Source organism: Neisseria sp. 74A18 (genome assembly GCF_001308005.1).
In the GTDB taxonomy this organism is placed as follows: Bacteria; Pseudomonadota; Gammaproteobacteria; order Burkholderiales; family Neisseriaceae; genus Neisseria; species Neisseria dumasiana.
This window is the reverse complement of the sequence record NZ_LGZA01000001.1, coordinates 1-115,343: the sequence shown is the minus strand read 5'-3', so window position 1 is coordinate 115,343 and position 115,343 is coordinate 1. Positions and strand designations below refer to the sequence as shown.

Sequence of the window (115,343 nt, the reverse complement as noted above, 5' to 3'; positions counted from 1 at the left end):
TGCGGCAGCCGCCCAGCCCGAATACGAGTTGAGCATGGAAACCACCACCGGCATATCAGCACCGCCGATAGAGGCCACCAAGTGCCAGCCGAACGCGAGTGCAATAGCGGTCATCAGAATCAGGGCGAACCAGCTGCCGTCGTCAGCCGATACAAACACCAGCAGCAAGATAAACGACACCAACAAAGCAGCCAGATTCAGCTTATGTTTGTGCGGCAGTTGCAAAGGTGCGCTGCTAAGTTTGCCGTTCAGTTTGCCGAACGCCACAATCGAACCGGTAAAGGTTACGGCACCGATGAAAATGCCGAGAAACACTTCCACCAAATGAATGGTGTGCATATCGGAAGATACCTTGTCCGCTTCGATAAAGCTGTTGAAGCCCACCAACACGGCAGCCAAACCCACGAAGCTGTGCAGCAAGGCAATCAGCTCGGGCATTTCGGTCATTTCCACTTTTTGGGCTTTGTAAATACCGATGGCCGCACCGATGGCCATAGCGATAATAATCCAACCCAAGCCTGCGGTTTGTTCGCTGAACACGGTGGCAAATAAAGCAATTACCATACCGGCAATGCCGTAATAGCAGCCGTTTTTGGCGGTTTCCTGTTTCGACAGGCCGGCCAATGAAAAAATAAATAAGATTGCGGCGACGATATATGCCGCAGTTACAAGTCCTGAAGACATTATAAATTCTCCAAATTTTTGGGGTCCTGATACAGTTCGGATTGTCTGAAAATTGTGCCGTAAGCACGTTCCACCTTGCACACGCGGACAACAAAATCGGCATACCATATTGCTTTGCCGGTTTCTCGAGCGGCTCTGTGTTCTGTATGCCTTTTCCACTCGGCAATAGACGCTTCACTCTCCCAATATGAAACCGTGATACCAAAACCTTCCGAACGCACGCTTTCTGCGCCAAGAAAACCTGCCTGTTGCCGCGCCAATTCAAGCATTCGCACGGCAGTTTGGTCGTAGCCTCTATCGCCGTCGGTGCGCTGTGATGTGAAAACAACAGCGTAATAAGGTGGATTAGGTGTTTGCGCAAACATCATTCCTGAATTCCTTGAATATTTTTCAGACAGGCTTTAAACCTATCCTTTTCTAAACATATTCAACATACGGCGGGTAACGTAGAAACCGCCGAAAATATTGATGCTGGCAATCAGCACGGCAATAAAGGCGAGGAACGACACCACGCCGTTGCCCTGCCCGATTTGCAGCAATGCGCCCACTACGATAATGCCGGAAATGGCATTGGTTACCGACATCAGCGGCGTGTGTAGCGAGTGGCTCACGTTCCACACCACGTAATAGCCGATCACGCAAGCCAGTACGAACACGATAAAGTGGTTTAAGAATTCGGCCGGAGCTACGGCACCCATCCACAATACCAATACCGCACCGATCACCGCCGGAGCCAGTTTTTTCCATGTAGGAACGGGTTTCGGCTCGGGTTTCGCCACAGGTGCGGCCTGCGCTTGCTGTTGCGGCGCGGCGGACACTTGAATCGCGGGCGGCGGGAAAGTGATTTCGCCGTCGCGCGTAACGGTCATGTTGCGGATAATCACATCTTCGAAATCAAGCGTAATTTCGCCGTCTTTATTCGGGCTTAACAGTTTGCTCAGGTTCACAAGGTTGGTGGCGTAAAGCTGTGAGGACTGGCCGGCCAAACGGTTGGCCATATCGGTGTAGCCGATGATTTTCACGCCATTATCGGTAACGAACAGCTCGCCCGGTTTGGTCAATTCGCAGTTGCCGCCGGTAGCCGCCGCCAAATCGACAATCACCGAACCCGGCTTCATGCTTTCCACCATTTCTTTGGTAATCAACTTCGGCGCAGGTTTGCCCGGAATGGCCGCCGTCGTGATGATGATGTCCACTTGTCGGGCTTGCTCGGCAAACAGTTTCATTTCCGCCGCGATAAACTCTTCGCTCATCACTTTGGCGTAACCGTCGCCGCTGCCGCCCGCTTCTTGCGGGAAATCGAGCTTCAGGAATTGGCCGCCCATTGATTCGATTTGTTCGGCCACTTCCAAACGGGTGTCGAACGCTTTAACCACCGCGCCCAACGAGTTTGCCGTACCAATCGCCGCCAAACCGGCCACGCCCGCGCCAATCACCAGCACTTGCGCCGGCGGCACTTTACCCGCAGCGGTAATCTGGCCGGTAAAGAAACGGCCGAACGCATTTGCTGCCTCAATTACGGCACGGTAGCCGCTGATGTTCGCCATAGAAGACAGCGCATCCAATGCCTGCGCGCGCGAAATACGCGGCACCATATCCATCGCCAGCACGTTCACTTTTTTATCGGTAAGCTTTTGCACCAACTCGGGATTTTGTGCCGGCCATAAGAAGCTCACCAGCGTTTGCCCCGCGTTCAGACGGCCTGCTTCGCTTTCAGAAGGTGCGTTGACTTTATAAATCAGCGGGCATGCCCACACTTCCGCCGCATCCGCTACAACCGCACCTGCGGCTTCGTATGCCGCATCATCCAAACTTGCCGCCAAACCTGCGCCGCGCTCCACCACAACTTCGAAACCCAGTTTTTGCAGCTGGGTTACGGTTGCAGGGGTACACGCAACACGGGTTTCACCGGGCAGAGATTCCTTCGGAATACCAATCCTCATCTCATTTTCCTCATAAACACGTTAGTCACATTAAAAATACGATTAAATATAAATTAACAGTCTCTTTATAACGAATTTCAAGCACAAAGACAACCAAAGAATGTTAACAATCTTTCATGGCCGCAATACGCGTTTATCAATAAGGCCGTCTGAAAAAACGCTCTTTCAATACGCATCAAACCTTTGCTGCCAGCAGGATAAAACAGGCTTATGTTAAAATAGACATTCCCACCGCATCTGCGGTTTCCCTATACACTAAGGAACCACCATGAGAATGCTCCATATCATGCTCCGCGTCGGCAACCTCGATAAATCGTTAGCATTTTATCAAGACGTTTTAGGCATGAAACTCTTACGAAAAAAAGACTATCCCGACGGTAAATTTACCTTGGCCTTTGTGGGCTACGGCGAAGAATCCGATACCACCGTGCTTGAGCTTACCCACAACTGGGATACGGAAAGCTACGATTTAGGCAATGCCTACGGCCATATCGCCATCGAAGTGGACGACGCCTATGCCGCATGCGATGCGGTGCGCGCCAAAGGCGGAAAAGTTGTCCGCGAAGCCGGCCCAATGAAACACGGCACAACGGTGATTGCTTTTGTTGAAGATCCCGACGGCTACAAAATCGAGTTTATTCAAAAAGGCAGCGGTCAAGATACTGTGCAATACCGCGCATGATATCTGCCGCCAACGCATTTCACATAAACATAAAAAACCGCTTCCGAAAATCGTGAGCGGTTTTTTTATGTTCATAGTCAATCCACTTAATTTTAATACAGGGCAGCAAGCCGAAGCCGGCACAGGGAGTACCAAACCGATTCCATTACCGCTTTAGCGGCTTACACCATCGTTCTCTTTTAGCCAAGGCTCAGCAACGCCACAGTAAACGCCATAATAAAAGTTAAGTGGACTGACTATATGCACACACAAGCAATACTGAAATATATGTTTCCGACAGTCAAAATAATAACTGTTTGCGAACAGATTTGAATCTGTTTTCAGACGGCCTAACGAATGTTTACCGCTGCGCATTGTTCTGAGATTGCTTTCATTTAACGAACAGTCATGTCGGCAATTGCCGAATTGTTGTTTGCCGGGTTTCATTGTATTTTGACATCCAACTGCATTAGCGCATTGATGCAGAAATGAAATCAAACTAACTGGAGATACAGCCATGGAGAATAATCAAGCGAAAGCAACCCGATTCGGCAGTTTGAACGATTACGAAAAAGGTTCTATCCAACTGATCAGCGGAGAAGCAAGCAATTATGCTTTTTCCAATATTTTTGAAGTTGCCTCGCAATCCGCCCCCTACGAAAAAAGCGTAGTCGGCATGAATTTGAAATTCGTTATCGAATCATTGAAAGCAGAAGGTACGTCGCCTTGGTTTACCGCCTCGCACGATGAATTCGTGATTGTGATGGACGGCGAAATCCGCGTTGATTATATCAAGCTCGACCAGCCCTTGGTTGACGAAGCCGAAGAAGGCACCCGCTTGGCCGGCGATAACCCGCAAGGCAAAAAAATGGGACACGCCATTCTGAAGCAGGGTCATCAGGCCATTTTGCCCGCCGGCAGCGCCTACCGTTTCGAAGCCGCCAAACCCGGCGTGATCTTAATCCAAACCATCAAAGGCCCGCTGTCGGTCGAAAAATGGCACAGCATCTGCATTCAATAAACCCACCCGGAAGGAGAAAAAACATGGATAAAAAATTTGAAGAATTTCTGGCTGCCGGCGTGCAGGCAGGCGAGCGCGACGAGCTGACCGGCTACCGCACATTCCGCTTGGGTCAATTCACTTTCGAGCGTGACGAATACTTTGCCAAAATCACTTGGAGCGTAAAAGGCGAAACCCATTCGCACCTGATGTCGGCAGATGCATTCCTGCGTGCTTTGATGCGCGATGTGGCTTGGGGCTTTTTTTACGGCTGGGTAAACTTTGACGATGTTATCGGCACCCGCAACCACTACGGCAGCGTAGACCTTTATGCAGGCACATTCAACGGCGTATTGAAAGAAGCCGGTGTGGATTACATCGAAAACTTCGAAACCCCGCTGATTATGGCCACTTTTAAAGCCATCCTGCACGACTGGGTTAACGAAAGCTTCGACCCGTTTGCCGCCCCCGAAGAAACAGGCAGCGCATTCGGACGCAAAGAAGGCAACAACGAAGCGGCCATCGACCGTTACCGTATTGCCACCAAGCGTATGCCCAGCCTGCCCGACGATTCTCCGTTGCGCGACGATCTGCCGGTAAACCGCCAATTCCAAGACGTGGTTCAAGACGAACCCGAAATCCATTGCGAACCCGGCTTTGAAGGCCAATTGGGCGGTTTCAACCTGTTCAAATACCTTTCACGCTCGGATGTTACTTGGAACCCTTCGGTTACTTCGGTATGTAAAGAAAGCCTCTTCTGCCCGACCACCGAAGAATACATTCTGCCGATTTTCCACGGTAACGACCGCGTAGAGTGGTTTTTACAGCTTTCCGACGAAATCACTTGGGATATCGCCGATAAAAACGACGGCAAACCGATTGCCCGCCTGATTATGAAAGCCGGCGACATTGCGGCCATGCCTGCCAATATCCGCCACCAAGGTTATTCGACCAAACGTTCTATGTTGCTGGTTTGGGAAAACGCCACACCCAACCTTCCGCAAAAATACGAATCAGGCGAATTGCCCCCTTATCCGGTTGCTTTTTAAGCCCGAATCCATCATAGAAAAAGCCGGACGCGAGCGCACCGGCTTTTCCGGATAAGCACCGTACCGCGCCCGGCTCTTAAAAAAGAGCGGCGCTATTCGGTGCAACCCGCCGGAAACGCATATAAACACACCGGACACAAAACCACTCTTCATTTAAAACAAAGAAAGGCTTGTTAAATGAATACAGAATTATTTATCAACGGCAAATTCGTTCCCGCTCAAAAAAGCGGCACCATTGATGTGCTCAATCCTGCTAACGGCGAATTGATTACCAAAATCGCCGCCGCCGAAGCGGAAGATGTGGACATTGCCGTGGCCGCCGCCAAAAAAGCCTTCCCCGCATGGGCAGCCACACCTGCCGCCGAGCGCGGACGTTTGCTGTTGAAACTGGCCGACCTGATTGAAGAACATGCCGAAGAATTGGCGCAAATCGAATCGCTTGACACAGGCCATCCGATCCGCGATTCGCGCCGTTTGGACGTTCCCCGTACCGCTGCCTGCTTCCGCTACTTCGGCGGCATGGCCGACAAAATCCAAGGCTCGGTTATTCCTGTCGAACAAGGCTTTTTAAACTACGTTGTGCGCGAACCTGTGGGCGTGGTCGGCCAAATCGTACCTTGGAACTTCCCGCTGATGTTTACTTCATGGAAACTCGGCCCGGCCTTGGCTGCGGGCAACACCGTGGTGATGAAACCTTCTGAACTCACCCCGCTCTCCACATTGAAAATTGCCGAACTGATTCAGAAAGCAGGTTTCCCCGACGGCGTGGTCAATATCGTTGCAGGATACGGCAACACCGCCGGACAACGCATTGCCGACCATGAAGACATCGCCAAAGTGGCCTTTACCGGCTCCACCCAAACCGGTCAGAGCATCGTGCGTGCCTCTGCCGGCAACCTGAAACGCCTGCAACTGGAATTAGGCGGAAAAGGTGCCAACATCGTGTTTGAAGATGCCGACATCGATGCTGCCGTTAACGGCTCGGCATGGGCGATTTTCCACAACCAAGGCCAAGCCTGTATCGCCGGTTCCCGCTTGATGCTGCACGAATCCATCGCCGACGAGTTTTTGGAAAAATTCGTGAAATTGGCCGAATCCATCCGCTTGGGCGACCCGCTTAACCCCGAAACCGAAATGGGCCCGCTCACTTCCGAATCGCACCGCAACAAAGTGCTTTCCTATGCCGAAATCGCCACCGAACAGGGCGGTAAAATCCTAACCGGCGGCAAAGCACCCGAAGATGCCGCGTTGAAAAACGGCTACTACGTTTTGCCCACCGTGGTGGAAGCCAAACCTACCGACCGTGTGGCGCAAGAAGAAGTGTTCGGCCCGTTTGTTACCGTGCTGCGCTTCAAAAACGACGAAGAAGCTTTGGAAATCGCCAACGGCACCGAATATGGCTTAGGCAGCGGCTTGTGGACGAAAAACCTGCAACGCGCACATTTGTTTGCCCGCAAGATACGCGCAGGCATGTGCTGGATCAACAGCTACAAACGCGTTAACCCCGGCAGCCCCTTCGGCGGTGTAGGCAAATCGGGATACGGTCGCGAAATGGGCTTTGAAGCCATTCACGACTACACCGAAGCCAAATCGGTGTGGGTGAATGTGGATGCGCAAATTCCGCCGCACTTCGACAGACGCAAGTAAGCAGGCAAAGCGTTCGGGCGGCAAGTCTAATCCCTTTCAGGTAGCCGCCCGCCGCACTTGCCTCATATCCACACTGCCTCCAAGAGCAGGATCACGCTTCACTTACCCGCCGCTTATGCCTGTCTGAACCGGCGCGACACAACTTAATCGGTTAAGTGAAGCGATTTAGCTGCATATCATGAATACAAAGGAATTGTTATGAACCGTTTCCATTACCAAGCCTTGCCGCTGGATGTGTATTTCGGCAAAGGACGCATCAGCGAACTGCGCGGCATATTAGACCGCTACGGCTACCGTAATGTGCTGGTGATGACCACGCCCGACCAAAAAAGCGCCGGTGAAAAACTGGCCGGAACATTGGGCGAGATTGCCGCCGGTGTTTACCCCCATGCCGTGATGCACGTTCCGGTGGAAGTGGCTCAAAAAGCCTCGGCCTATGTGCGCGAACACCAAATCGACTGCTGTATTGCGCTGGGCGGCGGTTCCACCATCGGCTTGGCCAAAGCCGTGGCTTTGGAGCTGGGCGTGCCCATAGTGGCCGTGCCGACCACTTACGCAGGCAGCGAAATGACCACGGTTTACGGCCTGACCGACAACGGCCGCAAAACCACCGGCAAAGATATCCGCGTTTTGCCCAAAGCCGTGATTTACGACCCCGAACTGACCTTTACCCTGCCTGCCGCCATATCTGCCGCATCGGGCATGAATGCGATGGCTCACGCGGTTGAAGCCCTTTATGCGGAAAACAAAAACCCGATTATCAGCATGATGGCCGAAGAGTCGGTGCGTTCTCTGAAAAACGCGCTTCCTAAAATCGTTCAAAACCCTCAAGACGAAACGGCGCGCGAACAGGCGTTTTACGGCGCATGGCTGGCAGGCATCTGTTTGGGTTCGGTCGGCATGGCGGTACACCACAAAATCTGCCATACCTTAGGCGGCACGTTCAATCTGCCCCACGCCCAAGCCCATGCCATCATGCTGCCTTATTCGGTGCATTACAACCGCTCAGCCGACGATGAAGCAATGGCTCGCCTGGCCTCGGCCTTGGATATCGCCGACCCGCAAGCATGCGGTTCCGAGCTTTACCGCCTCAACCAGTCTTTAGGCATTCCAATGGCGTTGAAAGACATCGGCTTTCCCGAACACGGAGCCGAAGAAGTTGCCCGTATCGTGTGCGACAGCCCCTATTACAACCCGCGCCCGTATGTTTACGACGAGCTGCTCGACTTATTGAAAAAAGCCCATGAAGGCCGCCCGCCCGCCTGAATACTGTTTTCAGACGGCCTCCATCCTGCCCGAGGCACGCTTTCGGCGGCTTGGGCATCCCTTCGGCCTACTAAATAAAATAAACAAAACAATAAGCTACCAAGGAGGAACGCATGAATCTGACCGAACAGGTTATCCGCAGTTTTCAAAACATTGAAAACGAGCGGCACCGTTTTCTCATTACCACTTTCATCAAAAAACTGCACGAATATGTGCGCGAAACCGAACCGAGCGAACAGGAATGGGAGCAGGCCATCCGCTTCTTAACCGAAACCGGCAAGCTCTGCCACGAGCAGCGTCAGGAATACATTTTGCTGTCGGACGTATTGGGCGTGTCGATGCTGATCGATCAGATTCTGCACGAAAAAAACGAAGTGCAAACGCCTTCCACCGTGTTCGGCCCGTTCTTTATCGACAATATGCCGATAAGGCCGTTCGGCAGCAGCATCATTTCCGATGATGCGGCGGCTCCGCCTTTATTGGTGCGCGGCAAAATCACCGACATCGAAGGCAATCCGGTTGCGGGCGCGCGCATCGATGTTTGGCAAACCGCCGAAAACGGCATGTATTCCGGCCAAGACCCGCACCAAAGCACCGACAACCTCCGCGGCGTGTTTCTCAGCCAAGAAGACGGCAGCTATGCCTTCCAAACCATTTTGCCGGTAAGTTACCCGATTCCCGATGACGGCACGGTGGGCAAGCTGATGGCTTATGCCAAGCGCAGCGTTTGGCGGCCGGCGCACATCCATTTCAAAATCGAGGCCGACGGTTTTCAAGGCTTGGTTACCCACCTGTTTCTCGAAGGCGACGAATATCTGCAAAACGATGCCGTGTTCGGCGTGAAAGACCGCCTGATTGTGCGTTACAGCGAAGAAAAAGCCGACGACACCAGCCGCGAACGCTACGGCCTGAACACAGATTACCGGCTGATTGAATACGATTTCATCCTAACGGGAGACGAGAGCCGTGAGCGATAAAACCTTTCTCTGCCGCCAAACCGAGCTGGACGAAAACGGCGGGGTGTTCAAAGTACCCCACCCCGTTGAACAGAACATCACCATCGTGTTGATCAGGAAAGACGGGCGCTGCTTTGCCTACCGCAACGTGTGCCCGCATTTTTCCATCCAGCTCGACAATGCCCAAGGCCGTTTTTTCACTTACCAAAACCGCTACATCATGTGCGCGCACCATTCGGCCATGTTCGATATCGAAACCGGCCTGTGTGTGGACGGCCCCTGTAAAAACCATTCATTGATACAGGAAAGCGTATCGGAAGACGAGCAAGCCGTTTATCTTTCCCACGGCCAAACCTAAAACTCACCGTTAACTATTTGAATTTTTATCTTTATTTACAGTCATACCATTTTAGGTCATATCCGGGGCAAACCCGGCCATGACGCACACGCTATAACTGAATCAACACGTTTTCCATACCCGAAGTTAACCCGTTTCAAGCATCAAACAAACGCATTCAACCGCACAACACCACAAAACATCATAAACAATAAACAACTAAAAATAACTTTTTCAGACGGCCTGTTTTTCACAGAGGAGAAACAACATGAACATCAAACCCATCATTTTGGCCTTATCCGTGCCGGCCATGCTGTGCACATCTGCGGCCACGGCCAAACCTGCCGCCCAACAGCCGCCCAACGTGCTGGTTATCGTGGCAGACGATTTGGGCTTTTCCGACACCGAACCTTTCGGCGGCGAAATTTCCACGCCCAACATCAACCGTCTCGCCAAAGAAGGCGCGGTGTTAAACAATTTCTACACCGGCCCCACCTGTTCGGTAACCCGCTCGATGCTGCTCACCGGCAACGACCACCATCAGGCGGGTTTCGGCACGATGGCCGAATACCTCCAGCCCGAGCAAAAAGGCAAACCCGGTTATGAAGGCCGTCTGAACGGCAGAGTGATGACGGTTGCCGAAATTCTGAAAAACCACGGTTATGCTTCGTTTGTTACCGGAAAATGGCATTTGGGCGCAACCGACGACAGCCACCCCAAAGCGCGCGGCTTCGACCGTTCGTTCACCCTGATGCCGGGCGGGGCGGCGCATATGGATGCCAGCCAGATGTTCCCCGGCAATTACAAAGCCCGTTATTTTGAAGACGGCAAAGAAACCGTACTGCCCGCCGACTTTAAATTCTCAAGCGATTTCTTTACCGACAGGATGATTTCCTACCTGAAAAACGACCGCAAACCCGGCCAGCCGTTCTTCGGTTATCTCGCGTTTACCGCACCGCATTGGCCGTTACAGGCACCTGATGCGTTTTTGGAGAAATACCGCAACCATTACCGCGAAGGATACGATGCGGTACGCAAACAGCGTCTTGCACGAATGATTGAAAAAGGCGTGATGCCGCCCGGAACCCAGATCAACAATCCGCTGGAAGGCGTATTCTCGTCTTGGAACCGTCTCACCGAAGCGCAGCGTCAGGAACAAACCAAAGCCATGCAGATTTACGCGGCGATGGTAGATAACCTCGACCACAACATCGGCCGCGTTGTTGATTATCTCAACACCACGGGAGAACTCGACAACACTCTGATTCTGTTTATGTCGGACAACGGCGCCGAATCGGCCACGCCCGAATCGCTCGGCACCACCGAAGACAAAAACGGCATCAGGGAATGGGTGGACAGCACTTTCGACAACAGCATGGCCAATATGGGCAAAAAAGGTTCGTATGTTACATTGGGGCCGCAATGGGCGCAGGTTGCCTCCACACCGCTGCCTTATTTCAAGAGCATTTTGTCTGACGGCGGCATCCATGTGCCGGCCGTTATCCGCTATCCCGGCAAGATCAAGGCCGGGCAGATTCAAAGCGAAACCCTGCACGTTATCGACTTCGTGCCCACGGTGTTGGAGCTGACCGGAGCCAAACGCCCCGCCTCGTATCAAGGCAACAAGCTGCTGGCCATGGAAGGCCGCTCGTTCCTGCCCGTGTTCGCCGGCAAGAAGCTGCCCGAACGCTCTTTGGGCTGGGAGTTCAACAACCGCAAAGCACTCTACCGAGGCGATTGGGCGGCACTGCACCAAACCCCGCCTTACGGCACCGGCAAATGGGCGTTGTACAACCGTAAAACCGACCCGTCGTTCCGCACCGATCTCTCCGCGCGCCATCCGCAAAAAACGCGCGAGCTGGCGGGCGAATGGAACCGCTATGCCCGCCGCGTAGGCGTGGTGGAAGCACCCGTGCGCTACAAATACGGCCAAATGAACTGCTTCTACACCGAATGTATCCAACCCGACTTCCTGAAAAAATCGGGCGGTTAACCCGATACGCTGTCAGGCCGTCTGAAAACACCGCCTAAAGTGTGCCGTCACGCTTTTCAAGCCTTTTGCCCGGCGGCAGCCAAACACACGGCTGCCGCTTTCAGGCAGGCATTTGCTTTTCAGACGGCCTCAACCGCTGCTTTTTGCCGCGATACGAATAAGGAGCCGCCATGCCGTACACTCTGCACACCCGTTTCATCCTTTGCCTTGCTGCCGCCCTAACCGCAGCCTGTTCGCCCAACACCCCCAAAACCGCACAGAATGCGCCTGCTTCGGATAAAGCTGCTGCCGTAAATACCGCCACCGATAAGGCCGGTTTGGGCAACGCCGATGCCTGTCTGAACTATTCCGGCCTGCCCGAAAAATGGCAGCAAGACCCCTATGCCGGTATGGTCAAAATCAAAGGCGGCAGTTTCGACATCGGCAGCGAAGATCATTATCCCGAAGAATTTGCACTCAAAAACCGCCGCAGAACCGTCGGCGATTTCTGGATAGACCGCACCGAAGTAACCAACGCCCAATTCCAAAGTTTTGTGGAGGCCACCGGCTACGTTACCGAAGCCGAACAGCAGGGCGAAGCCGCAGTGTTCATCCAACCTACCCAGGCCGTGGCCGAGCTGGGCTGGTGGAAGCTGGTAAAAGGTGCCAGCTGGAAACAGCCGTGGGGGCCTGACGCACAACGCAGCATCCGCCCCAACGAACCCGTGCGCATGATCACGCTGAAAGATGCCCAAACCTACGCCGCATGGGTCGGGCGCGAGCTGCCCACCGAAGAGCAATGGGAATACGCCGCCAAAGGCTTCAGTAAAGAACGCGACATCAGCGCCGACCGCGAGCACATCGACGCCAACACTTGGCACGGCGAATTTCCCTATCAAAACCTCGGTAAAGACGGCCATGCCGATGCCGCTCCCGTCGGCTGCTACCCTGCCAACGGCTTCGGCCTGTTCGACACCATCGGCAACGTATGGGAATACACGCGCACGCCTTTTTCGGGCAACCACGACGACCATATGGGCATCGGCCAGCTTCATTCCGGCCACATGCAGCATTCGTTCAACAGCTACACCATCAAAGGCGGCTCGTTTTTATGCGCCGAAAACTACTGCATGCGCTACCGTGCCGCCGCCCGACATCCGCAGGAAAAAGACTTAGCCATCAGCCATGTCGGCTTCCGCACGGTCAAAACCGTCCGTTAACCGCCAAAGGCCGTCTGAAATGAAAGAGTTTGAAATAAATTTTGAAACAAAGATACGGCAAATAAGCTTATTTTGGATACAAGGCAGCAAGCCGCAGACACCATAGTGGCTCAACTTAAAAATAGTACGTTCGTCATACTCGGGCTTGACCCGAGTATCTCCTAAAGTTAGCGGAACTCAAGATACGCGGGTCAAGCCCGAGCATGACGGAAATGCTACTAAAATTAAGTGTTTTAACTATAGCAAGGCGCAGCAACGCCGTAACAGAAATAAAGTTTATTTGCCTTACGCGCCCCGTCGCAACAGCGCAGGAGAGAAACCATGATTGCCAATTTCTTAAGCAAAATAATGCAGCGTTACCTGCCCGATTCTTTTTTACTCGCCATCATACTGACCGTTTTGATTGTGGTAGCGGGCGTTACCGCAGGCGGCCACAGCCTTTTTGACATGGCCGACTACTGGGGCAAAGGTTTTTCCAAGCTTTTCACTTTCGGTATGCAGATGGTGCTGGTGCTGCTTTTGGGATACATATTGGCATTAACACCGGCGGTAAACCGTTTTTTAGACAAGCTCACCGATGCCGCCAAAACGCCCCGGCAGGCACTGATGCTCACCGGCACGGTATCGTTTGCCGCATGTTATCTGAACTGGGGCTTCGGCTTGGTAGTCGGCGCGATGGTAGCCAAAGAAATGGGCAGAAAAGTGCAAGGGCTGCATTTTCCGCTGGTGGTTGCGGCGGCATACAGCGCAGAAATCATACGCGGCCCCTCTTCGGCCATTCCGCTGGTGGTGGCGACACCCAAACACTTTTTACAAGAAACACTCGGCGTGATACCGGTATCGCAAACCCTGTATTCTTCATGGAATCTGCTTATTTCCGCCGGCATTTTGGTTTTGCTGCTGTTGATGTATGCTTTCGTGTCGCCGCCCAAACAGCCTGTTTCGGTAGCGCAGACGCACCAAGAAACGCCCGAAAAAACCCAAGCGGCGCAACACTCCGACCCGCGTTTCTTTTCGGAAAAACTGGAGCAGCGCTATCTGTTTAACCTGCTGCTGGCTGTGCTGCCTCTGCTGTTTGCAGGCAAACATTTCGCCGAAAAAGGTTTCGACGTTAATCTGAATATTGTGATCATGCTGTTTTTGGCGGCATCATTGCTGCTCCACCGCTCGCCCGCCGCTTTTCTTGATGCGGCGAAAACCGCCATATCTTCCACTCAGGGCATTATCGTCCAATTTCCGCTCTATGCCGGCATTGCGGGCATGATGACCGATTCGGGTTTGGTCAACCTGATGGCGCAATGGTTCGTATCGGTATCTGATGCCGCCAACTTTCCGGTGATGACCTTCTTATCGGCAGGATTGGTCAACATTTTTATTCCTTCCGGCGGCGGCCAATGGGCGATACAGGGGCCGGTAGTGGTGGAAGCGGCCAAAGCATTGGGAGCCGATTTGCCCCAAACCATTATGGCTTTTGCGTGGGGCGATGCTTGGACCAACCAGATCCAACCTTTTTGGGCTTTACCGCTGCTGGGCGTGGCCGGCCTGTCGGCACGCGACATCATGGGCTATTGCGTGATGTGGCTGGTGTTGTCGGGGCTGTGGATTATGGGCGTATTCGCCGTTATGTCCTTTATTTTGTGAAGCTGGGCAAACTCTGAAACCATAAAATATCCGCCTGCCCGATTCGTTCGGATAGGCGGATATTTTTGACCGGCAAAACAATCTTTCTAAATTTAAAGATATTTTCTCATCAATTCGCACTCTACCGCCACTTCGCGGTTTAGCGGCAAAACCGCTTCGCCCAGCGATTCGTATCCGTTGAGCTTGTAAAACGCCACCGAGTTCAACGAGGCATACAGTTTGATAAAACTCAAACCCGCATCCACGGCCAACTCTTCCGCCCGCTGCAACAACGCCGTACCCAAGCCGTGGTTGTGCACGAAGGGGTGAACGTATAAGGCATCCAATTGGGCTTCTTTAAAATCAAACTGGAAAAAACCCTGAATATGGCCGCGGTATTCAACCACCCACAAGGCTTTGTTGGGATCGGCGATGGTATCGAGGTATCCCGCAGGGCTGATCAGCTTGCTCCACACGGCCAATATCCGATCGTTATAGCTGCGGGTGCAGGTATATTGCACGGAATAGCGGTGGGCATTGTAGATATGTTCGCAATCTTGGGGCGTTGCTGGGCGGAGTACGGTAATCAGGCTCATCGTCGTCTCTTGGTTTTCAGACGGCCTGTATGCGGATAGAGGCCGTCTGAAAAAAGAAAGAAAAAAGGGAAAATTTCATGCGGAAAATACGCGGTTTTTTGCCGGCTGTGAAGTTATTTATACCAAGCGTAACTTTTTCTCTATAAACGGATATTTTTTCAATTCAGACGGCATTTCCGGCTCGTGCCGCATCATTCTTTGAGCAAACGCCGTTCATAAACCGCCTGCGCCAAAGTGCCTGCATCTATGTATTCAAGCTCGCCGCCCAAAGGAATCCCGCGCGCCAAACGGCTGACCTTATAAGAAAGGTTTTTAAACAGTTCCGACAGCACATAAGCCGTGGCATCGCCTTCTGCGGTGAAATTGGTGGCAATGATGATTTCTTCCACTTCGCTGTTTTGCAGCCGCTCCACCAGTTTATCTAAAGCGATATGGCTCAAATCCATGCCCTGCGCCGGATTCACCTGCCCCATCAGCACGAAATACAAGCCGTCGTGGCAGTTGGCCGCTTCCATGCCCGACACATCGGCAGGCATGTGCACAATCATCAGGCGGCGCGGGTCGCGTTCGGTATCGGCGCAGATGTCGCATAACTCGCCTTCGCAAAACGTATTGCAGCGGGTGCAGTGATGCACCTGCTTCAACGCGTGTTGTAACGCATCTGCCAATTCCTGCGCACCGTCGCGGCTGTGCTGCAACAATTGGTAAGCCATACGCTGCGCAGACTTGGGGCCGACGTTGGGCAGAATTTTCAAGGCATTGATTAATCGGGTAAAGGCATCGGGATTTTTAGGCATTTCAGACGGCCTGCGAAGTAAGTTCAAACAGCTCGGATTATATAGCACTTTAACTTTCAGGCTGACACCTTTGCATCTGCGTATGCGGCGTATTTCTGCGTTGCGTACTGCGTCAGTTGGTTTTTTGCAAAGGTTCAGACGGCCTTATGCTGCATTTGCCAAAACGGAATTTGCATCACATCGCATATTAAACCGCTAAACCGCCGCGTCCGACCGCTCGCCCGTGCGGATGCGGATAGCCTCTTCCACCGGCAGAATAAAAATCTTGCCGTCGCCGATTTTGCCCGAACGCGCGGTTTCGATAATCGTTTCCACCGCCCGCTCCACATCGGCATCGCTCAATACCAACTCCACTTTCACTTTGGGCAGAAAATCAACCGCGTATTCCGCGCCGCGATAGATTTCGGTGTGCCCTTTCTGGCGGCCGAAGCCTTTCACTTCGGTAACGGTCATGCCGGTGATGCCGATTTCGGTTAATGCTTCGCGCACGTCGTCGAGTTTGAACGGCTTGATAATCGCCTCTATTTTTTTCATGTTTTTTCTCGCTGTGAAATGGTTTCAGACGGCCTGTTTTAGCACAAAGCACGACAAGGTTCAATGGGCTTCTCAGGCCGTCTGAAAAGGAAAATTTAGCCGAGCGTCCGGGGCCGGTTTTGTGTACAATTACGCCCATTTCCAACCGCATGTGTGAGCTAGATTCATGTCTGTCGTATTGCCTTTGCGCGGCGTTACCGCCCTGTCTGATTTCCGTGTCGAAAAACTCCTGCAAAAAGCCGTGGCCGCCGGCCTGCCGAAAGCAGAATTAAGCAGCGAATTTTGGTATTTTGTGAGCAGCCAATCCGCGCTGAACCTCGAAACCGCAACGAAATTGCAGGCTTTGTTAGAAGCAGAAAGTGTCGAAAAAACACCCGAAGCCGAAAACAGCCTGCATTTGTTTTTAATCACCCCGCGCATCGGCACCATTTCGCCGTGGGCATCCAAAGCCACCGACATCGCGCACAACTGCGGCTTGGGCGAAATCGAACGCATCGAGCGGGGCATGGCGGTGTGGGTGAAAGGCGAGTTGAACGCCGGGCAAAAACAGCAATGGGCCGCCCTCTTGCACGACCGCATGACCGAAAGCGTGTTGCCCGATTTTCAGACGGCCTCGCAGCTCTTCGCCCACCCCGAAGCGCAAACCTTCGCCACCGTTGACGTTTTAGGCAAAGGCAAAGACGCTTTGATACAAGCCAATAGCGAACTGGGTTTGGCATTGTCGCCCGACGAAATCGACTATCTGCTGGAAAACTACCAAGCCTTGCAGCGCAACCCCAGCGATGTCGAACTGATGATGTTCGCACAGGCCAACTCCGAACACTGCCGCCACAAAATCTTCAATGCCGACTTCATCTTAAACGGCGAAAAACAGCCCAAATCGCTGTTCGGCATGATTCGCGACACCCACAATGCCCACCCCGAAGGCACCGTAGTCGCCTATAAAGACAACGCCTCCATTATCGAAGGCGCGAAAATCGAGCGTTTCTACCCGCGTGCGGACGAGCAGCAAGGCTACCGCTTCAGCGAAGAAGAAACGCACATCTTGATGAAAGTGGAAACCCACAACCACCCCACCGCCATTGCGCCTTTCGCGGGTGCGGCCACCGGTGCGGGCGGCGAAATCCGCGACGAAGGTGCCACCGGACGCGGCGCGCGCCCGAAAGCAGGTTTAACCGGCTTTACCGTGTCCAACCTCAACATTCCCGGCTTCAAACAACCGTGGGAAGGCGGCTACGGCAAGCCCGACCACATCAGCAGCCCGCTCGACATCATGATCGAAGGCCCCATCGGCGGCGCGGCGTTCAACAACGAATTCGGCCGTCCCAACCTTTTGGGCTATTTCCGCACCTTTGAAGAAGAATTCGAAGGCCAAATGCGCGGCTACCACAAACCCATCATGATTGCCGGCGGCTTGGGCAACATTCAGGCCGGCCAAACCCATAAAGACCAAATCCCCGAAGGCGCATTATTGGTGCAACTCGGCGGCCCCGGCATGCTGATCGGGCTCGGGGGCGGTGCTGCTTCGTCTATGGATACCGGCAGCAACGCCGCCGATTTGGACTTCAACTCGGTACAACGCGGCAACCCCGAAATCGAACGCCGTGCGCAGGAAGTGATCGACCGCTGCTGGCAGTTGGGCGCAGGCAATCCGATTATTGCCATTCACGATGTCGGCGCGGGCGGCTTGTCGAACGCCTTTCCCGAATTGGTCAATGATGCAGGCCGAGGAGCAATATTTAAGCTGCGCGACGTGCCGTTAGAAGAACACGGCCTAAGCCCGATGCAGATTTGGTGTAATGAGGCGCAAGAGCGTTATGTGTTGTCGATTTTGCCCGAACACTTAGACTTGTTCCGCCAAATCTGCGAGCGCGAACGCTGCCCGTTTGCCGTGGTCGGCACCGCCACCGACGACGGCCATCTGCAAGTGCGCGACGATTTGTACGGCAACCATCCCGTTGATTTGCCGCTGAACGTCTTGCTCGGCAAACCGCCCAAAACCACCCGCAGCGACCACACCGTAAGGCCGTCTGAAAAACCGTTTTCAGGCAGGCATATCGACCTGAAAGAAGCCGCCTACCGCGTGTTGCGCCTGCCCACCGTGGCCGCCAAAAACTTCCTGATTACCATCGGCGACCGCAGCGTCGGCGGCATGACCCACCGCGACCAAATGGTGGGGCGTTACCAAACCCCCGTAGCCGATGCCGCCGTAACCATGATGGGTTTCAACACCCACAAAGGCGAAACCATGGCCATGGGCGAAAAACCCATCGTCGCCCTCTTTAACGCGCCCGCTTCCGGCCGCATGGCCATCGGCGAAGCCCTCACCAACCTCGCCGGCGTGAATATCGGCGACATCGGCAACATCAAACTTTCCGCTAACTGGATGGCCGCCTGCGGCAATGCCGGCGAAGACGAAAAACTCTACCGCACCGTCGAAGCCGTGTCGCAGGCATGTCAAGAACTTGGCATCAGCATTCCCGTGGGCAAAGATTCGCTGTCGATGAAAACCGTGTGGAAAGACAACGGCGCGCAAAAATCGGTCACTTCGCCGTTAAGCCTGATTATTACCGGCTTCGCACCGGTGCAGGACGTGCGCAAAACCGTTACGCCCGAATTGAAAAACACGGCAGACAGCGTATTGCTGGCCGTGGATTTGGGCTTCGGCAAAGCACGCATGGGCGGCTCGGCCTTAAGCCAAGTGTATAACGATATGGCAGGCGAAGCGCCGGATATCGAAGCAGGCCGTCTGAAAGCGTTTTACCAAGTGATTCAGCAGCTTGTGGCCGAAGACAAACTCTTGGCTTACCACGACCGCAGCGACGGCGGCCTGTTTGCGACGCTGGCAGAAATGGCGTTTGCCGGACGTGTCGGTTTGGATGTGGATTTGGATTCATATACACAAGCCGTTTTTGCCGAATGGGAGAAAAAACAGCCCCATGCCATCGTAGAAGAATTGCTCCCCCTTTCCCATGTCAGTGCTTTGTTTAATGAAGAGTTGGGCGCAGTCATTCAAATCCGCCAAGCCGATCTGCCTGCTGTTCAGGCGGCATTCAAACAGGCCGGTTTGAACAGTATTTACAATATTGGTGTCGTTTCTTCAGCCGATAATATCCGCATCAACAGCGACGGCGAAGTGATTTTCGACGAAAGCCGTCTGAAATTACAGCAGGCATGGCAAGAAACCGGCCACCAAATCCAACGTCTGCGCGACAACCCCGAATGCGCCGACAGCGAATTTGCCCTGCTGGCAGACGACAAGCGCAGCGCGCTGTTTGCCGACCTGAAATTCGACCTTAAAGAAGACATCGCCGCGCCGTTTATCGCGAGCGGTGCCAAGCCGAAAATCGCCGTGTTGCGCGAACAAGGCGTGAACGGGCAGGTGGAAATGGCCGCCGCCTTTACCCGCGCGGGCTTCGATGCTTACGACGTACACATGAGCGACTTGATGGCAGGCCGTGTGAAACTCGCCGACTTCCAAATGCTCACCGCGTGCGGCGGTTTCAGCTACGGCGACGTATTGGGCGCGGGCGAAGGCTGGGCGAAATCCATCTTGTTCCATCCCGAACTGCGCGACCAGTTCAGCGCCTTCTTCGAGCGCGGCGACACGCTCACTTTAGGCGTGTGCAACGGCTGCCAAATGGTGAGCAACTTGGCGGAAATCATCCCCGGCACGCAAGGCTGGCCGAAGTTCAAACGCAACCGAAGCGAGCAGTTTGAAGCCCGCCTGAGCATGGTCAACGTGCCCAAATCGCCCTCGCTGATTCTGGCCGAAATGCAAGGCAGCCATCTCCCCGTAGTCGTGAGCCACGGCGAAGGCCGCGCCGATTTCGCCCATATCGGCGGCAAAATTTCAGACGGCCTCAATATCGCCCTGCAATACGTGGACGGCTTGGGCGCAGTTACCCAAACCTACCCGCTCAACCCCAACGGCTCGCCCCAAGGCATCGCAGGCGTCACCAACGCCGACGGCCGCGTTACCATCATGATGCCGCACCCCGAGCGCGTGTACCGCACCGCCCAAATGAGCTGGCGCCCCGACGATTGGCAAGACAGCGAACTTTCCGGCTGGTACAGAATGTTCGCCGGCGCGCGCAAGGCTTTGGGCTAAGCACAGCAAACAAGGCCGTCTGAAAAGGTTTGTCGTTTGCCCAAGACTTTGGGGACAATTCAAACCATTCAGACGGCCTCAAACTTTAATCGAAAACGGCTTGAGCCTCTTGCAAACCGCCAAATGTGTTTTGCACAGGTCTCTAACCATGCTCTCCGATGATCAATACCGCATTACTGCCGCCGAACGCAAAAGACGAGCTGGCACCGATTCTGCGCGCTTGCAGCCAACTGCTGCCATTGTCGGTTAGAGCTATCTTGGGCAAAGCAGGGTCGCGCTCGCCGTCCCACAACTGGGTGGGCAGTTTGCCTTCAGGATTGGAATGGCGGCTGACTATGCCCCACAAGAAAGCCGCTTCCAACGCGCCCGCCGCGCCAAGCGTATGGCCTGTATAGGGCTTAGTGGAAGTGCAAGGGGTAGCTGCGCCAAACACCTCGGCCACAGCCATGCTTTCCATGCTGTCGTTGTGAAGCGTGCCGGTACCGTGCAAATTAACCCAGCCGATGTCTTGCGCAGCGATTCGGGCATGGCTTAAGGCCGTCTGAAAAGCTTTGATTGCACCCAATCCGTCGGGACGGGGGGAAGACATGTGATAAGCATCGCTGCTCGAGCCGTAGCCCAAAAGCGGCAGGCTTTCGCCGAAGCAAGGTTCGCGCGTCATCACAAATACGGCGGCCCCCTCTCCGATGTTGATGCCGTTGCGGTTGGCTGAGAACGGTGTTGCCAAACTTTCCGACAATACTTCCAATGATGCAAATCCGTTAACGGTTAAAGGAGAAAGCGTATCCACACCGCCGCATATCACGGCATCGCACAAACCGGCACGCAGCAAACGGGCGGCGCTGATTAACGCTCTCGCACCCGAAGTGCAGGCGGTGGACACAACATAATTCAGATTACGCAGGCCGTATATTTCGGCCACGCATTCGGCCGGCGCGTGCATCAACTGTTGCGCCTGTTTGAACGATACGTCTTGCCAAGCCCCGCCGCGTGCAACATGCTCGAACATGGCGATATTTTCATCTACGCCGCTGGTTGATGTGCCGATAACCACGGCAATACGTTCTCTGCCGAACCGTGAAACCACTTGTTCGATTTGCGGCTCGATTTGTGCCAATGCCTGCCAAAGCAGCTGATTGTTTCTGCTGCGGAATGCCTCGGGCAGATGTTCCGGAAACGGTTTCAAACTTTCTTCAACCACACCGAAAGCGTATGTTTTGCCTTTTACCCATTGGTCGGAAAATATCAGCGGGGAGCGGCCGGAGGGGTTGAGCAAGGCGTGGATATGGTGCTGCAAACCGCTTCCCAACGCACTAACGAGAGCCGGTGCAGACAGATAAACAGGGGTGTTCATATGATCAATATATTCATTCGGATTATTTATTCTTCAATCGGCACAACCGCCCATTTTGTTTGGTCGGGAAAAACGAATTGCCACCCTTCATCTGCCTGCTTAACGCACCACACATCACGCCCATGCTGTTGAAAACATTCGCCATTTTCGGTTTTTCGGCGCACCATTTCAGGATAAGGTGCCGCAGAATTGCCGGATAAAACGGGCAACATGGCCGCAAACAAACGGCGGGCAGGCACGTTCGGCATCACAAAACCGTCGTTACGCCATCCTTTTTGCGTAAGCACCTGACGCGCCAAAGGTGCGCCTAACGCATCGGTTTGCACGAACCGCAGCATGTGTGCATTTTTTTCAACCGCCAACAGGCTGTTTTGAAGCATGTTTCCGTCTGCATCATATTCGGTTAGCCGGAACCATGTGCCCGATTCGGCAGCAATATCCGGCACCACATTCGGCTTCGGCACACCGCCGGTACAAGCGGCAAGTGTGCAAGCAACCAGTACGGCGGCAATGATTTTGTTCATTATGTTCCTACTTAGATGATTTTTTTGGGATGTGGCTGCACAACATAAGGCCAAAAACGCTGCAAACTGCATCCACATCCGAGGGTTTTGGTTGTGCAAAGCCTCTCGGCGCATATGGAGATATCTGCTTTCAGACGGCCTCTTCGAATAGGTGTTTATTCCAAAGCGTCGTTAAGTTTTTGCTCAATCAAATCGGCATCAAAAGCTTTGGCAATCAGCTCGAAACGGCTGTCGCGCCGCCATGAAACTTGGTTTGCTCCCCATTTACCGTCCACCCAATTGAGCCATACCCATGTGCCCATTACCTGAAACACACCTTTGGCACGCACCAGACCTTCGGTAAATTTCGGCAGATCGTTGAAAAAATTGGTAAGGCGTTCGCCGTCAAAATCTTTACCCGCCGGAAATGTAAAACCTTGCGATTGATAGCCCATGGTATTGTCGGGCAGGGCTTTCAAGCGGTAACGGGATTTTTCCACAACGGGGATTTCCAACCAAGCGATATCCATTTTGGCATTTTCAACCTCTACCACTTTGGCTTTGGGCGGGAACAGCTTGGCGGCTTTTTCGCGAAATTCCGCCAATACTTCGGGCGTGCACAAATCGGTTTTGCTGGCCACCAACACATCGCACACGCCGATCTGGTCTTTATACAAGGCTTGCTGTGCGTAGTTGGGATCGACAAACTGGCGGGGGTCAACCACCGTAAACACAGCGGCGATTTCAAGCTGCTCTTCAAGCGGCTTGACTTTCAATTCGTCAATCACACTGGCGGCATGTGCCAAACCGCTGGCTTCAATCATCAAACGGTCGGGTTGGGCATCGCGCAACATTTTCTGTACGGTAGCACCCAGCTGCGGGCCGGCGGTGCAGCACAAACAGCCGCCTGCAATTTCGGCAACGGGAATACCGTTATCGCTCAACACGGCACCGTCGATGCCGATTTCTCCAAATTCATTGACGATAATGACCCATTTTTCATTCGGGTCTTTTTGTTCCATCAAACTTTTTAACGCTGTCGTTTTACCCGTACCGAGAAAGCCCGAAATCAAGTGGACTTTGGTTTTTTTTACTGACATTTCTTACATACTCCTGTTAATACGACATGCTCTTCTTTCAAAGCAAACCCGCTTGCCGCCACACCGGCCCGCAAAGCCGACCATTCTTTACTGAGGGTTTGCTCATCAACCGCCCCGCATTCGGTACACACCAGAATAAACGCACTGTGGTGAGCCGCTTCGTCATGCTCATGACAATGCGTATTGCAGTCGTGCTGGGCATGGCTGCACAAAACATAGCCGTTTACGGCAGCCACTTTATGCAGCACGCCCTGTTCTGCCCAGAAATCCAACGCCCGATACGCAGTCGGCGGTGCCACTACGCCTTCACTCTGCTGCTGCATTTGCGACAATACGTTATATGCCTTAATCACACCGGTTTGCTGCAAAACGATGTCTAAAACCTGCTCGCGCAGAGCAGTTACCTGCGCCCCTTCTTGTTTGGCTTGGGCGAGAATTTTTTCTTTAATAGTAGTCATGGCTTTTCAGACGGCCTGTTGCTGATTGAAGAATGCTTATTATAACGGTGTTGCCTTATAGCAAATAAACTTTATTTCTGCTACGGCGCTGCTCTGCCTTAGCTCAAAGAAAATAATTGTCAACCCGCTAAAGCGGCAACGGAATCGGTTCCGTATTACTCATACTGAGACCTTTGCAAAACCCTCAGATGTGGATGCAGTTCAAGGCGTAGCAGCGCAGCGAGTGCAGACATATCATACAGATAGGCAAACGAGCGAGCAGCGCACAACGCAGAAATGCGCCGCAGATGGGAGTTTTGCAAAGGTCTCTGCCTGCGGCTTGCTGCTTTGTATCAAAAATAAGTTTTTTTGCTATATATATATGCGAAAGGCCGTCTGAAAACAGGCTTAGCGGGTTTCGCCAAACGTTTTCAGACGGCCTGTATGGTTGTTCAAAAGCTGATTACAGCGAACGTGCCACTTCTACGATTTCAAATACTTCCAGCTGATCGCCTTCCATGATTTCATTGAAGTTTTTCAGCATCAAACCACATTCGTAGCCCATGCGTACTTCTTTAACGTCGTCTTTGAAGCGTTTCAGCGAAGCCAGCTCGCCGGTATGGATAACCACGTTGTTGCGGATGAGGCGGATATGCGAATCGCGCTTCACAATACCGTCGGTAACCATACAGCCGGCAATATTGCCCACTTTCGATACGCTGATAACCTGACGGATTTCCACTGTGCCGATCACTTGCTCTTTCTCTTCCGGAGCCAACATACCGCTCATGGCTGCTTTCACGTCGTCGATGGCATCATAAATGATGTTGTAGTAGCGGATTTCCACATCTTCGCTCTCGGCCAGCTTGCGGGCCGAACCGTCGGCACGCACGTTAAAGCCGATGATGAATGCACCGGATGCAATCGCCAAGTTCACATCAGACTCGGTAATACCGCCCACGCCGCTGTGCAGCACGTTGACTTTCACTTCGTCGGTAGACAGTTTTTTCAGGCTGCCAGAAAGAGCTTCGTACGAACCTTGAACGTCGGCCTTGATGATAACCGACAGCGATTGCGCCTGTTCGCCCATATTGCTGAACATGTTTTCCAGCTTGGCCGCTTGTTGCTTGGCCAAACGCACGTCGCGGAATTTACCTTGACGGAACAACGCGATTTCACGGGCTTTTTTCTCGTCTGCCAACACCATAGCATCTTCGCCTGCATTCGGCACATCGGACAAACCGAGAATTTCCACAGGAATCGACGGGCCGGCTTCTTCAATCGGCTTGCCGTTTTCATCGGTCATCGCACGGATTTTACCGAATGCGGTGCCGGCCAACAGCATATCGCCTTTCTTCAGCGTACCGCTTTGTACCAGCAGGGTGGCAACGGCACCGCGGCCTTTATCCAAACGTGCTTCCACAATAATGCCTTTGGCAGGAGCATCGACCGGAGCGGTCAACTCCAATACTTCGGCTTCCAGCAAAACCGCTTCCAACAAAGCATCGATGTTCAAACCTTGTTTGGCGGACACATTCACAAACTGGGTATCACCGCCCCACTCGTCCGGCACCACTTCATGTGCCGTCAATTCCTGACGGATACGCTCGGGATTGGCGGCTTCCTTGTCGATTTTGTTTACGGCCACCACAATCGGCACGCCCGCTGCTTTGGCATGGGCAATTGCTTCGATGGTTTGCGGCATCACACCGTCGTCGGCGGCGACTACCAGAATCACAATGTCGGTGGCTTTGGCACCGCGGGCACGCATCGCAGTAAACGCTTCGTGACCCGGCGTATCCAAGAAGGTAATCACACCGCGCGGGGTTTCCACATGATAAGCGCCGATGTGCTGGGTAATACCGCCCGCTTCGCCTTGCACCACTTTGGCACGGCGGATGTAGTCGAGCAACGAAGTTTTACCGTGGTCAACGTGACCCATTACGGTGACTACCGGCGGACGGGGCAATTGCTCTGCCGTTGCCGCACTTTCGGCATCATCACTCAAGAAGGCTTCAGGATCGTCTGCCGCCGCAGGTTTACCGATATGGCCCAACTCTTCCACCACAATCAAAGCGGTATCTTGGTCGATGGATTGGTTGATGGTTACCATCATGCCCATCTTCATTAAGGCTTTCACTACTTCTACGCCTTTAACCGCCATTTTGTGCGCCAAATCGGCCACGGTAATGGTTTCGGGAACCAACACTTCGTGCACCACCGGCTCGGTCGGTGCTTGGAAAGCGTGCTGGTTCGGCTCCAACTTGAGTTTTTTACCTTTTTTACCGCCGCGTACACGTTCTTCCTGATTGGCGTTTTGATTGCGGCCTTTGCCTTTGTCTTTGCCGCCGCGCGGACGGCTTTCCATCTCGTCTCGGTTGTGGCGGTCTTCTTTCTTGGCTCGTGCAGGTGCGGCAGGCTTGTTTGAAGTAGAAGCCAAAGGCGCTTTTTCGCTTGGTTTGGCAGAACGCTGTTCGGCTGTTTTACCTTCTTTGGCAGCCTTCGCTTCCTGTTGCGCCTGAAGTTTCACGGCTTCACGGCGGGCTTGACGTTCCTGCTTTTCTTTCAGCAACGCTTCCTGATGCGCGCGCATGGCGGCGGCACGGCGGGCTTCTTCGTCGCGTTGGGCTTGTTCTTCTGCGCTGACCACCGGTTGGATAACCGCAGGTGCCGCTTGTTTTTTCGGTTCTTTCTGTTTGCCGTGTTTGGCCGGCTTTTCCGGTTTGGCCGTCTGAACGGCTTGTTCGGCTTTTGCTTCGGCTGCCGTTTCTTGACCGGCTGCTTTTTCTTCAACGGCTTTTTCGGCACGCGCCTGAGCGGCCTTCAATTTAGCCGCTTCTTCTTCGGCCTTGGCTTTTTCGGCAGCCGCACGTTCCGCATCTGCTTTGGCGGCCGCTTCACGCTCTGCCTGAGCGACGGCTTCGGCTGCTTTGCGCGCTTCTTCCTGCTCTGCTGCCGCCTTGGCTTTGGCTTCGGCAGCCAACTCGTCGGCAGAAGGCACAATCACTTTACGGCTGCGGCGGCGGGTTTCCACTTGTACACCGCCGATGGTGCTGACCTCGGCTTTTTTACGGCTGATGCTGATGGTGGCGTTTTCGCTTCCGTGCGATTTTTTCAGATAAGCCAGCAACAGTTGCTTGTCGTCAGACGTGATGCTGTCATTGCCGCTGCTTTTGTTTACTCCGGCACTTTTTAACTGTTTCAATAAATCGTCGACGGGCTTTTTAAGTTCGGCGGCAAATTGTTCTACTGTGGTGTTACTCATACTATTACCCCCTTAGTTTTCTTCGGTGAACCAATGTTCGCGGGCGGCCAAAATCACTTTTTTGGCTTCTTCCTCGCTTACTCCGGTAATTTCAATCAATTCGTCTACCGCCAGTTCAGCCAGATCGTCGCGCGTGGTAATGCCGGCTTGCGCCAGATCACGCAACATCTCTTGATCGATGCCGTCGAGATTACGCATATCTTCTTCTACATCTTCCAGTTTTTCTTCGGATGCGATGGCCAGAGTCAGAATCGCGTCGCGGGCACGGTTACGCAAGGTTTCTACAATATTTTCGTCGAAACCTTCGATTTCCAGCAATTCGGCAGCAGGCACATAAGCTACTTCTTCCAAAGTGGCAAAACCTTCCTGCACGAGAATGTCGGCCGTTTCTTCGTCTACATTCAAATGTTCTACAAACAGATTGCGGATGGCGGCATCTTCTGCGGCGTTACGTTCTTCGGCTTCGGCAACCGTCATGATGTTCAACTGCCAGCCGGTTAAATCGGCTGCCAAGCGCACGTTTTGACCGCCGCGGCCAATGGCCAATGCCAACTGGTCTTCCGCCACGATAACGTCTACCGCATGTTTGTCTTCATCGATCAAAATGCGGGTTACTTCGGCCGGCGACAATGCGTTAATCACAAATTGGGCGGTTTCAGGCGACCATAACACCACGTCGATACGCTCGCCTGATAGTTCGTTGGTTACGGCATTAACGCGCGAACCGCGCACGCCAATACAGGTACCTTGCGGATCGATACGCTGGTCATTGGCTTTAACGGCAATCTTGGCACGGTGGCCGGGGTCGCGGGCGGCTTCTTTGATTTCCAACAAACCGTCTTCGATTTCAGGCACTTCCATGGCAAACAGTTTCACTAAGAAATCACGCGAAGTGCGGCTCAAAATCACTTGCTTGCGGCCTGACGCACCGATTTCGTCCACACGCAAAAACAGCGCGCGCACGCGGTCGCCGTTACGGAAATTTTCACGCGGAATCATTTGGTCGCGCGGCAGCAAAGCGTCTAATTTGCCGATTTCGATGATGGCACCGTGACGCTCCACACGTTTAACAGTACCTATCACAATATCTTCTTTGCGGGCTAAAAATTCTTCCAAAATTTGCTCGCGCTCGGCATCACGGATGCGTTGCAGAATAATTTGTTTGGCAGTTTGGGCGGCTTGGCGGCCGAAACCTTCGTTTTCCAACAATTCTTCGTGATATTCACCGATTTGGAGAGTTGTATCGGGAATTTCTTCTTGGATTTCTTCGATGGTTTTTTCTACATCCGGGTAGGTGTAATCTTCGTCCGCCACAATCAACCAACGGCGAAATGTTTTATATTCGCCGGTGTGGCGGTCGATTTCGACACGCACATCCATATTTTCACGTCCGTTTTTCTTTTTAGCCGCCGTACTGAGTGCAAATTCCAATGCACTGAATACTACTTCGGGATCAACGTTTTTCTCACTGGCCAAGGCTTCCGCCAGCAACAGCATCTCACGACTCATTCATTATTCTCCGTTAGCTCAATATTTTTAAAAATCAAATTCAGGGCGCAGCCGCGCGCGGTCGATATTATCCAGCTCGATATCGGCTGTTTTTCCGTCAAACGCGATACGCACGATGTTGTTTTCGCAGCTCTCGATACGGCCGATAAAGTTTTTTTGCCCGTCTATCGGCAAGCGGGTTTTGATTTTGGCCTGCTGCCCGGCGAAACGCACAAAGTCGGCCGCCTTCTTCAGCGGGCGGTCCAAACCGGGGCTGGAAATTTCCAAGCGTTTGTAGTCAACATCTTCTACCATAAACAAACGGCTCAGGTGGTTGCTCACGGTTGCACAGTCTTCTACCGTGATACCGCCTTCTTTGTCGATGAATACGCGCAAATCGCCTTGAGCAGTCAATTCGAAATCTACAAGCTCGTATCCCAAGCCCGGCAGGGTTTTATCGAGAATGGTTTGAATATCCATAACACTCCAAAAACAAAAAAATGGCCGGGTGGCCATTTTTCGTGAAAATTGAAAAATTTACCGATTATAACCCGTTTACTTACAAAAGAAAAGCAAACAAATACTTTCAGTTTGACATTTTCTTGAAATAAACGGGCTGAAACCTATGCTCCCAAACGTAGAGGCTGTTTAAGACCATGCGCCCGCACCTTATCCAATAATAAACCTGCAGATAAGGTTAAAGCTTATACGATATAAACAACCGGTTTTTCAGACGGCCTCAAACCGGCAACCAAGCATCTATAGCGGCTTTCAGGCGTGTTAAACCTTCTTGTCTGTCTTCTTCGCTTAACAGCAGGCTGGGAGCGAGACGGACAACATTGCTGCCGGCCACCAAAACCATTAAACCGTGCCTGAGGGCTTGCTGCATCAGTTCGCCCGCCCTGCCGGCATATTGGTCGGCCAATACGCAACCGATTAACAGGCCGATACCGCGCACTTCTTTGAAAACACCTGTTTCCCTGCCTAAAGCGGCCAATTCTTTTTGCAGTTTCAGGCCGTTATCTGTAACTTGTTGCAATGTTTGAAAAGTATGGATCACATCAAAAGCACGATTGGCTACGGCACAGGCCAGCGGGTTGCCGCCGAAAGTGGTGCCATGAGTACCGGGGCCGAAGCTGGGAGCGATGGCGTCAGTGGTCAGCATGGCACCGATGGGAAAGCCGCTGCCGAGTGCTTTGGCGCTGGTCAGAATATCGGGCACAACATCGTAATGCTGGTAGGCAAACAATTTGCCGGTGCGCCCCATACCGGTTTGCACTTCGTCAAAAATCAGCAAGGCATTGTGCGCATCACAGGCTTGACGGGCGGCTTGTAAAAAAGCTTGTTCGGCAGGCAGCACACCGCTTTCGCCTTGTATCGGTTCGATAATGACGGCACAGGTTTTATCGGAAATTGCTGCCGCCAAAGCTTCGGCATCATTAAAAGGAACGTGGGTGATGGCCGGCGGCAGAGGTGCGAAATCTTGACTGTATTTGGGTTGGCCGCCCACCGATACGGTAAACAATGTGCGCCCGTGGAAAGCGTTGACGCAAGCAATGATCTCGTTTTTTTCACCGCCGAAATGGTCGCGGGCATATTTGCGTGCCAATTTTAATGCGGCTTCATTGGCTTCCGCGCCGGAATTACACAAAAATACTTTATCGGCAAAGGTGTGTTCGGTTAGTTTTCGGGCAAGTTGTTGCGCGGGTACGGTGGTGTAGATATTGGAAATATGCCACAGCTTTTCGGCCTGCTCTTTAAGGGCTTCGATTAAGGCCGGATGGCAATGCCCGAGTGCGTTTACGGCGATTCCGCCTGCCAAATCAATGTATTCGCGCCCTTCGGTATCCCATACGCGGCTGCCTGCCGCACGCTCGGGAATAACCGGCGCAAATGCAAAATTGGGGGTTAGGTAGTTCTGCATGATTGATGTTCTTTCCAAATAAATTGTTCAGACGGCCTGAGACCTTTTCAAAATCTCCCGATATGAGTGCAGTTTAAGGCGCAGCAACGCAACGGATGCAGACATATCGAACATAGTTATAGGCAGGCAGACAGCATACAAGGCAAAGCTGCACTGCTGACGGCGGCAACGGTTTCGGCCTGAAGTTTTCGGTTTTCTTTACGGATGCCTATTTTAATCGCAAACCTCGGGATCGGGTAAACCCCCGCTATTCGGTATTAACGGCCGCACCGAGCGGTGTTTATGTATCATTTCCCTTAAGGCGCTGCGGCGGCGTTCGTTAAGCATACAGGCCGTCTGAAAAACAGCTTGGCTGCCCCAAAACACAAAACGCTCGCGGGCACGGGTAATGGCGGTGTAGAGCAAGGCTTTGTTCAAACCGTGCTGCTCTCCGCCTGTTTCCGCAAGCGCGGGCGGCAACAGCCATACCTCGCGGTATTCCGAACCTTGGCTTTTATGTACGGTTATGGCAAAGGCGGTTTCGTATGCAGGCAGGCGGCTGAGGGCTGTTTTGCGGAAACCTTCTGCCGCCGGAAAATAAGCTGCCAAAACGTCTTTCTGTTCTTGATCGGGCAGAATCAGTGCGATATCGCCGTTAAACACATCTAAGGCATAATCGTTGCGCGAAACCATAATCACTTGCCCTGCAAACCACGGTGCATCGGCTCTGGCACGGCCGTGGCGTTGCAGACAGCGGCGGTATTCTCCGTTGAATGCTTCGGCATCGTCGCGTCTGGCAGCCAACACAACTGCATCGGCCTGATATTGGAATGCGGCAGCCACGTCGCCTTCGTCAACCGCCTGCCAATATCGTGCATGACGTTGATACAGTATTTCTGCCTGTTGTTTTCCGCTGCCGCTTCGCACCTCCAACTCTTGAGGAAAGCGGCCGAACTGCGCCCATGCTTCGGCTGCATCGTCCGAAGCCACCGCATGCGCCAAACACCCTATGCCGCTGTTGCTGCCGAAACGGTGGCTAATCTGCAAACGCGCTATGTTTTCTGCCAAGGGCGGCGGGCCGTCTGAAACGGCAAAACCGTGCTGCGGCAACATAGTTTCGAGTTCCCGAGCCGTATCGGCGGCCAATACGGTCGGCTGCGCCAGTTCCGACAATACGGCTCCCGCTCCTACCGAAGGCAGTTGGTTCTCATCACCCAAAAGCACCACCCTGCAACCCGAAGGCACGGCTTGCAGAAGTTGCAGCAGCAAGGCAAGGTCAAGCATAGAAGCTTCGTCTATCACTAAAATATCCAGCGGCAACGGCTGTTCGCGATGAAACAGCGGCTGCATTTGCGGCGGACGTAGCTTCAACAGGCGGTGTACGGTTTGGCTTTCCAGTTGCAGCAAATGATTGCGCACATTTTCGGGCAGGGCAAATGTTTGCACGGCACGGTGCAAAGCGCGCGACATGTGCGCGGCGGCTTTGCCCGTAGGCGCGGCCAAGGCGATGCGCGGCAGTTTGCCCTCATGGCTGCACAACAAACCGAGCAGTTTCGCCACCGTTGTGGTTTTGCCCGTACCCGGCCCGCCGCTGATCAGCATAAACGGTTTCAACAAAGCCAACGCCGCCGCATCACGCTGGCCTTCGCTTCCTTTTTGTGCGAACCATTCCGCCAGATTCTGACCCGCCTGCAACCAATCTACGGGCGGCACGGCCGCATCGGCGAGGCGGAGTATTTCTGCCGCCAAATCGCGCTCAAGTTGCCACATCCGCCCTAAAAAAAGCTTTTTACCTGCCAAAATCAACGGCGTATCACCGCTACCGCCGACAACATCTGCGGCCTGCCGAACCATCTGCACTTCATCGTCTTCCAGCCAAATAAAAGCATGCCCTTCCTGCAACGCGGCAAACAGGCGGCGCACATAAGGCTCGGCCAATGCCGTATCTTCAGGAGCATGGCGTTGCAGCATGGCAACCGCCGCATCGGCGGCGGCATGGTTCAAATCGTTATCAGGCAGAGAAGGCATAAGCAGCTACATTCGATGGTGAGAAAACGCAAGTATTTTCAGACGGCCTCAGCCTGTTGCGGCAGCAATCAACAGGTCTTGCCGAAAACAGCGTTTATTCTACAAAAAACAATAAAGGCCGTCTGAAAAATATCTTTTCAGACGGCCGGCTTCTTCAAAAACGCTCGGATTACAACACCGCCAATGCGGCTTCATAATTCGGTTCGCGGGCAATTTCGCCAACCAGTTCGCTGTGCAAAACTTGATTGTTTTCGTCCAATACCACTACCGAACGGGCGGTTAAACCCTTCAACGCGCTGCTTTCCAATGCCACGCCGTAATCTTGCGCAAATCCGCTGCGGAATGTGGAAAGCATGGCTACGTTTTCGATACCTTCGGCACCGCAGAAGCGTTTTTGTGCAAAAGGCAGATCGGCAGACACACACAACACAACCGTATTGTCGAGATCGGCGGCTTTTTCGTTAAACGTACGCACCGATTGGGCGCACACACCGGTATCTACACTGGGGAAAATATTCAAAATCTTGCGTTTACCCGAAAAATCAGCCAGCGTTTTCTCAGACAAATCCCCCGCAGTCAGTTGGAAATCAGGGGCGGACTGGCCTTTTTGCGGAAAAGAACCGCCTACTTCGACAGGGTTGCCTTGCAGGGTAACTTGAGCCATAACATCTCCTTAATCATTAAAAAATTATCAAACGGTTTATGCCTTGCACGGCGGCAAAGCGGAAGGGTAAATCGATACCTCGGTTTGGGTAAGGGCAAACAGCGTTTCCAGCTGCTGCTGCGCCTGAGTTTGGGCATGGGCCAATATATCGGCTTTGCATGCACCGGCCAATACTTGTTTTTTCGCCTGCTCCTGAACGCTTTGGAACACGCTTTTATCTATCGGATGCAGGCCGAGCGAACCTGTTTTGATGTCGTACACTTCAATATTGTCGAGACCGACACTCAGAATTTCTACCGGCGGCAGGCTGATAATCACTTTGTTGTCCACCACATGAACATTTTCCGCATTCAGCTTATTTAAATCCAAACCCGCCAACACCTTGCCTTGAGCGATAAACAGGCCGGTTTGCGAATCTTGCCACAAAGCATACCAATTGCCTTTTTTCTCGGTTTTAATAATGGTGTCGATATGGAACGCAGTACTTTCCAAACGGTTGAGATTTTGAATGCGCGTCAACACACTTTCGCGCGTAAGCACTTGATGGCTCGGCTCTTGAACACGGTTTTGCCAAACATACCAAGCCGCTCCTGCGGCAGCCAACAGAAGAAATACGGTAAACAACAAACGTAAAAGTGTTTTCATGTTTTGCAGTTTCAATCAACGTGGCAACAGATATGATGTTTTTTACCGGAATTTCAATAGCTGCATTTTTCAGGAAAGGAAAGGCCGTCTGAAAACAGGGTTTCACACGGCCTTTAACTATACGGTATTTTTATGCGGCATGCCGGGCTTCATAACGGGAAACACATTAAACTGCTTGTTTTCTGCCGAACAATGCCTCGTGTTTGCTGCGCAACTCTTCCGCGTCCGGTTCGAAAGAAAGTTCCTGCAAAGCTCGTTGCAAGGCTTTTTCGGACACTCTCGCAGCTGCTTGGGAAACGCCGGTTTCCGGAGCATTACGCCAGATGCCTGCCAATACTTTCTGCATCACTACGCCCACTTCCAAAATACCTGCGCCGTCGCGTGCAATCGGATAGAAGGCTTCTTCCACCCATTTGCCGCAATCTTCGGGCTTGATGGATAAACGGTCGTATCGGCCTTCTTCGCCGGACGCTTCTTCAGACGGCTGCTTGGTCAACACCTTCATCATGCCCGTCATCACATTGATGGCCGTGCCCGGATCGTTAACCGCTGGAGACAAGGCACGCTGGGCGACTTCGCTCAATACCACGAAACCCCAGCTCGGGTCGAAATCATAGCCTCGCGCGCTTCCGAACACGAAGCATTTCAACAAGTCTTCGTTATCCGTTTCTCCGCCCTCTACCAACAGCAGCGGGGTATCATGCGCCACCAGTTCGCCGGGGCGCACCAAAATATGGATGCGCACATCGGAATCTTCCGCCCTGCTTTGCAGCGAAGCCATGTCGATATGGGTCAGGTAACCGCTGTGGCCCGCCTGTACCATCCGCGCCCGGTTACTGCACGAGCCGCGCCAGCCCGCGCCCATATTCGGATCGGCACGGTATTTGTCGAGCGACTCTTCTGCCGCCTTCAAAATTTTGTTGACCGTATGGGCCATACCGCCCAATTGGGAAATGGTATGCACCCAACGGATCAGGGTTACGATCAGATATGCCAATACCAATACGGTACTCACAAACAAAACGAAACGCCCGTTTTGCCCGTAAAACTCCATACCCAATGCGGTTTTGGCAATGATGGCGTAGATGAAGGCAGAAATAAAACTGGCGATGGCCGTGCGCGTGTTGTCGTCGCTCATCACCAACTCGGTAGCGCGCGGTGTGGCACCGTTGGCGGCAGACGAGAAGGCCGACACCATAATCGACAACGAGAATGTACTTACTGCCAGCATACTCGAAGCAATCACTTCAAGCAGGCTTTCCAATGTCGACAAACTGATTTGGGGGAGCAGATTGGCGGGTAACCAAATGGTGGCCAAACGCGCGCCAAACGCAAATAAAACGGCCACCAACGCCCACAAAGCAGGCGTTACCCACAAGCGGTTGCTCGGTTTTTTTAGTGCTAAAAGCCAACGGTACATCATAATTTGATTTTCCTCTTGTTTTGCTGTTTCTGCGCATAACAGATAAAACTGTTATACATCATTAGGTTATAACAAAGTTTTTTTTTACGGAGAAGGCCGTCTGAAAACGCCTGTTACACGGCAAAGTGTTTATCGAGCAACGATTCGATGGCGTTTTTTACTTCTTCGGGGCTTTTACTGCTGTCCACCAACGCATAACGCTCGGGCGCGGCGGCTGCGCGGTTCAGATAAACATCGCGCACACGGGTAAAAAATGCCGCTTCTTCCTGCTCGAAACGGTCTTTCTCGCGGCTTTTGGCGATGCGCTGCATAGATATTTCCAGAGGTACATCGAGCAACACTGTTAAATCGGGGCGCAAACTGCCCTGCACCCAATTTTCCAGCACTGCAATGTCTTCCAACGGCACGCCGCGGCCGCCGCCCTGATAAGCAAACGTCGCATCGGTAAAGCGGTCGGACACCACATGCACGCCGCGCGCCAATGCGGGCAAAATCACATCTTCAATATGCTGGCAGCGGGCGGCAAACATCAGCAGCGTTTCGGTACGCAAGCCGGCTTTCGTTGCCGGATTCAGCAGAATGTCGCGCAACGTTTCCCCCACCGGCGTGCCTCCCGGTTCGCGGGTAAACAAAACAGGCAGGTTGCGGCGTTCAAACCATTGCCTGATAACGGCCAAATTCGTAGATTTGCCCGCACCGTCGATACCGTCGAGAGTAATAAACTGTGCTTGAATCATTTTATGTAAAGTGTTCCATTATTTCAGACGGCCTTCAATAGCGGTTAAGGCCGTCTGAACGCTCAAACGTCGTATTATAACGCCAAGGCCGCCCGAAAGCGTTTTCAGACGGCCTGTTTTCTAACAAAAAAGCCAATTCGGTTGATAGCGGTTGCCGTTTACCGTTTGAGAATGTATTTGCGCACCGCCGCGTTATGCTCTTCCAAAGTATGGCTGAACTGGCTCAAGCCCGTATTATCCATTTTAGAAACAAAATACAGATATTTCGCCGACGACGGATGGGCGGCAGCCTCAAGCGCGGCCTTGCCCGGCAAAGCAATCGGCGTCGGCGTTAAACCGGCCCGGGTGTAAGTGTTGTAAGGCGTATCGCGTTGCAGATCGGCTTTGCGGATGCGGCCTTTATATACGCTGCCCATACCGTAAATCACGGTAGGGTCGGTTTGCAGGCGCATACCGATGGCCAAACGGTTAACGAACACGGCGGCAACATGGCGGCGGTCGGCTTCGTGGGCGGTTTCCTTTTCAATCAGGCTCGCCATAATCAGCAACTCATACGGATTTTTATACGGCAACCCGCTCTGGCGCTCGTCCCAAGCCGCCTGCAAATGCCGCTGCATCGTGCGGTAGGCGGTTTTATAAATCTGAAGATCGCTGCTGCCCGCGTCGATTTCGTAGCTGTCGGGGAAAAACAGCCCTTCGGGATTGCTGCTCAATGCGTTGGGATCAATCGTTTGCAGCAGTTTTTCATTGCTCCAACCGCGCGTTTCGTGCGCAATATCTTCTGTGCCGTTAATGATGCCGCGCATCTGTGAAAAACGCATACCTTCGACAATACGCACCGTAACCGAATCGGGCCGGCCGCCGCGCAGGCGTTGCAGAATCTGCCATGCGGATACTTTTTTGGGCAAACGGTACGCACCTGTGCGCAGCCGGTTGTGTACGCCCAGCAGATAAGCCGTTCCCAACAAAACATGGCGGCTGTAAATCACCCCGTCGTCGGCCAACTTACGGCTCACCGAAGCAATACCTTGGTTTTTCTCTACTTTTACGCGATAGGGTTTATCGTTGGTTTTCGGCGCAAACAGCAATGCCGACCATACCGCAACCAATAAAACAAAAAGGCACGCAAGCCATTTAAACAATTTTTTCAACATGGTAGGATTCGTTCTATCAAAGTTCGGGCGACAGTATAAAACCTTTATCGTCAATCAACACATTATTTAATACAAAGCAGCACGCCGCAGAAAAAGCTAAGTTGGCCGACTATCAAACAAAGCCGCTTACACTGCACATACTCTACATTAAATTATCGCCCAAAAGCGCAGACAGGCACGTTATTTTCCGATAAAAGGCCGTCTGAACCCACCAACCGTTTCAGACGGCCTGCCAAACCGGGCCGTTACAAACAGACAGAAAAGAAAACCATCATGGAACACAACTGGCAGCAAGGCTGGTGGCAGCCCGCAAAGCGGATCGATTCGCCCAATTTTTCACCGCGGCCCGACGGAGAAGCCGTTTCATTGGCCGTATTGCACAATATTTCCCTGCCCCCGTTCGAATACGGAAACGGCGCGGTGGAAAAACTGTTTACCAACCGCATCAACCCCGATGACCATCCCTTTTTCAGCGTGATTCACGAATTGCGCGTATCCAGCCACTTTTTCATCAACCGCACGGGAGAAACCATACAATTCGTTTCCTGCGACGACATGGCCTACCATGCCGGCCTGTCTTCGTTTCGAGGCCGCGAAAAATGCAATACGTTTTCCGTCGGCATCGAGCTGGAAGGCTGCGATTTCGAACCTTTTACCGACATACAATACCAGTCTTTAAACCGCCTGCTGCAAGCCCTCCGCAGCCGTTATCCCATCGAGGCCGTTACCGGTCATCAGGATATCGCACCAAATAGAAAAAGTGACCCCGGTCATTTTTTCAACTGGGCTAAAATACATGAAAGCGGCATAGAAATTGCCCGCATTTGAATTCATCGGCAGATTTCAGACGGCCTTAAGCCGTCTTAAGCTGTAATATAGCCCAAATTTAGCTATAATCCCGGCATAATGCACCGTTCAACCAATTAAACACGGGTTTTCAGACTTATGAGTGAAACAATTCTGATTATTGTCGTTTTAGGCTTGGCCATCATTCTCGCCATCATCGCCTACAACATGTACCAAGAAAACCAGTACCGCCAGCAGGTACGCCGCCAATTCGGCCATTCCGACAAAGATGCGCTGATGGGCAGCAAAACCGATTTTGTGCGCGACGGCAAATCGCAAGACCAAACCGGCGTGCCCTTGCGCCCCATCCGCCAAAAAGACATTTCCACTCCCGCGTTCGAGCCTAAAGACGACTTGTTTGCCGCCAAAGTTTCACAAGCCGCCGCCAACAAACCCGATGTGGAAATCGAGTACGAAGACGACTTCAAAGAGAGCGTTATCGAACCGGAAACAAAAGAAGCCGATGCCGCCTACGATTTCAAACGCGTGGCCGCACCCGTTTATTCCCAAACCAAACTTCACGGCAAACGCAAACTGCTGCTCGACCTGCACGACCTACCCAAACTCGAGCTGCCGTGGTTCGACCCGCGTTTCGACTACATGGCCTATATTTCCCTGAGCGAACCGCAAGAGCTGCACACCATTCCCCGCCTCTCCAGCCGCCACCGCTTCCAAATCGCCGGCTGCACGATGGACGACCGCTTCCAGATCGCCGAGCCGATTCCCAGCGTGTATTACCAAGGCTTTATCATCGGCCTGCAATCCATCAGCCGCAGCGGCCTGGCCACCACTCAGGAACTGGAACATTTCGGCGAGCAGGTTAACCAGTTTGCCGAGAAAATGAACGGCGGGCTGCTGCTCACCGATGTAGAAACCTTCCTTAACGTCGCCCGCCCACTCGACGAACTGTGTGCCCGCGTCGATCAAACCATCGCCATGCACTTGGTTTCGCGTGGCACCGTAAGCGGCGTGGAACTGCGCTCCGCCGTTGAACAATTGGGCTTTGAACTGGGCGTGGACGGCGCGTTCCACTTCCCCGACGAAAAAGGCGAGCCGCTGTTCACCATCGTTACCCTCGACAATTCGCCCTTTACTTCCAGCCTGCTCGACAGCCAAGCCTACCGCGGCTTCAGCATGCTGTTCGACATTCCGCATGTACCCGCAGGCGAGAAACAGTTCAACCGCTTCATGGATCTTGCCGTGAAACTTTCCAGCAACTTGGGCTTGGATTTGGTTAACGACAAACTGGAAGAGCTGTCAACCCAATGGCTGAAAGATGTCCGCACTTATGTGTTGGCACGTCAGGACGAAATGAAAAAAGTCGGCATCGAACCTGCGGGCGAACTTTCCAAACGCTTGTTTTCTTAATCCGAAGGCACAACGACCCAAGCGCACTTAAAAAAGAAAAAAGCCGTCTGAAAACTTTTCAGACGGCTTTTTTTATATAATACGGCCTATCTGTTTCAGACGGCCTTCAACATTTATTCATCAAAACCAGAGGCCGTCTGAAAAACCACTTACCTTTTTCAGACGGCCTCATCCATGAACAACACCACACGCCGCATTCAAGAACTCACCGAACAGCTCAACCGCTACGCCTACGAATACTATACCCTCGACGCACCCACCGTGCCCGATGCCGAGTACGACAGGCTTTTCCGCGAACTCGAAGCCCTCGAAGACGCACACCCCGATTTACGCCTGCCCGAAAGCCCCACCCAGCGCGTCGGCGGCATGCCTTTGGACGGCTTTGAAAGCGTGCGCCATACCGTGCCGATGCTGTCGCTGAACAATGCTTTTTCGCCGCAAGACGAAAACGGCGCATTCGATCACGCCGAAATGCTAGCGTTTGACGAGCGCGTGCGCGGCGGATTATCCGGCTCTCAACCCGAATACGTTATCGAACCCAAATTCGACGGCCTCGCCATCAGCCTGCTCTACCGCAACGGCGTGCTGGTTCAGGCGGCCACGCGCGGCGACGGCACCACCGGCGAAGACGTTACCCAAAATATCAAAACCATTGCCAATATCCCGCTGAAACTGCGCGGCGACAACCTGCCCTCGCTGCTTGAAGTGCGCGGCGAAGTGCTGATGCTCAAAGCAGATTTTGCCGCCTTAAACGAGAAACAGGCTGCCGACAATCAAAAACTGTTTGCCAACCCGCGCAATGCCGCAGCGGGCAGCCTGCGCCAACTCGATTCGCGCATCACCGCCAAACGCCGTCTGCATTTTTTCGCTTACGGCATCGCCCGCATCGAAGGCGGCGCACGTTTGGAAGAGCATATTCAAGAGCTGGCTTATTTGTCCGAACTCGGTTTCAGCCTGCCGCACGGACAATTCGGCGTTTTCCCGAATATCGCCGAAATACTGGCATTTTACGAACACATGTCGCGAAAACGCCCCGAACTGCCGTATGAAATCGACGGCATGGTGGTGAAGGTGAACAGTTTGGCGCAGCAGGAAACTTTGGGTTTCGTTTCCCGTGCGCCGCGCTGGGCCATCGCGCACAAATTCCCCGCCGAAGAAGCCTTAACCGTGGTCGAAGCGATTGACGTACAGGTCGGGCGCACCGGTGCCGTTACCCCCGTCGCCCGCTTGCAGCCGGTGTTTGTCGGCGGCGTAACCGTAACGAATGCCACGCTGCACAACGAAGGCGAAGCGCAGCGCAAAGACGTGCGCGTGGGCGATACCGTAGTAGTGCGCCGCGCGGGAGACGTGATTCCCGAAGTAGTGCGCGTGGTGTTTGAACGCCGCCCGATGCAAACCGTTACCGAAACCGTTTCAGACGGCCTGCAAGACGATTTGTTTGCCGAACCCGCCGCCGAGCAGCCCGTTTACTCCCAATACCGCCTGCCCGAACGCTGCCCGATCTGCGCCAGCGAAATCGAACGCGAAGAAGGCGAAGCCGTGGCCCGTTGCAGCGGCGGCATGTTGTGTCAGGCACAGCACGCACAAGGGCTGATTCATTTTGCCTCACGCAAAGCGATGGACATCGACGGCTTAGGCCAGCGGCAAATCGAGCAGTTGGTCGCCCAAAATCTGGTGCAGCATTTCGCCGACCTTTACCGTTTGGACGTACCGACCTTGCAGCTGATGAAAGAAAACGCCGATAAGGAACAGGCTGCCGATGCCGGCGAAACGGTTTCAGACGGCCTAAAAACAACGGCTAAAAAACAGTCGCCGACCAAATGGGCGGAAAACATCCTCGCCGGTATCGAAGCCAGCAAGCAGCCCGAACTCGCCCGTTTTCTGTTCGCCCTCGGCATCCGCCACGTCGGCGAGCGCACGGCCAAATCGCTGGCGCAGGCGTTCGGCACGCTGGAAAACGTGCGCCGCGCCCCCGAACCCGTGCTGGCCTGCCTGCCCGACATCGGTGCCGTCGTCGCCCGTTCCATCGCCCATTTTTTCGCCCAACCAGAGCAGCAGGCCATGATAGACGAACTGCTTGCCGTAGGCGTTGTTCCGCAAAACCAAGCCGTTACCCTGCCTCTTTCCCAATACGTTACTCCGGCCAAATGGCTCAGCCGCCTACCCGGTTTCAAAATCAGTGAAACCAAAGCCGCCGCCTTGTGGGATTTGGCCGGCAAAAATACAGACGGCCTGTTGAACGACAATGCGTTGAATGCCGACTGGCAACAATGGCGCAACCAACCCGAAAATGCAGCCCTTTTACTATCTATGCGGCAGTTTCTGGAACAAATGCCGTCTGAAAACGAAGCATCCGTTTCAGACGGCCTCAACCAAGCCGTTGCCGGTAAAACTTTCGTACTCACCGGCACGTTGCCGACGCTGAAACGCGACGAAGCGCAAGCCATGATTGAAGCGGCGGGCGGGAAAGTGTCCGGCAGCGTATCGAAAAAAACCGATTATGTGGTCGCGGGCGAAGCGGCGGGCAGCAAACTGGAAAAAGCCCATGCGCTGGGGGTGGCGGTGTTGGATGAAGCGCAGTTGATGACTTTATTGGCTTGAGGATAAAACCGCATTAATGATGAAGGCGGTACAAAATTTATCGCTTAAATTTGGAACTCATTTCAAACTTTATTATTAAAAACTTGTCGTATTGCCAAGCACATTTAAGGAGACATAATGAAACCGATTAAAAAAGCCGTATTTCCCGTTGCCGGTATGGGCACGCGCTTTCTGCCGGCCACCAAAGCCAGCCCCAAAGAAATGCTGCCGATTGTTGATAAGCCTTTGATCCAATATGCCGTAGAAGAAGCCGTGGCCGCCGGTTGCACCGAAATGGTGTTCGTAACCGGCCGCAACAAACGCAGCATCGAAGACCACTTCGACAAAGCCTACGAACTGGAAACCGAGCTGGAGCAGCGCAACAAAGAAAAACTGCTGACACATGTGCGCGACATTCTGCCGCCCGAAATTACCTGCCTGTATATCCGCCAAGCCGAAGCATTGGGGTTGGGACATGCCGTGTTATGCGCCAAAGCCGCCGTCGGCGACAACCCGTTTGCCGTGATTCTGGCCGACGACCTGATCGACGCACCGCAAGGCGCATTGAAGCAGATGGTGGATATCTACAACCAAACCGGCAACAGCGTTTTGGGCGTAGAAACCGTTGACCCTTCGCAAACCGGCTCATACGGTATCGTTGAAATCGAAAACCTTAAAAACTACAAACGCATCACCAATATCGTTGAGAAACCCAAGCCCGAAGAAGCGCCTTCCAATCTGGCCGTGGTCGGACGCTACATTCTCACCCCGCGCATTTTCGACCTGCTTACCAACCTGCCGCGCGGTGCCGGCAACGAAATCCAACTTACCGACGGCATTGCCCGCCTGTTGGATCACGAGTTTGTGCTGGCACACAATTTCGAAGGCACCCGCTACGACTGCGGCAGCAAAATCGGTTATCTGGAAGCTACCCTCGCCTACGGTTTGAAGCACCCCGAAACCGGCGACGCCTTCCGCGAATTGTTGAAACAATACGCAGAAAAAGCCTGATCTTTGCGCTTACCGGGCTAACGTTGTAACCGCCGCCGTTAAATAAAACAAGGCCGTCTGAAAATATGGTTTCAGACGGCCTCATCCGTAATAACAACCGATATCAAAAAGATTGTGCGGTATAATTTGCCCGCATCAGCCAACCGGCATCAACACGGCACAACTTCCATATCCTGAGGCGAATTGTAATTCATAAACGCTGCGTCGTCGGGAAACATCACCGGCACGGCATGTTCTTGCTCCAACCAACCGCGCATCGTGCGCAAACCCGTTTGCAGGTAATCAGGCGTGCTTTGCAGCGTTTGCGGCCGCACAAACATCACGCTGTAATGCTTTTTCGATATCGTTTCGGCAAAAAAAGCATGGGCCGAAGTATGTTTCCCTGCTGCCTGAAGAAACCGCTCAACCAAATCGGGCGGCAGCTTCAAGGTATCGCACGGCACTATCAGCAGCCAATCCGCTTTCGCCAACTGGATATCGCTTGCCGCCGTACCCAACGCCGCCAACGGCCCCAAACCCTGCCATTGGCGCGCATCTGCAAACACATGCGGTGTGCGTTGTGCGTATTCTTCCATATTGCGGTTCACGCTGATGGCAATATTGTCAACCTGCGGGTTAACCGCATCAATAACATGATCGATAAAAGCCTTTTCCCCGTACAACATCAATCCCTTGTCTTGCCCGCCCATGCGCCGGCCTTCGCCGCCGGCCATAATCAATGCACTTACCGTCATCGTTTATTTCTCCCATTGAGACACAGCCTCCGCATCGCTTTGTTTGGCCTCTACCCAACGCTCGAGGCCGTCTGAAAAAGTTTCCTTCTTCCAAAACGGTGCTTCGGTTTTCAAGTAGTCCATAATAAATTCAGCAGCCGCAAATGCCGCTTTGCGGTGCTCCGACGCCGTCAGCACCAAAACGATTTGGTCATCGGCCGACAAACTGCCGACACGGTGCACCACCGTACACGCACTCAGCGGCCAGCGTTGCGCGGCCGTCTGAACGATACGGGCGATTTCGTTTTCGGTAACTTCGGGATAATGCTCTAAAAAAAGATGCGCCAAAGGCGTTTCGGTATCGCGGTCGCGCACCAAACCCACAAAGCCCGCGACCGCACCGGTGTTGGCTCCCTTTGCCAACAGCGCATCATATTCGCTTTGCAGGTTGAAATCTTCGGTTTGAACTCTGATAACCGCTTTCATGGTCAGCCCCCCGTTACCGGAGGCAGCAACCCCACTTCCGCCCCATCCGGGATCTCGTCTTCCCATGTGCCGATTTTCTTGTTTACCACCAAACGGAAAATCCGGTCTTCCGCCAACGCGCTTTCCCATTCGCTGCCGCGCGCGCGCAGCAATGCCAGCAGATCATGTCCGTTTCCGCCCGCCCACGCCAAGCTTTCGCGGGCAGTATTCAGGTTCTGTTTCAGCACACCGAAATATAAAATCGTAATCATAAACGCTAAACCTTTTGAAACCCGTATAACACGTTGCTTTCAGCATACTTCTCAAAAACCCAAATTATCCTGCCTCAAGCTATCCGTATATTAAATAAAGTTTCAATTTGTTAAGGTTGATATAAATTTTCACTTATGCGATTTTACACGAAACACAGCGGGCTTCCAGCAAATCATCTCGATTAAAGTTTGATTTTTTTCATATTTAACACACTGAAAACATTATTTTTTATCACAAAATGCTTTGAGACCCCTGCTTGATATAAATCAAACAACTGCTTTTTAACGATGAATAAAAACATCAAAACAAGCATTTCTTAACTTCTCTTCAACAAATCTTTTATAAAAAAACCCGATATCTTTGCAAAACTCCCTGAATGCGGAGGCCGTTCAAGGCGCAGCAACGCCGTAGCAGAAGTTAAGTTGATTGACTATATATGTATTCATTCGCAACCATAAAACACCATCCCATATAAATGGCTATTTGATCTTGCGCAAATCATTTGTCAAAGACAGCAGGCCGTCTGAAAGCCGCAATTCTTTTCAGACGGCCTTTTCGGTAGAATAAGCAAGGATTTATATTCAAAAATAATATTCAAGCGATGTTTTCCGTTCCAACCTAAAAAAGGATACCGACATGGACAACAAACTCGGCTTCAAACCGATACCCGCAACCATTGCAGTAGGATTGGCCTTATTGATTTGGTTCGTGATTCCCATACCCGAAGACGTCACTCCTCAAGCATGGCATCTATTGGCCATGTTTGTGGGCGTGATTGCCGCCATTATCGGCAAAACCATGCCGATTGGTGCGCTTTCGATGGTGGCGATTATGCTGGTGGCCGTTACCGGCGTTACCGCCGAAAAGCCCGCCGATGCCATTAAAGATGCTTTGAGCAGTTTCGCCAGCCCGTTGATTTGGCTGATTGGCGTGTCCATCATGATTTCGCGCGGCATTCTGAAAACCGGCTTGGGCGCGCGCATCGGTTATCTGTTTATTTCTCTGTTCGGCAAAAAAACCTTGGGCATCGGTTACAGCCTGGCCTTATCGGAACTGCTGCTCGCCCCCGTTACGCCGAGCAACACCGCACGCGGCGGCGGTATTATCCACCCCGTAATGAAAGCGATTGCCTCCAGCTACGATTCCGACCCCGAAAAAGGCACGCAAGGCCGCATCGGTAAATATTTGGCTTTGGTGAACTATCACAGCAATCCGATTACTTCGGCCATGTTCATCACGGCCACCGCGCCCAACCCGCTGGTAGTCGACATTATCGCCAAAGCCACCCATTCCGACATTCAGCTAAGCTGGGGCACTTGGGCGTTGGCTATGTTGCTGCCCGGTTTGGCGGCGATGTTTTTAATGCCGCTGGTGCTCTATTTCATCTATCCGCCCGAAATCAAAGAAACGCCGAATGCCGCACAGTTTGCCAAAGAACGGCTGAACGAATTGGGAGCGATGAACCGCGGCGAAAAAATCATGCTCGGCATTTTCGCGCTGCTGCTGATCTTATGGGCGGGCGTGCCTGCCATGCTGTTCGGCAGCGGTTGGAAAGTCGATGCCACCACCACCGCCTTTATCGGCCTTTCGCTGCTGCTGCTTTCCGGCGTGCTGTCTTGGGACGACATCCTTAAAGAAAAAAGCGCATGGGACACCGTAACCTGGTTTGCCGCGCTCGTGATGATGGCCACTTTCTTGAACAAACTCGGCCTGATCGCATGGTTTTCCGGCGTATTGGAAAACAGCATCGAACATCTCGGTTTGGGCTGGGTAGGGGCATCGGCACTGTTATTGCTGGCCTATATGTACGCGCACTATATGTTTGCCAGCACCACCGCCCACATCACCGCCATGCTCGGCGCTTTCTACGCCGCCGGTATCGCCTTGGGCGCACCGCCCATGCTGTTCGCCCTGCTGATGGCGGCCGCCTCCAGCATCATGATGACGCTTACCCACTACGCCACCGGCACGTCGCCCGTGATTTTCGGCTCGGGCTATACCACGCTGGGCGAATGGTGGAAAGCCGGCTTCGTGATGAGTGTCGTCAATTTGCTGGTGTTCATCTTTATCGGCGGCGTTTGGTGGAAAGTGCTGGGTTATTGGTAACAAGTGTTCATATTAACGAGGCCGTCTGAACGTTGAACTGTTATCCAATATTTGAACGAGTTTAAGAATCTCTCAAACAGTCTTTTCAAGCTGAGTTCTGTGGGCAACAGAACTCAGCTTTTTTAAGTTCAAACTGATGCATTCATGATTGCATGAGTCAATCAACTTATTTTGAATACAAGGCGGCAAGCCGCAGACATGATAAGGGATACGGAGCCGATTCTGTTGCCGCTGTGGCAGCTTAACAATCGTTCTCTTTAAGCCAAGCAAAGCAACGCCTAAGCCAAGCAAAGCCGTAGTAAAATCAAGTTAATTGACTACGGTTATCCGCCGGTTAATCGGATAAACCCGACAAACGGCCTGTATCCATGGCAATCATCCGCTCTTCATTGGTCGGCACCACCAAAACGGCAGGGCTGTGTCCGGCTTGGCTGATCATGCCCGATGCGCCGAAACGGGTGGCTTCATTGGCTTTTTCGTCGATGGTCAGCCCCATAAAACCCAGATAGCCGACGGTTTTGCTGCGCACGACATCCGAATTTTCACCGATTCCGCCTGTAAACACCAAAGCGTCTATGCCGCCGGTAGCCACTGCCATGGCGGCAATGTATTTGGCCAAACGGTAAGTCATCACTTCCAAAGCCAGCTTGGCACCTTCATGGCCTTCTTCCGCTGCCTCTTGAATGGTTCGGCAATCGTTGGAAAGCTCGGAAATACCGAGCAGGCCGGATTTTTTGTTCAATAAATCGGTGACGGCTTTGATGTCCATGCCGGCGTTTTCGGCCAAAAACGAATAAGTGCTGGGGTCGATATCGCCACTGCGCGTGCCCATTACCAAACCTTCCAGCGGGGTAACGCCCATGCTGGTGTCTTTCGATTCGCCGTTTTTCACCGCACACACCGATGCGCCGTTGCCCAAATGGGCAATCACCAGCGAACAATCGGTAACGTCTTTGCCGAGAATTTTAGCGGCGGTAGGGGCAACGTAACGGAAGCTGGTGCCGTGGAAACCGTAGCGGCGGAAACCGTATTTGCGGTAGAGCTCCTGCGGCACGGCGTAGGTGTAGGCATGTCGGGGCATGGTTTGGTGGAAGGCGGTGTCGAACACGCCCACATTGGTCAGGCCGGGGAAAATGCTTTGTGCCGCGCGGATGCCGGTAAGGTTGGCGGGATTGTGCAGAGGGGCGAGCGGAATACATTCTTCGAGCGTGGCGATAACGTCGTCGTCGATTACCACCGAACCGCTGTATTTTTCGCCGCCGTGCACCACACGGTGGCCGATGGCCTGAACCAGATTTTGTAGGTCATGCGTTTTCAATTCTTCCAACAAAGCTTCCACCGCGCCGGTATGGTCGTGCCTGCCCGACAGGCTCACTTCGTGTTTTTCGCCGTCTTTCCTGTTTACGAACCACGAACCGCGGTCAACCGGCCGAACATGCGGATGCTCGAAATACTTAAACGTAATATAAGCTTCGGGAGTAGTGAGCTTTTCGGCCAAGCAGCTTAAAATCACTTCGCCGCTATGGTTGTCGATCAACGCGCCTTTCAGCGATGAGCTGCCGCAGTTTAATACCAAAATCAGCTTGTCGGACATGGTTTCTCCTTTTCAGTTTATTTCTTATCGTGAATCTATCGAATATGATAGTTGCCGGTTTTGCTGCCCGATACGGCCTACCGACAACAGCTGACGAATGTAGTTTAAGCATCTGCCGCATGTAAAATGCTTTCTTTAAATGGCTTCCATCAGAAAAAATGATGGCACGCCATTTATGCCGTGCAAAACGATTGAATATTTGTTTTAGAGCGGCCATGTCTTTATACTTCGACAATCTCCGCCTTCGGTTCAGACGGCCTGCCGTATGTTGCCGTTTTGAATTTTAAAACGCCGCCGCCCGGTTTGCGCTTGACGGAAAGCGCAGCCGCAAAACCGAAATGCCGTCTGAAAAAACTTTTAAGAAAGCCGATTATGTCTGATATTTTGAATAAAATCCTTGCCACCAAAGCCGAAGAAGTGGCCGCCGCCAAAACCGCCGTGCCGTTTGAAACCATCCGCAGCCAAGCCGCCGATGCCGAGCCTGCCCGAGGCTTCACCGATGCTATTCACGCCAAACACCGCGCCGGCCTGCCCGCAGTAATTGCCGAAATCAAAAAAGCCAGCCCCTCCAAAGGGTTGATTCGCGCCGATTTCAATCCGGTTGATATTGCACGGGCTTACGAGCGCGCCGGAGCCGCATGTTTGTCGGTGTTGACCGACGAACAGTATTTCCAAGGTTCGCCCGAATATTTGAAACAGGTTAAAGCAGCCGTTTCGCTGCCCGTGTTGCGCAAAGATTTTATTATCGACGACTACCAGATTTACCAAGCCCGCGCTTGGGGTGCGGATGCCGTTTTGCTGATTGCCGCCGCTCTCGAAGCCGAAGAGTTGGAGCGTTTCGAACAAACCGCCCATGCGCTGGGCATGTCGGTATTGCTCGAACTGCACGACCCTTCCGAATTGGAAAAATGCCGCCGCCTGACCACTCCGCTTTGGGGCGTAAACAACCGAAACCTGCGCACATTCGATGTTTCTTTACAGCAAACATTGGATTTATTGCCCGAACTGAGCGGCAAAACCGTCGTAACCGAAAGCGGCATCCGCAATAAAGAGGATGTTGATTTTATGCAAAGCCACGGCGTCCGCACTTTCCTGATTGGCGAAACCTTTATGCGTGCAGACGATATTGAAGCGGCGGTTAAGTTACTGTTTTGAATAAACAACACAAACGGTTTCAATGAATATATCGTAAAATAAGCAAAGGCCGTCTGAAATGTTCAGACGGCCTTTGCTATTGATTCGAATACCGAAGTATTCAGGTATCAGATAGAAGCGTTTACAAACGCAACCAACTGACCTTTGGCCAATGCGCCCACTTTAGTGGCTACGTTTTGACCGTCTTTGAACACCATCAACGTAGGAATACCGCGTACACCGAATTGGCTCGGGGTTTGCTCGTTTTCATCGATGTTCACTTTAACCACTTTCAGACGGCCTTCAAATTCGGCGGCTACTTCGTCCAAAATCGGAGCAATCATTTTGCAGGGGCCGCACCACGGTGCCCAGAAATCCAATAATACGGGTACGTCTGATTTCAAAACGTCTTGCTCGAAAGTAGCATCGGTAGCGTGTACGATTAAATTGCTGCTCATATTCTGTTCCTTTAAATGATGATGAATGAAAGCCATTCGATTAGCTTATGACCGCTAGCATAGAGGCTGGCCGCTAAAATTTCAAGGGCTGCAATGGGCTAATAGTTTTTGAGTATAGTCCGCATCAGGTTTGGCAAACACTTCTTCCAACATGCCCTGCTCCACCACCCTGCCGTCTTTCAACACCATCACGCGGTGCGACAAGGCGCGAATTACGGCCAAATCGTGGCTGATGATGATTAAGCTCAAGCCGTGTTTGCTTTGCAAATCAGCCAGTAATGCCAAAATCTGCTGCTGCCACTGCACATCGAGCGCGCTGGTGGGTTCGTCGAGCACCAGCACTTTCGGGTGCACGATAATGGAGCGGGCAATCGCCAGCCGCTGCCTTTGGCCGCCTGAAAAAGCATGCAGATAGCGGTCGAGAATATCTTCGGGCAAGCCGACTTGTTGCAGCACTTCCACCACACGGGAGCGCATGGTTTCGCGGCTCATTTTCGGCTCGTGCACGCGCAGGGCTTCGGAAACGATCTCAAACACATTCATGCGTGGGTTGAACGCGCCGAACGGGTCTTGAAACACCATCTGCACTTCTTTACGCAGCAACGGCTGCCAAGCCTGCCCGTTGATTTTCAGACGGCCTTCCGATTCCATCAAACGCATCACCGCCTTAGCCAATGTGGTTTTGCCGCTGCCGCTTTCGCCGATAATTCCCAGCGTTTCGCCCGCTTTCAAATCGAACGACACCGGTTCGAGTAGCGTTTTGCGCCGTTTTTTAAACCAACCCGCCTGCTCGCTCACGGCCACGCTGATGCGTTCCGCCTCCAACACGGTTTCGGCACCTTCGGCCACAGGCTGCACCTGTCGTACTGCTCCGGCGTTCAGCAGCATTTTAGTGTATTCGTGCTGCGGACGGGCAAACACCTGCGCGGCCTCGCCTTGCTCGACAATCCGCCCGTGCCGCATCACGGCGATATCGTCGGCGAAACGGCGCACCAAATTCAAATCGTGGCTGATGTACACCAAAGTCATGTTGTGGCCGGCCTGCAAGCGCGAAAGCAAATCGAGAATCTGCGCCTGCACGGCCACATCCAGCGCGGTAGTCGGCTCGTCGGCAATCAGCAATTTAGGCTCCGCCGCCACCGCCATCGCAATCATCGCCCGCTGCCGCTGACCGCCCGAAAGCTGAAACGGAAAGGCAGACACCTTCTCTTCGGGATTCCGAATACCCGTCTCCGCCAGCAATTCCACCGCCCGCACCCACGCCTGCTTGGGCGGCAGGCCCAGATGCAGCGTCAAGACTTCGGCAATCTGCTTGCCCACGCGCATCACGGGGTTCAACGCCGTCATCGGTTCCTGAAACACCATACCGATTTCCCTGCCGCGCCATTTTTGCAATTCACGCGGCGGTTTATCGAGCAGGTTTTCGCCGTTGAATTTCAGACGGCCTTCAAACGACACCGCCGGATTCAACTGCATCATGCCCTGCGCCAACACAGTTTTACCGCTGCCGCTCTCGCCTACAATCGCCAACTTTCGGCCTTGTTTGACGTTGAGGTTGATGTCGTGCAGCACCTGCTTGCCGGGGAAAGAGGCGTTTAGGTTTTGGATTTCGAGAATGTTCATTTACTTTTTTTCATGTATCTTCAATGCTGTTTTCAGACGGCCTCACTCAACTCCGCGCCCTAACATCAAACGCATACCGCAGCCCTTCGCCTATCATCACCAGCAGCAACAGCATCACCGTCAACGCGCCGACGGCCGACAGGCCTATCCACCATGCGTCGAGATTGTCTTTGCCTTGCGCCAGCAGTTCGCCCAAGCTGGCTTGCGAAGCGGGTACGCCCAAGCCGAGGAAGTCGAGGCTGGTTAAGGCCAGCACCGCGCCGGAAATGCGGAACGGCAGAAACGCCAGCACCGGCGTTAAGCTGTTGGGCAGAATGTGCCGCCACATAATCGTGCGGTTGCCCACGCCCATGCTTTTTGCCGCCAGCACATAATCGGCCTGACGGTTTTTGAGAAACTCGGCACGCACGTAGTCCGACAAGCCCATCCAGCCGAACAGCGACAGAATTACCAGCAGCACCAGCAGGCCGGGATTGAAAAACGACGATAAGATAATCAGCAAATAAAGCTCGGGCAGCCCTCCCCAGATTTCCAAAAACCGCTGCATTACCAAATCGACCTTGCCGCCGAAATAGCCTTGTACCGCGCCTGCCAGCACGCCGATAAGGGTGGTTACGGCGGTTAAGGCCAGCGCAAACAGCAGCGAATCGCGAAAGCCGTACACCAACCGTGCCAACACGTCGCGCCCGCGGTCGTCGGTGCCGAGCCAATGGGTTTCAGACGGCCTCGCGGGGTCGGGCTGTGTGTCGAAATCGTTGAGGGTGTCGGCATCATAAGGATTGGGCAGATAAACGGCGTAGTTGCCGTTGGAAGTGATATTTTGCCGCACCAAAGGGTCGAGGTAATCGGCGGGCGTATCGAAATCGCCGCCGAACTCGGTTTCATGATAGGTGTTGACGAGCGGGAAGTAATATTGGCCGTTGTAGTGTATCCATAACGGTTTGTCGTTGCTCCAAAGCGGCGCGGCCAAAGCAATCACAAACAACACGGCCAGCAGCCTCAAGGCCAGCCAGCCGCGTTTGTGTTGTTTGAATGCCTGCCATGCTTGGGAAGAAAAATTTTTCTGCATATCGGATAGGGGTGGGCTGTAAGGCCGTCTGAAAATATTAAATGGTTAACTGGAAGAGAAACTCGGCCACTCTGTCTGCCAATTCTTCATGCGGTAATATGCTTTCCATAATGTCCGCCATCAAAAACAATGTCGGTTACGTTATTTATACGCCAGTTTTTTCAATTCTGCTTAATGGGCGGAAATCACACGTTTGGCACTGTGCATAACCAGTCTTTTGGTCGCCTCGTTGTCTTGCAATACCATGCCGACCACTTTGGCACCGTCATGTTTATGCTTTTGGCTGTCTGCAGGAATATCGTTTAAACGTTTAATCATGGTTTGTCTCCCGATTAAAATGATTCAGGCCGTCTGAAATCTTTTCCCGACCTATTTCTGCCCGCCAAAATGAATGCGTGGATCCACCCACGAATAAGAAATGTCCGACAGCAGCTTCGCCAGCAAACCCATCAGCGTAAACACATACAGCGTGCCCATCACCACCGGATAATCGCGTTTAATTACCGATTCATAAGAGAGCAAACCCAAGCCGTCGAGCGAAAACAGCGTTTCAATCAGCAGACTGCCGGTAAAAAATGCGCCGATAAAGGCGGCGGGAAAGCCGGTAATCAGCGGAATCATAGCGTTGCGGAACACATGTTTCATTAAAATCTGCTTTTCCGGCAAACCTTTGGCGCGGGCGGTGTACACATACTGGCGGCGGATTTCTTCGAGAAACACATTTTTGGTGAGCACCGTCATCACCGCCAGATTGCCCGCCACCGAAGCGGTAATCGGCAAGGCCATGTGCCACAGATAATCGGTTATTTTCGCGCCCCAACCGAGTGTTTCCCAATCATCGCTCACCAAACCGCCCTGCGGAAACCATGCGAAGAAGCTGCCGCCGCCGAACAACACCAGCAACACCAAACCCAGCACAAAAGGCGGAATGGTGTAGCCCACCAAAATCACGATGCCCGATACCGCATCAAACCGCGAACCGTCGCGCACCGCCTTAGCAATGCCCAGCGGGATACAAATCAGATAAGTCAGAAAAAACGTCCACAAGCCCAAGCTCATCGACACCGGCATCTTTTCTTTCACCAATTCCAGCACCGTTTGATGATGGAAAAAACTCTCGCCCAAATCAAAACGGGCAAACCGCGATACCATGTCGAAAAAGCGCGTGAGCGGCGGTTTGTCGAAACCGTATAAAGCATTGAGCGCGGCCATATCGTCGGCACTCAAGCCGCCCCCGCGCTTCAATACGCCGCCGGCCTGTGCTGCCGTTTCGCCGCCGACTCCGCCTTGCGTGAGCTGCTGCACCATCTGCTCTACCGGCCCACCGGGCACGAACTGGATCACGGCAAACGTTACCGCCAAGATGCCCAACAGCGTAGGCACCAGCAAGAGCAGACGATGAAAAATATACCGCCACATAGGGTTTTGTCCGAAATAAAAGAATCAAAAGATGCGGGCATCTTATCAAGATTGAGGCCGTCTGAAAACGACAGGGGTTTTCAGACGGCCTTCAAGGTTACGCTCAGTTGGCGTAGCGGCGTTTTTGCCGCGTTAACCGTTTCGATGCTTAAGCGGCAAAACGCTTGGCTACTTCGTCCCAGTTAACGATTTCCCAAAAGCCTTTCAAGTAGTTGGGGCGGCTGTTGCGGTAGTCGATGTAGTAAGCATGTTCCCACACGTCGCAAGTGAGCAACGGGGTGTTTTCGGTGGTTAACGGGGTAGCGGCGTTGGAAGTGGAAACCAAATCCAGCTCGCCGGAAGGTGTTTTCACTAACCAAGCCCAGCCTGCGCCGAATGTGCCTGCGGCACAGGTATTGAACGCTTCTTGGAACTGCTCGAAGCTGCCCCATTTCGCATCAATGGCCGCGGCCAACTCGCCCGAAGGCTTGCCTTGCCCTTTGGGGGTGAAACCCAGCCAGTAGAAAGTATGGTTCCAAGTTTGCGCGGCATTGTTGAACACGCCGCCAGAAGATTTTTTTACAATCTCTTCCAAAGAAGCATTTTCAAATTCGCCGCCTTTAATTTGGTTGTTCAGATTGGTAATGTAGGTTTGGTGGTGTTTGCCGTAGTGGTATTCCAAAGTTTCTTTAGAAAGATGGGGTTCCAAAGCATCCAAGGCATACGGCAGTTCGGGTAATTTGTGTTCCATTTGTATTTTCCTGTGGTTATGGTTTATGGTTGTTGCCGCCTTTTTGCACGGCGGCTTCGGCAGAGTTTACCCTGTTTGTTTTTCAAGTCCAATCCGGCATATGCAGAATGCTGTATTTAAAGGGGAATAAAAAATCAGGCATGCCGGATAACACCTTTGCCCTTAATGCTAAGGCATCAAACCAAGCCCACGATGCAGACCACTATCAATGTGAGCAATATGGTGAGCGCACAGCCTAATTTGGCCACCACGCCGATGATAAAACCGATAAACGTGCCGACGCTGACTTTGCCTGCCGCCCATAAATCCTTACGCGCCCACAGCTCGCCCGCACCCGCACCCACCAAAGGCCCCAGCAGCAGCCCGGGCAGCGAGAAAAACGCGCCCACCAACCCGCCTATCAATGCTCCCCACACCGCCTGCTTGCTGGCACCTGTAAATTTCGCGCCCAGCATACCCGCCACATAATCCGTAGCCGTACCCAACACCGTTACCACCGCCAGAAAAATCAGCGTGTTGGTGGTAACAACCTGATAATCGCCTGCATATCCGAGCAGCCATGCTCCGGCAAACATCAGCCCCAAGCCCGGAATGGCGGGATAAATGGTGCCGAGCAAGCCGACAAACAGAAAAATCAGGCCGAGAACAATCAGAATCGTTATCATGGGGTATCCTTAAAAAAATAAAAATCTTATCGAACCATATCGCCGAAACGGCGGCAGAGGCCGTCTGAACGCCGTGTATGCCGCAACAGGCCGAAATCTCAGCACCACGCAACTCAATAACAAGCCGCAGAGAGGGTGTGCAAAGGTATCCAAACTCGTGAGAAAACCGCAGTCGGCATATTTGCGGCAGTATTGTAGTCATGAATATGCCTGCCGCGATGCTTTATTACAATATTTAAACGATGCAGACGGCCTCTTAGCCAAACACTCAAAATAAAATATAATGTCCGACACCTGCGCCCCAAGGCCGCAGCTGCATCGGCCGGCCGTCTGAAAACCATTCCGCAAAAGTGAGAAAAACATGACCACCCTATCGCAATTTCTGCCCCAACATTTAAATCACCACCATATTCCCAATGCCTTAGGCAGCGTGTTCGAATCCGTTGTCGCCGCTTGCGCCCAAATCAACGGCAAAGTGCGTCAGGGCGCATTGGCCGGCGTGTTGGGTGAGGCCGGCACGGGCAATGTTCAGGGAGAAGACCAGAAAAAGCTCGATGTGATTGCCAACGACATCCTTATACACGTTTTACAAGCCAACCCGAATGTGGCGGGCTTGGCCAGCGAAGAAGAAGACGAATTTGTTGCCTGCAACGAAAACGGCGCTTATCTCGTTTTGTTCGACCCTTTAGACGGCTCGTCCAACATTGATGTGAATATTTCCGTAGGCACGATTTTCTCGATTCTCGCCAAACCCGAAGGCGCACTGACCACCGAATCGTTCCTGCAAAAAGGCCGCGAACAGGTGGGCAGCGGCTATGTGCTCTACGGCCCGCAAACCCAGCTGGTGTTTACCTTGAAACACGGCGTGTTTGTGTTTACGCTCGATTCAGACGGCCAATTCGTGCAAACCCAAGCCGAACCCAAAGTGCCGGAGCAAACCAAAGAATTTGCCATCAATATGTCGAACCAGCGCCATTGGTTTGCGCCCATGCAGCAATACATTGCCGAGCTTTTGGCGGGCGACACCGGCGTGCGCGGCAAAAACTACAATATGCGCTGGGTGGCCTCGATGGTGGCCGAAATCCACCGCATTCTGATGCGCGGCGGCGTGTTTATGTATCCGCAAGACGCACGCGACCCCGGCAAACCCGGCAAACTGCGCCTGATGTACGAAGCCAACCCCTTGAGCTTGGTATTGGAACAGGCGGGCGGAGCCAGCAGCAACACCGTTCAAAATATGCTCGACATCCAACCCGAAGGGCTGCACCAGCGCGTATCGGTGGTAATGGGCAGCCGCGAAGAAGTCGAATACGTTAACAAGCTGCACCAACAATAACAACGCCCGCATCCATCTCCGATTATTGAGCGCATCGGTTATCGAGGCCGTCTGAAAACGCCGTTTGAGGTTTTCAGACGGCCTGATACCTTTATTGAACAGCCCTCTACCCTGCTCGCCATCTGAAATTGCCATTCATTATTTCTTGCTGCAACTCCTCCCGCTAAGCCGCATCAAACCGCTGCCGAAAAGTCTGCATTGCGGTAAAATGGCGGTTTTTATTTTTCACGCGAAACCACACCATGAAAGCCAGTCAATTTTTCATTTCCACTTTAAAGGAAGCCCCTGCCGAAGCCGCTCTCGCCAGCCACAAACTGATGCTGCGCGCCGGGTTGATCAAAGCCAATGCTTCGGGTTTGTACACATGGATGCCTATGGGTTTGCGCGTATTGCGTAAAGTCGAAAACATCGTGCGCGAAGAAATGAACCGTGCCGGCGCGGTGGAGCTGCTGATGCCGGTGGTGCAACCCGCCGAATTGTGGCAGGAAAGCGGCCGCTGGGAATTTTACGGCAAAGAACTGCTGCGCCTGAAAGACCGCCACGACCGCGATTTCTGTATGGGCCCCACCTGCGAAGAAGTGATTACCGACATCGTGCGCAAAGAAATCACCAGCTATAAACAGCTGCCGAAGAATTTCTACCACATCCAAACCAAATTCCGCGACGAAGTCCGCCCCCGTTTCGGCGTGATGCGCGCACGCGAATTTGTGATGAAAGATGCCTATTCATTCCACAGCGATTATGAATCGCTGGTGCGCGACGGCTATCAGCCTATGTACGATGCCTATTGCCGCATTTTCAACCGCTTGGGCTTGAACTACCGCCCCGTAGCCGCCGACACCGGCAGCATCGGCGGCACCGGCTCGCACGAATTCCAAGTGTTGGCCGAAAGCGGAGAAGATGTGATTGCATACAGCGACCAATCCGATTTCGCCGCCAATGTCGAACTGGCACCGACCCTGCCGCAACAAGGCGAACGTGCCGCCGCCACCGCAACCTTAACCAAAGTGCACACGCCGAATGTAAAAACCATTGCCGACTTGGTGGCGTTTTTGAACGTGCCGATTGAAAAAACGCTCAAATCCATCGTGGTGGAAGGCGAAGAAGAAGGCGAATTGGTGTTGCTGCTGTTGCGCGGCGATCACGAGTTCAACGACATCAAAGCCGAAAAACTCGCCGGCGTGAAATCACCCTTGGCTATGGCTACCCCAGCCGCCGTTCAGACGGCCTTCGGTGCCAACGGCGGCTCGCTCGGACCCGTCGGCTTCACAGGCAAAGTGTATGCCGATTTTGCCGTTGAAAAACTGGCCGATACCGTGATCGGTGCCAATGAAGACGACTACCACTACACCGGCTTTAACTTCGGCCGCGACTGCCCCGAACCTGAATTTGTCGATTTGCGCAATGTGATCGAAGGCGACCCCAGCCCCGACGGAAAAGGCCGTCTGAAACTGGCGCGCGGTATCGAAGTCGGCCATGTTTTCCAACTGCGCGACAAATATTCCAAAGCCCTGAACACCACCTTCCTCGATAACAACGGCAAAGCGCAAATCATGGAAATGGGCTGCTACGGCATCGGCATCACCCGCATCGTAGCCGCCGCCATCGAGCAGAACAACGACGAACGCGGCATCATTTGGACAGATGCGATGGCACCGTTTGAAGTGGTGATCGTGCCGATGAACTACAAAAAATCCGACAGCGTGCGCGAAGCTGCCGACACACTCTACGCCGAATTGTTGGCCAAAGGCGCGGATGTGTTGCTGGACGATCGTGACGAACGCGCAGGCGTGTTGCTGAACGACTCCGAACTGTTGGGCATTCCGCACCGCATCGTTATCGGCGACCGCGCGTTGAAAGAAGGCAACGTCGAATACGCTAAGCGTACCGACAGCGAAGCGCAAAGTGTGGCTGTTGGCGAAGTAGCCGCCAAAGTGTTGGAGGCTTTGGGTAAGTCAAACTAACCGTGTGATGCCACACGAGGCCGTCTGAAATTATTTCAGACGGCTTTTTTATTAAAAACCATGTATAGCCAATCAGCTTAATTTTTGATACAAGCCAGCAAGCCGCAGGCAGTATAGCTGGTACGGCATCGATTCTGTTGGCTTACCCGATCACTCCTTTAAGCTAAGGCGCAGCAATGCCGTAGTAAAAGTTAAAAAGTTAAGTGGATTGACTATAGCGGATCAACTTAAAAATAGTACGTCCGTCATACTCGGGCTTGACCCGAGTATCTTGAGTTTCAGCAAGTTTGAGACCTTTGCAAAACCGCCAGATGCGGATGCAGTTCAAGGCGTAGCAACGCAGCGAGTGCAGACATATCATATAGATAGGCAAACGAGCGAGCAGCGCACAACGCAGAAATGCGCCGCAGATGGGGGTTTTGCAAAGGTCTCAGTTTGGGAGATACTCGGATCAAGCCCAAGTATGACGGTTTTGTTATGAAACTTAAGTGGATCGACTATATTACCGCGCAACCTTCAAACACAAAACCATAAGGCCGTCTGAAAAAACTTTTTCAGACGGCCTTATGGTCGATTAAAAGGGAATAAAAGAATGAATATCCGTTTTGAATGCCTGATTACTCTTTACGGGTAAATTCGGCGTTGAACGATACGGGCACTTGCTCAACGATGGAGCTCAAGCCCATTACTTCAACCAGTTTGGCCACGCCGCCGGTCATGTCCATGGCTTTCACGTCGAGCAATACGGGGCTGAGGGTGCTGACCATGATTTTGTCTGCGCTTACGCGTTGTGCAGACAAATCGGCTTCAAGATTGATTTGCTTGCCGTGAATATCCAAAACCAAAGGCTGTTTCAGGTTGATGGTTTCACCCAATGCCAACTTGCTCACAGACTCCACATCTACGGTGCCGGTTACGTTGGCTTTGGCGAATTTGGCGGTTTCAAATACCCAGTCTTTCAAGCGTTGGTCGCGGATTTCGATGCCGGTGTTAACGCTGCTCAAATCAATTTCCATTTTGAACTGGCCGTCTTTATCCAACACGGCTTGGCTGGCGGTAAAACGTGATTGTTCGGTAATGCTGCCCAGTTGTTTGTTGATTTTGCTGCTCAAAAAGCTGATACCTGCATCAGACACTTCCCAGTTGGCAGGGGTTTGCGGCACAGCTTGCACCACTTCGGCGGCGGGTTGTTCGGCTTGCGCGGTTTCGTTGGAAGGAGAGCAAGCGGCCAAAGCGAGTAAAGAAGCTGCAACGATCAGTGTTTGTTTAAACATTTAGGTTCCTTTCATTATTTTCAAAATACACACAAACGGTTAAGCAATATATTCGGCATGGCCGGGTAATCAGACATGCCTTATTAAAAAAGTCATGCCTAACAGACGGGGCATGTTCCGGTTTCTTACAGCGAAACGGCATTTTTTTGCATTATTTTTTAACAAAGTTTAGCGGTTTTAAACAAATATCTGTTTTTAAAAACAAAAAAACAGCCTATTTTTTTGAAAATGGTAAAAGAAAAATTGCAATATGGTTAAACTGCCTACTGAGCAACACGTTCGCAGGGCTATGCCTCGCGTTCTTCAGACGGCCTGCCCGCCCAATCGCACGCAAACTGCCATGCCGTTCGGCCGGAGCGGTTGCCGCGTGTGAGCGACCAATCGAGCGCGGCTTTGCGTGCGGCTTCGTTGTACGGCAGGCCGAAATCTTCCAGCCAGTTTGCTACGGCTTTCAGATAATCGTTTTGGTCGAACGGGTAAAAACTCAGCCACAAACCGAAACGGTCGGACAGCGACACTTTTTCTTCAACGGCTTCTTTGGGGTGGACTTCGCCGCGCTCGCCGGTAAAGGCTTGGTTTTCGTCCATATATTCGGGCATCAGGTGGCGGCGGTTGGAAGTGGCATACACCAGCACATTGGCACACCGCTGCGACAAACCGCCGTCCAGCGCGGTTTTCAGGGCTTTGTAGGTTTCGTCGCCGCTTTCAAACGATAAGTCGTCGCAAAACACGATGAATTTTTCAGCACGTTTTTCAAGCAGCGGCAGCAATACGGGCAAGGTAATCAAATCGGTTTTATCGACTTCGATGAGGCGCAGGCCGCGGTCGGCGTATTCGTGCAGCAGGGCTTTGACCAACGACGATTTTCCCGTGCCGCGCGCGCCGGTCATCAATACGTTGTTGGCGGGGCGGCCGTTTAAAAACTGCTCGGTGTTGCGCACCAGCCTGTGCATTTGGTTATCAACCGCCGCCAAGCGTTTGAGCGGAAAAGTGTGCGGATTGGGCAGGCTTTCGAGCAAACCTTTTCTACCTATGCTCTGCCAGCGGTAAGCCAGTGCGTTCCAATCCGGTTCGGCCGTTTCGGGCGGCAGCAGCATATCCAAACGCTTCAGCACGGAAGCGGCAAGTTCAAAAAACTGTACGGGTTTCATGTTTTTCCTTTTCAGACGGCCTCTCAAGCCACATCAAAATGCGCCCGCACCACGCCGGCCAAATCCAATTCCAACTTGTCGCCGGAATGCAGTTCGCCCACGCCCGCCGGTGTGCCGGTAAACACCACATCGCCGGCTTTCAAACCGTAGCTTTCGGCCAGTTCGCGCAAAATGGCGGCAATCGGGTAAATCATGTGGGATGTTTGCCCTTTTTGGCGCAACTCGCCGTTCACAGTCAAGGTAAACACACAATCCTGCGCTTGCGGCAGCCCGGCGGCATCAACAAAATCCGATACGCACGCCGCGCCGCGGAAACCTTTGGCTTTCGTCCACGGCAACCCTTTTTCTTTCAGACGGCTTTGAACGTCGCGGGCGGTCAAATCAAGGCCGACGCCGTATCCGGCCACAATGCCGCTTAAATCACGGCTGTCGAGGCCGTCTGAATCCTGCCCGATAAACAGCACCATTTCGCATTCGTAATGCACCGATTGGCTGTAATGCGGCAAACGTATGGTGCCGCCATGGGCAAGCATGCTGTTGTTGGGCTTCATAAACACCACCGGCTCGGTGGGCGTTTCGTTTTTCAATTCGGCAATATGGTCAACATAATTGCGGCCGATGCAGTAGATATTGTTCACGCCTGCGGCTTGGCCGTTCAAACGGATTGTGGTCATAACGGATTCCTTATACAGAAACGATTCGGCATTATAACGGGATTAACCCGAAGTCTTTGCACGCTTGCCGCCAAAATCTTTCAGACGGCCTCTCTTATAGTTCAGCCAGTTGGGTATCGGCACAGAAGTATTGTAAGCACGGCGGTTCGGTCGGATAATCAGGCTTTATGCCTATCTTCCGCACATTCAGCCATAAGGCCGTCTGAACAGTCAAACGGCTGCTGCCTACCACACAACTGCTCGATAAGATTATGCACAACCTGATTCCTTTAGCCGCCGACACCTTAAAAACCCGTAAACAACAAGCCGTCGATGCTTACCGTGTCCGGCATAACCCCCTGATATTTTTCGAGCAATACGGAGCGGCCGTCGAAGAAGCGTTGGCCGTTTTGTGGCAGACGCTTTTTTCAGACCATACCAACCTGTGCCTGATGGCCACGGGCGGTTTCGGGCGCGGCGAAATGTACCCGTATTCCGATGTCGATTTGGCTTTGGTGTCTGCCGATCCGCTTACACCTCAAGAGCAGGAACGCACCGCCGCATTCGTACAGGCTTTGTGGGATATGCAGCTTACTCCCGCCCTTAAAGCAGGCAGCATTTCGGAATTGTGCGAGAGTGCGCGTGAAGACATTACCGGCGACACCGCCTTTCTCGAAGCCCGCATTCTGTGCGGCAACCGCAGCGTCGGCACCGAACTGCTCGAACGCATGAACCTCCAGCGCGACACCGTATCTTTTATCGAAGCCAAACTGCTCGAAATGCAGCAACGGCATGCCAAATCGCAAGGCACGGGAGCGGTGCTGGAGCCTAACATCAAAACCTGCCCCGGCGGCCTGCGCGATATCCACACCATGCTGTGGCTGGCCAAAGCTCAAGGTTTGGATGCACCTTTAGGCACGTTGATTGCACAAGGCGTACTCACCCGCACCGAAGCCGCCATGCTGCTCAACAGCCACACCCGTTTGGCCACCATCCGCATCGAGCTGCATCTGTCTGCCGGGCGCAACGAAGACCGCCTGATTTTCGATTTGCAGTCGCAAGTTGCCGAGAATCTGGGCTGGCAAAACGAAAGCCGGCGCGAAAGAAGCGAAAAGCTGATGCGTATGTTTTACCGTGCCGGCAAAACCCTGATCCAATTGGGCGGCATTCTGCTGCCCATGTTGCGTGGCCGCGTCTATTCGCTGGTGCGCCGCGTGGTTCACCGCATCGACGAGCACTATTACCAGCTCGATAATCAGGTTGCCGTGTACGACAAAAAACTGTTTGCTCGCCAGCCCGAGCATCTGTTTAAAATCATCGAGATTCTGCAAACCCGCAACGATATTTCCAGCATCGCCCCCAAAACCCTGCGCGCATGGTGGGCGGCCACCCGCAAAATCAACCGGCGGTTTTACGACAATGCCGAAAACCGCCGCCGCTTCGTAGGCTTTTTCAAGCAAGGCGAAGGGCTGACCCATGTGATGCGTTTTCTCAACCTCTACGGCGTATTGGAACGCTATCTGCCCGCGTGGGGCAAAATCGTCGGCCTGCTCCAGCACGACCTCTTCCACATCTACCCCGTCGACGACCACATTCTCACCGTTTTGCACAATATGCGGCGTTTGGCGATGGACTCGCGCAGCCATGAGCTGCCGTTTGCTTCGGCATTGATGCACGCTTTCGAGAAAAAACACATTCTCTATCTCGCCGCATTTTTCCACGACATCGCCAAAGGCCGCGGCGGCGACCACTCCATCGAAGGCATTGCCGACGCCCGCCGTTTTGCCGACGACCATTTTCTCAGCGAAGAAGAAAGCGCGCTGCTGTGCTGGCTGGTAGAAGACCATCTGCTTATGTCGGCCGTGGCGCAAAAAGAAGACATCCAAGACCCCGACGTGATCAGCCATTTCTGCGAACGCGTACAAACCCGCGAGCGCTTGTCCGCCCTTTACCTGCTCACCGTATCCGATATCCGCGGCACCAATCCCAAATTATGGAACAGCTGGAAAGCCGGTTTGCTCGAAAGCCTGTTTCACGCCGCCGCCCGCCGTTTTGCCGGAGAAAGCGGCAGCCGCCACCAACTGGTCAGCCGCCGCCAACAGAGTGCGGTCGACCAACTCAACCGCGCAGGCACACCCGAAAAGCAACAGAAAAAACTTTGGCAGGCACTCGGCTCGGCCTATTTTGTGCGCCACGAATTGCAAGACATCCTCTGGCACACCGCCAATCTCGTCCACCAAACCGAATCCCCCCAAATACGCAGCCGCCTGCTCGAAGGCGGAACGCTGCAAGTGATGGTGTTCATGCCCAACGCCCCGCGCCTGTTTGCCCGACTGTGCCGCATTTTCAGCCGCCACGGGTTCGACATTCTCGCCGCCCGCGCTTTCGTTACCGAGCACAACTATATTCTCGACACCTTTATCGTGCAAATACCCGAAAAATACGACAGCGGCGAATACCGCAGCGTACAAAGCGGATTAGAAGCCGAAATCAACAATTTCATTCACGGCTTCGACACCACCCAAAACCATACCCCGCACAGCACCGCCGTCCGCAGCCGCCGCAGCCGCCACCTGCCGATCGCACCGAGCGTACACCTGATGCCCGAAACCGACTATCCGGGCTGGTACACCCTCGAAATTATCGCCGTCAACCGCCCTTATCTGCTGGCCGACATAGCCGAAGTGCTGTCCGCTCAAGACATCAGCCTGCGCTATGCCAAAATCGCCACGCTCGACGAACGCGCCGAAGACAGCTTCGTGCTGTTCAGCCCCCAACTCGACAACCCTAAAAAACAACTGGCGTTAACTCAGGCGCTGCTGGAACAACTTTCCGCATAACACCATCACACACCAATGCGGATAGGCCGTCTGAAAACAAGGTTTCAGACGGCCTATCCGCCATATACAGTCAATCTGCTTCAGTTTAGTAACAAAATATCTTTAATGCCGCTTTTATTCATCAAATAAATCGACATCAAACAAATCCGGTTCTTCCACGCGCAACCGGCAATCCAGCTCCACCGCCTCCGTTACCCGGCAACAACACGGCAGAATTTCGCCCGGTGCCACAAACGCCAACGGAAAATCATCATATTCCACCCTGCCCGATAATATTTTCACACGGCACGAACCGCAATAACCGCTGCGGCATTGGTATTCGACCTCATGACCGGTGCGCTCCAAACCTTCCAGCAACGTTTCACCGTTTTGAAGCTCGAAAATTTTGTCTCGTGTGGTAATTAAAGGCATATATCAAGACATTCCACTTGTGCTGCAACGGCCCGTATTTTGCCCGCCTGCATCACTCATTTTGACTAAACCCGGTTAAGAGATTTTAGCGAAATTCGCCTTAGCGAAACTCGCACAGCTCGTTTTGGCGAAGCTCGCTAAAGCTCGCTTTCAGACGGCCTGAAACAACTTTGAAACTTGAGGCCGTCTGAAACTCCCGTTCCCAGAAGCTTTCAGACGGCCCGAATATTCAGATTCAAAACGCCGCAGCGCACTGCATAATAATGTGCAAAGGCGGAGCAGCCTATCCGCCGATACACCCATCACAACAACATCGGGCGCAGAATCATTGTCCGTAAGCAGCCCGACTGTTCAGACGGCCTTAAAGTTCGAAATCACCCAAATCGTCGGCACTCACTTCGGCATCAATCTGGCCGATTAAGTAAGAGCTGATTTCCACTTCCTGCGGCGCCACCTGAACGTTGTCGGACGACAACCAAGCATTGATCCACGGAATCGGGTTTTGGCTCGCCCCTTCAAAAGCAGGCTTCAAACCCACCGCCGCCATGCGCAGATTGGTAATGTATTCAACATACTGGCTCAAAATTTCCTTATTCAAGCCGATCATCGAGCCGTCTTTAAACAGATATTCCGCCCACTCTTTTTCCTGAGTGGCCGCCGTTTTAAACAACTCGAAACATTCCTGTTCCAATTCGGCGGCAATTTCGGCCATTTCAGGGTCGTCCGCACCGCTGCGCATCAGGTTCAACATATGCTGCGTGCTGGTTAAGTGCAAAGCTTCATCACGCGCAATCAGCTTGATGATTTTCGCATTGCCTTCCATCAATTCGCGCTCGGCAAAAGCAAACGAGCAAGCAAACGACACATAAAAACGGATCGCTTCCAGCACATTCACGCACATCAGGCACAGATACAGTTTCTTTTTCAGCTCGCGCTTGTTAACCGTAACCACCTTGCCGTTCACACGGTGCTCGCCCTCGCCCAACAGATTGTAGTATTGGGTATATTCAATCAAATCATCGTAATAGCAGGCGATATCTTCCGCACGGGCAATAATGTATTCGTTATCGACAATATCATCGAACACCAACGATGGGTCGTTCACAATATTGCGGATAATGTGCGTATAGCTGCGCGAGTGGATGGTTTCCGAAAACGACCACGTTTCAATCCACGTTTCCAACTCCGGAATCGACACCAACGGCAGCAAAGCCACATTCGGGCTGCGCCCCTGAATCGAATCCAACAGCGTTTGGTATTTCAGGTTGCTGATGAAAATATGCTTTTCATGCTCGGGCAGATTCTGGTAATCGATACGGTCGCGCGACACGTCGATTTCTTCCGGCCGCCAAAAGAAAGACAGTTGTTTTTCAATCAGCTTTTCAAAAATTTCGTATTTTTGCTGGTCATAACGGGCAACATTCACCGGCTGGCCGAAAAACATCGGCTCCAGCAAAGCATCGTTTTTAGCTTTGCTGAATGTGCTGTATGACATGACTAGGTGTTCGCAGGACATAAAACTCTCTCGACATCTCAATTTCTAATATAGAATTGTCAATTTATTTCACCAAACCATTTATAAATTTCTGATACTTAGGTGAATTATAGATAGTTAAACATTTATGAAAAATTAAAGGATTATTTCTACTATCGGCTTCTTTGGAATTAGCCATTTCCTTTCCAAAATAACGATCAATATGCTTAAGTGCATCTCCGTGATAACTTCCTGCTTGAAAATATAGACTTTTTGCATTGCCCAAGTCTTTTTTCAACCACTCGCCTTCTCCAAACTTTGCAATACAATGAGCAATACCATAGTTTTTTAGAAGCTGACGGTTTTTTATAATTTCATTTGATTTCGCATATGATGATATAGAATTTGAGAGTAATATTATAAAAACTGAAAGATAAAATTTGTTTTTCAATCTATTAATCTCCAAAATAATATTTTTACTAACGTTGCATTATTTGGTTGGAAATAACATTTATCTCCACATTCATAGTCATTCCATAATGTCACATGCCCGGTTGCATTACCCCACCCTTTAACCACAAAAATAATGATGCCTTGCATGCCTGCGAAATGTTTACTTTGATTAGTTCCATTTGCTATTAATTCTATGTCAGGTTTTCCTAACTGATTAGTAACATACTTAATCATGTCATTAACTCTGAATAGATATGGTTTTCCATTTGCTCCTTTTTGAGCGTAAGCATTTTTCACACTGGATAATTTCTGTTTAGTTAAAGGAAAATTTCCTTCATTGAATGAATGGCTCAATCTGATAGCACAAGCATTCTCATAAGCAGTTGAGTTTTCTAAATATAACGCAAGCGGAATACCGCCTGCCTGCCGGTAAGCTTCTTCTGCACTTGATTTTTTAGGATAAGCTTTCCATAAATCAGAAAATCTCGGTCTTTTAATAGAAATAGAAGCTGAACTTCCTTGAGCAGTTACTGTGATGGTCATAATAGTTCCACTAAACTATAATTCTTTCATTTTTAAACACCTGCAAAATACAGGCTGCATTATTATTCACAACTGCTGAAACCGTTTTCTTACTAATCCCCATCTCCCCTTCATATTCACACTCTACCGAAACAAGCTCCCCATCATGATAATTCTCGGTAACAATATGCAAATTCAAATCCGTATAATATCTTGATTTTTCTTGATCTAATCGGATTTTATTTTCACCATAAGACCAATATAAATCTATTATTTTTTTCTCAATCTCTTTTTTATTCTCTAAAACATTAAGCGAAATATGTGACTTACCCGAGCCACTAGCTTCATCATCAACATACATTAATGATTGTGAGCCTATTAATACAGCTCCACATGCCACTTTCATTCCTTCAAGTGCAACACCTGTACCAAAGAAAAACGCCTGATTGGAGCCTTCTATAATAGGGAAAGTGCCATTACATTTTGGACAATGTACCAAATCTCCTATTTTTGCGATTTGCTTTCCTTCCACTAGCATCGTACTCGAACCAGTTAAAACTATACCACCATGTGTAGTTCGGTCACCTACTATAATTACTCTGCGTGTTGCCACAAAAAAAGTTCCTCTTCTGAAAAACTATTGCATAGCCCATATTGAAAAACTCAATATGGGCTAGCTTTTAAACTTACATCTAGATCTTACAAGCCCCACCAACACAGCCGTCATCCTGCAAGTCAGTCTGCGTATCGTCCGCTCCGTCGCGGGTGTTATGGTAATACAGGGTTTTCAAGCCGAATTTGTAGGCGGTGAGCAAATCTTTCAGCAGTTGCTTCATCGGTACGCGACCGCCTTCGAAGCGTTGCGGGTCGTAGCTGGTATTGGCGGAAATGGCTTGGTCGACAAACTTCTGCATAATGCCGACAAGTTTCAAATAACCGTCGTTGGAAGGCATTTGCCACAGCAGTTCGTATTGGTTTTTCAGACGGCCGAATTCAGGCACCACTTGTTTCAGAATACCGTCTTTCGAGGCTTTCACAGATACCAAACCGCGCGGTGGTTCGATGCCGTTGGTAGCGTTGGCAATCTGCGAGCTGGTTTCAGACGGCATCAAGGCGGTTAAGGTTGAATTGCGCAGTCCGTGCTTCACGATGTCGGCGCGCAGGCTTTCCCAATCGAGATGCAGCGGCTCTTGGCAAATGGCATCCAAATCTTTTTTGTAGGTATCAATCGGCAGCTTGCCTTGCGCGTAAGTGGTTTCGTTAAACAGCGGGCAAGCGCCGAATTCTTTGGCGAGTTCCACCGAGGCTTTGAGCAAGTAGTATTGGATGGCTTCAAAGGTGCGGTGGGTTAAAGGGATAGCGGAATCGTCGCTGTATTTCACACCGTTTTTGGCCAAATAGTAGGCGTAGTTAATCACGCCGATGCCGAGGGTGCGGCGGTTCATGGTGGCGACTTTGGCCGCTTTAACGGGGTAATCCTGATAATCCAGCAAAGCATCAAGTGCGCGGACGGCGAGGTCGGCCAAGCCTTCGAGTTCATCCAAACTTTCCAACGCTCCTAAGTTAAATGCCGACAGGGTGCACAAGGCGATTTCGCCGTTTTCATCGTTAATGTCGCTTAACGGCTTGGTCGGCAAGGCAATTTCCAAGCACAGGTTGGATTGGCGCACGGGCGCGACTTTGGGGTCAAACGGGCTGTGGGTGTTGCAATGGTCGACATTTTGAATGTAGATGCGGCCGGTGCCGGCGCGCTCCTGCATCATTAATGAAAACAGTTCGGTCGCTGGCAACGCACGTTTGCGGATATTCGGATCCTGCTCGTATTGTGTGTACAAACGCTCGAATTCGTCTTGATCGGCAAAAAACGCTTCGTACAAGCCGGGTACTTCGTTGGGCGAAAACAAAGTAATGTTGCCGCCTTTAATCAGGCGGGTATAAAGCAGACGGTTGATTTGCACGCCGTAGTCGAGATGGCGCACACGGTTGTCTTCCACGCCGCGGTTGTTTTTCAGCACCAGCAGGCTTTCCACTTCGATGTGCCACAGCGGGTAAAACAGAGTGGCCGCACCGCCGCGCACGCCGCCTTGCGAACAAGACTTAACTGCGGCTTGGAACATTTTGAAAAACGGAATACAGCCGGTGTGTTGCGCTTCGCCGCCGCGGATTTCGCTACCCAAGCCGCGGATACGGCCTGCGTTGATGCCGATACCGGCACGTTGCGAAACGTATTTCACAATCGCGCTGGTAGTGGCGTTGATGCTGTCGAGGCTGTCGTCGCACTCAATCAACACGCAGCTTGAGAATTGGCGCGTCGGCGTGCGCACGCCCGACATAATCGGCGTAGGCAGGGAAATTTTGAAGGTGGAAACGGCATCGTAAAAGCGTTTCACATAATCCAAACGGGTGGCTTTCGGATATTTGGCAAACAGGCACATGGCCACCAAAATATACAGAAACTGCGGCGTTTCGTAGATTTGGCGGGTAACGCGGTTTTGCACCAGATATTTGCCTTCAAGCTGCTTGACCGCACCGTAAGAGAAAGTCATATCGCGCTCGTGGTCGATATAATCGTTCAATTCTTCGAATTCTTCACGGCTGTAATCGGCAAGGATATGGCGGTCGTATTTGCCTGCTTCGGTGAGCTTGGAAACGTGGTCGAACAGGTGCGGCGGCTCGAATTCGCCGTATGCAATTTTGCGCAAATGGAAAATCGCCAAGCGTGCGGCGAGATATTGGTAATCGGGCGTATCTTGTGAAATTAAATCGGCCGCCGCTTTGATGATGGTTTCGTGGATATCGTCGGTACGGATGCCGTTGTAAAACTGGATATGCGACTTCAGCTCGACCTGAGAAACGGAAACATTGTCCAAACCTTCCGCCGCCCAGTTGATGACGCGGTGGATTTTGTCCAAATTGATATCTTCCAAACGGCCGTCGCGTTTGGTTACTTTCAGGTTGTTTGCTGCGTTCATCTGCTCATCCTAAAAAATGGGTAAAAACACAAGATACAGTAGTAGTGCGACAATCGGGACACAATATACTGTAATTCAAAAATGCATACCAGTCTTGACAAGCCAAATTCGATTCGGTTCAGCGGCAACTGCAAACCGTATGTGCGGCAAACCCATACGTTTATCACTTTGCACTTGAAGGCCGTCTGAAAGAGATTGCAGACGCAAAACAAGGATTTGCCTGAAGATGAAAATGCACCGCAATAACTGCGCCCGCCGCAGGCCGCCCGATGGGTGATTTTCGCGTTTCCGCCTCAAACCCGCACAACATCTACCACTTAGCACTTTTGCCTACTACCGTGTAAATAAATGTTAATTTACACATTCGTGATAGCGGTGTTGCATATTGTCGTTGGCAGGCCGTCTGAATATTTTCAGACGGCCTGCCAACTGCCAACAACAATCCTGTATTACAACAACGGGCTCATCAAACGCACGGTATTTTCGACCAATCCCCACCATCGCGCACGTTGCTGCCAATTTTTAATGCTCACATAACGGCTGCTTTGCAAATAATGCGCCTGCAAATCACGCACCTGTTTGGTCATGCCTTTATCGTATATGGCCAAACTGATTTCCAAATTCAAAAAGAAGCTGCGCATATCCATGTTTACCGTGCCGAAAAGCGTGTAGCCGTCGTCCACCGTCATGGTTTTGGCGTGCAGCAAGCCGCCGTCGAAAAGCGCGATTTTCACGCCAGAGCGCAACAGCATCGGGTAATAGGCCTGTGAAGCGTAACGCACCATCAGCGAATCGACTTTGGCCGGCAGGATCAAGGTAACTTCCACGCCCCGTTTGGCGGCATTGGTCAACGCCATCAGCAGGGAATCGTCGGGTACAAAATAGGGAGTGGTGATCACCAGTTTGCGGGTTGCCGCATAAATCGCGCTGATGATGGTTTCGTAGATTACCCGGTCGGTTTGGCTGGGGCTGGAAGGGATAACCTGCGCCACCACTTTTCCGGCTTGCATTTTTTCAGGCAGCATGGCCGGAATAATATCTACATAAGTGCTCAGGTATTTTTGTATTTCAACCAAATTCTCATCGTTTTCAACCGCCACATCGGCATAAAACACTGCCGTCATTTCCAGCACCATCGGGCCGGTGCAGCGCATCATCACATCCACCCACTCGCCCACGCCCGCGCCTTTTTTGAAAAAGTGCGGATCAACGAGATTATAGCTGCCGGTATAGCCTATTTTCTTGTCGATAATCATCAACTTGCGGTGATTTCTCAAGTCGCTGCGGGTAAACAGCGTGCGCAGCGGCCCTACCGGCAATGCGGCATGCACTTCTACGCCGGCATGACGCAACTTCTCTATCCATGCGCTGTTGAAAAAACTGCGGCTGCCCACCGCATCGGCCAAAATCACACAATCCACTCCGCGTCCGGCCGCTTCGATAACTCTGTCTAACAGGCGTTCAATCCGTCCTTGCGGGTCGATGATATAAAACGCAAGCAGGCAGGATTGGGTTGCAGATTCGATATCGTTTTCCATTGCCGCCAGTATGTCGGCGGTGGAAGACAGCAGCGACACGGCATTATTTTTCGTAACGCCCAATCCGGTCGGGTCTGCCGCCACTTTGGCGATACCGCGGTAACGGGGGCTGACTTCTTCGGTGGTATCCAAATCGATATCTGCCAAATAACGTTCGGCGAAACGGCCGTAAAACCGGTTCATTTCTTCCGTGCGTTTGGCGCGGGCTATACCCAAGCGCGGCTCGCCCAGCATCAGGTATGCCGCCACGCCGAACAAAGGAAACAGAAACAAAATAATCAACCAGGCAAATGCCGTGCCGGTGTTGCGCTGTTTGTAGAGTACGCGCACCATAAAACCCAGTGCCACGGCAGTATGCAGATAAATCAGCATCTGCCCCCATGTGATTTCTATATTCATTGTTTGCAGTTTAAAAGAGTGAGCGGGATTGCAATCAAGATAAGACTAAACAGGCCGTCTGAAAGTTTATGTTTTCAGACGGCCTGATACATTTGCCCCCTAATATGAACACAGTTCATGGCTTAGCAGCGCAACGGGGGCAGACATAGCATACGTAGGAAAATAAGCAGGCAACGCAAAAATGCGCCCAAATAGCCGTTTTGCGTGCAAGCTTTTACAGGTTGGTTAAGGCTTTACTTTAACCAACCAGCCATGGCGGTCTTCAACCAAACCGTATTGAATGTCGGTAATCGCTTTGCGGATGGCCGCACCGCGCTCTTGGCTTTGCACTTCGATTTCTTTGCCCTCTATAACAAAAGAAGTTACCGGAGAAATCACTGCAGCCGTGCCGGTTAGAATGGCTTCTGCGCCGTTTTCCACCGCTTCTTTCAGTTCGCTTACCGTGAAATTGCGTTCGCTCACCTGATAACCCATATCGCGGGCGATTTTGAGCACCGAATCGCGGGTCACGCCGTGCAGAAATTCGTCGGTGAGCGGCTTGGTGATGATTTCGTCGCCTTTAATCAGTGCGAAGTTAGACGCGCCGGTTTCTTGAACGTCGCCGTTCGGGCAGAACAATACTTGATGCGCACCATATTCTTCGCGGGCTTTCGTTACCCACGGCAGAGCCGAAGCATAGTTGCCGCCGCATTTCACCCGCCCCATGTGCGGCGCACAGCGCATATGCTCGGTTTCGACCAACAGCTTCATCGGTGCCCCTGCTTTGAAATAATCCCCCACAGGAGAAGCCAATATATACAGCAATGCGTTAGATGACCCGACACCGGCTTTGCCGATCACAGGGTCGGTGCCGATTAAAGTCGGCCGCAGATACAGCGCAGCCGGCGCATCGGGAATTTCATCGGCGGCACGGGCCACCAACTCCACCAGCGCGGCATGAAACGCTTCCGATTCCGGCACGGGCAAATGGAGCAGCTTGGCACTTTGCTGCATACGGGCGATATTGGCATCGGGGCGGAACAAAACGATGTCGTCGTTTTTTTGACGGAATGCTTTCAAACCTTCGAAACACTCGCTGCCGTAATGCAAACAATGCGCCCCCGGAGCAAGGGACAGTTCGTTTGCCTGCTGCCAGCGCACTTCCTGCCACGAACCGTTTTCAAATGCCAAAACAGGCATGTCTTGATGAAAAACACTGCCGAATACGGCGGGAACTTCTCTTGCCATGATTATTTTCTCAAGTGGATGTGTTAAAAGTGATGAAAATACTCTTTGCCCGCGCGGATTGCAAGTGTCTGCGCACATAATCGTTATTTCGATTGATAAGCGGCCTGCGTTAGTGAAACTTGAGGCCGTCTGAAAAGCCTTACAGCCAAACAAAACACCCGCTGCCGTATCAACCGGCAACGGGTGCATCTGTATGATTTCAGACGGCCGTCTGAAACAGCCCGTCTTTGCTCACATTACATTAATTGCTCAACACATCCACACCTTTGGGCGGCGTGAATTTAAATGTGCCGCGTGAAAGATTCGGCTTCATGTTCAAATTGCTGAAGCGGATGGTGGTTTCATTGCCAAAGCTGTCTTTCAACTGCATGGCAGCCAAAGCATCGCCTTTGAAACCGATGCGGATGTATTGATAGCCTGCGTTGTTTTTCTTCGGCATGGCACGCACATAATCAATACCGCCTGCCGAACCGTCTTCTTGCAGAGAATAGCTGCTGTCGAGCGCGGATTTGTTCGACAAAATCGCAGCGGGGCTGTCGCCGATGGTTTGGTTTTGCGCCGACTTGGTTACTTGCGCCAAATCCACATCGTATAACCAAATGGTTTTGCCGTCGCCTACTATCGTTTGCTTGTAGGGCGAAGTGTATTGCCATTTGAACAAACCGGGCCGCAAAATCTGAAACGAACCGCTGGTGGTTTGGGTTTTCTTCTTACTTTTTACGGTTTGGGTGAAGCTGCCGCTGATACCGTCGGCATCTTCGTTAAATTTCTTGAGTGCGTCAATCGCACCGGCCTGTGCGCTGCCGATACCGAGGGCGAATACGGCAGCAAGAGCAGTAAACATTTGTTTTTTCTGAATCATCTCAGGTGTTCCTTTCAGGAAAATCAATCAATCGGCTCCCAGCAGATTGCTAGGGCGTATATTAAGCCTTTTTATCGGAAATTCAACACTTTGGGCATCCGCACTCAGACCCGTGTTCCCTTGTAAAGAAAGCCGGGCATACTAACTGCTTATGAACAAGGGCAAAATCGTCAGGCGTTTAACCTGAATTTAAATCGCGTTTACCGTATAATCCGCCACATGAATACAACACAATCCGTCTATCCCCTGCTTTTATCTGCGTTAAATGCAACCGATCCGGAAGTTAAATGCCGTCTTACCGATGAAATTTTTTCTGCCTACACCAAGGGTATACTAAACAACGGGCCGTCTGAACCGCCCGAAGATTTCCGCTTTGCCGGCCGCCCCGAAAAACCCGAGCTGGTTCCCTCCACCGCTGTCCGCGCCCGCAAAATGGGTACGCCCGAAGGCTACGCAGCCATGCTCCATGCGATTTGCCATATCGAATTTAACGCCGTCAATCTGGCTCTTGATGCCGCCTACCGCTTCCGCAACCTTCCTGCCGCTTTTACAGCCGACTGGTTGCGCGTTGCCGATGAAGAAGCCGCCCATTTCCGCCTGATGCGCGCACGCCTTCAGGCGCACGGCTATGATTACGGTGACTTCGAAGCGCACAACCATTTGTGGGATATGGCCTACAAAACCGCCTACGATCCCCTGCTGCGTATGGCGTTGGTGCCGCGCGTACTCGAAGCGCGCGGTTTAGACGTTACACCTGCCATCCGAGCCAAAGTGGAACAAAAAGGCGATTTAGAAACCTGTGCGGTGCTCGACATCATCTATCGCGACGAAGTCGGCCATGTGCAAATCGGCAACCGTTGGTATCAATATTTGTGCGCGGAACGCGGCTTGGAGCCGATTTCACTATTCCGCACTTTGATTTCGCGCTACGATTTGTTTATTTTCCGCGGTTACGTCAACATCGAAGCACGCGAGCGCGCAGGCTTCAGCCGTTTTGAGTTGGACATGTTGGAAGATTTTGAACAAAGTTTGAAAGCAGGTTGATAACGGATGAACCAACCTTGCTTTAATGACGTTACGGTTTGAGCTTCATTCACATTGTTAATTTTTTGAGGCCGAGACCTTTGCAAAACCCCCAAATGTGGATGTAGTTCAAGGCGTAGCAGCACAGCGAGTGCAGGCATATCATACAGATAGACAAACGAGCGAGCAGCGCACAACGCAGAAATGCGCCGCAGATGGGGGTTTTGCAAAGGTCTCAGGCCGTCTGAAATTTTTCAGACGGCCTCATCATTATGTGCACAAAAACTACGAGCATTCAAAATGCTTTAGACGCTCTGCCCTACCCGCCTGCCATCTTGACAGCTATTGCCGACGCAGCAGCCAAAGCATTCTCAATCCAAACAGGCTTAACTGTTCAACAGCCAATATTGCAAACCGGCCAAGGTTTTGCCGTCTGAAACTTGGTTGTTTTTCAACGCCGCTTTCACTTCTTCGCGGCTCATCAGCACGGTTTCCGTAAATTCGTCATCGTCGTTTTGCAAGGTGCTGCCTTCGCGCACGCCTTCGGCTTGGTAGAGGTACATCAATTCGTCGCAGAAGCCGGGCGCGGTGTAGAAAGTGTGCAACAGCTTAACGCTGTCGGCAGTGTAAGGCGTTTCTTCGGCCAGCTCGCGCAGGGCGCAGACGGCGGGGTCTTCGCCGGCATCGAGTTTGCCTGCGGGCAGTTCGAGCAGGGCTTGGTCGCAGGCGTAGCGCCATTGGCGTACCAACACCACTTCGTCGTTGTCGGTTACGGCCAGCACGCAGGCGGCACCGGGGTGGCGTATCACCACACGCATGCTTTCGTTGCCGTTGGGCAGACGGATGGTGTCGCGGGCGATGTTGATGAACGTGCCTTGAAAAATCGGCTCGGAGCTGAGTTGGGTTTCTTTCAAATCCATGATGATTCCTTGTTGTTATTGAAACAATTCTGTTTGTTGAACGGCCGCGCCAACGGCATCGGTGAGCCGTTGCAATTCGTGCGGGCGGATAATATAAGGCGGCATCAGGTAAACCAGCTTGCCGAACGGCCGAATCCACACGCCTTGCTGCACGAAAAACTGCTGCATGGCGGCCATGTTGACGGGGCGGCGGGTTTCGACCACGCCGACGGCGCCGATAATGCGCACGTCGGCCACGTTTTTATGGGCGGTAAGCGGCGTTAAGGCCGTCTGAAAATGTGCTTCGATGGCAGCGACTTGCGCCTGCCATTCGTTGCGCTTGAGTATCTGCATGTTGGCTTCGGCCACGGCGCAGGCCAGCGGGTTGCCCATAAAAGTGGGGCCGTGCATGAATACGCCCGCTTCGCCGCCACACACGGTTTCGGCGACGTGGCGGGTGACGGCGGTGGCGGAAAGCGTCATCATGCCGCCGGTGAGGGCTTTGCCGATGCACATGATATCGGGTTGGATGGCGGCGTGTTCGCACGCAAACAGCTTGCCCGTGCGCCCGAAGCCGGTGGCGATTTCGTCTAGAATCAATAAGATGCCGTATTCGTCGCACAGGGCGCGCACCTGCCGCAAATATTCGGGATGATACACGCGCATACCGCCCGCGCCTTGCACTATGGGTTCGAGAATCACGGCGGCGATATCGTTGCTGTGTTGCGATAAGGCCGTCTGAAAAGCAGTGATGTCGTTCGACTGCCATTCGCCGTTGAAACGGCTTTGCGGGGCGGGCACGAAGATGTGTTCAGGCAGGAATCGGCGGTAAAGATTGTGCATGGAGTTTACGGGGTCGCACACGCTCATGGCGCCGAAGGTGTCGCCGTGATAACCGCGCTCGATGGTAAGAAATTTGCTCCGCGCTTCGCCCCGCGCATGCCAATATTGCAGAGCCATTTTCAGGGAAACTTCCACCGCCACCGAGCCGGAATCCGCCAGAAAAATGCAGTCGAGATTTTCGGGCAGCATGGTTTTCAGGCTTTGGCACAGACGGACGGCAGGCTCGTGGGTGATGCCGCCGAACATGATGTGCGGCATGGTGTCGAGCTGCTTGTGGGCGGCGGCAAGCAGTTCTGGATGATTGTAGCCATGTTGTGCGCACCACCATGACGACATGCCGTCCACCAGCTTGCGGCCGTCTGAAAGCTCTATGTACACGCCTTCGGTGCGGGCAACGGGATAGACGGGCAGTGGATCGATCACCGAGGTGTAAGGGTGCCAGATATGGCGGCGGTCGAAGTCTAAATCGGCGGAAAAAAGCATGAAGGTTTGAGGCCGTCTGAAAAAAGAATGGCGGAATTATAGTCAATAAAATTAATTTTTAATACAAGGCAGCAAGCCGCAGGCAGTACAGGTAGTACGGAACCGATTCTGTTGCCGCTTTAGCGGCTTACACAATCGTTCCCTTTGAGCTAAGGCGCAGCAACGCCGTAGTAAAAGTTAAGTTGATTGACTATATAACGTTTTTCAGACGGCCTTGAATGTGTCTCTACACCGCACGCATCAAGCCGCGCTCCTGCAAAGATGTTACTTGGCGGGCGGTTACGATGAAATGGTCTAAAAGCGTGATATCCACCAAATCCAAAGCCTGCGCCAGTTTGTGCGTGAAAGCAATGTCGGCATCGGAAGGATCGGGCGAACCGCCGGGGTGGTTGTGGGCAATGATGATACTGCTGGCGTATTCGTCGAGCGCGAGTTTCACGATTTCGCGGGTGTAAACGGTGTTTTCGGCCACCGTGCCGCGTGATAATTCATGCAAGGCAATCAGTTGGTTTTGTTGGTTCAGCAATAATGCCAAACTCACCTCTCCCCGTTCGTGTGCCAAATGCAGGCGCAGAAAATCGGCAACCTCGCGCGGATTGTTCAACACGGCGGTTTCGCGCAATTCTTCGCCCAATATCCGCCGCCCGATTTCGCGCACCACGGCAAATTGCGTATAGCTCGCCAGCCCCATGCCTTTATGCGCCGACAATGCTTTCACATCCGCACTCATCAACCGCCCCAAGCTGCCGAACTCGTTGAGCAGATGGCGCGCCAAATCCACCGCACTCATGCCGCGCGTGCCCACCCGCAGCAACACCGCCAGCAATTCGGCATCGCTCAACGCACCCGCGCCGCGCTCTAACAGCTTTTCGCGCGGGCGTTCGCCTTCCGGCCATTGTTTGATACTCATGTAAGGTTTTTCCTTCTTGTTATGAAATAATCATATCATTGATAGTTTCAAAATAACACAAGAGGCCGTCTGAAAAACCTTATTGGGCTTGATAAGAAAGTTTTTTGTCGCATAAATAAAACTGCTCCGGCTAAAAAACCGGAGCAGTTTCAAAACATCAGGTCAATCGTCAATTAACCGTGCAAAGCACGTTTGTCTGCCGCCAAAGCCGCTTCGTGCAATACTTCCGACAAGGTCGGATGTGCGTGAACGATACGGGCGATGTCTTCGCTGCTGGCACTGAACTCCATGCTCATCACACCTTCGGCTACCAACTCGGAAACCATCGGGCCGATCATGTGAACGCCCAAGACGCGGTCGGTTTTGGCACAAGCCAACACTTTTACCGTGCCTTTTGCTTTACCCAAGCCCAAAGCGCGGCCGTTGGCTGCAAAGCCGGAAGTGCCTTTTTTGTATTCCACGCCTTCGGCTTTCAGTTGTTCTTCGGTTTTGCCTACCCATGCGATTTCGGGATCGGTGTAAATCACAAACGGAATGGTATTGAAATCCAAATGCGGTTTTTGACCGGCGATACGCTCGGCTACGGCAACACCTTCGTCGCTGGCTTTGTGTGCCAACATCGGGCCGCGTACCACGTCTCCGATGGCCCATACGTTGGGCAGATTGGTGCGGCACTCTCCGTCCACTTTAATGAAACCGCGCTCGTCTTTTTCCAAGCCCACGCCTTCGGCATTCAAACCTTCGGTGTTTGGGATACGGCCGATAGACACGATCAGTTTGTCGAAGGTTTCGGTTTTCGCCGCACCGCCGACTTCGTAAGATACGGTTACACCGTTCTTGTCGTTTTTGATTTCATTGATTTTTACACCCAACTCAATCGCCAAACCTTGTTCTTTCGTAAATACTTTGAAGGCTTCTTTGGCAATTTGCTGGTCTGCGGCAGCCAAGAAAGTAGGCACGGCTTCAAGAATGGTTACTTCAGAACCCACACGTTTCCACACCGAACCCATTTCCAAGCCGATTACGCCAGAACCGATTACGCCCAATTTCTTCGGCACTTCGGTCAGATTCAATGCACCTTCGTTGTCCAATACATTCACGTTGTCGATATCGATTAAAGGCAGAGGACGCGGAACCGAACCGGTTGCGATGATTACATGTTTGGCCTCAACAACTGATTTTTCGCCTTTGTTATCGACTTCAACCTGCCAAACATCGCCGTTACGGCCTTTTAAAGAACCTTTGCCGAACAGGCTTTCCACTTTGTTTTTTTGGAAAAGAAACTTAATACCGCCGGTAAGTTTGGTGACGATGCCGTCTTTGCGTTCGATCATTTTGGCCGCATCGAATTTCATATCGCCCACGGTAATGCCGTGCTCGGCAAAATCGTGTTGGGCGGCATGAAAATGTTCCGAAGACTGCAACAGAGCCTTAGAAGGAATACAGCCGACATTCAAACATGTGCCGCCCAATGCGGGCGCATCGCCTGCTTTGTTTACGCCTGCATCGATACAGACGGTTTTAAAACCGAGTTGCGCGGCACGGATGGCGGCGATATAACCGCCGGGGCCTGCACCAATAACTGCTACGTCGAATTGAGACATGATTGAATCCTTTTTCTCTTTTCATGTTTAAGCCGTCTGAAACACAGCTTGTTCAGACGGCCTGATTATTTTAACGGCATGAATACGGTTGAAAATCTTTAGCCAACTGTTTGCTGGTTTTTTCATGTACGCGGATAACGGCTTTGGGATAAACCTTGCACAATGTGTCGCGTACCAAAGGAACGCCTGCCTTATTGCTGCCCAATTCCACGCGTTTGGTCAGCAAGCGCCCTTTTGCATCATAAGCAGATACCAAATATTGCTCGTTGTTTGTCGAAGCGCACGCACTCAAAAAACATACGGCGCAAAACAAAAAGTATCTCATGAGCCCCCTTGAACATTCCAAAATCTTCGAGCAAACGCCCGAAACCAATATGTTTACTGTATTACTTTATTTTTAATTATAAGCACGGTTTCAAACGGCACAGATTAAATGCCCGGGCCGTCTGAAACCATGTATCCGGCTACACCGCTTACAGGTCAAGCAGCAAACGTGCGGGATCTTCCAACAAATCTTTGATGGTTACCAAAGTCAACACCGCTTCGCGGCCGTCGATGATACGGTGGTCGTAAGACAGTGCCAGATACATCATCGGGCGTACCACTACTTGACCGTTTTCTACAACTGCACGTTCTTTGGTAGCGTGCATACCCAAAATAGCTGATTGGGGCGGGTTGATAATCGGGGTAGACATCATCGAGCCGAAAGTACCGCCGTTGGTAATGCTGAAAGTACCGCCGGTTAAATCTTCTAAAGCGATTTTGCCGTCTTTAGCTTTTACGGCGTAATCCACAATGGCTTTTTCAATATCGGCAATGCTCATTTGATCGGCATCACGCAGAATCGGCACAACCAAACCGCGCGGGCTGCCGATGGCAATACCGATATCGAAGTAACCGTGGTAAACGATATCGTTGCCGTCAACAGAGGCATTCACAACCGGGAATTTTTTCAGTGCGGCAACGGCGGCTTTAACAAAGAACGACATAAAGCCCAGTTTTACGCCGTGCTCTTTTTCGAATTTTTCTTTGTATTTGGCACGTAAATCCATAACCGGCTTCATGTTGACTTCGTTAAAGGTAGTCAAAATGGCGTTTTCTTGTTGAGAAGCCAATAAACGCTCGGCAACACGGGCACGCAAACGGCTCATCGGCACGCGCTGTTCGGGGCGCACACCGGCAGGAACGGGAGCGGCAGGTGCAGCCGCTTTCGGTGCTGCGGAAGCATTTTGCACATCTTCTTTCAATACACGGCCGTCACGACCGGAACCTTGCACGGAAGCGATATCGACACCTTTCTCGGCGGCAAGTTTGGCAGCGGCAGGCATGGCCACACCGGCTTGGGCGTTAGATGCCGCAGGAGCGGCTGCGGGGGCTTCGGCAGGTTTGCTTTCTGCGGCAGGCGCAGAAGCTTCTGCTTTGGCTTCGGTGTCGATCTTGGCCAGCAGCTGCTCCGCCACTACGGTTTCACCGTCTTGTGCCACGATTTCTACCAACACACCCGCTTGCGGCGAGGGAACTTCCAAAACCACTTTATCGGTTTCCACATCGATCAAAATCTCATCACGCTCAACGTATTCGCCTACTTTTTTGTGCCAAGACATCAATGTGCCTTCAGATACACTTTCAGATAACACAGGTACTTTTACTTCAACAATCATTTTATTCTCCGGTAGTGAAGGCCGTCTGAACCGTTTAAACCGTTTTCAGACGGCCCGAATGGTTAGTTCAGATTCATTGCATCTTCAACAAGCTGTTTCAACTGGGCAATGTGTTTACTCATGTAGCCGACAGCTGGAGAAGCGCTGGCCGGACGGCCCGCATAGCTGAGCTTTTGCTGCTCGCCCAAGATTTTTTCGATACGGTGGCGCAACTGGTGGAAAGCACCTTGGTTGCGGGGTTCTTCTTGCGCCCAAACCACATCTTTGGCATTCGGGAATTTATCCAATTCGGCTTTAACTTCGTCGTATGGGAACGGATAAAGCTGCTCTACGCGCACAATGGCAATATCGTTTTCCAGCTTACGTTCCGCACGGCCTGCCACCAAATCGTAATAAACCTGACCGGAGCAAAGAATCACGCGCTTCACGCTATTGTTATCTGCACGCTCGAAAGTATCGCCGATAACCGGACGGAAAGTCGAACCTTCGGTAAAGTTTTCCAACGGGCTCATTGAATCTTTAAAACGCAACAAGCGTTTAGACATAAAGATAACCAATGGCTTGCGGTATGAACGCAATGCTTGGCGGCGCAGAATATGGAACATCTGAGACGCTTCAGACGGCATAACAATCTGCATGTTTTCTTCCGAACACAACTGCAACCAACGCTCCAAGCGCGCAGAAGAGTGCTCGGGGCCTTGGCCGTCGTAACCATGCGGCAGAATCGTTGTTAAGCCGCACAAACGACCCCATTTGGTTTCGCCTGAAGAAATGAATTGGTCGATCACGACTTGGGCACCGTTGGCAAAGTCGCCGAACTGTGCTTCCCAAATAGTCAGCTTATCAGGAGCCGAACAAGCAAAGCCGTATTCGTAAGCCATAACGGCTTCTTCATTCAGAATAGAGTCGATTACCAAAAACGAAGCCTGTCCTTCAGACATGTTTCTCAAGGGTACATAAGCACCGTCATCGCTCTTCTCGCGTTTTTGGTCGTGCAGCACCGCATGGCGGTGTGAGAATGTGCCTCGACCCGAATCTTCACCGGAAATGCGCACACCGGTACCGTTGGTAACCAATGCCGCATAAGCCAATGTTTCGGCCATACCCCAATCGATAGGCTGTTCGCCGACCGACATGGATTTACGCGCTTCCAACACACGCTTGGCCGTGTTGTGCAACGCAAAACCTTCGGGAACTTGTGTGAATTTATCGGCCAATCGTTTGATGTCTGAAACAGGCAATCCGCTTTCTACTTTTTCGCGCCAATCTTGGCCTTGATATTTAGACCAATCTACGCGGTGTTTGCTTTCATAAGCGGTTAAGCGTGTTTGTTCGACATGCTCTCCTTTATCCAAAGCATCTCGGTAAGCCTGAATCAAACCTTCGGCTTCATCTGCTTGAATCACATTTTCTGCAACCAGTTTATCGGCATAAAGCGAACGCACACCCGGATGTTGGGCTACTTTCTTATACATCATCGGCTGAGTCAAAGTCGGGTCATCACCTTCGTTATGGCCCAGCTTGCGATAACATACCAAATCGATCACAACATCTTTATGGAATTTTTTACGGTAATCCAAAGCGGCTTGAACAACAAAACACACTGCCTCAGGATCATCTCCATTCACATGGAACACAGGTGCCTCAACCATTTTGGCAATATCTGTACAATAAACTGTCGAGCGCACATCACGGGTATCGGATGTTGTAAAGCCGATTTGGTTGTTAATCACCAAATGAATCGTACCGCCGGTTGTATAACCGCGGGTTTTCGATAAATTGAATGTTGCCTGGTTCACGCCCAAACCAATAAATGCTGAGTCGCCGTGAATCAACACAGGCAATACCTGCCCTTGGCCGTTCTCTCCGCGGCGGCGCTGTTTGGCTCGAGTCGAACCTTGCACTACCGGATTAACAATCTCAAGGTGAGACGGGTTAAATGCCAAGGTAACATGAACTGCACCGTGAGAAGTTGCGATATCCGAACTAAAGCCCATGTGGTATTTCACGTCGCCACTAGGCAAGGTTGCCGCAGCGCGGCCTTCGAATTCGGCAAACAGATCGCTGGGCTTTTTGCCTAAAGTGTTAACCAACACGTTCAGACGGCCTCGGTGAGCCATGCCGATAATCACTTCTTCCACGCCATCTTTAGCCACATTCTGAACAAGATAATTCAAACCGGCAATAGCGCTTTCACCGCCTTCGACAGAGAAACGTTTCTGACCGACGTATTTGGTATGGAGATAACGCTCTAAAGTTTCAGCGGCAGTAAGTTGCTTTAAGATAAAGCGTTTTTCATCTGCACTATATTTAGGCGTAGACAAGGCAGTTTCAAAATAATTTCTGATCCAATGGCGCTCTTCGGTATTCTCGATATACATATATTCAATACCGATGTGACCGCAATAAGTCTGTTTCAACTTACTTACGATATCCGACAACACCATTTTGTCACTACCGGCAAAGTCGCCTTTACCGACACTGAATTGGACAGCCATATCAGAAGCATCCAATCCGTGAAATTTAGGATCTAAAGCATCAAGATTGCGGGGAGGCATGCGTTTTAACGGATCAAGATCAGCAGCGCCGACACCCTGAATGCGATAAGCAGACATCATGCGCAATACACCGACCTGCTTTTTCATCATGTTTTCGTCTAACGTTCCTGCGATAGCAGCAGTAGCTCGTTTTTTTGCCAAATTGGCAAATGATTCTTGAATAGGACGATGGGCAACATCACGTTCTACACCCCCCGGCTGCGCAGCCAAATCAGTAAAATATTGCTTCCATCTTTCATCCACAGATTCCGGATCATTCAAGAAATTTTCATATAATTCTTCTATATAGGGTGCATTAGAGCCAAATAAATAAGAAAAATTCAGCTTGTCTTCCATCATGAGTGTTGCCCTTTAATGAATATAATTAGAGAGTAGAATCCTTATTTTCATGACATAAATCCATGTCTGTTGAAAATATTACCATTCTACTCTCTACGTTTTAAGTTAGCTAATATTTTCTACATTGTTTTTAAAGGTAATTTAATTACACACCCGTATCTGGCCTGCTTTACAGACCAAGGGTTTAAACAATGAGAAATATCAGCGTTTATCAATTGATACATAATCTCGGCGCGGTTCCCCTGTATAGAGTTGACGCGGACGACCGATTTTTTGGTTAGGATCACTGATCATCTCATGCCAATGAGAGATCCAACCTACTGTACGTGCCAATGCAAAAATCACGGTAAACATTGATACCGGAATACCTAACGCAGACAATACAATGCCTGAGTAGAAGTCTACATTGGGATACAGCTTACGTTCTACGAAGTAAGGATCGTTCAAGGCAATTTGTTCTAATTCCATTGCCAATTTAAATTGAGGATCATCCTCCAAGCCCAACTCTTTCAATACTTCATAACAGGTTTCACGCATGATGCTTGCACGCGGATCCATATTGCGGTATACACGGTGTCCAAAGCCCATCAAACGGTATTTGCGCTCTTTTACGCCTTCCATGAACGATGCAACATTTGAAACATCACCGATCTCATCCAGCATCTTCAACACGGCTTCATTCGCTCCGCCGTGTGCGGGACCCCACAAGCTGGCAATACCCGCTGCAATACATGCAAAGGGATTCGCACCTGAAGAACCGGCCAAACGAACGGTAGAAGTAGAAGCATTTTGTTCATGATCGGCATGCAGAATGAAAATGCGATCCAAGGCACGCACTAAAACAGGGTTAGGTTCATAATTCTCGCAAGGAGTGGCAAACATCATGTGCATGAAGTTGGCCGTGTAAGACAAATCATTGCGTGGATAATTGAACGGCAAACCATTGGAATAGCGGTAACACATCGCAGCAATGGTCGGGATTTTAGAAATCAAGCGGTAAATAGCAATTTTACGGTGCTCAGGATCAGAGATTTCCAAGCTGTCTTGATAGAATGCAGACAACGCACCTACTACGCCCACCATCATTGCCATGGGATGTGCATCACGACGGAAACCACGGAAGAACCAAGTCAATTGCTCATGAATCATAGTATGGCGCGAAACAGTGTGCTCAAACTTGGCTTTTTGTTCGGCAGTCGGTAACTCGCCGTAAATCAACAAATAGCAGGTTTCCAAATAATCACTGTTTTCAGCCAACTGCTCAATCGGGTAACCACGGTAATATAACTGGCCTTTATCACCATCAATAAAGGTTATTTTTGATTCGCAACTTGCAGTAGATACAAAGCCGGGATCAAATGTAAACATGCCGGTTCCTTTGGTGAAAGTCCGGATATCAACAACATCCGGACCCAAAGTACCTTCTAAAATCGGCAATTCCAACGATTCTTTACCATCGGCTTGCAACTTAATCGTTTTGGACATCTCTTGCTCCTTTATTTTTCTGTTGAAGTTAGACTCAGTGCATTACCTTTATCATTAAATTCGGCTTTGCTGTTTTCAGACGGCTTCAAATAAAACTTAAGCACGTCTTATTTTTTCCAGAAGAGGAAGGAAACAGGTATGTTCTGTCTGTTCTTTTTGATTTACCAAAGCTAAAAACTGCTGGTCGGGCAAATCTAAAATTTCAACAAAAACAGCCAGCTCTTCATCATTGAGATTCTGGAATTCTTTTTCCATAAACTTCCCGAGCAGGATATCCAACTCGAGAAGTCCACGGCGCGTTTGATACTGTATTCTGCGTTTTGCAGCTTCATCAAAAACAGGCATCTTATATTGCTCGTTTCAACATGATTTCCTTAATCTTACCGATAGCCCGGGTCGGATTCAAGTGCTTCGGACATACGTCAACACAGTTCATAATAGTATGACAACGGAACAACCGATAAGGGTCGTTCAAATTATCCAAACGCTCATTAGTAATAGTATCACGGCTGTCTGCAATAAAGCGATATGCATTCAGCAATCCTGACGGGCCTACGAATTTATCCGGATTCCACCAGAACGAGGGGCAAGCGGTAGAACAGCATGCACATAAAATGCACTCATAAAGGCCATCGAGCTCTTTACGTTCTTCTTGAGTTTGCAAGCGTTCACGATCCGGTGCGGGCGTATCGTTGACGACATATGGCTTGATTGAATGATATTGCTTGAAAAACTGAGTCATATCGACAATCAAATCACGAACGACCGGCAAACCGGGTAAAGGATGCAGTTTAATCGGCTGCTTCAGGCTGCGGATATCGGTTAAACAAGCCAAGCCGTTTTTACCGTTGATATTCATGCCGTCTGAACCGCAAATACCTTCACGGCAGGAACGACGGAAAGACAGGCTGTCATCTATTGCTTTCAGTTTAACGAGAGCATCCAGCAATTTCACATCTGTGGGCTCGATTTCGAGCTCATAGTCCTGCATATAAGGTTTGGCATCTACGTCAGGATTATAGCGATACACCTGAAAACGTACTTTTTCCATGTGTTGTGTTCCTTTTATTATTAGTAAACGCGCTTAGCCGGCTCGATATAATCAACGGTCAGCGGTTTGGTATGAACCGGTTTGTAAGACAAGCTGTTGTCGGCAGTATAGAAAAGCGTGTGTTTCATCCAGTTTTCATCGTCACGTTCAGGGTGGTCGTCTGAAGCATGTGCCCCGCGTGATTCTTTACGCGCTTCGGCAGAAACCAGAGTCGCTTTCGCCACTTCCATTAAGTTATCCAGTTCCAAAGCCTCAATGCGCGCAGTATTCCATACTTGGCTCTTGTCTTTGATTTCGGTGTATTTAACACGCTCGGCGAGTTTCAATACTTTTTCCACACCTTCTTTTAAGATGGCATCGGTACGGAATACGCCTGCATGCAACTGGACAGTGCGTTGCAACTCTCGGCGCAATTCATCTACGTTTTCACCACCGGTTTGATTATTCAGGCGATCCAAACGTTGTTTGGTTAATTCGCCCGCATTATTCGGCAACTCTTTCCATCCATCTTGCTTATTGATGTACTCAATCATGCTGTCACCGGCAGATTTACCGAACACAACCAAGTCCAACAACGAGTTGGTACCCAAACGGTTCGCACCGTGCACGGAAGCACAGGCACACTCACCTGCGGCATACAAACCGTTCACCACAGCTTCAGGATTATCTCCTTGGGGAACAACTACTTCGCCTAAATAGTTGGTCGGGATACCACCCATCATGTAATGTGTAGTCGGCACGACGGGAATCGGGTCTTTAATCGGGTCGATACCGGCGAACTGAATGGAAATTTCGCGGATACCCGGCAGTTTCTCCATAATCTTTTCTGCACCGATATGGTCGATTTTCAGCAACACATGGTCTTTGTTTTTGCCACAACCGCGACCCTCGTAAATTTCCATTGCCATCGCACGGGAAACCACATCGCGCGAAGCCAAATCTTTTACGGTAGGCGCATAGCGCTCCATGAAACGTTCACCGTCGCAATTCAGCAGAATACCTCCTTCACCACGCACACCTTCTGTGATCAATACGCCGGCTCCGGCAACACCGGTCGGGTGGAATTGCCAGAATTCCATATCTTCCAAAGGAATACCTGCACGGGCGCAAATACCCAATCCGTCACCTGTATTCATGAAGGCATTGGTTGACGAAGCATAAATACGACCGGCACCACCAGTTGCAAATAAAACAGCTTTTGCGTGGAAAATGTAAACATCACCGGTTTCCATTTCCATGGCGGTTACGCCGACAACATCGCCGTTATCGTCTCGGATCAAATCCAAAGCAGTCCATTCAACAAAAAACTGGGTATTGGCACGGACGTTTTGCTGGTAAAGCGTATGCAGCATGGCATGGCCGGTACGGTCGGCTACTGCGCAAGCACGCTCAACGGCACGCTTACCGTGTTCCGCCGTATGACCGCCAAACGGACGCTGATAAATCTTACCGCTCTCTACGCGGTCGAAAGGCATGCCCATGTGCTCCAATTCAATTACGGCTTCGGGGGCGCGACGGCACATAAACTCAATTGCGTCTTGGTCTCCCAACCAATCCGAACCTTTTACGGTGTCGTACATGTGCCAATCCCAACGGTCTTCCTGCACATTACCCAACGACGCAGAAATACCCCCCTGGGCTGCCACGGTATGTGAACGGGTAGGGAAAACTTTAGACAATACAGCGGTATTCAAACCGGATTTAGATAACTGCAGGGCGGCACGCAAACCGGCACCACCGCCGCCAACGATAACAGCATCAAATTTACGAACAGGAAAACTCATACAATACCCCAAATTACTTTAACCGAATAAACCAAGCAACCTACCAGCCAAATAATGGTGGCTACTTGTAAAAACAACCGCAAACCAAAAGGCTTGATGTAATCCATCCATAAATCGCGGATACCTACCCAGGCATGCAGAAACAGTGCGACGAAAGTAACTTGGGTAAATACTTTAACCCATGTTTGCGCAAAAAATGCCTGCCATGAATCGTAATCACCCGGCAAGGCAAGTAAAAAGATGATAAAAGCAATTGTGTAAATCAGCATAATAACAGCTGTTGCACGTTGCATCGCCCAATCGCGCAGGCCGTAGTGGGCACCGGCCAATTTGCGGTCTACCATAACCATGCTCCCAATACTACTGTTGAAACCAATGCTGCCACGAACACCAATTTTGCGGTGGCACGGGCGGTTTGCAGCTCCAGACCTTTATGGGCGTCCAACAACAGGAAGCGGATGCCGGCAAAAGAATGGTGCAGATAAGCCCACAAAAGGCCGATCAATACCAGCTTCACAAACGGATTGGAAACAACGGAACGGTAAGTTTCAAATGCAGCCTCACGGCTCAACGTACCGGCAAGAAACCACAGCAAAAGGGGCAGACTCAAAAATAAAAGAACCCCGCTGATGCGGTGCAGAATAGAAACAATCCCGGGTATCGGTAATCTGATATTGGGGATTTCAAGGAACACAGGGCGCTGCTTCGTCTGCATTTCAATATCCTCTTTACACAGTATATTTTTCTCAAAAACTCAAACCAAAAAGCAGGTTTATGCGCTCGGGCTACAACAAGCTACATAAAACTACGTTAAGACGTAATTTACATGTTTTGCAACTGCTTGACCAGTCTTTTATTAGAGTTTTTTGTGAATTTTATGGCGGCTTTAAAGAACAATAAATTTTTATAATTGATTTAGGCACATAAAATTTTAACTTAGCCTGATTTTTCTATCGGTTTTTCACTGAGAACCTGAAAAATCAAAACAAAAGCGGATGTTGAAACCCAACAAAAATACTTGCACACGGCATAAAAAATACTTGTTTGCGGTTTCAAGCAATTACAAAATTTTATTGCCCCATTGTGTAAATTTGGTATGATACGGCGTTGCAAAAAAGGTTTTAATCGTCCGTCTGATTATTAAATTATTAAAGGCTTTTTTGCACGGATACAAAATGGTTTCTAATCATTTTGCTTACCCTTGATGACATTCTTAAAATCAATGCTTCAACTGTACTCGCACATTATTTGATGAATTTTAGCCGGATATTGGTGACGAGGCCGTCTGAATCATTTTTTATTATTTGATCACAATCACAAATTCACCCAGGAGAGTTTTGGTATGAAATCACCCGTTCGTGTTGCAGTTACCGGTGCTGCCGGTCAAATCGGTTATGCTTTGCTGTTCCGTATTGCCAGCGGCGAAATGTTAGGCAAAGACCAGCCCGTTATTCTGCAATTATTGGATTTGCCCCAAGCGCAAAATGCCGTTAAAGGCGTGATGATGGAACTTCAAGATTGCGCGTTCCCTCTGCTGGCCGACATGTTCACTACCGACGACCCCGAAGTGGCTTTTAAAGATGCGCAGATTGCTATCTTGGTAGGCTCGCGCCCGCGCAGCAAAGGCATGGAGCGTGCCGACCTACTGCTGGCCAATGCCGAAATCTTTACCAAACAAGGTGCGGCGCTGAATAAAGTTGCCGACCGCAATGTAAAAGTATTGGTAGTGGGCAACCCTGCCAACACCAATGCCTACATCGCCATGAAGTCTGCTCCCGATCTGCCTGCCAAAAACTTTACCGCCATGCTGCGCCTTGACCACAACCGTGCATTAAGCCAAATCGCCGAGAAAACCGGCAAAGCTGTGGCAGATATCGAAAAACTGTGCGTGTGGGGCAACCACTCTCCCACTATGTATGCCGACTACCGTTTTGCCACCATCAACGGTGAAAGCGTAAAAGACATGATCAACGACCAAGAATGGAATGCCAACGAGTTCCTGCCGACCGTAGGCAAGCGCGGTGCCGCCATTATTGAAGCACGCGGCTTATCTTCTGCCGCATCGGCCGCCAATGCCGCCATCGACCATATCCGCGACTGGGTATTGGGCACCAACGGTAAATGGGTGACCATGGGCATTCCTTCAGACGGCTCTTACGGTATTCCCGAAGGCACTATGTTCGGCTTCCCGGTTACTTGCGAAAACGGCGAATACAAACTGGTTGAAGGTTTGGAAATCGACGAATTCAGTCAAGAGCGTATCAATGTAACTCTGAAAGAGTTGGAAGAAGAAAAAGCCGGTGTTGCCCACTTGCTTTCTTGATTGAGGCCGTCTGAAATCAAACGTGTTAACAAACATTCAGTTTGAAAAATCCCCTGATTGGTGCCGTTTACAGTTTCCAATCAGGGGATTTTGTTTGCCGTTAAACCCGTGGGCGATTTCATTATTTTTCAGACGGCCATTTCACAGAAATACAATATTTTCAACTCCAATATAACAAAATCATCTTAAATTAAAACGAACCATTCTTTCCTTTTTTCAGACGGCCTGTTTACAGTAACCATCAGATAACAGGCCATCTGAAAAAAGGATTTTAATATGAACACATCCACCGCACCCCTGCTCCGCTTTATCACCGCCGGCAGCGTTGACGACGGCAAGTCCACCCTTATCGGCCGCCTGCTTTACGACAGCAAAACCCTTCTGGCCGACCAAATAGCCAAACTTGATCAAACCGCACAAAACGGTACTGCTCCCGATTTTGCCAGCCTCACCGACGGCTTGGCAGCCGAGCGCGAACAAGGTATTACAATTGATGTTGCTTACCGTTACTTTTCAACATCCAAACGCAAATTCATCATTGCCGACACCCCCGGCCACGAGCAATACACACGCAATATGGTTACCGGAGCTTCCACCGCAGATGCCGCCATTATTTTAATAGATGCCACCCGCATGGACTTCGATAATGAAAATCCCATATTGCTACCCCAAACCAAACGTCACAGCGCCATCTTGAAACTGCTGGGCTGCCCGAATATCATCGTAGCAGTCAACAAACTTGATCTTCTTGAATTTAATCAACAGAAATACCGAAAAATTACTCAGGCTTACCAAAACCTAGCCGACCGCATCGGCATAAAAGCCGATATACATTTTCTTCCCATTAGTGCGCTGAACGGCGACAACATAGTCAATACCAGCACCAACACACCGTGGTATGAAGGTCTGCCTTTACTGCCGCTGTTGGAAAGCCTGCCGGCCTCACAAACAGAAACCGATAACCTGCCTGCCTATTTTTCCGTGCAGCGCGTAGCCCGGCAAGACGGCAGCAGCAGCGATGACTTCCGCGGTTATCAAGGCCGTTTGGAAGCAGGCCGTCTGAATACGGGAGACGCAATCCGGGTATTGCCCAACAACAAAACCGCCCGCATTGCCGAGATTCATCTTCCCGGCGGCAAAACCGATTCCGCCCAAGCCGGAGACGTGTTGACGCTGACCTTAGACAGCGACATTGATATCTCCCGCGGCGACAGCATTGTTTCTGCCGACAATCCGATCATTCCCAGTCGGGATTTTCAAGCTGCATTATGTTGGTTTGATGAAAACCCTCTCAATCTGCGGCGCAAATATCTTTTAAAACAAGGCACACGAACCACTCCGGCAAAAATCAGCGAAATTTCATATATATGGGACGTTCACACTTTAAGCCGTGTTCAATCGGCACAACAGCTCCATTTAAACGACATCGGCAATGTGAGTTTGAAAACCCAGCAGCCGCTCAATGCAACGGCTTACAATGAAAACCCTGCCACGGGTGCGTTCATTTTGATAGATGAAGCCACCAATCACACGGTAGCCGCCGGCATGATACGCCATACCCATCAGCAAAGCAGTTTTGAAATTTAATTTATGACAGTCAATCAACTTGAAAATAGTGCGTTCGTCATAATCAGGCTTACCCAAGTATGCGGTTTTGTTATTAAAGTTAAGCTGATTGACGATATGTGCACGAAACGCTCACGGCCGGCCGATTAAGTAGCCGAACCATAAACAGGCCGAGACCTTTGCAAAACCTTCAGATGCGGATGCCGTTCAAGGCGTAGCAGCACAGCGAGTGCAGACATATCATATAGATAGGCGAACAAGTGAGCAACGCGCAACGCAGAAATGCGCCGCAAATGGGGGTTTTGCAAAGGTCTCAGGCCGTCTGAAATATTATTTCAGACGGCCTGTTTATGGTTCGTGCTTTCTTAACAAGATGATAAACTTTTTGAGTCAACCGTCTTATCAAGCACTCGAATTACGCTTATTGGTTATTGGTCAACAAACGCACGTTCGATCAGATAATCGCCGCGCTGCCCCATTTTCGGTGAAACTTTCAAACCAAACTCGTTCAATACCTCGCTGGTATCTTTCAGCATGGCCGGGCTGCCACACAGCATCGCGCGGTCGTGTTCGGGATTCATCATCGGCAAACCGATGTCTTCAAACAGCTTGCCGCTGCGCATCAGATCGGTAATGTGGCCGCGGTGCGGATATTCTTCACGCGATACCACCGGATAATAAATCAGTTTTTCTTTAACGATTTCACCCAAATATTCATGCTCGGGCAATTCTTTGGTAAAGCGGTCGTAATAGGCCAAATCTTTTTCATAGCGCACACCGTGTACCAAAATGACTTTTTCAAACTGCTCGTAAACTTCAGGGTCTTTGGTGATGCTCAAAAACGGGGCGATACCGGTTCCGGTTGACAGCAGATACAGGTTTTTTCCGGGATTCAAATCACCGCAGATCAACGTACCGGTAGGCTTTTTGCTGATCAATACTTCGTCGCCCACTTTCAAATGCTGCAAACGGCTGGTCAAAGGGCCGTCTTGCACTTTAATACTGAAAAATTCGAGATGCTCTTCCCAGTTGGCGCTGGCCACGCTGTATGCACGCATCAACGGCTTGCCGTCCACCATCAAACCCACCATCACAAACTGCCCGTTTTCAAAACGCAATGATTCGTCGCGCGTGCAGGTAAAGGTAAAGTAAGCGTCTGTCCAATGGTGTACAGATAAAACTTTCTGGGTATTGAATGCTGCCATTATCGGTTTCCTAATATTAAATTGAAAAGGCCGTCTGAACGCGCAGACAGGCCGTCTGAAAATCATTATTCACACCGCTGCCTGAACGGTGCCGTCTGAATCTTCGGTGTGTTTATCGAACTGCAGGCTGTGCAGATCGGCATAGCGTCCGCCTTTGGCCAGCAATGCGGCGTGCGTTCCCTGCTCAACAACCCTTCCTTCGTGCATCACAACGATGTTGTCGGCTTTTTCGATGGTGGAAAGGCGGTGGGCGATAACGATGGTTGTGCGGTTTTGCATCAAAGTTTCCAATGCCGCCTGTACCAAACGCTCCGATTCGTTATCCAGCGCACTGGTGGCTTCGTCTAAAATCAAAATCGGCGCATCTTTCAGAATGGCGCGGGCAATGGCCAAACGCTGACGCTGCCCGCCTGAAAGTTTTAAGCCGTTTTCACCGATTTCCGTCTGCAAACCTTTGGGCATGGCCTTGATAAATTCCCAAGCATTGGCGGCTTTTGCCGCCTGAATAATCTCGGCTTCGCTCACTTTGTTCAGACGGCCGTAAGCGATATTGGCCGCCACCGTGCCGTTGAACAGCACCACGTCTTGGCTCACAAACGCCATATTCGAACGCAGGCTTTCCAGCGTAAATTCGCGCAAATCGATACCGCTGATGCGAATTTCGCCTTCCGTCGGGTCGAAAAAGCGCGGCAGCATATTGGCCAATGTGGTTTTACCGCAGCCGGAAGCACCGACCAAAGCCACCACTTTTCCCTGCGGCACCAACAGGTTGATACCGTTCAAGCTGTTGCGTTCTGCTTCGGGATAACGGTGTACAACATTACAGAATTCGATGTTGCCGGGCTTCGCGCTTAAAGCCAAACCGCCGCCGTCGCTTTCTTCGGGGGCATCCAAAAAACCGAACACGCTTTCTGCCGCCGCCAAACCGCGCTGGAGCGACTGCATTACGCCCGTCATCCGTTTAATCGGGTCGAACATCATGATCATGCTCGATAAAAAGGCCATAAAGTCGCCGGCACTGAAATCGGAAGAGTTTGCCTGACCCGCTGCCACATACACAATCACAGCCAATGCCACCGATGCCATCAACTGGGTAAAACCTGTGCCGAAAGAGCTGGCGGATACTTGTTTGATGGTGTTGCGGCGCACATTGTCGGAAACGTGTTCGAAGCGTGCCGTTTCATATTTTTGGCCGCCATAAACCTTAATCACGCGCGCGCCTTCGATGCTTTCGTTCAACACTTGCATCATTTGACCGAGAAAGGTTTGATTAACCTGCGACAGATTGCGCAAACGGCGGCTGACCAAACGGATACTGATGGCAACCACTGGCAAAATTGCGAAGGTAATCAGGGTTAACTTCCAATCCAAATACAAGAGCAGACCGAGTAAACCGATAACGCTTACGCCGTCTTTGGCAATAACGGTAATCACGTTAAAACCGGCTTCGGTAATCTGCCCTGCATCGCTCAAGATGCGCGACATGATCCGGCCGCTGCTGTTGTTGCCGAAATAGCCCGACGGCAGGCGCATCATTTTTTCAAACATTTCGCCGCGGACTCTATGCACCAAATGGCTGGAGAGATAAGTCGTACAATATTCGTTGAGAAAATTAAACAGGCCGCGAATCAGAAACAGGCCCACAATCGCCATCGGCAACCAAGCCATCTTCTGCATGTTTTTATCTACAAAGCCTTCGTTAATCAAAGGCTTAAGCAAATAACCGAAAGCAGGCATGGTTGCCGCCACCACCAGCATCGAAAAAACGGCCACCGAAAATATTTTCCAGTAGTCTTTCAGATACCCCAGCAGGCGTTTGTATAAAACCAGATTGGATTGTTCTTTCATTTGCTCTGCACAATTTCCCGTAAATTGAGCGCAAACACCGAATTTTAAACAAAAATGTTTCTCATCACAATGTTTGCCGATATTGCGGAAGCACCCTTGCCCGTCGGCACATGTGCCCGTTTGCCTTGCTGCTTTCGTGCTTCAGGCATCATCATCCGAAGGCCGCCCGAATATGTTTTCAGACGGCCTGAATGTCTTTATTTTTCTAAGGTTTCACGAATAATGGTTTTCACGATGTCGGCATTGTTCGGCACGACTTGAACGCGTTGCGGCAGTTTTTCCAAGCCCTCCAAACCGGCGGGGCGCGGGATTTGTACGTCGCCCACGGCTTCGCGGATGGTATCTTCAAACTTGGCCGCCAATGCGGTTTCCAAACAAACGATGGTCTCGCCCGCTTCGCGCACTTCGCGCGCTACTTTCACACCGTCGGCGGTATGCGGGTCGATGAGTTCGCCGTCGGCTTGGTGCACTTCGGCGATGATGCGCAAACGGTCTTTGTGCAGGCTCTTGCCGGATACGAAACCGTAGCGTTGATGCACTTTTTCCAGCAGCCAATTCAGGTCGAAGCCTTTACCTGCGCCCACTTCCGCCCACAAGGCTTCCACTTGTGCGGCATCGCGCTCAACCAAATCGAAAATAAAACGCTCGAAGTTGGAGGCTTTGGAAATATCCATAGACGGGCTGGAAGTTACCATAGTGTGATCGGCGGTACGCGGGCGGTATTCGCCGGTTTTGAAAAACTCGTCCAACACGTCGTTTTCATTGGTCGCCACAATCAGGCGGTGGATGGGCAGACCCATTTGGCGGGCAATGTGGCCGGCGCATACATTGCCGAAGTTGCCGCTGGGCACGCAGAAACTGACTTTTTGCTCGTTGCTGTGGGTTGCGTTGAAATAGCCGGCAAAGTAATACACCACTTGGGCAACGATGCGCCCCCAGTTGATGGAGTTAACCGTGCCGATGTGGTATTGCTCTTTGAAAGAAGCGTCATTTTGCACGGCTTTAACGATGTCTTGGCAATCGTCAAACATGCCTTTTACGGCGATATTGTGGATATTGTCGTCTTGCAGGCTGAACATCTGTGCGCGTTGGAAAGCACTCATTTTGCCTTCGGGCGACAGCATGAATACATGAATGCCTTTTTTGCCGCGCAGCGCGTATTCGGCTGCCGAACCGGTGTCGCCGCTGGTGGCGCCGAGGATATTGAGCTGTTTGCCTTCTTTGTTCAGCACATATTCAAACGCGTTGCCGAGAAACTGCATGGCCATGTCTTTAAACGCCAGCGTCGGGCCATTGGAGAGGGCTTGGATTTTGATGCCGTCTGAAAGCGTGCGCACCGGCGTGATTTCTGCCGAGCCGAAAGCTTCGGCGGTGTAAGTGCGGTTGATGATGTCGCGCAGGTCGTCGGCGGGAATATCGGTAATAAACAGGCTCATGATTTCAAAAGCCAATTCGGGATAGCTCAAGCCGCGCCATTTTTCCAGCGTTTGCCCGTCAACCTGCGGATAGCTTTCGGGCATCATCAGGCCGCCGTCGGGAGCAAGGCCCATCAATAAAACTTCGCTGAATGCTTTATGTGCGGTTTGGCCGCGGGTGCTGATATATTTCATGATTTCTTTTTGTATTCTGAGAAAGTTAGGAAATTAAAGCTCGTTTTACCGTTCAGACGGCCTATACCAAAGAGGCCGTCTGAATCATATTTTCACTCACGCATCAACCGCTTGACGCACGCCGTAACCGTTTTGGCCGTTACCGAAGCGGCGGTTTGCGCGCGTGTATTGGGGTTAACGATTTTGATCAGCTCTTCGGTTGTTACCTGATTGAGCACTTCTTCGCTGGCGCAACCGCAGATTTTGTTTTCCCATTCGCGTTGCTGCTGCGCCGTCATTACCAAAGCGGCCAGCTTCCATTCATTGCGTTTATTCAATTCTGTGCGGCATTGGTTTTCTACAACGGTTTTAACAATGCCGTCGGTTCTTGCTATGCCGTCACCACCGGCAACACAGCCGCCCAATAATAAAACACCCATCAAACCTGTTATTTTCTTCATGGTTTTTTCTTCCTTAAAGCCAACCGGCAAGCGGTATTCGGAGCCATTGCGGCAAACGGCGGGGTTTTCGGCAAAGTGGCCGTCTGAAACCCAATCAAGCCGGTATTGTACAACATCGGGCTGCCGCTTACACGATTATATACGGCGGCAAAATCCTTCAACGCAACCCGAAGCTTTCTGCCCGCATCGCCCTCTGTTTATCCGCCATAGCCAATCAACTCAACTTTTACTACCCCCTTGCTGCCTTGTATTAAAAATAAGTTGATTGACTATATAATAACAGGCCGTCTGAACAGAAAAGCACGCCATGACCGATCTCTTCACCCGCCAACCCGATGCACCTTTGGCCGAACGCCTGCGCCCGCACTCACTTGACGAAGTGATCGGGCAGCAACATTTAATCGGCGAAGGCAAACCGCTCCGCGTGGCCGTAGAAGGCGGCAAGCCGCATTCCATGCTCTTGTGGGGGCCGCCCGGCGTCGGCAAAACTACGCTGGCACGAATTTTGGCACAAAGCTTCAACGCCCAGTTTCTGCCCGTATCGGCGGTTTTTTCGGGCGTGAAAGATATCCGCGAGGCCATCGACAAAGCCGAAATGGCTCTGCAACAAGGCCGACCCACCATTTTATTCGTCGATGAAGTCCACCGCTTCAACAAAGCCCAGCAAGACGCTTTTCTGCCGCATGTTGAAAGCGGGCTGTTAACCTTCATCGGCGCCACCACCGAAAACCCTTCTTTTGAAGTCAACCCCGCCCTGCTCAGTCGCGCCCAAGTGTATGTGCTGCAATCTTTAAACCCGCAAGACATGCGGCAACTTACAGACAAAGTGCTGGCCTTGCCCGAATACACCGGTTTCGATCTCACCGAAGACGCACGTTCGCTACTTACCGATACGGCCGACGGCGACGCACGCCGCCTGCTCAATCTGCTCGAACAACTGTTGCGCGCCGCCGGCACACGCCGTCTGAAAACACTGGATGCCGCTTTCTTGGCCGAAAGCCTCGGCGCACAAATCCGCCGTTTCGATAAAGGCGGAGAAAGCTTCTACAACCAAATTTCCGCCCTGCACAAATCGGTTCGCGGCTCGCACCCCAATGCCGCACTCTATTGGTTCTGCCGCATGCTCGACGGCGGTGCCGACCCGCGCTACCTGTCCCGCCGCATCATACGCATGGCTTGGGAAGACATCGGCTTGGCCGACCCCCGCGCCATGCAGATTGCCAACGAAGCCGCCGCCGCCTACGAACGCTTAGGCTCTCCCGAAGGCGAACTCGCGCTCGCACAAGCCGTGCTTTATCTGGCCGCAGCCGCCAAATCCAACGCAGGCTATACAGCCTATAATCAGATGCGCGAGTTTGTGAAACAAAACGCCAGCGACGAAGTACCCGTCCATCTTCGCAACGCCCCCACCAAACTGATGAAAGAGTTGGGCTACGGGCGCGAATACCGCTACGCGCACGACGAACCCCACGCCTATGCCGCAGGCGAAACCTATATGCCAGACGGCTTGGACGAACCCGACTTCTACCAACCCGTACCGCGCGGGCTGGAAATCAAAATCGGCGAAAAACTGGCTTGGCTGAAAACACTGGACGAAAACGAAGAATCACATTAAACAACCCGAATCCGCGCCTTTCTACAGAAACATACCGATCCCTTTACCAAACCCTCGGATGTGGATGCAGTTCAAGGCTTAGCAGCACAGCGTGTGCAGACATATTCATATATAAGGCTGAGCGAGTATAAGGCTGAGCGAGCGGGCAGCGCACAACGCAGAAATACGCCGCAGATAAGGGTTCGGCAAAGGTGTCATACTATTGATTTATACTATCAAGCCAATACCTTTCGGCAACAGCACGCTACGGTTTTCAAGCCTCAACCGGCCTTTCAGACGGCCTGCCTTCCAATTCCCGACAAAACTACTCAACTACCTTCTGCAAATCTGCTAAAATACGCGCCGACAAAAATAAAATTTTCAAAGGCACACAAAACATGGCACTTCTGCAAATCGCCGAACCCGGCATGTCCGCCGCACCGCACCAACACCGCCTAGCCGTCGGTATCGACTTAGGCACCACCAACAGCCTTGTCGCCTCCGTCAAAAGCGGCAGTGCCGTTTGCCTGCCCGACGAACAAGGGCGGGTAACGCTGCCCTCCGTAGTGCGCTATTGCGAAGACTCCCGCTCCGAAGTCGGCTACGATGCGCTCAAAGCCCAAAAAATCGACCCGGTCAACACCATAAGCTCGGCCAAACGCCTTATCGGCCGTACGCTGGAAGATTTAAAACAAGACCCCCATTACCTGCCCTACCGCTTCGGCAGCAACGAACGCATCATCGAGCTGCACACCCGCGCGGGCGACAAAACGCCTATCGACGTATCGGCCGACATTCTCCGCGCCTTGAAGCAGCGTGCCGAAGAAAACCTCGGCGGCGAACTCGTAGGTGCCGTGATTACCGTGCCCGCCTATTTCGACGATGCCCAACGCCAAGCCACCAAAGATGCCGCACGGCTGGCCGGATTGAATGTTTTGCGCCTGCTCAACGAACCGACCGCCGCCGCCATTGCCTACGGCTTGGACAACGCATCGGAAGGCACGTTTGTGGTGTACGACCTCGGCGGCGGCACATTCGACGTATCCGTATTGCAGCTCACCAAAGGGCTGTTTGAAGTGAAAGCCACCAACGGCAACAGCGCACTCGGCGGAGACGACTTCGACCACCGCCTGTTCTGCTGGTTGCTCGAACAAAACGGTTTGTCCCAACTCAACGAGCAAGACAGCCAACTGCTGCTGAGCCTCGCCCGTGCCGCCAAAGAAACCTTGACTACCGACACCAGCGCCACCGTGCGCACCGTGCTTTCAGACGGCCGCCAAGTCGATACCACCGTTACCCGCCAAGCATTCCACACGCTTACGCAACATCTGGTTGCCAAAACCATCGAGCCGGTAAAGCAGGCTTTGAAAGATGCCTGCGTAGGCAAAGCCGACGTAAAAGGCGTGATTATGGTGGGCGGCTCCACCCGCATGCTGCACGTTCAGCAAGCCGTGGCCACCTTTTTCGGCCAAACGCCGCTCAACAACCTCAACCCCGACCAAGTGGTCGCACTCGGCGCGGCGATGCAGGCCAATGTGCTGGCGGGCAATAAAAACGAAGACGAATGGCTGCTGCTCGACGTAACGCCCCTGTCGCTCGGCCTCGAAACCTACGGCGGGCTGGCGGAAAAAATCATCCCGCGCAACAGCACCTTGCCCACCGCCCGCGCCCAAGAGTTCACCACCTTTAAAGACGGCCAAACCGCGATGACTATTCATGTGGTGCAGGGCGAACGCGAACTCGTGTCCGACTGCCGCAGCCTCGCCAAATTCACCTTGCGCGGCATTCCGCCGATGGTGGCCGGCGCCGCCCGCATCCGCGTAACCTTCCAAGTGGACGCAGACGGCCTGCTTTCCGTGTCCGCCCGCGAACAATCCACCGGCGTGCAGGCGCAAATCGAAGTGAAACCTTCCTACGGCCTCGACGACGAAACCATCACGCAAATGCTGAAAGAGAGCATGTCGAACGCCTCCGACGACATGGCCGCCCGCGCCCGCGCCGAAGCCGTTGTAGAAGCCGAAGGCCTGATTGCAGCCGTAGAAGCCGCATTGGAAATGGACGGCGATTTATTAAGCGAAACCGAACTTGCCGCCATCCGCGACAGCATCACCGCTTTGCAGAATCTTGTTGAAACCGGCAAGGCCGACGAAATCCGCAACGCCGTCGCAGCCTTCGGCCACACCACCGACGGCTTTGCCGCCAAACGCATGGATAGAAACATCAAACGTGCATTAACGGGGCAAAAAGTAGAAGATATCTAAGACATGAGCACCTACGCCCTTATCGTGCTGGCCTTTGCCATGTCTATGGATGCCTTTGCCGCCTCCATCGTCAAAGGTGCGGTAATCAACAAGCCCAATGCCCTGAAAATAATCAAAATCGCTTTGATTTTCGGCATTGTCGAAACCATTACCCCGCTGATAGGCTGGGCCGGCGGCAGAATGGCTCAAAAATTTATTTCCGATTGGGATCATTGGATAGCATTCGTTCTATTGTCGGCACTCGGCTGCAAAATGATATACGGCGCCCTTTTCCAACAAAATGAACCGGACTGTAAAGCCCAATCGGGGAAATACGGCTTTTTGATGATTGTTGCCACTGCCGTTGCAACCAGCATTGATTCGATGGTTGTCGGCATCAGCCTGGCGTTTCTGAATGTCAACATTATTGCAACCGCCCTGTTAATCGGCATGGCCACCACCTTAATGTCTGCCCTCGGTATCGTTTTGGGACGTTTGTTCGGCAAAGCGATGGGGAAACGGGCCGAAATTTTGGGCGGTATCGTGCTCATACTGATAGGCTCGTCGATTTTGATCGAACATTTAGAACTGTTGGCTTAAACATCCGCCAACCAAACCATAAACCCGACCTGTCGGCAAAACAGCAAAGGCAATACCCCGTTTGCCCGTTTTTTGCCGCTTAATTTAAAACATTAATAGCAACCCCGGCAGACCCTCTGCCGCATCGGGTAAAATACAGCCAATAAACTTATTTTTGATACAAGGCTGCAAGCACCGCTTCAGCGGCTTGCACAAGCATTGCCCTCTTTGAGCCAAGGTTCAACAACGCCGTAGCAGAAATAAAGTTTATTTGCCATAACGCCCGAAAAAAACTTTATCCCAAGAGAACACACATGCCGAAAGTAACCATACTCCCACACGCCGAACTCTGCCCCGAAGGCAAAATCATCGATAACGCGCCCGAAGGCCAAACCATTTGCGATTTACTGCTCGACCACGACATCGAAATCGATCACGCCTGCGAAAAATCCTGCGCCTGCACCACCTGCCATGTCATCGTGCGCCAAGGTTTCGACAGCTTGGAAGAGCCGTCTGAAATCGAAGAAGATCTGCTCGACCAAGCATGGGGTTTGGAGGCGGAATCACGTTTGAGCTGCCAAGCCAAAGTAGCCGATGAAGATTTGGTGGTAGAAATCCCCAAATACACCATCAACCACGCGCGCGAGCACCATTAAAACTCTTGTGTTTCCTAATCGACGAAATGACCGACACACCATCAGATGCCGCCGTTTCCCCGCCCAAGCCGAAAAGCCGCACATTAAAAGACAGCTTGAAATGGTATAAAACAACCTTCAAGCTGTTACTTAAGTATTGGTATTTATGGCTAGCGATTATTATGCTTTCCACCTTCATCAGTTTACTGTTTAATTTCGTAGGTGGCTGGTTACAAGAAACTTTAGCAACACACTTACCAACACATTTGGAGCCTGATGCTTTATTACCCTTAATAATGCTTTTCATCTCCATTACTTTGAAGATCTATTTAACCGGAGCATTTTTAGTTTCAGCTGAGAGCGTTATAGAAAATAAACAGATTCTTACTGAAAATATTTGGAAAAAATGGCGCAGTGGTTTTACGGATATGGCCAAATTATCCGTCTTTTGCATATGTATACTCAGCATTGAATCTATTATTTTCGGTATATTGACCATGCTATCTACGACCTTGGACATTGTATCGAGCACATTCCAAAACAACCCTGAACACTATACTTTGGACATGTCACATGATTTTTTCTATATGACCTTGCTAACTACTGCGGTTACTTTCCTGTTTTTGACTCCTTTATGGTTTATGCTTCCCTTGCTAACCTTGAATAAAGTAACTTTTAAACAGACTTTTTCCTCCAGCTTTAATGGCATGACACGGAATATATTGCCACTATCCATTTATTTGCTACCTACACTATTGCTGATTCTTTTTGCAAATCAAACGATTTATCAAATTTTGGATTATTTTTTTAATCTGGATATTTACGATTATACCGAGGCAATTGAAATCACTTTGTACTATATAAGCCCTGTATTAATAACCTTGCAGCTATACATTCCCTATCGGGACATCTACATTTCACCCATCTCAGAAAATCAGTTGAAGCAATAAAATCAAAAAGGAGACACCCAATGAAATGGACAGACACCCAACGCATTGCCGAAGAACTTTACGACACCCACGGCGACATCGACCCGAAAACCATCCGCTTTACCCATCTGCGCGACTTGATTCTCGCCCTGCCCGATTTCGATGACGATCCCGCCCGTTGCGGCGAAAAAATTCTCGAAGCCGTACAGCAAGCATGGATTAACGAGGCGGAATAAACATCTTTCAACTTTTAATTTGAATATAAATGCAAATGCCGTTTAAGGGTTAGCTAACGTAACCAATGCAGGCATATCACGCATCAAGCAAAGCCGGCATCGTACAACGCAGAAATACGCCGCAACCGGTGCTTTGCAAAGGTGTCGGCCGTCTGAAAAAAAGCTGCATCTTATTGAGATGCAGCTTTTTTTCAGACGGCCATACCAAACCGGATGGATTACATCCTTCCCAACTCGCGTTGCAGCGCCTGTATATTCTGCTGGCGGTCGAGTACGCTTCCTTGAAGTTGGCTGATTTGCTGTTGGTCTATATTACCGTTTTTTGCCGCGCGTGCAGATGCTAAAGACTGTTGCGCTTCCGATAATGCTTTGCGCTCATTGGCCAATTCCTGCTCCAGAATCGAACGGCGGCTGTTGCTTGCAGACGATTTCGGTGCAACGGGCACAACAGGGGCTTTAGCGTGTTGCGGAGCTGCTTTAACATAGTTTTTAGAAGCATGCGCTTTTTCCGCCGGCTGTTTTTTGGGCTCGGCCGCTCTACTTTGGGTATATTGCGGCTGATCGTAACGGCTGCTGCTGTAACGGCCGATAGAAGGCAAATCGGCTGCTTGGCAATTACCCAAACGCTTGGAAGTGTAGGTAATCTGGCCATTGACGACACAAGTATAAATCTTTGCCGATGCCGTCTGAATGCCGGACAAACCCAACAGTAAAAATACGCTTATCCCGATTAACTTTTTCATATTATTCAAAACATCTTTAAATACAAGAATCAACAGTAAACCGCTGCGGTTGTTGCCGCCTTTCTGCCGAGCGGATGTTCAGACGGCATCCGTGATCAAGCCGAAAAACCGATTACCCTGCAAACCGCTCAATCTCAAAAATCCATAAACGGATATGTGTGGGCAATCAACAGACAGATGAATAAAAGCAGCTTAGAAACACCAAAGCTGCTTTACCCGATAGGCCGCCATATCGCACCGTACGGCAAGCCGGACGAGAAGCAGCTTTATTCATATTTGCTTTGCCCAATCAGGCCCGCACATTTTGTTTAAAGCATATTTTCCAAACAAACAGGCAAGCGGGCGGAAGCATAATCGATATGCATGAATCCTGCAATCTGCACATCCGATTAAATTAATCGTTTACCGCATACACAGCCGAAGTTTGCGATTCTGCTGCCGATTCGGCATCACACAGAGATGAAAGATGCTCTTTAACCTCCCCTTGATCAGACAGAAGCGCTTCACTGGCCGCCAGCAAAAGAATGGCCTGTTTGAAAGATGTATAAGACATAATGAGTAAAACCCCGTAGTTTAAAATTTAATGGTTATATCAGGACGCATCTCAATCGGCTTGCGAAGCGGTTTTTTAAGAAAAATGCCACATGCAACGCCCACCGGCGGCACGCCCTAAAATTCAACTTGATGGGGCAGACGGAAACTGTGCTTCGATTTCATTTTCGATTTGTTCCAACTCTTCTTGCCAACCCAACCAGCTCTCCTCAAGTTTACTCAATTTTACCTTAACATCAGCTAAATTAGCGAGCACTTGCTGAAGCTTTACTTTATTCTCTTCCAAATAAGCATCTTCTTGTGACAAAAATGTTTCACATGCCGTTTGAACTTCGTTTAGCTCCGCCATTTCTTTTTCTGCTTTATCTATTTTGTGCAGAACAGGCTTAGTGCGTTTGGCTTTTTCCTGCCGTATCTGCGCTTCGAGGCGTTTGGTGTCTTTGCGGCTTTGGGTTTGTGCCGAAACGGCGGGGGCTGTGGCAGCATTTTCCTGTGCCAAACGCCATTGGCGGTAATCGTTCAAATCGCCGTCGAAGTTTTTCAGACGGCCTTTATCAATCAATAAAAAGCTGTCGGTGGTGGCTTCTAGCAGGCTGCGGTCGTGCGACACCACAATCAACGCGCCCTGAAAACTCTGCAAAGCCACGGTAAGTGCGTGGCGCATATCCAAATCGAGGTGGTTGGTCGGTTCGTCGAGCAGCAGCAGATTGGGCTTTTGCCACACAATCATCGCCAATGCCAGCCGTGCTTTTTCGCCGCCGGAAAAAGGTTCGATTTTCTGCAAAGCCATATCGCCGACAAAGTTGAAGCCGCCGAGAAAATTGCGGATTTCCTGCTCGCGCACATCGGGCGAAAGCTGCTGGATGTGCCAAACGGGGCTTTGGTCGTCGCGCAGGGTATCGAGCTGGTGCTGGGCGAAATAGCCGATATTGAGCTTTTCGGATTTCACCATCTGGCCGGACAATAAAGCCAATTCTCCGGCCAAGGCTTTGATAAAGGTAGATTTTCCGCTGCCGTTCACACCCAGCAATCCGTAGCGTGCGCCGCTTTCCAGCGATAAGGTAATGTCGTTCAGCACTACCGTATCGCCATAGCCTAAATCGGCTTTATCCATTTTTAACAGAGGGTTGGGCAAGTGTGCGGGCGTTTCAAATTCAAATGAAAATTCGCTGTCGAGATGCGCGGGGGAGATGCGCTCCAGTTTGGCCAACGCTTTCATGCGGCTTTGCGCTTGCGTAGCTTTGGTGGCTTTGGCTTTGAAGCGGTCGATAAACGATTGCAAATGCTTGATCTGCATTTGCTGCTTCACATACGCGGCTTGCTGTTGCGCCAAACGCTGGGCGCGTTCGGTTTGGTAAAAATCGTAGTTGCCGCCGTATTGGGTGAGTTTCTGATTTGATAATTCAACGGTTTGCGTGGTAGTGGCATTCAGAAAATCGCGGTCGTGCGAAATGATGATTTGGGTACACGGCAGGTTGGCGAGATGGTTTTCCAGCCACAGTACGGTTTCGAGATCCAAATGGTTGGTCGGTTCGTCGAGCAGCAATAAATCGGCGCGGCACATCAGAGCTTGGGCGAGATTCAAACGCATACGCCAGCCGCCTGAAAAAGCTTTCACGGGCTTGCTGTGTTCTTCCTGAGCGAAACCCAGTCCGCTTAACAATTTGGCGGCGCGGGCGGGTGCGGTGTATGCGTCGATTTCTTCGAGCTTGGCGTGCCATTCGGCGATTTTGATGCCGTCGTTTTGTGCTTCGGCTTCTGCTAAGGCCGTCTGAAATTGCTGCAATTCGGCATCGCCCTGCAAAACATAATCTAAAGCCGGCGTATCCAACGCGGGCGTTTCCTGCGCTACTGCCGCCGTTTTCCAATGTTTGGGAATCAGCACGTCGCCCGCATCATGTGTGATTTCCCCTTTGATTAAAGCAAACAAGCTCGATTTGCCGGTGCCGTTTTTGCCGATTAAGCCGACGCGCTGATTGGGGTTGACGGTGAGATTGGCTTGGTTGAGCAACACTTTCAGGCCGCGTTGGAGGGTGAGGTTTTTGAGTTCGATCATGGGAAAACAGATGGCATAAGGGAAAACAGGCATTTTAAACGATTTGGCTGCACAAGCGGCACCGTCGGCAGACTTTGCATATCAAAAGCCCATTGCTGCGGCTGTCGCAAATAAACCGCAATCCTGCTACGTCGTTGCTGCACCTTAGCTCAAAAAGAACAACGCTTGTGTAAACCATTGAAGCGGCAACAGAATATCTTCCGTATTGCGCACACTGCCTGAGGCTTGCTGCCTTGCATCTAAAGACAAGTTTATTTGCCATGAAATTATTGGCATTTAATTTCAAAAATTATAAAAATTAACCAATAAAATATTTAAAGAGCGATTTGTTTATCGTTTTTTTTTACAGGAAAGGTTTTCTCATCAGCGTTGTTTTGTTAAGGTGTTTTCACGCCAAACCATTTTCGGCATTATGCTGTCAACCGAATAGAAAGGAAACTATGCCTGCAAAACAAAACCCTCTCACACATCAAGGAAAAATCAACCCGGCTGTTTTTTACAGCTCTTCAGCCATCATTTTTTCCATCATACTGTTTGCCGTTATTGCTCCCCAAACCGCAGACTCTACCTTCAAAGCCATTCAGGCGGCCATCGTTTCCAATGCCAGTTGGTATTACGTTTTAACCGTTGCCGTAGTTCTGTTGGCATCCGTTTACTTGGGCTTGTCGCGCTACGGCACCATCAAGCTCGGCCCCGATCACGCCCGCCCCGATTACAGCAACCGTTCTTGGTTTGCCATGCTTTTTTCCGCTGGCATGGGTATCGGCTTGATGTTTTTCGGCGTTGCCGAACCGGTAATGCATTTCTTGTCTCCGCCCGTGGGCGACAGCAACACGGTTGAAGCCGCCCGACAAGCCATGCGGCTGACTTTTTTCCATTGGGGCCTGCACGCCTGGGCGATTTACGCGATTGTGGCGCTGATTTTGGCGTTTTTTGCTTACCGCCACAATCTGCCGCTAACGCTGCGCTCTGCGCTCTACCCTTTAATCGGCAATAAAATTTACGGCCCGATCGGTCATACGGTAGATGTTTTTGCCGTAGTCGGCACTTTATTTGGCGTTGCCACCTCATTGGGCTACGGTGTCTTGCAGGTTAACGCCGGTTTGAACCACCTTTTTCCGGCTGTTCCGGTCGGCACTTCTACACAAATCATCTTGATTATCGCCATCACCGCTTTAGCAACGGTTTCGGTAGCCACAGGCTTGGATAAAGGCGTTAAGTTTCTCTCCGAATTGAATTTGGGCTTGGCGGTGGTCTTGCTGCTGTTTGTATTGCTCGGCGGTTCTACTGTGTTTCTGCTGCAGGCGTTGGTACAGAACATCGGCCACTACACATCCAATATCGTCAACATGACGTTCAATCTTTTTGCCTACCAAAAAACCGACTGGATCGGCGGTTGGACTATTCTTTATTGGGGCTGGTGGCTGAGTTGGGCGCCTTTTGTCGGCCTGTTTATCGCTCGCGTTTCGCGCGGACGCACCATCCGTGAATTTGTTATCGGCGTATTGTTGGTACCGACAGGCTTCACCTTTATGTGGATGACCTTTTTCGGCAATTCCGCCATCGATATGATTCTGAACCAAAATATCGCATCGCTCGGAACAGTGGTGTCGCAAGACGTTTCTCTGGCTTTGTTTGCCTTTTTGGAACACCTGCCTTTCTCCACCCTCTTTACCTATATTGCCCTGTTGATGGTGGTGGTATTTTTCGTTACATCCGCCGACTCCGGTGCATTGGTCATGGATATGTTGTGTGCTTACGGCGAAGGCAGCAAAGGCGTGGCTTACCGTATCTATTGGTCGGTCGGTGCCGGCGTAGTGGCTATCGTACTGTTGTTGGCCGGCGGACTCGGTGCGTTGCAAACCATGGCGATTGCCAGCGCGCTGCCTTTCGTAACCGTTTTGATGATTGCCATGTACGGCTTGTTTAAAGCCCTGAATATCGACATTCAAAAACAGATGGTGCAGCAAGTGTCTCCGCCCACCGTTGCGCCGATGCTGCGCTCCAAAGGTGCTTGGCGCGAACGTCTTAAAGTGATTATGGATTTTCCGGATAAAAAAACCGTTCATCACTTTGTCGATACCACCGTATCGGAAGCCTGCCACGAAGTCGGCGAAGAACTGCGGCAGCTGGGTGTGAGCATTCAAATCCGCCAACCTGCTTCGGGAGAAATCGTGTTGGTTGCCGACCATGAAGCGGAAATCAACTTTACCTACCAAGTGATCGCCACACCGCATGTCCAACCTGCATTCGTGCAGTCCGATCATTCCGAACAAGCCTTAAGCGACGAACAGCAGTATTACCGCGCCGAAGTTCATTTGGGTGAAGGCGGGCAGGACTACGACATCATGGGCTGGAGCAAAGAAGGCGTGATTAACGATATCATCGACCAATATCACAAACACATGCACTTTCTGCATAGTTTGCGCTAAATCATGCTTATCTTGTAGTTATGAAAAAGGCCGTCTGAACATTCAGACGGCCTTTCCGCATATTATGGTCAATCAACGTATATTGATTACAAGAGACGACTTCCCGCCCCGGCTTAAACTTCGCTTAAATTCAAATAATGGCGGCTGCCCTGCATATCGCTCATCGCGCGCAGCAGCATTTCGAAATGCTCATCGTTGTTGATGAAGTCCAACTCATCGGCATTGGCAATCAGCAACGGCGCATTTTGATACAGATGGAAAAAGCGGCGGTATTCGTCTTGAATCTGCCCCAAATAACCCGACGGAAACAGGTTCAACATGCCTTTGTTTTGCTTCTGCAAGCGTTTTTGGGCATTTTCGTCGGATGTTTGCAGATAAATCACCAAATCGGGCACCGGATATTCGGGCATGATTTTGCGTTTCATCTGCCAAAACAAAGTCTGTTCGTTGGCCGGATCATTGCCTTTCAACACCACCGGCACGAAAATCTGGTCTTTTTCGAGCAGGAAATCAGCGATAATCAGCTCGTTTTTTTCTTCTTCTTCATTAATCACTTCTACCGCTTCGGCACGGCGCATCAGAAAAAACAATTCGGTTGCCAAGCCGTGATTGGCCGCATTCAGATAAAACTGTTCCAAAAAAGGGTTGCGCTCGGGGCTTTCCGTCAGATGCAACGCATTGAAATACTCGGCCAAACGCCGGCTTAATTCGGATTTGCCGCTGCCGATAGAACCTTCAACCACAATGTAACGATGATGCATGAATAGTCTTTCTTCTTACTTAAAATGTGTTTCGGGGTATCTGTACGCTATTGAGGCCGTCTGAAACCAATATTCAACTTTTTTGAATCAAGCAACCTTATTTTTGCAAACGGATACCGTCTTCACCCAGTTTTGCCGCCAACTCCGAAGCCTTTCCGTGCAAACCGACAACATAATCTGGTGCGATTTCCGCCAGCGGGCACATAACGAAACCGCGTTCGTGCGCACGGGGATGCGGCAAGGTTAAATGCGGGTTGCTGCTGGTTTCTCCGTTGTAATCGATGATGTCTAAATCCAGAGTACGCGGCGCATTACGAAAACTGCGGCGGCGGCCGAAATCGTCTTCGATGCGGTTTAACACGGCCAGCAACTCTCTGCCGTCCAAAGCCGTTTGCACGATACACACCGCATTCACGAAATCGGGCTGATCCGCATAACCCACGGGGGCGGTAATATAGAGTGAAGATACGCGGTTCAGTTCAATTTGCGGATGGCGTGAAATGGCTTCCAATGCTGCTTTAACCTGCTCTTGCGGCCGGTCAAGATTACTTCCCAAAGCGATCACGGCGATATGGGGTAGAGACGTTGGCATGTTCAGACGGCCTCACAAAGGTTTGAACCAGGCAAGGTAAACAATGGCGGCCACGCACAACATAGATGCGGCATAACCCAGCCAAAACTTCGGCGTACGCGGGCGGGCGCGTACCGTAACCATACCTAAACCGATATAGCCCAATAAAAGCAACAGTTTCACACCCAACCAGTCGGCATTGCCGAAAGGCATGAAACGGGTAATGTGCATCAGCCAAAGGCCGGTAAAAAGCAATAACGTGTCGTTGAAATGGGGAATAATTTTCAAAATTTTCGGCAGCGGTTTTTCGGGGCGGGCATAACGCATCCAAAAACGCAGATTGAACAGCAAAATAGTGATTGCCACAAAGGTCATGTGGCTGTGTTTTACAATCAGATATTGCATAAAAAAGGTTTTCCGAAAGGTATATTCAGACGGCCTATTGTACCTGAAACACGTTGCCCGGCAGTACCATACGTCATACAGCCGCAGCCTGCTTATTTCAGCTTTTCCACAGCCAAGAGATAGGGAGGGCGGTTTTGGCGGTTGGCAAATCCGTATTTCAATACAGCATATTGCTGTTGCGGCAGAGTTTGCGCCCAATGCTCGATGGCGGACGCCTCGTATTGTCCGGCTTCGTGACCGGGATAAACCACTGCCGCCAGCAAACCGCCTTTTTCCAATAACGCCAGCACCGAATTTAGAGCGCGTATGCTGGTATCCGCTTGAGTGGTCAGCGACTTATCGCCGCCCGGCAGCCATCCGAAATTAAACACAGCCGCGGCCAAAGGTTCGCGCACATAATCCGATAAGGTTTCATGGCCGGCATGAACATACTCGACCTGCGCCCCAACGCCTTCGGCCTGCAAGCGTTTTGCCGTTTCGTCCAATGCCTGTTTCTGTATATCGAACACCCAAACCTTACCGTTACTGCCTACGCAGCGTGCAAGCAAAAGCGTATCGTGACCGTTACCTGCCGTACCGTCCAACACGGTATCTCCGGCACGGATACGGGCACGCAGCAAGTCATGGGTAAAAGGCAGAATATTGCGCAGCAGCATAAGGCCGTTTGAAACATGAGAAAAAATACCTTACCTCAAAAAGGTAAGGTATTTTAATAGCCTTGATCTTAAGCCGAAGGCTGTGTGGTTTCGACTTGAACGGGAGCGGCAGAAGCGGGCTGTTTGTTTTCGTGCTGCAAACTCACGGCGCGGGCCGGAACAATAGTGGAAATCGCATGTTTGTAAACCATTTGCGTTACAGAAGTGTTACGCAACAGCACAACATATTGGTCAAACGATTCAACTTGCCCCTGCAGCTTGATGCCGTTTACCAAATAAATGGAAACAGGCACATGCTCTTTACGCAAAGCGTTCAAAAAAGGATCTTGTAGCATTTGTCCTTTAGCGGTCATTTTTTCAACTCCGTTATTATTTATGGCTTTAAAGTATTTCGGGAAAAACACGTGCCGATTTTAGCCTTGAATGCATTTTTTTACCAATCTTTTTCGGTAAGAATATGCAAACGTTTACTGCATGGTTTGAAAGGTGTTGGTAGTAAGATGGCCTGCTGCTTGCAAAGTTCAGCCTAAAGCGCATTCCATTGCTTAACATGCAAATGTGTTAAAAATTACACATCGATTATTTATGCCGCACCTTATCACCCCTGCATAATATCTACGGCAGTTTATCTGACTTGCAAGCCGATATTTCGGTTGAAAGCCCTCTTCGCCGGCAAACGCTTATATAATGTTTTTAAAATAATATTTCAAAATACCGAAAGGCAGATCATGGAACGTGAAAAAATATATTATGCTGCCGTTATTCTTGTATCGGCCGTATCCATCCTGCTCAGCCCGTTTTTTTATGTAAGCAGGGGTAAACAGAACGCAAAACCGGCCGGCTCCCGAAGCTGGATGAAAATTATTGCCGGCAATATTCTAATGGCGGCGGTTTTGCTGGCAGTGTGGTGGTTTTGGTTACGCAGAAACTATTGAGCAACATTATTCACGGCAACAGTTGCCTGCCGCTTTTTCAGACGGCATACTTCCAGCCGTTAACATCCATTTCCACAACGAAAGCCATTTATGAAAACCATACCGTTATGGGGAGCCGCCGCACTTGTTTTAACCGCCCTGCCCGTTTTGGCAAATACCGTGTATGAATGCAAAGACAATAACGGCCGCACGGTTTATGTTCAAAATGCCGGCAAACAATGCAAAAAAGCCGATATCGGCAGAATAGGCATTTATTCCAATACCCCTGCCAAAACCACGCAGCATTCTTCGCCTGCTTCGGCGGCCGACCGGCAAAACGATGCTTCTGTTCCGCCCGATATTCTGGCCAAACGCCAAGAAGCACAACAACAGCTTGACGCGGCAAAAAAAGCTTTAACCGAAGGCAAGCAGGTTCGTTATGGTAACGAACGGAATTATGCGCGTTACCAAGAGCGCATCCAACAGCTGGAAAATGCCGTTAAAACTGCACAACAGCGCTTAAACGAACTGAACCATGCGCCCAACTCAGGCTCATCGCGCAACATGCCCCACTAATTGCAATCACGATAAGGTCAGATACCTTTATAAAACCGCCAGTTTTCAGACGGCATATACGCAAAAAACATTTCGCCGCACTTGCTTTGTTTGCAATGACGGCGAAATGTTTTTTTTACGGAAAGCTGCTTTCGGTATAAGGCAGGTGGTGATTCGGATCACTCCGCGCCCCGAAGAGATTTCAATTCTCTGCTTTTATCAATATTGAACAGTCCACGCCACACTCTCTCCGCCGCGCATCGGCACCAAAACTTCATTGCCCCCGAAAGGCACTTCAGAAGCAACCTGCTGGCTTTGCTTGATTAACATGATGGTTCGGGAGTTTTCGGGCAGGCCGTAAAAACGTGCGCCGTTTTTCGAGGCAAATGCTTCCAGTTTGTCTAACGCTCCTGCCTGATCAAATACTTCAGCATACAATTCGATTGCCGTGGCCGCACTGAACATGCCTGCACAGCCGCAAGCGTTTTCTTTGGCTGATTGCGCGTGGGGTGCGCTGTCTGTACCTAGAAAAAACTTGTGCGATTGTTCACCGGTAACCGCCGCTACCAACGCCTTGCGGTGTATCTCGCGCTTGAGCACGGGCAAGCAATAATGGTGCGGGCGCACGCCTCCGACCAACAAGTCGTTACGATTCAACAGCAAATGCTGCGGGGTAACGCTGGCCGCCACGTTGTCTCCGGCTTCCATCACCAAACGGGCGGCATCGGCCGTGGTGATATGCTCGAACACCACTTTCAAACCGGGCACTTTTTCCAAAACGGGTTTCATCACACGCTCAATAAACACTGCCTCGCGATCGAAAATATCGATTTCGGGGTCGGTTACCTCTCCGTGCACCAAAAACAACATGTCTTGTTTAGCCATTTCTTCCAAAACGGGAATCAGTTTGAACAAATCGGTTACGCCCGAATCGGAATTGGTGGTTGCACCGGCAGGGTAAAGTTTGAAGGCCACAATCCCCGCCGCTTTGGCTTCGCGCACCAGTTCGGGTGTCGATTTATCGGTCAGATACAAAGTCATCAGCGGTTCAAAAGTGCTGCCTTGCGGCAGGGCGGCCAAAATGCGTTTTTTATAGGCTTGCGCATCGGCTACGCTGACTACCGGCGGCTTCAGGTTGGGCATGATGACTGCGCGCCCCATTTGGCGTGCGGTAAACGGCAACACGGCTTTTAATGCTTCTCCGTCGCGCAGGTGCAGGTGCATGTCGTCGGGCTGGACAATAGTAAGGGTTTGCATGATATTCCTTTGTTTTATCTATCAATATTTGCTGTGAGGCCGTCTGAAAAACCTAGATATTTTCAGACGGGCTTAGATTCGAATTTCAAGTGCAGCACTCAGGCAGTAGTGGTTGGAAGAGATTCAAGAATAAAACACTTGGCGTTTCATAGCCAAGTGTTTTTCTTGGCCGGTGGTTCGGCTCATCCTGAACCCTGCGTATTTCCCGCTCACTAATGTTGCGGAAATCCGTTTGTTTGGGGAAATATTGGCGGATGAGTCCGTTGGTGTTTTCATTCAGCGCCTTTTCCCAAGAACGGTAAGGACGGCAGAAATAGGTTTCAGCCACCAATGCTTTGGCTATTCGGGTGTGGCGGTAGAATTCCTTGCCGT

Annotated in this window: 105 protein-coding genes (1 of these 105 running past the window's edge); 32 read left to right on the top strand and 73 right to left on the bottom strand. The window is 51.3% G+C overall.

The window, feature by feature from the left end; translation table 11 throughout:
- The 3 genes in view from pntB to AKG43_RS00485 are tightly spaced (at most 39 nt apart) and all read right to left on the bottom strand, a layout consistent with a single transcriptional unit that may run on beyond the window.
- Positions 1 to 684 carry the 5' end (the start) of a Re/Si-specific NAD(P)(+) transhydrogenase subunit beta gene (pntB, locus tag AKG43_RS00495; protein WP_054598616.1) on the bottom strand. 705 nt of this gene lie to the left of the window's left edge, so only the first 684 of its 1,389 coding nucleotides appear in the window; its start codon is at positions 682 to 684; the stop codon falls past the left edge of the window.
- Positions 684 to 1,052, bottom strand: a complete 369-nt coding sequence (locus AKG43_RS00490; protein ID WP_231718071.1) for an antibiotic biosynthesis monooxygenase — start codon at positions 1,050 to 1,052, stop codon at positions 684 to 686. The genes pntB and AKG43_RS00490 overlap by 1 nt, the downstream gene beginning before the upstream one ends.
- A 39-nt stretch (positions 1,053 to 1,091) precedes the next feature.
- Positions 1,092 to 2,627: a Re/Si-specific NAD(P)(+) transhydrogenase subunit alpha gene (locus tag AKG43_RS00485; RefSeq protein WP_054598615.1), complete on the bottom strand. Its 1,536-nt coding sequence runs from the start codon at positions 2,625 to 2,627 to the stop codon at positions 1,092 to 1,094.
- Positions 2,628 to 2,895: 268 nt separating this feature from the next.
- On the opposite strand from AKG43_RS00485, the gene gloA reads away from it, so the two are divergent.
- The 10 genes from gloA (at position 2,896) to AKG43_RS00435 (ending at position 14,376) form a co-directional block, all read left to right on the top strand.
- Positions 2,896 to 3,309, top strand: a complete 414-nt coding sequence (gloA, locus tag AKG43_RS00480) for a lactoylglutathione lyase (protein WP_054598614.1) — start codon at positions 2,896 to 2,898, stop codon at positions 3,307 to 3,309.
- Between the two features lie 496 nt (positions 3,310 to 3,805).
- Positions 3,806 to 4,309 carry a hypothetical protein gene (locus AKG43_RS00475; protein ID WP_054598613.1) on the top strand — a complete coding sequence of 168 codons (504 nt, stop codon included), beginning with the start codon at positions 3,806 to 3,808 and terminating at the stop codon, positions 4,307 to 4,309.
- Positions 4,310 to 4,332: 23 nt separating this feature from the next.
- Entirely contained in the window at positions 4,333 to 5,337 is a 1,005-nt protein-coding gene (locus AKG43_RS00470) for a hypothetical protein (protein WP_054598612.1), read from the top strand.
- 177 nt (positions 5,338 to 5,514) lie between these two features.
- Positions 5,515 to 6,984: an aldehyde dehydrogenase family protein gene (locus AKG43_RS00465; protein WP_054598611.1), complete on the top strand. Its 1,470-nt coding sequence runs from the start codon at positions 5,515 to 5,517 to the stop codon at positions 6,982 to 6,984.
- Positions 6,985 to 7,182: 198 nt separating this feature from the next.
- Positions 7,183 to 8,250, top strand: a complete 1,068-nt coding sequence (locus tag AKG43_RS00460) for a maleylacetate reductase (protein ID WP_054598610.1) — start codon at positions 7,183 to 7,185, stop codon at positions 8,248 to 8,250.
- A gap of 113 nt (positions 8,251 to 8,363) precedes the next feature.
- The gene (locus tag AKG43_RS00455) at positions 8,364 to 9,227 is read left to right on the top strand and encodes a dioxygenase (RefSeq protein ID WP_054598609.1); all 864 of its coding nucleotides are present in this window, start codon (positions 8,364 to 8,366) and stop codon (positions 9,225 to 9,227) included.
- Positions 9,217 to 9,564: a Rieske 2Fe-2S domain-containing protein gene (locus AKG43_RS00450; protein ID WP_054598608.1), complete on the top strand. Its 348-nt coding sequence runs from the start codon at positions 9,217 to 9,219 to the stop codon at positions 9,562 to 9,564. Before AKG43_RS00455 ends, AKG43_RS00450 begins: the two co-directional genes overlap by 11 nt.
- A 247-nt stretch (positions 9,565 to 9,811) precedes the next feature.
- The gene (locus tag AKG43_RS00445; protein ID WP_054598607.1) at positions 9,812 to 11,536 is read left to right on the top strand and encodes an arylsulfatase; all 1,725 of its coding nucleotides are present in this window, start codon (positions 9,812 to 9,814) and stop codon (positions 11,534 to 11,536) included.
- A gap of 170 nt (positions 11,537 to 11,706) precedes the next feature.
- On the top strand, positions 11,707 to 12,735 hold the full coding sequence (locus AKG43_RS00440; RefSeq protein ID WP_054598606.1) for an SUMF1/EgtB/PvdO family nonheme iron enzyme: 1,029 nt from the start codon (positions 11,707 to 11,709) through the stop codon (positions 12,733 to 12,735).
- A gap of 321 nt (positions 12,736 to 13,056) precedes the next feature.
- Positions 13,057 to 14,376 carry a short-chain fatty acid transporter gene (locus AKG43_RS00435; protein WP_054598605.1) on the top strand — a complete coding sequence of 440 codons (1,320 nt, stop codon included), beginning with the start codon at positions 13,057 to 13,059 and terminating at the stop codon, positions 14,374 to 14,376.
- A gap of 92 nt (positions 14,377 to 14,468) precedes the next feature.
- On the opposite strand, the gene AKG43_RS00430 is transcribed toward AKG43_RS00435, so the two are convergent.
- The 3 genes from AKG43_RS00430 to AKG43_RS00420 all read right to left on the bottom strand — a co-directional run bounded on the left by AKG43_RS00430 (position 14,469) and on the right by AKG43_RS00420 (position 16,282).
- Positions 14,469 to 14,951, bottom strand: coding sequence for a GNAT family N-acetyltransferase (locus AKG43_RS00430; protein WP_054598604.1), 483 nt, complete (start codon positions 14,949 to 14,951; stop codon positions 14,469 to 14,471).
- A gap of 191 nt (positions 14,952 to 15,142) precedes the next feature.
- The gene (recR, locus tag AKG43_RS00425) at positions 15,143 to 15,748 is read right to left on the bottom strand and encodes a recombination mediator RecR (RefSeq protein WP_054598603.1); all 606 of its coding nucleotides are present in this window, start codon (positions 15,746 to 15,748) and stop codon (positions 15,143 to 15,145) included.
- A 195-nt stretch (positions 15,749 to 15,943) separates the two neighbouring features.
- Positions 15,944 to 16,282, bottom strand: coding sequence for a P-II family nitrogen regulator (locus AKG43_RS00420; RefSeq protein WP_054598602.1), 339 nt, complete (start codon positions 16,280 to 16,282; stop codon positions 15,944 to 15,946).
- Positions 16,283 to 16,448: 166 nt separating this feature from the next.
- Here AKG43_RS00420 and purL point away from each other — a divergent pair, with 166 nt between their 5' ends.
- Complete coding sequence (gene purL / locus AKG43_RS00415; RefSeq protein WP_054598601.1) at positions 16,449 to 20,393, top strand: phosphoribosylformylglycinamidine synthase; 3,945 nt, start codon at positions 16,449 to 16,451, stop codon at positions 20,391 to 20,393.
- A gap of 142 nt (positions 20,394 to 20,535) precedes the next feature.
- Here purL and AKG43_RS00410 read toward each other — a convergent pair whose 3' ends face one another.
- The 15 genes from AKG43_RS00410 to mltG all read right to left on the bottom strand — a co-directional run bounded on the left by AKG43_RS00410 (position 20,536) and on the right by mltG (position 37,094).
- Positions 20,536 to 21,747 carry a beta-ketoacyl-ACP synthase gene (locus tag AKG43_RS00410; protein WP_054598600.1) on the bottom strand — a complete coding sequence of 404 codons (1,212 nt, stop codon included), beginning with the start codon at positions 21,745 to 21,747 and terminating at the stop codon, positions 20,536 to 20,538.
- A 26-nt stretch (positions 21,748 to 21,773) separates the two neighbouring features.
- Entirely contained in the window at positions 21,774 to 22,271 is a 498-nt protein-coding gene (locus AKG43_RS00405) for a hypothetical protein (RefSeq protein ID WP_054598599.1), read from the bottom strand.
- A 155-nt stretch (positions 22,272 to 22,426) separates the two neighbouring features.
- Positions 22,427 to 23,350, bottom strand: a complete 924-nt coding sequence (locus tag AKG43_RS00400; RefSeq protein WP_054598598.1) for a GTP-binding protein — start codon at positions 23,348 to 23,350, stop codon at positions 22,427 to 22,429.
- On the bottom strand, positions 23,341 to 23,808 hold the full coding sequence (locus AKG43_RS00395; protein WP_054598597.1) for a Fur family transcriptional regulator: 468 nt from the start codon (positions 23,806 to 23,808) through the stop codon (positions 23,341 to 23,343). The genes AKG43_RS00400 and AKG43_RS00395 overlap by 10 nt, the downstream gene beginning before the upstream one ends.
- A 155-nt stretch (positions 23,809 to 23,963) precedes the next feature.
- Positions 23,964 to 24,110: a lipoprotein signal peptidase gene (locus AKG43_RS13040; protein WP_082402918.1), complete on the bottom strand. Its 147-nt coding sequence runs from the start codon at positions 24,108 to 24,110 to the stop codon at positions 23,964 to 23,966.
- A gap of 140 nt (positions 24,111 to 24,250) precedes the next feature.
- Positions 24,251 to 27,052, bottom strand: coding sequence for a translation initiation factor IF-2 (gene infB / locus AKG43_RS00390; protein ID WP_054598596.1), 2,802 nt, complete (start codon positions 27,050 to 27,052; stop codon positions 24,251 to 24,253).
- Between the two features lie 12 nt (positions 27,053 to 27,064).
- Positions 27,065 to 28,561, bottom strand: coding sequence for a transcription termination factor NusA (nusA, locus tag AKG43_RS00385; protein WP_054598595.1), 1,497 nt, complete (start codon positions 28,559 to 28,561; stop codon positions 27,065 to 27,067).
- Positions 28,562 to 28,588: 27 nt separating this feature from the next.
- On the bottom strand, positions 28,589 to 29,020 hold the full coding sequence (rimP, locus tag AKG43_RS00380; RefSeq protein WP_054598594.1) for a ribosome maturation factor RimP: 432 nt from the start codon (positions 29,018 to 29,020) through the stop codon (positions 28,589 to 28,591).
- A gap of 259 nt (positions 29,021 to 29,279) precedes the next feature.
- Positions 29,280 to 30,464, bottom strand: a complete 1,185-nt coding sequence (locus tag AKG43_RS00375) for an acetylornithine/succinyldiaminopimelate transaminase (protein WP_054598593.1) — start codon at positions 30,462 to 30,464, stop codon at positions 29,280 to 29,282.
- Between the two features lie 213 nt (positions 30,465 to 30,677).
- Positions 30,678 to 32,471: an exodeoxyribonuclease V subunit alpha gene (gene recD / locus AKG43_RS00370; RefSeq protein WP_082402917.1), complete on the bottom strand. Its 1,794-nt coding sequence runs from the start codon at positions 32,469 to 32,471 to the stop codon at positions 30,678 to 30,680.
- Positions 32,472 to 32,640: 169 nt separating this feature from the next.
- Positions 32,641 to 33,135, bottom strand: a complete 495-nt coding sequence (gene tpx / locus AKG43_RS00365; protein WP_054598592.1) for a thiol peroxidase — start codon at positions 33,133 to 33,135, stop codon at positions 32,641 to 32,643.
- A gap of 36 nt (positions 33,136 to 33,171) precedes the next feature.
- Positions 33,172 to 33,780: a DUF4230 domain-containing protein gene (locus tag AKG43_RS00360; RefSeq protein WP_054598591.1), complete on the bottom strand. Its 609-nt coding sequence runs from the start codon at positions 33,778 to 33,780 to the stop codon at positions 33,172 to 33,174.
- Between the two features lie 166 nt (positions 33,781 to 33,946).
- Positions 33,947 to 35,203 (bottom strand): DUF2254 domain-containing protein, encoded by a 1,257-nt coding sequence (locus AKG43_RS00355; RefSeq protein ID WP_082402916.1) that lies wholly within the window; start codon positions 35,201 to 35,203, stop codon positions 33,947 to 33,949.
- Positions 35,204 to 35,316: 113 nt separating this feature from the next.
- Positions 35,317 to 35,937, bottom strand: coding sequence for a dTMP kinase (gene tmk, locus AKG43_RS00350; RefSeq protein ID WP_054598690.1), 621 nt, complete (start codon positions 35,935 to 35,937; stop codon positions 35,317 to 35,319).
- Between the two features lie 161 nt (positions 35,938 to 36,098).
- Positions 36,099 to 37,094, bottom strand: coding sequence for an endolytic transglycosylase MltG (gene mltG, locus AKG43_RS00345; RefSeq protein WP_054598590.1), 996 nt, complete (start codon positions 37,092 to 37,094; stop codon positions 36,099 to 36,101).
- A 273-nt stretch (positions 37,095 to 37,367) separates the two neighbouring features.
- Between mltG and ampD the strand changes: the two genes are divergently transcribed.
- The 4 genes from ampD (at position 37,368) to galU (ending at position 42,899) form a co-directional block, all read left to right on the top strand.
- Positions 37,368 to 37,922 (top strand): 1,6-anhydro-N-acetylmuramyl-L-alanine amidase AmpD, encoded by a 555-nt coding sequence (ampD, locus tag AKG43_RS00340; protein WP_054598589.1) that lies wholly within the window; start codon positions 37,368 to 37,370, stop codon positions 37,920 to 37,922.
- Positions 37,923 to 38,039: 117 nt separating this feature from the next.
- Positions 38,040 to 39,308, top strand: a complete 1,269-nt coding sequence (locus AKG43_RS00335) for a cell division protein ZipA C-terminal FtsZ-binding domain-containing protein (RefSeq protein WP_054598588.1) — start codon at positions 38,040 to 38,042, stop codon at positions 39,306 to 39,308.
- Positions 39,309 to 39,482: 174 nt separating this feature from the next.
- On the top strand, positions 39,483 to 41,909 hold the full coding sequence (gene ligA / locus AKG43_RS00330) for an NAD-dependent DNA ligase LigA (RefSeq protein WP_054598587.1): 2,427 nt from the start codon (positions 39,483 to 39,485) through the stop codon (positions 41,907 to 41,909).
- A 117-nt stretch (positions 41,910 to 42,026) separates the two neighbouring features.
- On the top strand, positions 42,027 to 42,899 hold the full coding sequence (gene galU / locus AKG43_RS00325) for a UTP--glucose-1-phosphate uridylyltransferase GalU (protein ID WP_054598586.1): 873 nt from the start codon (positions 42,027 to 42,029) through the stop codon (positions 42,897 to 42,899).
- 149 nt (positions 42,900 to 43,048) lie between these two features.
- Here galU and mobA read toward each other — a convergent pair whose 3' ends face one another.
- Genes mobA through AKG43_RS00310 form a run of 3 tightly spaced genes read right to left on the bottom strand, consistent with a single transcriptional unit; the run spans position 43,049 to position 44,349 of the window.
- A complete protein-coding gene (mobA, locus tag AKG43_RS00320; protein WP_054598585.1) occupies positions 43,049 to 43,633 on the bottom strand; it encodes a molybdenum cofactor guanylyltransferase MobA in 585 nt (194 codons plus the stop codon).
- Positions 43,634 to 43,636: 3 nt separating this feature from the next.
- Complete coding sequence (locus AKG43_RS00315; protein WP_054598584.1) at positions 43,637 to 44,098, bottom strand: molybdenum cofactor biosynthesis protein MoaE; 462 nt, start codon at positions 44,096 to 44,098, stop codon at positions 43,637 to 43,639.
- 2 nt (positions 44,099 to 44,100) lie between these two features.
- On the bottom strand, positions 44,101 to 44,349 hold the full coding sequence (locus tag AKG43_RS00310; RefSeq protein WP_054598583.1) for a MoaD/ThiS family protein: 249 nt from the start codon (positions 44,347 to 44,349) through the stop codon (positions 44,101 to 44,103).
- A gap of 637 nt (positions 44,350 to 44,986) precedes the next feature.
- On the opposite strand from AKG43_RS00310, the gene AKG43_RS00305 reads away from it, so the two are divergent.
- Positions 44,987 to 46,456, top strand: a complete 1,470-nt coding sequence (locus AKG43_RS00305; RefSeq protein ID WP_054598582.1) for a DASS family sodium-coupled anion symporter — start codon at positions 44,987 to 44,989, stop codon at positions 46,454 to 46,456.
- Positions 46,457 to 46,790: 334 nt separating this feature from the next.
- Here the strand turns inward: AKG43_RS00305 and AKG43_RS00300 are convergent, their stop codons facing one another.
- Positions 46,791 to 48,050, bottom strand: coding sequence for an acetate kinase (locus AKG43_RS00300; protein ID WP_054598581.1), 1,260 nt, complete (start codon positions 48,048 to 48,050; stop codon positions 46,791 to 46,793).
- Between the two features lie 372 nt (positions 48,051 to 48,422).
- Between AKG43_RS00300 and trpC the strand changes: the two genes are divergently transcribed.
- Positions 48,423 to 49,205, top strand: coding sequence for an indole-3-glycerol phosphate synthase TrpC (gene trpC, locus AKG43_RS00295; protein WP_054598689.1), 783 nt, complete (start codon positions 48,423 to 48,425; stop codon positions 49,203 to 49,205).
- Between the two features lie 107 nt (positions 49,206 to 49,312).
- On the opposite strand, the gene trxA is transcribed toward trpC, so the two are convergent.
- From trxA to AKG43_RS00265, 7 genes are all read right to left on the bottom strand, one after another.
- Positions 49,313 to 49,642 (bottom strand): thioredoxin TrxA, encoded by a 330-nt coding sequence (gene trxA, locus AKG43_RS00290; protein WP_054598580.1) that lies wholly within the window; start codon positions 49,640 to 49,642, stop codon positions 49,313 to 49,315.
- A gap of 81 nt (positions 49,643 to 49,723) precedes the next feature.
- Entirely contained in the window at positions 49,724 to 51,265 is a 1,542-nt protein-coding gene (locus AKG43_RS00285; protein ID WP_054598579.1) for an ABC transporter ATP-binding protein, read from the bottom strand.
- 46 nt (positions 51,266 to 51,311) lie between these two features.
- Complete coding sequence (locus tag AKG43_RS00280; RefSeq protein WP_054598578.1) at positions 51,312 to 52,334, bottom strand: ABC transporter permease; 1,023 nt, start codon at positions 52,332 to 52,334, stop codon at positions 51,312 to 51,314.
- Between the two features lie 171 nt (positions 52,335 to 52,505).
- Positions 52,506 to 52,652, bottom strand: a complete 147-nt coding sequence (locus tag AKG43_RS12930) for a hypothetical protein (protein WP_197273100.1) — start codon at positions 52,650 to 52,652, stop codon at positions 52,506 to 52,508.
- Positions 52,653 to 52,703: 51 nt separating this feature from the next.
- Positions 52,704 to 53,753 carry an ABC transporter permease subunit gene (locus tag AKG43_RS00275; protein ID WP_054598577.1) on the bottom strand — a complete coding sequence of 350 codons (1,050 nt, stop codon included), beginning with the start codon at positions 53,751 to 53,753 and terminating at the stop codon, positions 52,704 to 52,706.
- A 148-nt stretch (positions 53,754 to 53,901) separates the two neighbouring features.
- Positions 53,902 to 54,483, bottom strand: coding sequence for a superoxide dismutase (locus AKG43_RS00270; RefSeq protein ID WP_054598576.1), 582 nt, complete (start codon positions 54,481 to 54,483; stop codon positions 53,902 to 53,904).
- Between the two features lie 176 nt (positions 54,484 to 54,659).
- Entirely contained in the window at positions 54,660 to 55,148 is a 489-nt protein-coding gene (locus tag AKG43_RS00265) for a DUF456 domain-containing protein (protein WP_054598575.1), read from the bottom strand.
- Positions 55,149 to 55,509: 361 nt separating this feature from the next.
- Between AKG43_RS00265 and AKG43_RS00260 the strand changes: the two genes are divergently transcribed.
- Entirely contained in the window at positions 55,510 to 56,484 is a 975-nt protein-coding gene (locus tag AKG43_RS00260) for a class 1 fructose-bisphosphatase (RefSeq protein ID WP_054598574.1), read from the top strand.
- Between the two features lie 242 nt (positions 56,485 to 56,726).
- Entirely contained in the window at positions 56,727 to 58,448 is a 1,722-nt protein-coding gene (locus AKG43_RS00255) for a proline--tRNA ligase (RefSeq protein WP_054598573.1), read from the top strand.
- A gap of 278 nt (positions 58,449 to 58,726) precedes the next feature.
- Here the strand turns inward: AKG43_RS00255 and AKG43_RS13035 are convergent, their stop codons facing one another.
- The 4 genes from AKG43_RS13035 to AKG43_RS00240 all read right to left on the bottom strand — a co-directional run bounded on the left by AKG43_RS13035 (position 58,727) and on the right by AKG43_RS00240 (position 61,547).
- Complete coding sequence (locus tag AKG43_RS13035) at positions 58,727 to 58,909, bottom strand: lipoprotein signal peptidase (RefSeq protein ID WP_231718070.1); 183 nt, start codon at positions 58,907 to 58,909, stop codon at positions 58,727 to 58,729.
- 156 nt (positions 58,910 to 59,065) lie between these two features.
- Complete coding sequence (locus tag AKG43_RS00250) at positions 59,066 to 59,722, bottom strand: YceI family protein (protein ID WP_054598572.1); 657 nt, start codon at positions 59,720 to 59,722, stop codon at positions 59,066 to 59,068.
- Positions 59,723 to 60,009: 287 nt separating this feature from the next.
- The gene (locus AKG43_RS00245; protein ID WP_054598571.1) at positions 60,010 to 60,873 is read right to left on the bottom strand and encodes an ATP-binding protein; all 864 of its coding nucleotides are present in this window, start codon (positions 60,871 to 60,873) and stop codon (positions 60,010 to 60,012) included.
- A gap of 23 nt (positions 60,874 to 60,896) precedes the next feature.
- The gene (locus AKG43_RS00240; RefSeq protein WP_054598570.1) at positions 60,897 to 61,547 is read right to left on the bottom strand and encodes a fumarylacetoacetate hydrolase family protein; all 651 of its coding nucleotides are present in this window, start codon (positions 61,545 to 61,547) and stop codon (positions 60,897 to 60,899) included.
- 251 nt (positions 61,548 to 61,798) lie between these two features.
- Here AKG43_RS00240 and glnD point away from each other — a divergent pair, with 251 nt between their 5' ends.
- On the top strand, positions 61,799 to 64,366 hold the full coding sequence (gene glnD, locus AKG43_RS00235; RefSeq protein WP_082402915.1) for a [protein-PII] uridylyltransferase: 2,568 nt from the start codon (positions 61,799 to 61,801) through the stop codon (positions 64,364 to 64,366).
- A 114-nt stretch (positions 64,367 to 64,480) separates the two neighbouring features.
- On the opposite strand, the gene yfaE is transcribed toward glnD, so the two are convergent.
- The 9 genes from yfaE to lolA all read right to left on the bottom strand — a co-directional run bounded on the left by yfaE (position 64,481) and on the right by lolA (position 74,224).
- Complete coding sequence (yfaE, locus tag AKG43_RS00230) at positions 64,481 to 64,777, bottom strand: class I ribonucleotide reductase maintenance protein YfaE (protein WP_054598569.1); 297 nt, start codon at positions 64,775 to 64,777, stop codon at positions 64,481 to 64,483.
- Between the two features lie 361 nt (positions 64,778 to 65,138).
- Positions 65,139 to 66,272 carry a class Ia ribonucleoside-diphosphate reductase subunit beta gene (gene nrdB / locus AKG43_RS00225; RefSeq protein ID WP_054598568.1) on the bottom strand — a complete coding sequence of 378 codons (1,134 nt, stop codon included), beginning with the start codon at positions 66,270 to 66,272 and terminating at the stop codon, positions 65,139 to 65,141.
- Between the two features lie 64 nt (positions 66,273 to 66,336).
- The gene (locus tag AKG43_RS11930; RefSeq protein WP_197273099.1) at positions 66,337 to 66,702 is read right to left on the bottom strand and encodes a hypothetical protein; all 366 of its coding nucleotides are present in this window, start codon (positions 66,700 to 66,702) and stop codon (positions 66,337 to 66,339) included.
- Positions 66,699 to 67,247: a type VI secretion system amidase effector protein Tae4 gene (locus tag AKG43_RS00220; protein ID WP_054598567.1), complete on the bottom strand. Its 549-nt coding sequence runs from the start codon at positions 67,245 to 67,247 to the stop codon at positions 66,699 to 66,701. Before AKG43_RS00220 ends, AKG43_RS11930 begins: the two co-directional genes overlap by 4 nt.
- A gap of 10 nt (positions 67,248 to 67,257) precedes the next feature.
- The gene (locus AKG43_RS11925) at positions 67,258 to 67,839 is read right to left on the bottom strand and encodes a PAAR domain-containing protein (protein WP_082402913.1); all 582 of its coding nucleotides are present in this window, start codon (positions 67,837 to 67,839) and stop codon (positions 67,258 to 67,260) included.
- 79 nt (positions 67,840 to 67,918) lie between these two features.
- A complete protein-coding gene (nrdA, locus tag AKG43_RS00210; protein ID WP_054598566.1) occupies positions 67,919 to 70,198 on the bottom strand; it encodes a class 1a ribonucleoside-diphosphate reductase subunit alpha in 2,280 nt (759 codons plus the stop codon).
- 449 nt (positions 70,199 to 70,647) lie between these two features.
- Positions 70,648 to 72,135: a cardiolipin synthase gene (gene cls, locus AKG43_RS00205; protein WP_054598565.1), complete on the bottom strand. Its 1,488-nt coding sequence runs from the start codon at positions 72,133 to 72,135 to the stop codon at positions 70,648 to 70,650.
- A gap of 225 nt (positions 72,136 to 72,360) precedes the next feature.
- Positions 72,361 to 73,362, bottom strand: coding sequence for a branched-chain-amino-acid transaminase (gene ilvE / locus AKG43_RS00200; protein WP_054598564.1), 1,002 nt, complete (start codon positions 73,360 to 73,362; stop codon positions 72,361 to 72,363).
- 241 nt (positions 73,363 to 73,603) lie between these two features.
- Positions 73,604 to 74,224 carry an outer membrane lipoprotein chaperone LolA gene (gene lolA, locus AKG43_RS00195; protein WP_054598563.1) on the bottom strand — a complete coding sequence of 207 codons (621 nt, stop codon included), beginning with the start codon at positions 74,222 to 74,224 and terminating at the stop codon, positions 73,604 to 73,606.
- Positions 74,225 to 74,443: 219 nt separating this feature from the next.
- Between lolA and AKG43_RS00190 the strand changes: the two genes are divergently transcribed.
- Positions 74,444 to 75,268: a ferritin-like domain-containing protein gene (locus tag AKG43_RS00190; RefSeq protein WP_054598562.1), complete on the top strand. Its 825-nt coding sequence runs from the start codon at positions 74,444 to 74,446 to the stop codon at positions 75,266 to 75,268.
- 365 nt (positions 75,269 to 75,633) lie between these two features.
- Here AKG43_RS00190 and AKG43_RS00185 read toward each other — a convergent pair whose 3' ends face one another.
- From AKG43_RS00185 to sdhC, 13 genes are all read right to left on the bottom strand, one after another.
- Positions 75,634 to 76,167: an NUDIX hydrolase gene (locus tag AKG43_RS00185; protein WP_054598561.1), complete on the bottom strand. Its 534-nt coding sequence runs from the start codon at positions 76,165 to 76,167 to the stop codon at positions 75,634 to 75,636.
- 15 nt (positions 76,168 to 76,182) lie between these two features.
- Positions 76,183 to 77,472, bottom strand: a complete 1,290-nt coding sequence (bioA, locus tag AKG43_RS00180; RefSeq protein ID WP_054598560.1) for an adenosylmethionine--8-amino-7-oxononanoate transaminase — start codon at positions 77,470 to 77,472, stop codon at positions 76,183 to 76,185.
- 226 nt (positions 77,473 to 77,698) lie between these two features.
- A complete protein-coding gene (radC, locus tag AKG43_RS00175) occupies positions 77,699 to 78,382 on the bottom strand; it encodes a DNA repair protein RadC (RefSeq protein ID WP_054598559.1) in 684 nt (227 codons plus the stop codon).
- 173 nt (positions 78,383 to 78,555) lie between these two features.
- Positions 78,556 to 79,986, bottom strand: a complete 1,431-nt coding sequence (lpdA, locus tag AKG43_RS00170) for a dihydrolipoyl dehydrogenase (RefSeq protein WP_054598558.1) — start codon at positions 79,984 to 79,986, stop codon at positions 78,556 to 78,558.
- Between the two features lie 70 nt (positions 79,987 to 80,056).
- Entirely contained in the window at positions 80,057 to 80,311 is a 255-nt protein-coding gene (locus AKG43_RS00165) for a hypothetical protein (RefSeq protein ID WP_125940191.1), read from the bottom strand.
- Between the two features lie 148 nt (positions 80,312 to 80,459).
- A complete protein-coding gene (gene odhB / locus AKG43_RS00160) occupies positions 80,460 to 81,647 on the bottom strand; it encodes a 2-oxoglutarate dehydrogenase complex dihydrolipoyllysine-residue succinyltransferase (protein WP_054598556.1) in 1,188 nt (395 codons plus the stop codon).
- 62 nt (positions 81,648 to 81,709) lie between these two features.
- The gene (locus tag AKG43_RS00155; protein WP_054598555.1) at positions 81,710 to 84,544 is read right to left on the bottom strand and encodes a 2-oxoglutarate dehydrogenase E1 component; all 2,835 of its coding nucleotides are present in this window, start codon (positions 84,542 to 84,544) and stop codon (positions 81,710 to 81,712) included.
- A gap of 201 nt (positions 84,545 to 84,745) precedes the next feature.
- Positions 84,746 to 86,029, bottom strand: a complete 1,284-nt coding sequence (gene gltA / locus AKG43_RS00150) for a citrate synthase (RefSeq protein WP_054598554.1) — start codon at positions 86,027 to 86,029, stop codon at positions 84,746 to 84,748.
- A gap of 96 nt (positions 86,030 to 86,125) precedes the next feature.
- Positions 86,126 to 86,374 (bottom strand): succinate dehydrogenase assembly factor 2, encoded by a 249-nt coding sequence (locus tag AKG43_RS00145; RefSeq protein WP_054598553.1) that lies wholly within the window; start codon positions 86,372 to 86,374, stop codon positions 86,126 to 86,128.
- A 1-nt stretch (position 86,375) separates the two neighbouring features.
- Positions 86,376 to 87,080 (bottom strand): succinate dehydrogenase iron-sulfur subunit, encoded by a 705-nt coding sequence (locus tag AKG43_RS00140; protein ID WP_054598552.1) that lies wholly within the window; start codon positions 87,078 to 87,080, stop codon positions 86,376 to 86,378.
- Positions 87,081 to 87,100: 20 nt separating this feature from the next.
- Positions 87,101 to 88,864 carry a succinate dehydrogenase flavoprotein subunit gene (gene sdhA / locus AKG43_RS00135; protein ID WP_054598551.1) on the bottom strand — a complete coding sequence of 588 codons (1,764 nt, stop codon included), beginning with the start codon at positions 88,862 to 88,864 and terminating at the stop codon, positions 87,101 to 87,103.
- Positions 88,861 to 89,208, bottom strand: a complete 348-nt coding sequence (gene sdhD, locus AKG43_RS00130) for a succinate dehydrogenase, hydrophobic membrane anchor protein (RefSeq protein ID WP_054598687.1) — start codon at positions 89,206 to 89,208, stop codon at positions 88,861 to 88,863. The genes sdhA and sdhD overlap by 4 nt, the downstream gene beginning before the upstream one ends.
- Complete coding sequence (sdhC, locus tag AKG43_RS00125) at positions 89,202 to 89,579, bottom strand: succinate dehydrogenase, cytochrome b556 subunit (protein WP_054598550.1); 378 nt, start codon at positions 89,577 to 89,579, stop codon at positions 89,202 to 89,204. The genes sdhD and sdhC overlap by 7 nt, the downstream gene beginning before the upstream one ends.
- A 627-nt stretch (positions 89,580 to 90,206) precedes the next feature.
- On the opposite strand from sdhC, the gene AKG43_RS00120 reads away from it, so the two are divergent.
- Both AKG43_RS00120 and AKG43_RS00115 read left to right on the top strand, forming a co-directional pair.
- Complete coding sequence (locus AKG43_RS00120; RefSeq protein WP_054598549.1) at positions 90,207 to 91,187, top strand: malate dehydrogenase; 981 nt, start codon at positions 90,207 to 90,209, stop codon at positions 91,185 to 91,187.
- 276 nt (positions 91,188 to 91,463) lie between these two features.
- Positions 91,464 to 92,774 (top strand): sulfate adenylyltransferase subunit 1, encoded by a 1,311-nt coding sequence (locus tag AKG43_RS00115; protein WP_054598548.1) that lies wholly within the window; start codon positions 91,464 to 91,466, stop codon positions 92,772 to 92,774.
- 125 nt (positions 92,775 to 92,899) lie between these two features.
- Here AKG43_RS00115 and AKG43_RS13025 read toward each other — a convergent pair whose 3' ends face one another.
- The 5 genes from AKG43_RS13025 to AKG43_RS00095 form a co-directional block, all read right to left on the bottom strand.
- Positions 92,900 to 93,082 carry a lipoprotein signal peptidase gene (locus AKG43_RS13025; RefSeq protein ID WP_082402912.1) on the bottom strand — a complete coding sequence of 61 codons (183 nt, stop codon included), beginning with the start codon at positions 93,080 to 93,082 and terminating at the stop codon, positions 92,900 to 92,902.
- A gap of 99 nt (positions 93,083 to 93,181) precedes the next feature.
- Positions 93,182 to 93,958 (bottom strand): ferredoxin--NADP reductase, encoded by a 777-nt coding sequence (locus AKG43_RS00110; RefSeq protein WP_054598547.1) that lies wholly within the window; start codon positions 93,956 to 93,958, stop codon positions 93,182 to 93,184.
- 69 nt (positions 93,959 to 94,027) lie between these two features.
- Positions 94,028 to 95,806 (bottom strand): lipid A export permease/ATP-binding protein MsbA, encoded by a 1,779-nt coding sequence (gene msbA, locus AKG43_RS00105; RefSeq protein WP_054598546.1) that lies wholly within the window; start codon positions 95,804 to 95,806, stop codon positions 94,028 to 94,030.
- A 197-nt stretch (positions 95,807 to 96,003) separates the two neighbouring features.
- Positions 96,004 to 97,416, bottom strand: coding sequence for a threonine synthase (thrC, locus tag AKG43_RS00100; RefSeq protein ID WP_054598545.1), 1,413 nt, complete (start codon positions 97,414 to 97,416; stop codon positions 96,004 to 96,006).
- A gap of 92 nt (positions 97,417 to 97,508) precedes the next feature.
- Positions 97,509 to 97,856 (bottom strand): hypothetical protein, encoded by a 348-nt coding sequence (locus AKG43_RS00095; protein ID WP_054598544.1) that lies wholly within the window; start codon positions 97,854 to 97,856, stop codon positions 97,509 to 97,511.
- 307 nt (positions 97,857 to 98,163) lie between these two features.
- On the opposite strand from AKG43_RS00095, the gene AKG43_RS00090 reads away from it, so the two are divergent.
- The 6 genes from AKG43_RS00090 (at position 98,164) to iscX (ending at position 104,069) form a co-directional block, all read left to right on the top strand.
- Complete coding sequence (locus AKG43_RS00090; RefSeq protein WP_054598543.1) at positions 98,164 to 99,471, top strand: replication-associated recombination protein A; 1,308 nt, start codon at positions 98,164 to 98,166, stop codon at positions 99,469 to 99,471.
- A 377-nt stretch (positions 99,472 to 99,848) separates the two neighbouring features.
- Positions 99,849 to 101,711, top strand: coding sequence for a Fe-S protein assembly chaperone HscA (gene hscA / locus AKG43_RS00085; protein WP_054598542.1), 1,863 nt, complete (start codon positions 99,849 to 99,851; stop codon positions 101,709 to 101,711).
- A gap of 3 nt (positions 101,712 to 101,714) precedes the next feature.
- A complete protein-coding gene (locus AKG43_RS00080; protein WP_054598541.1) occupies positions 101,715 to 102,290 on the top strand; it encodes a manganese efflux pump MntP family protein in 576 nt (191 codons plus the stop codon).
- Positions 102,291 to 102,583: 293 nt separating this feature from the next.
- Positions 102,584 to 102,925: an ISC system 2Fe-2S type ferredoxin gene (gene fdx / locus AKG43_RS00075; RefSeq protein WP_054598540.1), complete on the top strand. Its 342-nt coding sequence runs from the start codon at positions 102,584 to 102,586 to the stop codon at positions 102,923 to 102,925.
- Between the two features lie 26 nt (positions 102,926 to 102,951).
- On the top strand, positions 102,952 to 103,854 hold the full coding sequence (locus AKG43_RS00070) for a hypothetical protein (protein WP_156300586.1): 903 nt from the start codon (positions 102,952 to 102,954) through the stop codon (positions 103,852 to 103,854).
- Between the two features lie 20 nt (positions 103,855 to 103,874).
- Positions 103,875 to 104,069, top strand: a complete 195-nt coding sequence (iscX, locus tag AKG43_RS00065) for a Fe-S cluster assembly protein IscX (protein ID WP_054598538.1) — start codon at positions 103,875 to 103,877, stop codon at positions 104,067 to 104,069.
- Between the two features lie 218 nt (positions 104,070 to 104,287).
- Here iscX and AKG43_RS00060 read toward each other — a convergent pair whose 3' ends face one another.
- From AKG43_RS00060 to AKG43_RS00055, 3 genes are all read right to left on the bottom strand, one after another.
- Positions 104,288 to 104,812, bottom strand: a complete 525-nt coding sequence (locus AKG43_RS00060) for a hypothetical protein (protein ID WP_054598686.1) — start codon at positions 104,810 to 104,812, stop codon at positions 104,288 to 104,290.
- 394 nt (positions 104,813 to 105,206) lie between these two features.
- On the bottom strand, positions 105,207 to 105,365 hold the full coding sequence (locus AKG43_RS12650) for a hypothetical protein (RefSeq protein WP_156300585.1): 159 nt from the start codon (positions 105,363 to 105,365) through the stop codon (positions 105,207 to 105,209).
- Between the two features lie 123 nt (positions 105,366 to 105,488).
- Positions 105,489 to 107,420, bottom strand: coding sequence for an ATP-binding cassette domain-containing protein (locus tag AKG43_RS00055; RefSeq protein ID WP_054598537.1), 1,932 nt, complete (start codon positions 107,418 to 107,420; stop codon positions 105,489 to 105,491).
- A 440-nt stretch (positions 107,421 to 107,860) separates the two neighbouring features.
- Between AKG43_RS00055 and betT the strand changes: the two genes are divergently transcribed.
- Entirely contained in the window at positions 107,861 to 109,852 is a 1,992-nt protein-coding gene (gene betT, locus AKG43_RS00050; protein ID WP_054598536.1) for a choline BCCT transporter BetT, read from the top strand.
- Between the two features lie 113 nt (positions 109,853 to 109,965).
- On the opposite strand, the gene AKG43_RS00045 is transcribed toward betT, so the two are convergent.
- The 5 genes from AKG43_RS00045 to hfq all read right to left on the bottom strand — a co-directional run bounded on the left by AKG43_RS00045 (position 109,966) and on the right by hfq (position 112,598).
- The gene (locus AKG43_RS00045) at positions 109,966 to 110,613 is read right to left on the bottom strand and encodes a deoxynucleoside kinase (RefSeq protein WP_054598535.1); all 648 of its coding nucleotides are present in this window, start codon (positions 110,611 to 110,613) and stop codon (positions 109,966 to 109,968) included.
- Positions 110,614 to 110,710: 97 nt separating this feature from the next.
- On the bottom strand, positions 110,711 to 111,205 hold the full coding sequence (folK, locus tag AKG43_RS00040) for a 2-amino-4-hydroxy-6-hydroxymethyldihydropteridine diphosphokinase (RefSeq protein ID WP_054598534.1): 495 nt from the start codon (positions 111,203 to 111,205) through the stop codon (positions 110,711 to 110,713).
- 12 nt (positions 111,206 to 111,217) lie between these two features.
- Entirely contained in the window at positions 111,218 to 111,589 is a 372-nt protein-coding gene (locus tag AKG43_RS00035) for a SirB2 family protein (RefSeq protein ID WP_054598533.1), read from the bottom strand.
- A 92-nt stretch (positions 111,590 to 111,681) separates the two neighbouring features.
- Positions 111,682 to 112,245 carry a class I SAM-dependent methyltransferase gene (locus AKG43_RS00030; RefSeq protein ID WP_054598532.1) on the bottom strand — a complete coding sequence of 188 codons (564 nt, stop codon included), beginning with the start codon at positions 112,243 to 112,245 and terminating at the stop codon, positions 111,682 to 111,684.
- A 68-nt stretch (positions 112,246 to 112,313) separates the two neighbouring features.
- Positions 112,314 to 112,598: an RNA chaperone Hfq gene (gene hfq, locus AKG43_RS00025; RefSeq protein ID WP_054598531.1), complete on the bottom strand. Its 285-nt coding sequence runs from the start codon at positions 112,596 to 112,598 to the stop codon at positions 112,314 to 112,316.
- Between the two features lie 375 nt (positions 112,599 to 112,973).
- Here hfq and AKG43_RS00020 point away from each other — a divergent pair, with 375 nt between their 5' ends.
- Positions 112,974 to 113,180, top strand: a complete 207-nt coding sequence (locus tag AKG43_RS00020) for a hypothetical protein (protein WP_054598685.1) — start codon at positions 112,974 to 112,976, stop codon at positions 113,178 to 113,180.
- Between the two features lie 90 nt (positions 113,181 to 113,270).
- Positions 113,271 to 113,735, top strand: a complete 465-nt coding sequence (locus AKG43_RS00015; RefSeq protein ID WP_054598530.1) for a DUF4124 domain-containing protein — start codon at positions 113,271 to 113,273, stop codon at positions 113,733 to 113,735.
- 198 nt (positions 113,736 to 113,933) lie between these two features.
- On the opposite strand, the gene pyrC is transcribed toward AKG43_RS00015, so the two are convergent.
- The gene (gene pyrC / locus AKG43_RS00010; RefSeq protein WP_054598529.1) at positions 113,934 to 114,971 is read right to left on the bottom strand and encodes a dihydroorotase; all 1,038 of its coding nucleotides are present in this window, start codon (positions 114,969 to 114,971) and stop codon (positions 113,934 to 113,936) included.
- A gap of 85 nt (positions 114,972 to 115,056) precedes the next feature.
- Positions 115,057 to 115,343, bottom strand: a 287-nt coding sequence (locus tag AKG43_RS00005; protein ID WP_156300584.1) for an IS30 family transposase, incomplete at its 5' end; no start/stop codon positions are given.

Coding starts and splice junctions, on each gene's coding strand:
- rimP (WP_054598594.1), bottom strand. CDS start 29,020: ATGGATATTCAAACCATTCTCGATAAAACCCTGCCGGGCTTGGGATAC.
- hfq (WP_054598531.1), bottom strand. CDS start 112,598: ATGACCGCTAAAGGACAAATGCTACAAGATCCTTTTTTGAACGCTTTG.
- AKG43_RS00355 (WP_082402916.1), bottom strand. CDS start 35,203: ATGATGTACCGTTGGCTTTTAGCACTAAAAAAACCGAGCAACCGCTTG.
- iscX (WP_054598538.1), top strand. CDS start 103,875: ATGAAATGGACAGACACCCAACGCATTGCCGAAGAACTTTACGACACC.
- nrdB (WP_054598568.1), bottom strand. CDS start 66,272: ATGTCATACAGCACATTCAGCAAAGCTAAAAACGATGCTTTGCTGGAG.
- AKG43_RS00220 (WP_054598567.1), bottom strand. CDS start 67,247: ATGACCATCACAGTAACTGCTCAAGGAAGTTCAGCTTCTATTTCTATT.
- bioA (WP_054598560.1), bottom strand. CDS start 77,472: ATGCTTTTTTCCGCCGATTTAGACTTCGACCGCCGCCATATCTGGCAC.
- gloA (WP_054598614.1), top strand. CDS start 2,896: ATGAGAATGCTCCATATCATGCTCCGCGTCGGCAACCTCGATAAATCG.
- AKG43_RS12930 (WP_197273100.1), bottom strand. CDS start 52,652: ATGATTAAACGTTTAAACGATATTCCTGCAGACAGCCAAAAGCATAAA.
- AKG43_RS00455 (WP_054598609.1), top strand. CDS start 8,364: ATGAATCTGACCGAACAGGTTATCCGCAGTTTTCAAAACATTGAAAAC.
- infB (WP_054598596.1), bottom strand. CDS start 27,052: ATGAGTAACACCACAGTAGAACAATTTGCCGCCGAACTTAAAAAGCCC.
- AKG43_RS00020 (WP_054598685.1), top strand. CDS start 112,974: ATGGAACGTGAAAAAATATATTATGCTGCCGTTATTCTTGTATCGGCC.
- folK (WP_054598534.1), bottom strand. CDS start 111,205: ATGCCAACGTCTCTACCCCATATCGCCGTGATCGCTTTGGGAAGTAAT.
- AKG43_RS00300 (WP_054598581.1), bottom strand. CDS start 48,050: ATGTCCGACAAGCTGATTTTGGTATTAAACTGCGGCAGCTCATCGCTG.
- AKG43_RS12650 (WP_156300585.1), bottom strand. CDS start 105,365: ATGTCTTATACATCTTTCAAACAGGCCATTCTTTTGCTGGCGGCCAGT.
- AKG43_RS00120 (WP_054598549.1), top strand. CDS start 90,207: ATGAAATCACCCGTTCGTGTTGCAGTTACCGGTGCTGCCGGTCAAATC.
- mltG (WP_054598590.1), bottom strand. CDS start 37,094: ATGTTGAAAAAATTGTTTAAATGGCTTGCGTGCCTTTTTGTTTTATTG.
- lpdA (WP_054598558.1), bottom strand. CDS start 79,986: ATGTCTCAATTCGACGTAGCAGTTATTGGTGCAGGCCCCGGCGGTTAT.
- ilvE (WP_054598564.1), bottom strand. CDS start 73,362: ATGGCAAGAGAAGTTCCCGCCGTATTCGGCAGTGTTTTTCATCAAGAC.
- AKG43_RS00420 (WP_054598602.1), bottom strand. CDS start 16,282: ATGAAAAAAATAGAGGCGATTATCAAGCCGTTCAAACTCGACGACGTG.
- AKG43_RS00240 (WP_054598570.1), bottom strand. CDS start 61,547: ATGACCACAATCCGTTTGAACGGCCAAGCCGCAGGCGTGAACAATATC.
- AKG43_RS00155 (WP_054598555.1), bottom strand. CDS start 84,544: ATGATGGAAGACAAGCTGAATTTTTCTTATTTATTTGGCTCTAATGCA.
- AKG43_RS00095 (WP_054598544.1), bottom strand. CDS start 97,856: ATGAAGAAAATAACAGGTTTGATGGGTGTTTTATTATTGGGCGGCTGT.
- AKG43_RS00315 (WP_054598584.1), bottom strand. CDS start 44,098: ATGAAAGCGGTTATCAGAGTTCAAACCGAAGATTTCAACCTGCAAAGC.
- gltA (WP_054598554.1), bottom strand. CDS start 86,029: ATGTCCAAAACGATTAAGTTGCAAGCCGATGGTAAAGAATCGTTGGAA.
- galU (WP_054598586.1), top strand. CDS start 42,027: ATGAAACCGATTAAAAAAGCCGTATTTCCCGTTGCCGGTATGGGCACG.
- AKG43_RS00260 (WP_054598574.1), top strand. CDS start 55,510: ATGACCACCCTATCGCAATTTCTGCCCCAACATTTAAATCACCACCAT.
- AKG43_RS00490 (WP_231718071.1), bottom strand. CDS start 1,052: ATGATGTTTGCGCAAACACCTAATCCACCTTATTACGCTGTTGTTTTC.
- AKG43_RS00110 (WP_054598547.1), bottom strand. CDS start 93,958: ATGGCAGCATTCAATACCCAGAAAGTTTTATCTGTACACCATTGGACA.
- betT (WP_054598536.1), top strand. CDS start 107,861: ATGCCTGCAAAACAAAACCCTCTCACACATCAAGGAAAAATCAACCCG.
- tpx (WP_054598592.1), bottom strand. CDS start 33,135: ATGGCTCAAGTTACCCTGCAAGGCAACCCTGTCGAAGTAGGCGGTTCT.
- trxA (WP_054598580.1), bottom strand. CDS start 49,642: ATGAGCAGCAATTTAATCGTACACGCTACCGATGCTACTTTCGAGCAA.
- trpC (WP_054598689.1), top strand. CDS start 48,423: ATGTCTGATATTTTGAATAAAATCCTTGCCACCAAAGCCGAAGAAGTG.
- cls (WP_054598565.1), bottom strand. CDS start 72,135: ATGAATATAGAAATCACATGGGGGCAGATGCTGATTTATCTGCATACT.
- AKG43_RS00335 (WP_054598588.1), top strand. CDS start 38,040: ATGAGTGAAACAATTCTGATTATTGTCGTTTTAGGCTTGGCCATCATT.
- recD (WP_082402917.1), bottom strand. CDS start 32,471: ATGCCTTCTCTGCCTGATAACGATTTGAACCATGCCGCCGCCGATGCG.
- AKG43_RS00405 (WP_054598599.1), bottom strand. CDS start 22,271: ATGAACAAAATCATTGCCGCCGTACTGGTTGCTTGCACACTTGCCGCT.
- AKG43_RS00030 (WP_054598532.1), bottom strand. CDS start 112,245: ATGCTGCTGCGCAATATTCTGCCTTTTACCCATGACTTGCTGCGTGCC.
- nrdA (WP_054598566.1), bottom strand. CDS start 70,198: ATGAACGCAGCAAACAACCTGAAAGTAACCAAACGCGACGGCCGTTTG.
- AKG43_RS00275 (WP_054598577.1), bottom strand. CDS start 53,753: ATGTGGCGGTATATTTTTCATCGTCTGCTCTTGCTGGTGCCTACGCTG.
- pyrC (WP_054598529.1), bottom strand. CDS start 114,971: ATGCAAACCCTTACTATTGTCCAGCCCGACGACATGCACCTGCACCTG.
- lolA (WP_054598563.1), bottom strand. CDS start 74,224: ATGATTCAGAAAAAACAAATGTTTACTGCTCTTGCTGCCGTATTCGCC.
- nusA (WP_054598595.1), bottom strand. CDS start 28,561: ATGAGTCGTGAGATGCTGTTGCTGGCGGAAGCCTTGGCCAGTGAGAAA.
- mobA (WP_054598585.1), bottom strand. CDS start 43,633: ATGACGGTAAGTGCATTGATTATGGCCGGCGGCGAAGGCCGGCGCATG.
- AKG43_RS00045 (WP_054598535.1), bottom strand. CDS start 110,613: ATGCATCATCGTTACATTGTGGTTGAAGGTTCTATCGGCAGCGGCAAA.
- AKG43_RS00465 (WP_054598611.1), top strand. CDS start 5,515: ATGAATACAGAATTATTTATCAACGGCAAATTCGTTCCCGCTCAAAAA.
- thrC (WP_054598545.1), bottom strand. CDS start 97,416: ATGAAATATATCAGCACCCGCGGCCAAACCGCACATAAAGCATTCAGC.
- AKG43_RS00140 (WP_054598552.1), bottom strand. CDS start 87,080: ATGGAAAAAGTACGTTTTCAGGTGTATCGCTATAATCCTGACGTAGAT.
- AKG43_RS00190 (WP_054598562.1), top strand. CDS start 74,444: ATGAATACAACACAATCCGTCTATCCCCTGCTTTTATCTGCGTTAAAT.
- AKG43_RS00410 (WP_054598600.1), bottom strand. CDS start 21,747: ATGAACACCCCTGTTTATCTGTCTGCACCGGCTCTCGTTAGTGCGTTG.
- AKG43_RS00435 (WP_054598605.1), top strand. CDS start 13,057: ATGATTGCCAATTTCTTAAGCAAAATAATGCAGCGTTACCTGCCCGAT.
- AKG43_RS00400 (WP_054598598.1), bottom strand. CDS start 23,350: ATGTCAGTAAAAAAAACCAAAGTCCACTTGATTTCGGGCTTTCTCGGT.
- AKG43_RS00265 (WP_054598575.1), bottom strand. CDS start 55,148: ATGATAACGATTCTGATTGTTCTCGGCCTGATTTTTCTGTTTGTCGGC.
- AKG43_RS00060 (WP_054598686.1), bottom strand. CDS start 104,812: ATGAAAAAGTTAATCGGGATAAGCGTATTTTTACTGTTGGGTTTGTCC.
- AKG43_RS00430 (WP_054598604.1), bottom strand. CDS start 14,951: ATGAGCCTGATTACCGTACTCCGCCCAGCAACGCCCCAAGATTGCGAA.
- msbA (WP_054598546.1), bottom strand. CDS start 95,806: ATGAAAGAACAATCCAATCTGGTTTTATACAAACGCCTGCTGGGGTAT.
- AKG43_RS00270 (WP_054598576.1), bottom strand. CDS start 54,483: ATGGAACACAAATTACCCGAACTGCCGTATGCCTTGGATGCTTTGGAA.
- sdhA (WP_054598551.1), bottom strand. CDS start 88,864: ATGAGTTTTCCTGTTCGTAAATTTGATGCTGTTATCGTTGGCGGCGGT.
- hscA (WP_054598542.1), top strand. CDS start 99,849: ATGGCACTTCTGCAAATCGCCGAACCCGGCATGTCCGCCGCACCGCAC.
- AKG43_RS00055 (WP_054598537.1), bottom strand. CDS start 107,420: ATGATCGAACTCAAAAACCTCACCCTCCAACGCGGCCTGAAAGTGTTG.
- radC (WP_054598559.1), bottom strand. CDS start 78,382: ATGAGTATCAAACAATGGCCGGAAGGCGAACGCCCGCGCGAAAAGCTG.
- glnD (WP_082402915.1), top strand. CDS start 61,799: ATGCACAACCTGATTCCTTTAGCCGCCGACACCTTAAAAACCCGTAAA.
- yfaE (WP_054598569.1), bottom strand. CDS start 64,777: ATGCCTTTAATTACCACACGAGACAAAATTTTCGAGCTTCAAAACGGT.
- AKG43_RS00460 (WP_054598610.1), top strand. CDS start 7,183: ATGAACCGTTTCCATTACCAAGCCTTGCCGCTGGATGTGTATTTCGGC.
- sdhD (WP_054598687.1), bottom strand. CDS start 89,208: ATGGTAGACCGCAAATTGGCCGGTGCCCACTACGGCCTGCGCGATTGG.
- odhB (WP_054598556.1), bottom strand. CDS start 81,647: ATGATTGTTGAAGTAAAAGTACCTGTGTTATCTGAAAGTGTATCTGAA.
- AKG43_RS00070 (WP_156300586.1), top strand. CDS start 102,952: ATGACCGACACACCATCAGATGCCGCCGTTTCCCCGCCCAAGCCGAAA.
- AKG43_RS00080 (WP_054598541.1), top strand. CDS start 101,715: ATGAGCACCTACGCCCTTATCGTGCTGGCCTTTGCCATGTCTATGGAT.
- AKG43_RS00470 (WP_054598612.1), top strand. CDS start 4,333: ATGGATAAAAAATTTGAAGAATTTCTGGCTGCCGGCGTGCAGGCAGGC.
- AKG43_RS00245 (WP_054598571.1), bottom strand. CDS start 60,873: ATGAAACCCGTACAGTTTTTTGAACTTGCCGCTTCCGTGCTGAAGCGT.
- AKG43_RS00440 (WP_054598606.1), top strand. CDS start 11,707: ATGCCGTACACTCTGCACACCCGTTTCATCCTTTGCCTTGCTGCCGCC.
- AKG43_RS00165 (WP_125940191.1), bottom strand. CDS start 80,311: ATGAGATACTTTTTGTTTTGCGCCGTATGTTTTTTGAGTGCGTGCGCT.
- AKG43_RS00015 (WP_054598530.1), top strand. CDS start 113,271: ATGAAAACCATACCGTTATGGGGAGCCGCCGCACTTGTTTTAACCGCC.
- fdx (WP_054598540.1), top strand. CDS start 102,584: ATGCCGAAAGTAACCATACTCCCACACGCCGAACTCTGCCCCGAAGGC.
- purL (WP_054598601.1), top strand. CDS start 16,449: ATGTCTGTCGTATTGCCTTTGCGCGGCGTTACCGCCCTGTCTGATTTC.
- ampD (WP_054598589.1), top strand. CDS start 37,368: ATGGAACACAACTGGCAGCAAGGCTGGTGGCAGCCCGCAAAGCGGATC.
- AKG43_RS00285 (WP_054598579.1), bottom strand. CDS start 51,265: ATGAACATTCTCGAAATCCAAAACCTAAACGCCTCTTTCCCCGGCAAG.
- AKG43_RS00250 (WP_054598572.1), bottom strand. CDS start 59,722: ATGTTTAAACAAACACTGATCGTTGCAGCTTCTTTACTCGCTTTGGCC.
- ligA (WP_054598587.1), top strand. CDS start 39,483: ATGAACAACACCACACGCCGCATTCAAGAACTCACCGAACAGCTCAAC.
- sdhC (WP_054598550.1), bottom strand. CDS start 89,579: ATGCAGACGAAGCAGCGCCCTGTGTTCCTTGAAATCCCCAATATCAGA.
- AKG43_RS00375 (WP_054598593.1), bottom strand. CDS start 30,464: ATGCAGAACTACCTAACCCCCAATTTTGCATTTGCGCCGGTTATTCCC.
- AKG43_RS00360 (WP_054598591.1), bottom strand. CDS start 33,780: ATGAAAACACTTTTACGTTTGTTGTTTACCGTATTTCTTCTGTTGGCT.
- AKG43_RS00445 (WP_054598607.1), top strand. CDS start 9,812: ATGAACATCAAACCCATCATTTTGGCCTTATCCGTGCCGGCCATGCTG.
- AKG43_RS00090 (WP_054598543.1), top strand. CDS start 98,164: ATGACCGATCTCTTCACCCGCCAACCCGATGCACCTTTGGCCGAACGC.
- AKG43_RS00280 (WP_054598578.1), bottom strand. CDS start 52,334: ATGCAGAAAAATTTTTCTTCCCAAGCATGGCAGGCATTCAAACAACAC.
- AKG43_RS00145 (WP_054598553.1), bottom strand. CDS start 86,374: ATGCCTGTTTTTGATGAAGCTGCAAAACGCAGAATACAGTATCAAACG.
- AKG43_RS00310 (WP_054598583.1), bottom strand. CDS start 44,349: ATGATTACGATTTTATATTTCGGTGTGCTGAAACAGAACCTGAATACT.
- AKG43_RS00035 (WP_054598533.1), bottom strand. CDS start 111,589: ATGCAATATCTGATTGTAAAACACAGCCACATGACCTTTGTGGCAATC.
- recR (WP_054598603.1), bottom strand. CDS start 15,748: ATGCCTAAAAATCCCGATGCCTTTACCCGATTAATCAATGCCTTGAAA.
- AKG43_RS00475 (WP_054598613.1), top strand. CDS start 3,806: ATGGAGAATAATCAAGCGAAAGCAACCCGATTCGGCAGTTTGAACGAT.
- AKG43_RS00485 (WP_054598615.1), bottom strand. CDS start 2,627: ATGAGGATTGGTATTCCGAAGGAATCTCTGCCCGGTGAAACCCGTGTT.
- AKG43_RS00185 (WP_054598561.1), bottom strand. CDS start 76,167: ATGGATTTGAAAGAAACCCAACTCAGCTCCGAGCCGATTTTTCAAGGC.
- AKG43_RS00305 (WP_054598582.1), top strand. CDS start 44,987: ATGGACAACAAACTCGGCTTCAAACCGATACCCGCAACCATTGCAGTA.
- AKG43_RS00255 (WP_054598573.1), top strand. CDS start 56,727: ATGAAAGCCAGTCAATTTTTCATTTCCACTTTAAAGGAAGCCCCTGCC.
- AKG43_RS00395 (WP_054598597.1), bottom strand. CDS start 23,808: ATGACTACTATTAAAGAAAAAATTCTCGCCCAAGCCAAACAAGAAGGG.
- AKG43_RS00115 (WP_054598548.1), top strand. CDS start 91,464: ATGAACACATCCACCGCACCCCTGCTCCGCTTTATCACCGCCGGCAGC.